The sequence below is a fragment of the Massilia soli genome (genome assembly GCF_016809835.1).
Classification (GTDB): Bacteria; Pseudomonadota; Gammaproteobacteria; order Burkholderiales; family Burkholderiaceae_D; genus Telluria_A; species Telluria_A soli.
This window is the reverse complement of record NZ_JAFBIL020000003.1, coordinates 1-112,813: the sequence shown is the minus strand read 5'-3', so window position 1 is coordinate 112,813 and position 112,813 is coordinate 1. Positions and strand designations below refer to the sequence as shown.

Below are 112,813 nucleotides of genomic sequence, written 5' to 3'. Positions count from 1 at the left end.
TTGCTTCCTATCGCCTGCAATCCAGCCCTAAGAGGACCGACTTTGAAACGATATATGCTGAGCACCCTGACCCTGAGCCTGATGGCGGCATTTGCCACGGCCGCACCGGCGTCGCCTGCCGCGCCGACTTCCGGCATTCAAACCCAGTACATCGATCCAGCGGTACGGGTCCAGGATGACTTCTTCGCACACGTCAACGGAAAATGGCTCAACACCACCGAGATCCCGGCCGACAAGGCCAGCTACGGCATTGGCGCCGTGCTGCGCGACGATATCCAGGTGCAGGTGCGCGAGATTATCGAGACGGCGAAGGCCGACAAAAAGGGCGGCCCCGATGCACGCAAGATCGGCGACCTGTACGCCAGCTACATGGACGAAGCCAAGCGCGAGCAGCTCGGCTACAAGCCGCTGGCCGGCGAGCTGGCCAAGATCCGCGGGCTGAAGGATAAGAAGAACGTCCCTGCCCTGATGTCGCACTTGTCGGACATCGGCGTGGCCACGCCGTTCGGCGTGTTTATCGGCCAGGATGCGCGCGATGCAACCCGTTACGCCCCGGTCCTGTGGCAAAGCGGCCTGGGCCTGCCGGACCGCGACTACTACCTGAAGGACGATGCGCGCATGGTCGACATCCGCGCCAAGTATCTCAAACACATCGAAGCGATGCTGGGCATGGTGGGACGCGCCGACGCCGCCAAGGCCGCCGCCGACATCATGGCCTTTGAAACCGAACTGGCGAAGGCGCAATGGAGCCGGGTCGAGAATCGCGACCCGGTCAAGCGCTACAACAAGATGACGATCGCCAAGCTCGGCGAAGTGGCGCCGGGCTACGACTGGAAAGCCGCAGCGGATGCGGGCGGCTTGAGCAAGTCCGATTATGTGATCGTCGGCCAGCCCACCTACTTGACCGGCATGGCCAAGACCATCGCCAATACCGACGTCGCCGTGCTCAAGTCCTACCTGGAATGGCAACTGGTGCGTGCCAACGCGCCTTACCTGTCCAAGCGTTTTGTTGATGAAAGTTTCGCCTTCAATTCCACCACGCTGAACGGCGTCGCGCAGAATTTGCCGCTGTGGAAGCGCGCCGTGAATGGCGTTGAAACTGCCTTGGGCGAAGCGGTTGGCAAGCAGTACGTCGCCCAGCATTTCCCGGCCGAGCGCAAGGCTCGCATGGATACCCTGGTCAAGAACCTGGTGGAAGCGTATCGCCAAAGCATCGACACGCTCGAATGGATGAGCCCGGAGACCAAGAAGGAAGCGCAAGCCAAGCTGGCAAAATTCACGCCAAAGATTGGTTACCCGAACAAATGGCGCGACTACTCGTCGCTGGCCATCAAATCGGACGACCTGGTCGGCAACATGATGCGTGCCAACGCATTCCAGACCAAGCTCAACCTGGCCAAGCTGGGCAAGCCGATCGACCGCGAAGAATGGGGCATGACACCGCAAACGGTCAACGCCTACTACAACTCGTCGATGAACGAGATCGTGTTCCCGGCCGCGATCCTGCAACCGCCCTACTTTGACATGCGTGCCGACGATGCGGCGAACTACGGCGGCATCGGCGCGGTGATCGGCCACGAAATCGGCCACGGATTCGACGACTCGGGCAGCCAGTCCGACGGCAACGGCAATCTGCGCGACTGGTGGACCGCCGACGACCGTGCGCGCTTCAAGGACCGCACCCAGATGCTGGTAAAACAGTACAGCGCCTATTCGCCGCTGCCGGGCTACAACGTCAACGGCCAACTTGGCCTGGGCGAGAATATCGGCGACAACTCCGGCATCTTCATCGCCTACAAGGCTTACAAGATCTCGCTGGGCGGCAAGCCGGCGCCGGTGATTGATGGCTTGACGGGCGACCAGCGCTTCTTCATGGGCTGGGCGCAGGTATGGCGCATCAAGATGCGTGACGAGGCGATGATCAACCAGATCAAGGTCGGCCCGCATTCGCCTGGCATGTATCGCGCCAATGGGGCGGTGATCAACCATCCGGCCTTCCACGAAGCGTTCGGCATCAAGGAAGGCGACAAGATGTACGTAGCGCCGAAGGATCGCGTTTCGATCTGGTAATTTGAAGCGCCGCAGGGCGCGTGGTTGCGGGGGCGGACGTGGCTGTCCGCCTCATACTTTCGTCAAAGACTTACCAGCGAAGGGCGAAATGCCTACTCCAGAATATGCAGGCAAAAAAAAGCTCCCTCGAGGGGAGCTTTTTTCTTCATGCTGGCGGAGAGGGTGTCCGCAGCACTCCCCTATGAAAACCTGATCACTTTTCTGCGCTATCTACCTTTCTATCTACCTTCCCAAACGAGCACGCTAAACTGCAACTCGTGCAAGAATTTTCTCAGCCGCCCATGGAAAAGTCAGTGCGTCAGCGAACACCCACGACCAGGCGCGACGATCTCAATCGCGACCGTTAAACTCTTGGCTCTGACAGCTATGTCAGCGGCTTTGCAGGCCGTTTCGCGCTTCTAAAATCAAGCATTTACGCGAGAACCTCAAATCACGCCCCATGAGCTTGCTTAGCCTCCGGCTGAGCTTGCGCAAAACGCGATGGCTCATTGTCGTATCGCTTGATTGTTCGAGCCGGTAAACGAACGGCGATGTTGTCAGCCTTATGACACCGCCTTGTCCAGAGCTCGGGCCATTCTTTCCGCAAACAACAGAGAGGGTGCCCGTAGAATTCGGTCGACGCCCTACGTCGAGCATATGGGCTGGGAGGGCCACTGCGAGACCGTCCAGCTCCTCCTGCCCGTCAGCGAAATCGAAGTCCAAGACTAGAAAGGCCGGTCGGCCGCCGACATGGCCTTTAAACATGGGCACGACAGCACTGCCGGCCTCATCAAAGCCTACGTGCTGTGCAAGGCCGAGGCAGGTGAACTGCCCGAGGCGATTCCAGAGCGTGGCGGCGACGACGCCATGGCCCGCCGCTGCCGATCACTGTAGTCTCAGCGGGCCAGTCTTTGACTCGCCTCGCTTCATCTGGTTTTCGATGAGCGTGGCTCTGCCAAATCCGAAGCCAAGCCAGAATATGAAAACGGCCGCCGCTGCCCATCGCGCGGTGGGGAGGTCCTGCGTGACAAACTGGTGGACGAAGAGGAATGCAAACGGCGCGTGCAGGATCCCGGACACGATCTCGGTCATGAATGAGGCCATCGGCTTGCGCATTCCCAAAGCTTCGAACCCCTTCTTGATTTTGGCGAAACCCCGGGCGGGCCTCCACCTAAGGTCGGCCCTGTCCGTGCGTTTTGGAATGAGGCAGCTTGCGAGCGCGCAAACGCATGCGATCCCAAACAGGACCTGAGCAATGATCATTTCCATGGTGTTCGTTCTCGGCGCATTGATGTCGAGCGAATTGTATCAGCTGGCTTCCGTCTCATGGAGCCGAGCGCTCTTCAGCGCTTTCGCGGTGGAGCAATCGCAACTCCGACTGCCCATGGGGGACTTCAAAGATTAGGCACGGGAAATTGGATGTAGCGGTCAGGCGCAGTGATGGTCAGTGATCGGGTCGCCCGTGAGATCGCCACATAGAAAAGCTTGGCTTGGGCGTTGCTCTCCTTGAGGAAATGGGTCGCGTCGGGAATGAGAACATGGTCAAACTCCAACCCTTTGAGCAGCAATGGGGTCGAGATGGTGCGCTTTTGAGTCGCGCGTCCAGACAAGCTCGTCCGCTGGCAAATGGAGGACACGGCGTCCGCAAGATTAGAGGCTCTTCCGGCGGCCAACTCGGAGAGCGCCCTGTTGGCGTCGCGCCAAAGCTCGCCGCGGAAAACCCGCCAACGCGGATGCTTGCGCGAAAGGCTGAAGATGGATCTGACGTGCGAGAGCTCGGCAGTTTTCTCATACCGCTCGCCGTGGGACTTCAGGTCGGCGATCACCTGGGCATCCTCGCGCGAGTCGATCTCGCCCGCCGACAGAGGCTTCTGCGAAAAGCAGTCGTTGTGCAGGGATCGCAGCGCTGCCAAGCGCGCCCCAAGCGTCGGCGCTTGGTCCCATTCCATCGCGAACTGCCTCAGGCGCTTGGCGGCGATTTCTTCGATCGATTGAAATGCGCCCCTCGTCGCGCTGGCCAACTTGTCACACATGCCTCGCCTGCAATGGATGGCGGCGATCGAGCCTTCGCGCTCGATGAATCTCTCGAAGAAAGCCTCCATCGCGAACGCGTTCGGCGCTTGTATGAAATTCACTGGGCCGGATTGCAGATCGATGATTTCGCCGCGCATGAGCTTGCCCCTGGTCTGGGCGATCCATGCGCCCAAAGTCGGATCCTTGCCCTCCCATCGACGCGGGACGAGCAGTTCGACCGCCAATGGAAAGTTCGGGGCGACATGTTCCGTCCAGCGGATCGAATCCCCTGTGAACTCAAAGATCCCCTGCATCGGATCGCCAAAGATGACGGTGGGAAGAGTTATCGAGAGCGCCATCACCAAGTCGTGGTGCAGCGAATCGCAATCTTGATACTCGTCGACGAACACTCGGTCGTATGAACATGAGATGACGTTTCTAACGGCCTTGAGGGCCAGCACGCTGGCCGCGCCGCGCGAGATGCGCTCCCAGTCCTCCTTCGCCTTAGGAAGGCCATCAGGTGGGTCTCCGACGCCCGGAAAGGCATTCGCATACTTCAAAGACCATCCGGCAATGGTCTCCACGGAGGCCGCACCTGGGGGAACCCCCAATCGACGGAGCCTCGATCGCAATGCGTGGACGCCTGCGTGCGTGTGAGTCAAGATCAAAGCGCGCCGCCCCAGCTTCGCCGCCTTCACGATCGCCTCGGTCTTTCCGTGCCCCGCCGGCGCCAGAACCGAGCCAAGCCTGCAGGCCCCCAGAATCGCGGCCTCAGGCATACAGCCAATCCTCGACCTTCTTCAAGCATTGGGCGAGCTCCGAATGCGGAGCGCTCTGGGCGATGCGCCATGCGATCGGGGCCAGCTCCCTGCCCGTGCTGAGCTCCTTGAACCAGCTATGCTTCGACGAGGCTTGGGCCAAATAAATCCGAAGTGAACGCGCGTCGAATTCCGTCATAAGTTCCCAATTCGAAAATGGCGACTCGAAAATATCTTTCGACACCGTCGGCATGACTTTGGCCAAGCTGGCGGCCACGGAATCCGCCGACTTCTTCGCTCGCGCCAATTCGATGAGCTCCTGGACAGCGTCGTCATCCGCGTCGAAGAACAAAGCGAACTCGGTGTGCATTTCCGTTTCGTATTCGAACACCTCGATGAGGGGCCCGCCAAATGCGAACGACGCTTTCATGAGATCGGGGATGGGCCGGTCCGAATCGCGGAAAATGGCCACGGCATATCCCATGGAGCGCAGCGCGATCGCCAAGTTGGGAGCTTCGCTGCCATTGCCATCCGCGATGGCCGAGCCCATCTGTTCCACGGGAGCTCCGTTATGGTTGGCCGGCCACAATTCCCTGAGCCCCAACAGAAGACCTTGCTCGGTCACGCCCTCGCACAACAAAATCCTGCGCGCGAACAATGCCCTGGGCGTCTTCTTCATCAGCTTCTCAAATTCCGCCGAGCTTCCCGGCTCATGGACCGTGGCCGCCTTGGTCATTTTGTCTCGCCGGACAGCGACGACGTTCGACGCGGAGGCTTCGGACAAGGCCACGTCCGAATGAGTCGTCAAGAAAAGTTGGCCCACGGGGCGACGCTCTTTCAACGCTTCCGACTGTCGCTTTTTGAGCTGGGCCAGCGCGCCGATGATTCGATGGGGTTCGAGGCCATGCTCGATTTCATCGACCAAGATGATGGCCCCGGAGTGTATGGCAGCGTTTTGGATGCCCAAGGACGCGAGTCGCCGACTTCCCAATCCGGCTAGGCGCAACGGGACGTCGGCGTCGTGGAGCGTAATCGAGCTTGTCGAAAAGCCGCCTCGGGCAAGTTCCAAGCCTGGCCGGTATCCGCTCTCGACGTAGGCGCCAAGAGCCTTCGCCTCATCCTCGGCGTAGCCAGCGGCGTCCATGAGCGGCAGGATTTTGTCGAGCCCTGCCGAATTTTTGGCCGCCTTGTAAGCCGCCGCCAGGCGCTCCGCCGCATTGCCGTTGTCGTCGGTGAGCTTCGATAGGCCGGATCCTTGAGCCCAGGAGGTGTGCCTGGCCTCGTCGCCGTTGAGGCGCGTGAGTCCAAAGTGGGAACGCTCCCGGTTCGACAGATATCGGGAAGTCTCGGATCGATCGCAATAGGCTTCCCAGACCGGCTCCATCGTCGCGTCGACGCTCAGCCGCACGGTGATCACCGGCTCGTCATCGTCCTCAGGCTCGTCGTGAATTTCAGTCCCGGTCCAGCCCCGGATGAAGAGCCCCAATCGATCGTCGGACATCAACTGCGGCGGCAGTTCGCCAACGGTCACTTCGATAACGATCGGCGTCGCCGTGTCCGCGCCGAAGAAATCGCTTTCGACGAAAGAAAACCAACGCGACGACAAAGCCGCCTCGATGGCATCTAGGATGGTCGACTTGCCAGAATCGCCAGGCCCAATGATGAAGCACAGCGCGGCGTCCGGCAGCCACTCCAAAGCGCGGATTCCGCGGAAGTTCGAGATCGAGATTTTTCTTATTTGCATGCGTTCCATTCAAGACAAGAAGGCAACGGCCGGCCACGGCGGCTCGGACATGTTTTCTTGGCAATATCCGATCATAGCTCATCGGGATGCGGCCGCCGCCAGGACGGCGCCGCAATGACGGCGAACCTCGCCTGCCGGGCTTGGCGACTAAGAAGTGGCTGACGCGCTTCGAAGTGCCGGAGGATGAACTGATGCACTACAAGACCAAACTGCTGTCGGAGCCGAAGCTGAGCAAAGAGGTTAGTATGAAGTTTGGTTTTGCGCCGACAGTCACGCACCGGCCACTAGCCCTGGGGGCGCAGAAAGGCAATGCACGCGCCAACGTTGCGCGGCACGTTGTAAAACCCACGGCACCGACCTACGGCTAACAGTGGGTCAGCGCAACGTGTGCACGATACTACCCAGCGCGGACAGTCCGAGGAAAGCCGCCTTGGGGGTGGGTGGTTAGAATATTTACTTCCGCGACTTTCGGTCGTCAGCGCGCTTCTGCAAAATAACCGTTCGAGCCGTATCCAAGTCTCGTTGCCGAATGGCGTCGCGAATCTTTTCTTCGTCCATCGGTCCACTGACACCTCGTCGCAAAATTTGGTAGAAGCGGTTTGATTGCTCTTTGCATGAGTCCGCAACGGTAGGGGCGATCGAATTCACATCTGAAACACTATCGTCGAATTGAAAGGCTGCCTTGTACATGCACAGTACTACTTCTTGATTGGCGTCCTGAGCCTCATCCGCCATCGCGAATCGAGTGGCAAAAATTGAAACCCCAGCCATGAATACCAGAAAAATACGCCGCACGCGCCCCCCAATTCGGAGTTAATTAATCATTTGATTGTAATTGAAAAAAAAGTCACCTAGGAAATTTGTTGCTGTGTTACTACGGCCCGGCGACCTCAAACCGACGCGAAGGGCTAGCATTTAGACGGGCTAGCTCTATTGCACTATTGCACCCCGACTGCAATACGGCATAGCGACGATTTGCTGGACAAGCAACGAAAACGAGTGACGTTGTGCGCCTACAGCCGCGATATCGCATGGTTAACTCGAAGCCTGCTTTAGGCATTGCGAGAATGCTTCGCGCTCTCCCCTGGTGCTCAGCAACATTGCCGCATCAGACTCCCATAACTGGACACTTCCGTCATCTTCGATATCAGCACTAACAATGATCATTCCTGAGCCATGGCCAGCGAATGTCTCCACACGGAACCCTGCGCTCCTTCTTTGCTGGCGCACATTGGTAGTCGCAAGTAACGGCTGACCTGCTTGAAAACCGTCGAGAACGCAATCTGCAAACGCCGGAACAGCGGCGGAAGGGATCCTTGCCGACGCCAAGGATTTGAAATGCTTGGCGTCAGCTCTCGTGTACGTGGTCTGGCACCCGGCTAGCAGCGAGAAAGCAAGCACAAGCCCAACATGTTTGAGGTACATTGAATACTCCAGTTCGAAAAGTGTAATTGTTTAGGCTCGTGCCTAACGTACAAAGTAAGCAATCAATGGTTTCCGGATGTGTTTCGGTACCTGCTGTTAGCTTACGCCGAGGCCCTTCTTTTGCTTGCTCATGCCATTAACGCAATCCCCGTTGGCGAACGAGCGACTCAAGCCGGTGGCGGAAAACGTTCACCATGGCATTCGTCTGTTGAGCGAGGTAAGTGATGACCCGCTGTCGCGTTTCAGGATTTTCTAATGAGTCAACCTTGATCGGAGGGCACTGGATGTATACCTTGCCGTCAGCCTGCTTCTCCCAGCTCAGTCCCGGAAGAACCTTCTCGATTTCGTCGCGCTGGTCATAGAGGCAGTCAAACCATTCAGGCCCCTCCGCGAGCGCTTTGCCGAACGTAAGGAAAACCCCGGCACTGCCTTGGGCTTGCGCGACGAATGGCGAAATCCAGGCATAGCTTGGACCTGGCGGTAAGTAGAGGGCAAGATTGGTGGTTTTGGCAGGCTTAACGGGGGGCGCTTGCTGTTGGTCATCGAGGCGCAATACGGCAAGGAACTCGGTCCAGAACTGGGCCCAGTTCGCAGCCACTGCCGCATTTTTCGCGGTCACCAGTTCCGTTTGTTTCACGTCTTCGCTGTCATCATTGCTGAACGGCTGCATTTGTCCACCGTGCTGCACGATCATGACAGAACGGCGTAGCAGCTCCGTCTTTGCCAGGACCCGCGGCTGCAGCATAAGTGCGCCATCCACGGTTCGGAACGTCGCGACTTCGATCAGTGCGAAATGAAAGCGCAGGTGACCGTAGCGCTCAAGGAAGGACACCAACGCCTCGGCGCCGGTGCGAATGCCATCGCCGGCGATGACGAGAATGAAGTCGCCCACCGCCAGGCTGCGATTAATCCCATCAATGAAGGCCACCTCATCAAGATCCGGATGAGCGGCGCGCACCGCGTTTAACAGATAGCCCGGGCCGCCCTTGCTGGCTACCGCAGCTTCTCGGCTGAGGTCCTCGTATGACCACATCGATAGTTCCTTGGCGTAGTCGAGTATCTGAGCAACTACCTCACGGCGTGCCTCGGCATTTCTCCACAGTTTGGTTTCCACCAGGACCACTTGCCCGGTCCGGGTCACGTACAGGATATCGGCAGGTCCGGCATCGGTGCGTAATTCCATGCACACGGGTACAAGCGTTCCCGCATGTGGGTCGATCTCCCTCATCGGCAGAGCCGCGGGATGATTGAACAGCATACGCTGAAGCCATGATTCGCTGTACTGGCCAGCCACACCCTGCGTAAGAGGCATTCGTTCCAACAACGTCGACACGCCGTCCTGATCGATGTGGATCATATTGGTGTAGGCAGTCATTGTTGGTTAATTCCCGTGTTCCTGAGTTGGGTACATCGTCAAGTGCCGTAGGGCGTGTAGGCGAAACCGTTGCCGATGATGCTGGCAACGCCTGCCTGGTTCTCCGCACTTTCACTCATTGATGCTAGAACCTGCACAGGGCTAGCTGCTTTGGTGTCGAGGATGCCAACCCAGAACTCGAGTCCTGCTTTTTCCGGCTGACGGTGCAAAATATTTTCATAAAAGCGCGTGACAAGCTCGTTGTTGGTGGGGCCAACGCCATAGATGCCTTTGAATTCGCTGGAATTCATGAAGCCCTCCGCAACCGTGAGCAGCGGAACTCCTTTATCAAGCGCATTAATCCAGTAACCCAGCCCTACGGCATCCGGAGCGCGATTGAACGCTGCTTGATAAAGGCGGTACGCCTGCCCAGCATTACCTTCCACATCAAGCGCGATAGCTCCATCAGAAAACGTCAAGCGCTCGAAGTTATCAAGGTAGTTGACACCTTCGGCGCCGCTCTTGTCCGTGATAACGGTACTGTTACCCGATTTAACAACCGTGAAATCTGCGCGCTTGCCGTTGTAGCTGAGCGTGTCCATCCCGATTCCACCGTCGGTATGGTAAGTCCCAGCGCTGCTGTGGAAGTTGTCGTTGCCTGTAGTGCCGACCGGACTGACATTCAAGACGATCGTTTTTTCCTTCGCATCGAAGACGTCTGAAACTTTTAATGTGAAGCTGTCGACGCCGTAAAACCCGGCAGCTGGGGTGTACTTCCAAACCGCTGGATTGGCTACCTCGCCAAACACCACCTTGCCATTCTGCGGGGAGGATTTCACCTCATACGCGAGGTTGAAAAAACCATCGAGGGGTTTGTACGAACCTGTTGTGCTGGTGTCGGCCTTTACTGCTATTCCCTCTGCAAGAATCGAAAAATTGTAGGGTGCCGGGTCGACGACTACGGCAGATGAGCCGTTAATGATTAAGCTCACCACATCAACGTCAAGCGTGCCCTTGCTCTGGGCATCGAAAAGTAGCGTTGCGAATGCGGTAGTCGATGATGGCGAGAGGCTCCCTTTCACGCTAACGGTGCCAACTGTTCCGATGACGCTTGCGCTTGACGTGACGGCTGCTGCGCCCGAATAAGTGATTCGGTCAAACTGAACGTTCGAACCGCTGTAGTTGAACGCAAAATTGAATGTAAATCCTCCAGCCGGCAAGTCGGAGCTGAACAATGCCACGGCGATTTGGCCGTCCGCAGTCATGGTTTGATTGAATGTAACTTTGGACACAGTAACCTTCATAATTGTTTCAATGAGGCACTGATTTTAACTCACCGACAATGGCTCAAGAGTCACCAAATGTCACCGACCTCAGTATATCTGCGGTCGCGCTTCCGCCAGGGACACCCGGTTGATCTGTGTTTTTCCACGCGTCGGGACGGGCAGCCGAGGGACACGCGGTGCGCTATGTACTTGAGCGGAGTTTGAGTTCGAACACTTCTCTTAAGGATGATATATCTCGCAAGTGGCCCGCACCGAGCCGCAAGAAATGAAGAACGTGTGCCAGTGACTGGCAAGCGCGAAGCGCCCAGCGCCGCAGCGCAAGTGTGCCGTCCCTCCCACATTCCGCAGGATCATGGCAAGGGATCAAATTTGACAGCCTGCGCCATCGTCATTTCCGTAGGAAGGATCAAACGTTCGTCGCCAGTCCGATCGCCTAGCTCGAATGGCACTACCCAAAGCGTCATACCCCCGCCAAATGAGAACGGTAGCAAAGGTGCGTTGAAGGCTGCAGTGCCTGGGTAAATCAATACCAGCTCCTTCAGCTGCTGACCTGCATCGATGTACTTATGACCGTACGCGAAGAGTTGATAAAAGTCGCTCTGGGAGATACCGTATCTGTGATCACGCGATGCAGTTAAGCGTTTCCACTTCGCATCTAAAACCACACGCTGACCCGCGTACTCCAGCACTAGATCAGGCCTTAATTGAAAAAAACCGCGGCCGTCGTGGTTGCATAGATGGGCCTCGCGCGATTGGCGCTTTAGGCTTGCCGTATTAGGAAGCTGACGCAGCAGCGTAGCCTCCACAAAGCGCTCGAATAGCTTCTCCATCGGAAAAAGAAGGCTCATCCCATGCCAGGTACCCTGCACTGCCAGCGGCATCTGCTGGCCTAAGACGAGCTGACACCACGGCAGAATGTGTCCATAATGCGCCATGAGTCGACCGCCACGCCACGCTTTAAAGTCGCTTATCAAGTCGCGCGATGGAGGCACCTCTGCTAGCACCTGCAGTAGCTCGTGAGACACGCGCCAGTTGAGCGGATCCTGGGTCGATTGCGCCACGCGCAGCAGGGCCGAACGGATCAGGCGGTTTTCAGGAGAGTCCAGCGAAAACACATCGTGACGAGTGTGAAAGTAGTGCGCCCGGTGGGGGGGTTGGCGCAGTTGGCGGATGACGTCGAGCTGGCCACGCAAATGGCGTTGTTCGTCTTCGATGCGCAAATAGTCGAACTTCATGCCTCGTTTTAGCAGATGTTCAAGTGCCGTTAAAAACTGTCTCCGCACCCATTCCGACAAGGGCGCGTTAAACAGGGCCAGATCCGCTGGCCCAACCTGGCGAGTCGGCAAGTCGAGCGCAGCTTGAATCATGCGAGTCATCAGCGCGCGTGCCGCTTCAGGCGATGCGCCAGCTTCCACATGCTTTGGCAGGATCTCGATCGTAGTGCCGCAGGGCGTCTCGAGAATCCCCACGAAGTTGTCCAGCCGCAGCCATTGGCTGCCCTCTATTTCCAGCAACTGCGCGCCGTCGGCGCGGAACTGTCCCGCAAGACGGCACAGGTATTCGAAAGCGCTTTTCGACACGGACGCACGATCCAGCGTTGGCTGTAACACCGGACAGGTCGTCAGCTTGGCGTACTCTCGGACGACAACAAGTTCAGTCAATTGACTGCCTGCTTCGCGGCCGCCATAACGTGTGCGCCGAGCTGGCGAGTATTGTGCTGGCCACCTTGTGGATTGAGATGATTCACCCCCAATTGATCAGCCAACTTCTTAAGAATTGGCATGGCGACCTGTTCAACGCCATTCTGGTACACCTTGATCGTTTTATCCGTCCATCGTTCTAGCCTAAAACCGCCGAATTCGATACTAGCTTCACTTGCCGATAACGCTGCGGCCTTAACCGCGGATTTGGTGTGCTCGATGATCCCGAGATACGCGTCGACCCGATCAAACGCGTCGTCATTGACTATCCAGGTTTTCTCTTGAACTCGGCCTTCGAAATCGTCGCCGAAGAGCGTACTAATGCTGACGCTGGACGGGAGCACAAAGCAATTTACTGGGGCCTTCCGATGGTCATTGAGCACCCAGCGAATCCGGTTCCAGTCTTCAAAAAAATACTCTTTAAGCAGCGGAACGATTTGCTGCTCAAAGATGCGCGCCAGACGCTCGATCGAGGGCTCATCCTTTAATGGTAGGAAGTAGGCGTGTCCCAAACAGTGTTCGCGATCAAGGAGTGCCTCAATGCGAAGGTTCATGACGGAAAGCAGCTGGTCGATCGCCACACCCTCCACCACAATGCCAGCAAGTAACTCAGGGCGCGGAGGCATTTCCTTGAACACAAATCGGCGCCGCAGTGCGATATCCAAGCCGCTGAGTGAGCGGTCGGAGGTATTCATAGTGCCGATCAGGTAAAGATTACTCGGAACACTGAAGGACTCCTTCGAGTAGGGCAGCGTTACTGACAGCGCTTCTCCACCACCGGCGCGCTTACTGGGCTCAATCAATGTGATGAGTTCACCAAAAATTCGTGAAATGTTGCCGCGGTTAATCTCGTCAATGATCAACACCCGCGCATCCGGGCCTTGCTGGGTGTGGAGCGCGATAGCTTTGGTCGAGAGAAGGTCGCGCAACTTCTCTCGATCGATCACCTCGGCACCCAGGCGATAGATCGCTTTCATCATGAAGTTCTTGGTCATGATCACGTTACATGAAGTGGAGGGGGCAAATACCTTGAGCCAACGCACTGCTCGACTTTGCGAGAATTCATCCTCAGCCTCCTCTCGCGGCAAATGTTCGTACCGTCCGGTGATCTGCCCAATCGCGCGGAACTTCGAATTGCCGTCCGCCACGACGACCAGGTCGCCCACGCCCATACCGAGCACAAACGCGTTTACTGCGGTCACCGGATAATCCGCTGTGGTGTAGACGGTGCCGTTTTGCGCGAATAGCCTGATGATATCGGCCTTGTCTTTCACCGCAGAGAAATCGATGCCATGCCCCCAGCCCAATAAAATTCGATCGTGTTCGATACACTCTTCATATACATAGTTTTCTTCACTACGGTTACCAAGTGACATTTTCCAGATCGTGTTTCCGCTCACGTCGACATCCGGCACTTCGTCCACGACCACCTTCCTGGCAGTAGCGTCCTCGCAAATCGCCTTGAAGACGCCGTCCACCGGGAAGAACTTTAGCTGACGCGTCGCTTCATCAGGATCGGCGCGCAATCCTTCTACGAAGTCTTCATAGCTAAAGCTTTGATGAAAGGTCACGAAGCGTACGTGATTCGAGGCCTCGAATTCTTGAAAGCGTGCCCGCAAAGCTCCCCGATCTCCGCGATGTTGCTCGAGAAAGGACGGATCCAGGATGGCCAAAGTCTCATCAATTGTCGAGTGGGTTTTACCAGTCCCAGGCGGGCCGTAGAGGATTTGATTGAGTGGCGGGCGGACGAGAGTTGGTGTGGTCATAGGGGCGGCGGAAGGTATAGTCGATTGAGCGGCGAACGGATTAGAAAATGTGCGGCTTTGCAAGAACGCGAGGTATTGCTTGATCGCTGCGCGTGGTCCCCCGTGGTAAATATTCCCTTCTGCGTAATCGTCGCCGCCAGAGCCATAACGCTCGACTAACGGCATCAACACATCAGGCATGTTGATAGCAAAAATATCGATTTTTGAATGCTCGGAAAGGTGTTCGATGAACCGTGTGTACTCTTTTGCTGTTTTCTCTTGCTTTCCTGTACCCGTCACAAACTCCCGAAAGTTTTTCCGCACGTCCAATGCAATCTCCTAAAGGAACCAAAGGCCGAGCGATAATTCGCCGACCGGTCGACACCGTATCTTAACGACAAACTAATGTCCACCAGTAGATTCGCCAGCTCGGAAGGCGCGCCAATCTTGGAAGATGTCACGACGTCCGCAAACAGTAACAGGTCTCAATTCGCATTGGGATTCTTGAAGAGTGTGAGCCGCTACATGATGCAGTGCGGTTGTGGTGAAACGAGTCACGGTGGCACGCTTGATATCAGGCTGTCGCGTGAACATTGGAGACATTTCAAGCTGAAATAACAGGTAACATTCGCCTCATGATTCTTCGATATCACCCCTCAACGGCCGAGTGTTCGAATCCGACGGGTGACGCGACGAATACCCAATGTCGGTGGACCGATCGTACACTCAGAACTACCCGAAAACTTGCTTTTTTACCAATCGCCCATAAGAAAGTATCAGTAAAACGATGAAAACGCTGCGCACTGTCATATTCATGGGGGCATTTTTATCTGCCCCAATAGCTAAGGCTGATTTCGCCGACAAACTGAGTCGCCTAGTTGGCTACGCAATCGTAGACGCTAAGACGATCAAAGCTTGGTACGACGATGGAGATGGTGAGAAGGGCGAAGGTGCATTTAAAGGCTGTAAGCACGGCCGAGTAATTGTCTTCGCCGATGATAAAGTACTCACCTGCGCACAATATGGATATCAGTACGCGTATCGGCCAACCGCGGTAATCATTGCAAAGCCAATTACATTGCAAGGACGAACTCATTACGACTATAAAATGGTCGTGGACGATGAGATCTATGACATGCGGCGCTAATGCTTAGCGAAACCGACCTGATTTGAGAAACGTTCAGTTTTCTTCGGCAACTGCAAGCACAGACTTTGTTGATAGATGTGGAGAATCATTTGTGCCGCGCCTCGAGTAGCGAGCGCTACGCCCGCCACACACAGCCACCGTGGGCCAAAGAGGATGCTGCCTATCAGAAATGCCTCTTTAAGAGCTCGTCGCCCAGCCGTTACCCGGCACTGGAGCCCTTCGATGTCGATAAGCTGGGCTTCTAACGAAGCGTACTGCCGTAGTCGTCAATTGTCGATTCACGACCTACCCACCGACGCATTTGCGTCTTGAGTGCACGACAGGCGATCACGTTAAAGTGAAGGATGGCTACCTGCCGGTTCATCGGGTTGCGCCGATCTTGAGATGATGTAGAAGGACCGGCATGTCTTCTCCCTGCTATCCGCTATCGTTCTGGGCCTTGGCACGGCTCACTGCGATCCCTAGGCGTCGAGGAGAGCGCCCCTGGTGTTGAACGACTCCGTTCAATGCTCGAAAGTAGCTCCGACCGCAACGTGTTTCGTTCATCTTGGAGTGAAAGCGGCAAACCCGCGACAAACGCCCTAATTTTTCTTCCCAAGTCCCGGTCAACTGGAGCGGAGGATGCCTCAAGTTCAGCGGCACCTTCCAGCCAAGACGCGCGGACGGCTTTCTGCGTTGCGATGATCTGATTGCGATACGGATTTTCCGACGCTGAACGCCCCGATAGTCCATCGGCTGCTTCCCGCAGTTTCGCTAAACGCACGAAGCCTCGTCCTGGCCTTTTCTCGTCGTCATCGATAGCGAGAACGCGACCTCGCGCTGCCTTCGCGATGACCCCGCGCGTGCGCCTCGGCGTCGCCTCGACTTCGTACCCCTGGTCACGCATCTTCGCAGCGAACACTTCGCGCCACGTCTGTAGATCCGTCTTCTTTGGGTCGAGGCGCGCGCCATCGTACCCCCTCGCCTTCACAGTAAGATGAGCATGAGGATTTTTTGTGTCGTTGTCATTGCCAGGGTGGTGAACCGCCATGAGATACTGGTTCGTCTCGCCGAATACCGATTCAGCAAATGCGCGCGTTGCACGACGCACCGCCTCTGTGTCTGTCCCTGCCGGCATGGACAGGACAATGTTGATGGTATGCCGCTCGTTGCTGCGCGGCGGGCCCAGTTCATCACACCAGGCGCGGTGCTCTTCGCGCAGCCGGTCGCGCGTGGCGATCACCTCACCGCGCTCGGTCTCCACCTCGATCTTTCCGTTTCGGCTGATGTAATCGAAATGTGACTTCAGATGCCTGGCGTCGCGCACGCTCCCCGACACCTTCACCATTGCTTCCGTCGCACGTTCGACGACGCGCCTTATTTTGGCCTTGGCAGCTTCCAGTTCGGGGATACGGTTGCGTCTCGAACGTACCGGTGTATCTAGCGCGAGTCCCACCAGCGGAAAACTTGATTGGGTTCTCATCGTCTACCCTCCCCGCCATAGCGCCCCCAGCTTGCGTTGATCAGGGCGGCCACCTTAGCGCGATGCTCGCCGATGGTGGCGGAGAGCGCAGCAAGGTCTAGCGCTTTCATTTCGTCCTCCGCGGTGTTTGAAGAGTTAAGGCGCTGGGCGATCTGGTTGATGTTGCGTCCGAGGTGGGCCAGCTCGCGATTGGATGCAAGCAGCGCATTTTCCTCAGTGCGGTTGAACTGGGGTGTCTGGCCAAGCGTAGATCGGATTTGGCGACGCACCCACCCCTGCGGCGTTGTCCCTTCCTGGTCGGCTCGGGCACACAGCTCTTCGAACTCCTTGTCGGCTAGACGAAGATAGAGTGCGGCAGGCTTGGTGCGCGTTTCCTTTCTGTCGTCGATCTCCACGAAGTCGGGGCAGACCTTTCTGACCATGAGCCGGAGCATCTGGCCAGGAAGTAAATCGCGTTCGCTGCAGAAGTTTTCAAACGTCTGTTTTTCGCGGGGCGTTGCCGCCATTGAGATCGTTTTGCAGCGCCGTTCTCTTTCATTCGTGTCCATTGGGTGTGCTCCCAAGTACGCTGTCGAAGTCAACCATCTAGATTGATATCTTATTCCCTATCCTGCACTAGTCCTTCAACGTATCTCAACGTTTTCGCTAGCGAAAACGGGAACGATTTTGGCGTCTGGCACGCCAGTCGACGCGCCTCTGGAAACCGTGCCTAGGCGCCATGAAACTGCGATGGTTGCCGACGCTTTCAGTCGGCGTTGAAGCATGCGCCGCAAGCGTCTCGTCTCTGCGCCTTCATAGTCCAGGCCCCGATGCGAGCCTTAGCCGCACTAGCACTTTGCTCGAGACAGCAAGCGCCGCTCGGTTGCGCAACGCCGTTGCAGTGCTCACTGGCGGCGGGTCTATCTGGGTCGTCGGTCATCGTGTCGACCAGCTGCCCAACGCCCTCATTGCCAAGGAGATCAACTTGGATACACCCGACGAAGTAGCGGCCAACGACGCCTTTCACGATGCGCTGAAAGCGCTCCAGCGAGCGCGAGAATTAAGCCTGCGCGCCGGCTATGGAAGTCTCGTGGTGGTCCCGTTGGCGGAAGCGCAGCGCGAGACGCAATACGCGTTCGACACGGCGCGCGAGCGAAACTGAGCCGAGGTAACCAGCGGGGGCATGATGAGGGCGAGCGGGCAATCCGTATCACACGGATCAACCGCGCATGGAAAACGCTGGCGCGTGAAGACTGGACACGGTCCGCGCGAGCAAAGTACCGGGGGATGATCGTCAAGCGCGTGTATGCTCGGCTGAGCCTGGGCTTGTGGCAGGCCCGGTCGCCGTGCCGAAGAGGCAATAGGGCAGCCCGTCCTGCAGCCCGGTGCTTGATGCGCGCAATCTGTGTCAGTTATGCGGCTCGCGCAACATTTTCAATGAGAGCAAGCGCTCGTACTGATCCAGCAGGTCGATGTCGCTCAGCGCAGCTGCCGCGTCGGGCAACCGCGTAAACACCGTCCCCCGCCACGCGACCTCGCATCCCTGCTGGTCGGCGACCAGGTCGCAAAGACGCGATTCAACTAATTGACGAAGCATGATGGCTGGTACCCGATGTCAGATGAATTAGCCTGGGAGAGGCCCGAGCTTGCTGCAGCTTTGCAGCCTTTCAAGTAAGTTCTGAAAATGCAGGTCGCGCTTCATCAACTCCGACTGCGCATGGAGCGAGCCGATGAAGTGCATCAGCACCGCCTCTTCGTCCGGACCAGCAGCCGCTGCGAGCTGGATCGCCTCGATCAACAGCACCACCGGTCCAAATACGTTGTGCACAATCTGGCAGCGCCGGTCCTCGGTGAGTGCGCCGAACGGAAGCGCCGACATATGAGTGGCGATCGCGGCCAGGGCATCGACTGGCTGCGGAACTGGTAAGGCTGAGTAGTTCACGATCTGCTCCGTTTCTTGTGGTGAGATTGCTGTATGTCGCTGCAATACCCCAGCCTAAGAAGCGGCCGGAAATCTACAACGGGTTTGACCGCTACCACGCGATTACTGGCATGCCTCGCAATCAGGCCCGGATTCGCCAGTCCGGTAAGCGCAGGCAGTTGCGGTTCCACCTGTCGGCGGCAACCATTTCAGAACGACGTGCCGAAGCGCGGCGGGCTCGTGATCCAGGTCGATTGATTCGGCGTGCTCGCCGATCATCCGGCCATACACTTCCGCCAACGCACGCAGATCCGGCGACAAAATGTAATTCACTGGTGGTGCGACCTCGCGCACGCGATTAATCACGGTTTCCAGCTGTGTTATCGTAATAATGTTAGGCATCGCATTATCTCCGGCAGTCGAACATTGGCTATTTAAAGATCAGGTTGGCGGATTCCGCTTGTCGCCGCGCGGGAATCCCTTTAAAACGATTCTCTGCCAGACGAGTTGTTTATGGTCGTCCGTCATGACCGCCCATTGCGCGACTTCGGACACGGTCCGGCCACATCCAATGCACACGTCATCATAAGTGGTGGAGCACACGCCGACACATGGCGAATCGCTGGCTGCCGCTACCGTTTTTAACGGATCAGGTTCCGAAATGGCGAACATCATTGAACATGCATGATCGTCGATCGGTGCCGAGTGGAGATCAAGGTACCCGTCAGTCATCGCCGTAACCAAACCATAGGGAGGACTCGATCGCCCGAAGGTTCCTGCCAAAGCATCCAGTGCGGGTACTTCCACACCCACCGCCAGGATCGTTCCGCTCGCAGTCTGCGATTTTGCTGCTGTCATGGCAAGATACCTCCCAAGTCAAATTGGTATTTCGGGACAATCAAAACTGCTGCCGCATCGCTGGCGCGCGTGATATAAAAGTAAAACCGATGTGCGGAATATGAATCTGACGGTGCGCCACTTCCGCTTTTTATTCTAGGCTGGCATATTAATTATTATACTGGCGCGCCTCTGTTATTATTTGATTAAAATCGACTGGGTCGGTGTTATTCACTTCTCTATGATTTTTTCCATTTGGGCCTATCAGCATTATTGGCGTTCAGCGTTAAAAACGCTGCCGCTTTTTAATCAAGGTTTTTAATTAGCACAACCCAACAACGAGTTTCAATATGTCGGATCGGATTCTCGTAAATATCGGCAATGTGCTTCATCATCAAAATAGGAACGGTGGTCACCCCACCGCTCCTTTAGTACCGCCGTGGCGAATGACTTAAAGGTCGGTACGCAACGCCTCAGGGAGCCATTGCATTTCCTTCAAAGCGCGCTCCGCTGCTTCGGCTGCCGCACCCTTTTTCATTTTCTCCAGCGGGACCGCGGCCTGCGCCGATACAGCCTGCGCGACGACCGTGGCCATCCGGTCTTTCGATACGTGGCTGAAGTAGTCCGCCGCGCTTGCGGCCCACCATTGGGACATGTCCAGCCTGAGTCCTTGCGCCAGGGTCACGAATTGCGGAGACGCGCCTTCCCGATGCTGAGTGGCGTCGAGCGTGCTGGCGACGCAGAACGCCAGGACCTCCATCACGGTGGGCGTCGGCTGAAGCGTCAGCCATTCCAGCCACCCTCCCCCTGTCGCCTCATCTGGCAGGCGTTCGAGCAGTTGTTCGCCGCGCTCGCGAAATGCTTCCGCCGCGCGGCTTTTCCGTGCCACGTCGGCCAGCACCGGCTTGCTGACCGCGATCTTGGCCAGGGTGCCAGCAGCGTCGGGCCGGAACACCTCGCGCATCAGCGTGTAAGTCAGATAAATCAGGGCGATATCGCTCTGCGCCATCATTTCCGCCTGCAGCGCAGCCGTGCGCTGCGACGTCAGCGCGTGGGTCAGCCGGTCGGAGTGCACCGGCTTGCTTCTGCGTGAGCCCGCGCCCGCGTCGTCAGGCAGCGTCACCATCCTGGCTTTGTCCGCAGGCCGGATGACATTGCGCTTGATCACCACCTTGCCGCCATCGTCCAGCGTGACCACTGCGCCCGCGAGCGCCTTATCGGCTGGGTTGTCGATGACCGGTCGATTGCGCAACAGCGCATCCCGCTCGCCCTCCAGGGCAGACAACTCTCGACTGAGATCGTCGTACCTCGCGTCATCGTCGCCCCCCTCCAGGTCGTCGATCGCGTGTTCCAGTTGCGTGATGTTCTGGTCGAGCGCGGCCAAGCGTGCGGCTTGCGCGCCGGTGAACGCGCCAACCGAGGTACGCACCACCGCGAATGCCGACAGCGTCGCATAGTCAGCCCTCGGCAGGACATCGACCCACCCGACACCTTCCTTCAACAGTTGGGCACGCTCTTTTTCCAGCTGCTCCAGCGCGAGGCGCTCCAAGAGCGCCATGTCGGACAGGTAGCCGTCGCCAACCTTGCTGAACAGATCGCGGACCACCACGCCGCCCGCCTGTTCAAAGGCGTTCACGCCCACGTATTGCGCGAGCCGGTCAGTGCGCACGTTGACCTGCTGCGCCGTCAGCAGACGCCGAAGTTCATGCGGATACCGATGGCGTGGTCCCAGGCTATCCCAGGCCTGCTGCTGGGCCGCGTGATCATCGGTGATCGCCAGCGCGATCATCTGCTCGAAACTGGCTTCATCGTTGCGGTACAGGTCGAGCAGGGGCGGGAAAATATTCGCCAGCTTCAGGCGCTTGAGAACCACCGATACGTCGAGCTTGAACAGCATCGCGATGTCCTCGACCGACCGGCCGCGCCTGACCAGCTCCATCATCGCGTCGTACACGTCGGCCGCGTGCATGTCTTCGCGGCCGGAGTTCTCGGCCAGGCTGATTGCCACTGCCTCCTCTTCGGTGACGAGCAAATAGGGAATCGCGAAATCAATGGGCAGCAGACCCTCCGCGATCAGTTCTCCAAGCGCCTGATAGCGGCGTCCACCGGCGACGATTTCCACGACGCCGGTCTCGCGGCCATCGACGACCTGCATGAAGGCAACGAGGTTCTGCAGCAGTCCCTGCGCCAGGATCAGCGCCTTCAGTTCGCTGACGTCGGTGCCCTTCTTGCGCACGTTGAGCCTGCTGCGCACCATGTCGCGACAGCGCGCGCTGCGCAGCGTTCCGCACTCGATGACCGTTGCGAAGCCCGGGAGTGGCGGCATTGCCTGCGCGCCGCTACGGATCGGTGCCTTGATGGATGCCAGTTGCATGATTCTTTCCTTTAAGAAGTTGGTCGGTTGGAGAGCTCAAACATCTGATCCTCTCGCTCGAACTCTCTCGCTCCCGCCTGGGCGGGCGGGGGGTGGGAAAGCCCTGCCCTCACGGGCAGGGTTGGGATGGGTGGGGTCCAAGGCAGCGAGGCAAGGGGCCGCCGAATCTGACCCGTTCCGTACGCTGATCCCCCCACAAGCCCCCCTCGCCTCAACCCGGGGGACTTGTGGGGGGATTGGCGGAACGGGTTACCCGCGGCCCGTGCTGGCCAGGTCAGGCGCCAGGTGCGCCGGCTTCACAGCGCAAGCGGCGGCGCAAGGGCTGTGACAGCGCTGTGGGCTGGCGCAGCCCTTGATGCACCTGGCGCCTCCCGGACGAGACGCGGCCGGCTTCACAGCGCAAGCGGCGGCGCAAGGGGCGTGACAGCGCGGGTTTCGCTGGCGCGCCCCTTGAAACGGATCGTCCCCACTTCAGGATTGTTTATCGCGCCCCGATGGCGTTCGTGCACGCCACTGCAGCCGCATCCCGCCGAGCGCCAACGGCGCGCTGGAGCGCAGCGCAAGGCCGCCGGGCCGAGCCCGCAGGGCCGAGACCCGGCACTATCGGGGCTCGGTTCACGACAGACCGGGGTTGCGGCCCCAGCCCTTGTCCCTCGCCTCCCCGCAATCAGCCACGCCAAACGCCCGGCCACCAACGGCCAGCACCTGCCGCGCGCACTCCAACCCCAGGCCGTGCAGCTGAGTTTGACCAGGACTAATGAGCCCAAGGCGCAACGACCTAGAATGGATCGCGCATCACCGAATAACGGCCTGGCTTGGTCGAGCGCAGGGTAAAGCCACACACGCACTGATCTGACGGAGGCATCGTGGCGCAACTCATCGCAATCGAACAACTGGAAGCGATCATCAACCGGGTCCGGCTACTGGCCCCGCCAGTCGACGGCGTCCTGTCGCCGGAACTGCGCATCCTGGCTGAGATCTACGGCAACATGATTGCCGACCCCACCCAGTTGCTCGACCTCGAACTGCTGGCCGAGCAGATCAGGCCAGTCGCGCTCACGCTACTGGGAGCGCCGCCCAGGGACCGGCCGCGCGATGTGCGCCAGTACGGCCTGCCCTTCTAAGGAAAGATATGCCCGAGGAACATGCATGCGCGTCGCGCCGTACCAGTCGACGCGCAAGGGATTGAAAGCAACATGCCCTGCCCTGTTTGTCGACTGAAGGTCCAAACAAACGGCGCAACCGCGCCCGGTGTTCCGCCGCGCGATCACATCCGCCGACCGGAAGCGCCGCGCAATCGGGACGCTCGTTGATCCTGATTCATCATCCAACCGCCAGCTGCGCTACCTTGAACAGATGAACAGCCTAGTACGCACCGTCCTTCGCATTGCCTCCCTGCTCGCCCTGATCGGTGTCCTGCCCGCGCACGCGCTCGAAGTCATTGGCGTGGCCGACGGCGACACCATCACCGTCCTTGATCGCGGCAAGCCGGTCAAGGTGCGCCTGGCCAACATCGACGCGCCCGAGCGCCACCAGCCGTTCGGCGAACGCGCCAAGCTGTCGCTGTCGCAGCTGTGCTACCGCCAGGATGCCCGGGTGGACGTGACCGGCACCGACCGCTACGGCCGGCGCATCGCCCGGGTCAGCTGCGCCGGCATCGACGCCAACCGCGCCCAGGTGGAACGCGGCCTGGCCTGGGTCTACGTCAAATACAACCAGGACCCGCGCCTGGCCGCGCTGCAGGACGGCGCGCGCAAGGAGCGCCGCGGCATCTGGTCCGAGCCCGGGCCGGTGCCGCCATGGGAATTTCGAAAAGCGAGGCACTAGCATGCGCGCCCCTCCCCCTCCGAGCCCGGCCCATCCCGCACAGGCGCCGCGCCCCGCTGAGCAGCGCGCCGGGCCACGCCGCAGGCCCGGCATGACCACGCTGGTCGTCGCCAACCAGAAAGGCGGGGTCGGCAAGTCGACCACCGCCTGCCACGCCGCGTTCTACCTCGGCGGGCAAGCCCGCGCCAAACAACCCGGCGGCGCAGACAAAGGCCGCGTCGCCTTCATCAGCTGCGAAGTCCAGAAAAACAGCAGCAATACCTTGAAGAAAACCTACGGCACTGCCAACGTGCGCGCCGACGCCTTCTTCCGCAGCGAACCGTTCGACGTCGTGCCGACCGGCGCCATCACCGTGTATGAGGGCGGCCCCTTCATGGCCGATATCGAGCGAATACAAGGCGCACATTTCAGGACCCAGGTCGCGCGCATCGCCCCCCACTTCGACTACTGCATCATCGACACCCCGCCCTCGGTCGGGGTGCTGCAGGTGGCGGCCCTGAGCGCCGCCGACTTCGTCCTGTCGCCGATCGAGATGGACGAATACAGCGTCGAGGGCGTGGTCGACATGCTCAAGACCATCATCGGCGTCAAGGAGCGCTTCAATCCGGGCCTGGTATTCCTCGGCATGCTGCCCTGCCGCCTGCAAAACACCTCGCCGCGCCAGAAGGCCCCGCTGGCCAATCTGCTCAAGCACTATTCAAACTATGTGTTCGGGCTGGACGAAGGTTGCAAGACGTCGGTGCGCCAGGCCATCCCCGAAGCCCTGGCCCAGGGCGTCCCGGTCTGGCAACTGAAAAGCAGCGGCGCGCGCGAAGCCGGCGCCGAAATGCTGGCCATCATGCGCCTGCTCGAGCGCGCCATGGGACGGTAGGATGGCGACCCGGACCAGCTCCAGCCCGGTCAACCTGGCCGGCCTCGATGCGCTGGCTGACCTGGGCGCCGTGTCTTACGCATCGCTGCTGCAGGGCGACCCGGACGGCCGGCAGCGCCAGTCCAGCGCCGCGCCGCTGCTTGTACCGGTCAGCGATATCGAGGAACGCCCGCACCAGGTACGCCAGCGCTTTGACCTCACCGAGCTGCGCGCCTCGATCCGCGACAACCTGGACGCCGGTCGCGCGCCCGTCAAGACCCCGCTGATCGTCAAGCCCATCCCAGGCCATCCCGGCAAGTGGGACCTGTGCGACGGCGCCCGGCGCCTGCGCGCAGCGCGCCTGGAGGGCGTCACCGCGCTGCCGGTGATCGCCGATCCCGACTTCGACGACTTCGACCAGGTCGTCGTCAACCTGCAGCGCGACGCCAATACCCCGGTCGAGATCGCCGACTTCATCGCCTCAAAGCTGGCGACCGGCCGCAAACAAACCGAGATCGCCAGGCGGCTCGGCAAATCCAGCGCCTGGGTCTCCAAGCACGCCGCGCTGATCGGCATGCCGGCGCCGATCCGCCACGCGTACGATGCCGGCCGCATCCACGACGTCGAAGCGATGTACCTGCTGGTGGTCGCCTACAAAAACCAACAGGCCAGCATCGATCCACTGTGCATGGAGGGAGCCGGGCCGATCAGCAAATACAACGTCATGCGCTTGCTGGAGGAGGACACGGAGCCGGTCGCTCCAACGCCGTCATCAACTGCTGCCGATGAACGCGCGGAAGGTTCCGCGCCGAATCCGATGCCCATTGCCATGCGTCCCGAAGCAGTCGACGCCGGCGCCCCGACGGCAACGACGTCGCGCGCCAGGCCAGCCTCGATCGCACAGACAAAACCCCGGCCGCCCCCCGCCGCCCTGCTCGAACGCCCCCTTGTGCAGGTCCTGCATGAAGGCCGCGCCGCCACCTTGCTGATGGCCGCCTGCGCCCCCGGCGCACAGGCCTCGATCCGTTACGACGCGACCGGCCATACCGCCCAGGTCCCGATCGGCAGCCTGACGCTGACCGCGATCATCGCCAAGCCCTGACCGCGGTCCCGGACAAGCGCCATTTCTGCAGCGCGAAGTGACACACGCCAACCGCATCGGCCCGCCACCATCACTTTGTCGCGCAGCGGCCAGGCAAGCGCCATCGGCGCGCGCCCCGTTCCCCACTTCAGCGCCTGCAGCGGGGCGCTGCGCGCCGCGCTTGCCGTTGGGGATCAGCCATGCGGCCAAGGGGTGGGGCACCCGCCCCTTGATGAGCAGGTCTGCCGAGAGGAGGACTGCAGGCGGGCCGCAGGCCCCGTCCTGCAGGGACGGCAGCGCAGCGCACCGGCAAGGAGACCATAGGGCCGAGCACGCATCGGCGACATACCAATCGCATTCCTGTACGGATCAATGTTTTATGTATCAGCGTATGAAAATATCGCGTCTAATCGGTCCACTTCCCAAGAGACCATCCGCCCCTCTAGGTACCCAAAATCACTCAAAAAATAATCGTCTTCGAGTTCAATGTCGCCTACAACGATTTTACCATTAACCAATGTACCAGTAATTATATGCGCGTAGCCGTCTCCAATTCTCACAATGCTCGGAACCTTATCATCCTCCGCTTCGCTTACTAGATAGTCGCAAATAATAAACGGGTGTATTTCGACCCAGTATAATTCTCCTTCACAAATATGATAAGGACAAACACTTGCGAAACAGACGAGGTCATAGTCTTGCAAGCGAAGCGTTACCATTTCATCGTCCACTTCGTTTAAGTGGATCAACGTTGCTAGGTACTTCATTAACCGGCTCCAATCGTTATTTCGTTTGCTTTTGACTCTGCACCCAAAATTTTCCAAAAAACATATCCCGTCTTCGTGTGAATAGCTCGAATATACCCAGTATCGCCGATGGGAACCAAAGCGAATTTTGATCGGGCCATCGCCGGCCGTACCAAAACCGAACCTTCTGCCGATTAGGGAACAGGCTAGAGATGAGCGATGGTTGCTCGTTACATCACATGGGCCCACTCAACACAGCAATGACACGCTTGAAGAATCATCAAAATTCGATTTCGTCGAGAATTGTTTGCAGCTTGACCGGATCCGCTCCACCGCCGAAATAGTATTCCCTACCACCGTCGTCCTCCAACTCATCAGCACGCATCATCCAGTAGAGGACATAATAATCCTCGTCAAACTTGTCCTGAAGGGCGTCGGCATCTGCATACGTCGCGACACGAATGTAGGGCCCATACCGCGCGTCCATCCGAACAACAATTCTCTTTTTGGTTTTCGAATCAATCATTTTTTTCTAAGGTAACAATGCTATTACACCGTCGGGGCACATTTATAACCGCTTTTAGCTAAAGTATTCTCGAATACTTTGTCGCGCAGCGGCCAGGCAAGCGCATGGCGCGCGCCCCGTTCCCCACTTCGGCGCCTGCAGCGGGGCGCAGCGCGCCGCGCTTGCCGTCGGGGATCAGCCATGCGGCCAAGGGGTGGGGCACCCGCCCCTTGATGAGCAGGTCTGCCGAGAGGAGGACTGAAGGCGGGCCGCAGGCCCGGTCCCGCAGGGACGGCAGCGCAGCGCACCCGCAAGGAGGACAGGCCCACAGGATTCTGTCGCAATGTCAAGCACCTTTAGTCCATAGAGAGAGTTTCGTATTCGCCCCACGGTGGAGGTACTCCCATGCTTTCCATGTAACTGCGAAAGTCAATAATTCGCCGATCGCCAACATCCTCGACCTTAAGCCAAGTTGCCTCGCATTCTGAGCAAACGAAAATAATATTTGCCAACGCACGGAACTTCAATTTCTCAACATCGCCCTGTTTGCAAATTGGACAGGCTATTATCATCAAGGACCTTTCGAAACGGGATACGCTGATATGTGGCATTCCCCCAGCAGTCCGGACACTACCGAGTGGGTACGTTTAGCCACGGCCACTATGTACGACCTGGTCCGGTCACAAACCCTTCTTCGCAGCACGGCACATCGTATCGATCACGCCATCGTCCTTGGCCGGTTCTCCGATGGCGCGGTTTAACTCGGCAAGGTCGTCGATGCTCGCGCATAATTCGTAGACGTCATAACCAAAGCTACCAGCCGCCACGCCAGTGCCCAGTAATGGGACGAGCTTACCGGCCCCTGTAACAAACTGCCGCTTGATGGCACTTCGCAAGCGACCCGCAGTCCCAATACCGACGCGGCGAGCCGCCGCTGTCGTTGCAGCAAGCTTCTGCCGGGATATCGCAAGCTGTCTGCTTGTAATCGCAAGCTTTTGATTGGTTTGTGCATTCTTGCTGAGTAGCGCAGCGCGCTCGTGATGCAGAGCGGCCACAGTGCTCAAGTGGGTTGCGATGTCAGCACTCAGGCCTGCAATCTGCCGCAAGCGCAGGGCCTCTTGTCGCTTGAGTGCGGAAGCATCAGATTCCCCGGCGCTACCGGCGCGGGGGGTGGCGGCCGACGCATCGGTCATTCCTGTGGCATGGGTCTTAAAGTAGGTGTCGCCGGCAATAAATATGTTGACGATAACTGATCCCGCCAACAGTATAGCGAGTAAAAAAGTCAACTTGCGGGAGCGCAGCGCGGGAGCGTCAAATGGCAACATTGGCCTCGTGTTCGGGATAGCAATCTTCATTGCAAAGGTCTATCGGGAGCATGATAGCTCAGGTGCTAGCGAACCAAAAATTTATTCCTTTTGGTCGTCGAGCATATCCGTCTGACGTGAGCGGTATCTCGAATACAGTAATGCCGTTGCGGCCTGCAGATTCCGCTCTCCCGAGCCGACGCCGTCCTGGCTCTATGGCTTTCATCGATTGCTATGCAAACCTGCGCTTTCGCGGACGGAGTCTCTGCAGAGCTGCCCCCGCTAATCCTACAAGAATGAGCCAGAAGGACCCGGGCACCGGTATATCTACAGGTCCAGGAATTGTTCCTGCATTAAGGCTACCTGGATACAGCCAATCGGTTTCAGAGGCTCCGGCACCTTCTCCAAGGAGTCCAACGATATTGTCCGACCAGAAATCGCTCGTTGGAAGTTCGTTGGGATTTGCCAAATTTGCCAACTGGTGGAAGTGCACAAGACCAAACGAAAACCTGCTCGGTGCAACAACGCTATTCGATTCGGCAAGCGTCATTTCCCACCAGATCCACTCGTCATGTCGGGATATGTCTCCATATCCGACCAACGAAAAGTAGAGATCCGGTCGGTTAATCTGACTAACGCTCATCTCGAAGGACGTAATTGCGCCTCGGAAGAATCCTCCCTCCACATTAGAACTCGAGTCAGGGACCGATAATTCGTATGTGAGATAAAAACTGCCTCGTTCAATATTTTCCCCATCCGAACAGTACTTTTCAAACCCTCCTGTTCCAGTGCCGCAGGAGAATCCGACCTCACCCGAAACCCAGACACTATCCAAATGTCCTGCCGAGCTCTGCGCTGCAGCAGCCGAAATAAGCAGGCCGCCAATCAAGCGCAATAAAGCTGATTTGAGTATCACGTTTGAAAATCCCCGAAATATGCGAATATATTTTGGTTATGCACAACCCGTGCCACCGTGGAATAACTAATGGTATCAACGAGTTAAAGAAGCGACGATCTGACACCTGTAAAAGTTTCCGACATGAAAAAGCGCATCGAAAGTAGTTAGCGCCTCTGATATCGATAATGTGTTTCGCTGACAGCCGCCAACCGCATCCACCACCATCACTTTGTCGCGCAGCGGCTAGGCAAGCGCCATCGGCGCGCGCCCGGTTCCCCACTTCAGCGCCTGCAGCGGGACGCAGCGCGCCGCGCGTGCCGTTGGGGATCAGCCATGCGGCCAAGGGGTGGGGCACCCGCCCCTTGATGAGCAGGTCTGCCGAGAGAGGACTGCAGGCGGGCCGCAGGCCCGGTCCCGCAGGGACGCCAGCGCAGCGCACCCGCAAGGAGGACGGGCCCGCAGGGCCGAGCACCCATCAACTCCACCGCCTTCACCGCGCCAGCCGCTTGGCCCACGCGCCCTGCCCTCCCAAGCACCCACTCGTACCCGGATCGGATAAGCCAGCCCTGCCTTCGACTTCCTCCGCGCGTTGGCATAGGTGTCTTGCAGGAGGATACGGTGTCGTGAAATCGACGGCCTACCCACCTACGCGCGGCGCTCCACGTGTCGAATATATTTACATGTGTAGTTAGCAAATCTCCTGAGCTGTTGTTTCTATTAGGAATTTAACGTTGGTACGTAATTTGCATTAGCCATATGGCGGCGTTGAATTACCCTTACCCGGCCGCTGTTGCCGTCCTCGCCTGGCCCATAAAAAAACCTTGAAAGATCGACGAATGAAAAAGCTCACACTCTACTTAGCAACAGTAATGACGCTCATGTTCCTTGCCATCCAGCCGGCGCGAGCTGGTTTGGTGATGGACCTCACGGGCGGTGGCACGGCTACTCCCTGTGGCGGTTGCGGTAGCAACGGTTCGACCTACGGTTGGTCGTTCACGGTCACCAACGCCATCAGGATTGACGGCCTGGGCTTATGGGATGCGGGCTCGGACGGCATCGGCGCAGCGACACGAGCGGGCCTGTGGACCAGCACCGGTACATTATTGGCCAGCGCCCCGATTTCCGACGCCAGCCAAATGGTGGCCTCGGCCAGTGACCAAGGGTCATGGCTGATGGAGGACATCTCCGAGCTGACACTGCTGCCCGGCGACTACCTGATCGGCGCCCTGTTTTACGAGCTCACGCCATTGGCGCAGATCGGCTCGAGCTTCACCAACGTGTCCGACATCATCGTCCGCGGTGGTGTTGTAGGTTCGTTCAACAACGGCCTCGCCGCGCCCCTGTCAAGCTTCGATGTTCAAATATTTGGCCCGACGATGCGCCTGGCGGCTCCCACCCCGGTTCCCGAGCCAGCCAGCTTGGCGCTGGTGGGCCTCGGTCTGATCGGCCTGGCTCGGTTCCGCCGTCGTTCGGTCTGATCGCACTGCACGCTACGGGAGGGCCGGCTATCCCGTAGCATGAAACACGGCGCCATGCTCCTGGAACATGGCGACTGGCACCAGTCCAAAATCAGAATCGCCGACACCGCCGCCGACGCGGTGCGCCAGTCGATTTGCCAGTTGCCCTAGCACGGCTTTTTCCAAGACGGCCTGAATCCCGCCAAGCTGTTTGGCGTCGGCAGTCACACCCGTTTCAATCTGGACGTAGCGTGAGTGCAGGTCACGCTCTCGGCGGACTGGGCCGGTTAGGTGACGGCAACACCCTCCCCGAGCACGGCCTGCGCATGAGCCGGTAAGCCCAGATCACGTCGCCCACGGGCCAGCATGGCAGCGTTGGCCCGTGGACCGATCGAGCACATCGCCGCCAACACGCGGCAGGCCGTCAACGCTGGCAAGGCTTTCGCGACCGCAACACCAGCATTGCGCTCCCGCTGCAAAGGCAGGGACCGCGTCTAAGCAGGACACCTTGCCAATCCCACCGCGCGCTTGCGATAGCGCCAACCGCCAAATGCGCCACGCGCTATCGTGGAACCAGCATCCACATCGCCAGCCGGCCCGACACCCAAGCCTGTCATCCGGATCAGGCGAGCGCGCTCAATCAAAAAGGACCGCTTCGTGAAACCGCATCGATCATCCGAACGCTGGCGCGATGTCGCCAATTACCAGGCGCGGCTCGACCACGCCGCGGAACGCACCGTCGAAGCAGCGCTCGACCTGCAGCGCCACTGCGGCACCGGCTACGCCGCCCGGTACCTGGACGCCAACGACATCAGTCTCCAGGTTGCCCTGCGCACCCTGACCCGCCCCGCCCAGCGTCGTCGCCTGGTGATGGAATAACCTTTGCCGCACAAGCCAGCCCTCCGGCCAGTGTCCGCGTTGATCCGGCGGCGCGAACCAAGCGGCCTGGACGGCAACGCCTCTTCAAATAGGATGTAAATCCAGGCAAGAGTATGTCCATGCCAGTCAGTCGTCTCGAAAAAGCGCCCATGAAATTGCTGTTTTCTTTCTGCCTGTTGATCGTATCGTCTGCGGCCCTGGCGGACACGCCGGGGCAGCCATGCGAGACGTTTGCGCCGACAGACAAGGTTTCCGCACCACTGACCATCGCCAAGGCGGGAGAACATGGCGACACTATCGAAGAAGCTAGAACTGAGGTCGGACTATCCACAAGTGCCGTTCGGGTTCATCAACCCAAAATGGGTGGCGTTTACAGCGAAGGTTCAACCCGGCGATAAGATCGTCAGCTACAGCACGGACAGGCGGTCTTGGGCACACCTCGCTGGCGAAGCTGGCTATGCCTTGATGCGCTCGGGCTGTGTGATTGACAGGTTCCGAACCATCTGGATTGATCGGCGCATCGAAGCAGCAGTAATCGTTGCCTTCTAAATGCTGCGGCTGGTCACGTTACCGCATTGATCAAGGCGCAGTCGGCGATGGCGACAATGTCCCGGAGCAGCCATCGTCGTGCAAGATTACAAAACACGACTTGGAGATGCGAGAGACGATAGACGGCACGTCCTTCCCGGTCCCAGGCCACCAAGCCGTGGTCAGCGAAGATCGGTCAAGGGGACGAAATGCCGACAAAGCGCCCTACGACCAGGCAAAAAAAGTTTTGCCGGGTAGATTGCAAATCAGTGGGTCATGTGCGCCCCCGGCGCCACGCCGACAGATCGCGGCAAAGAGCGGCTGCCCGGCCCACCGCGCGCTCACAGCGGCGGCCACAAAGCCTCCAAAAGCGGAACAGCACGGCATCGCTCGATTCCAGGTCGACTTGTCATAAGCGCAACGCCCCTCTACACTGAGACCTTTCGCGCCCGCGTCCGGCGCGTGCAGACAAAGGTACGCCGCCCAACCGCCGCGATCAAACAACTAACCAGCCCACCCGGACATGCACCAGACTTTCTCCGAACTATTCGATCCCCGTCCCGAACAATGGGGGCTGCGCGGCGACCCGTTGTTGTGGGAAGAGCTTTGCGCCTTCCTGTCGTCGCAAAAAATGCCAAATTCCGCGAACGCAGTCGGCACCATGATCGCGCGCGCCATCACCACGCTGACCGGTGCCCCGTTCGACGGCACCGACCAATTCCGGGTAGAACGGTATCCCACACAGGGCATGTCGGGCGGCTATATCTCGATGCAGTTCTGGACCACGACCGGCATTCCCCTGCTGGTCTCTCGCTTCAGGGGATTGGCCCCAAAGACGCGCGACTATTTTGCGGAGCTGTATGTCGCCGGCCTATTTGGAGACGCCGGATGGGCCGTCTATTTTCCCAAGCGCGACGTCGGCTTCGACTTTATCGTCTCAAAAGACGTCGACGGCACCATGCTGCTGCGTCCGGTTCAGGTCAAGGGCCTGTACCCCACCGCAGAAAAGCGTGACCGCGACGCCTACGGCTTTGAAGGCCAGCTGAGCGCTGTACATCCGGAGATGGTCGTCGCCCTGCCGTTTTTCTCGGCGGCCGAGCACGGCCTCGCGCCTGCATGTATCGCCTACATGCCGCTGGCCCGCATGCGCAGCCGCGAGCGGGGCGGCGTGCGCTGCGCGCCCTGCCAGCTGGTCGGTGGCGTGCCTCAGCCGCGCCCGTCCTACCTCCCATTCATGGATCAGCTCGGCCTTGGTGCGGTCGAGGATCCCCGCTGGAGTGCAGAGCCCGAATGAAGGCGCAGCCTTGCTCCACCAGGCGAACTGCCGAACCCAACCGCCGATGAATCGGCAGCCGATGGACCAGCTAGCCATGTACGAGTTGGAAGTGAGCGAGTAAGCTGACGTTTGTCAGACAGAGACTCCTCTTCCACTGGACGCCAGCGGATGCCACCGTCTCAACGCAACGAGGCGTGACACCTGCGCCTTGTAGATTAACGCCTCCGGCGCCTTTTTCGCGCGGCCCTGGTGGCGCATCCGGTTACACCACAAACATGCAGCCACGACGTTGGTGACGGTATCGCTGCCATCGTCTCGGCGGGCCATGAGATGTTCCGCGGTGCACTGCAAATATCGGGCAAGGCGGGGTGGTAGTCGATGGCTGCGAGCAAAGTCGTCGCTGCCCGTCAACCACATCAGGTAGGAACAGTAAAAGCAGCGGCCATCCTGCTTTTCATAGGCGTGTTGGCGCAATCGGCGTAGTCGCTTTGAACTCATCAAGGGTCACCTGTTTTATCAAGTAAATCCCTGGAGAGCGTCGCGCTTCACACAGGCACCGTCGGTCATCCGAAACGGCTATGCATAAACTCAGTCTATGCGGTCAGGATGTTGTAGTTCCCGAGCATTTGAACTCTACTTCGAATCGCACAGTTACGCAACTTCAAAATCGAAGTGACGATCCCTGCCGCTTCAGCAGCATCGACAGCTCGCCGACCACGTCTGACTCCGGTGCACCACAGTAACGGACGCACCTACATGCCCCGACATCGTCAATTCTTGCGCGTCGGCACGCTGGCGGAGCTCCCGGTATTCGCCCTCGTTCACGCGAACCTTGAACGGCTGCGATCGCAAATTGCCTCCCTACGGCGGCGCCCGCCAAAACACTTGGTTTCTCACTCAAGGGGCCACGATCGCAGACCGCTTTAAGTGTGTATGTGGACTTCCGAAAGCCCGTATTGTCGCGGGTTTCGAAGAATTCCGACTGGGTATCGAAGATTGCAGGGGTGTGTACCGTTCCGCTGTATTGCTTGGGCAATTTGGGTGGTTCATGTGACTCCCCGAATAATGTAGGGGTGAGCCGCAGAGACACCACGAATTTATTTACGTGAGCTTGGAAACCCGAACCACTGTGCACCGGTCACTTAACTGGTTAAACTGCAACTTTTCGTTTAACTCGTTTGCCCGAGACGGCATCAATCTGATGAAGTGAGACATGACCGAATCTAGCGGCTACAGACCGGACCAAGTGATACGAGACGCGGCGAAGCATGGCGAGCTGGTCGTATTTGTCGGCGCTGGCGCCTCCAAGTTGTGCGGCAGCCCGGATTGGCGAGGTTTCGCCGGCCAAGTAGTTGGCAAGCTCGAAAAAGGTGGTGTTCTCAGTTTTTTGGAAGCGGAACAGTTACGTGGGCTCGGCGATTCCCGAAGGACCCTGTCTATCGCAATGGCACTCGCACAGAAGAAAGACATCAACATCGACTTTGACGGAATATTGCACCCTGGGAAGCCCAATGCCATTGGTGTCGAGTTGTACGAACTGCTTTCGAGCCTACGACCGGTCTTTGTTACGACGAACTACGATAAGTGGCTCGACGACACGGGGCCAGGCGAACTGTCTCCGGAAGTAAGGACTGGCGGTGAGTCTGAACCTGCCAAACGGCCAGTCCAAAGGTCGAAGTACTACCTGCGTGAACATCTATCTTCCGCCCTGCTTGCTGAACGGGGAGCTGTAATCCACTTACACGGTTCGTACACAGAACCAAGCTCCATGGTGGTGTCGCTAAAGCACTATATCGAACACTATGCAGACGTGAGAGTTCAAGCATTTCTCAGCGCAATGTTCAAGAACTACACCGTGCTGTTTGTTGGCTACGGTCTCGCTGAACTTGAAATTTTGGATTACATCATCCGGTCCAACGAATCGCTTAGGACTGGCACGGCTGAACCAAGGCACTTCTTGTTGTACGCGCACAGGTCTACGGAGTCCGTTCAGACTGGATTTATGGAAGACTTCTTCCGAGACCAGTGCGGTGTTCGCGTCATCAAGTACTGCATTGACGAAAAAGGATATCAAGAGGTCGTTGAAGTCTTCAAAAGCTGGAATATGGAGCTCGACGTGCGCGACCCAACCACTCTGGACCTTCAAGCCCATCTTGATAGTTGCATTGCGGCGCCAACCACTGCCAACCGTGAGGCGGCGCTGCGCCTCGTCAGCAAACACACCGAGCTTAACTCGTACTTTGTAAATGCTTTGAAGGACCTGTCTTGGTTCAGCGCACTTGACGACGCCGGTTATTTCGCCATTCAGTTCAACCCGGGTGTACGAGAAGTCGCAGATGCAAAGGGTACTTCGTACATGGCAGATGGATGGCCGGCGTTGCGTTATCTCGAAATAATAGCGCCATTGGCAGATGGCGCGCAAGCAAAGCGCATCGTAGAAATTGTTCGCGCAATCAGCTTAGATGCACAACAACGCAGCCTGGACAACTGGCGAACTTTGTGGTCCCTCGCAACCATAGTGTCGAACTTGCCCTTGGATGTCCTCGACGATTCTGACGTTGACATGGTTCGTACCTGGGTTTCAGGTCGCTTCAATTCGAATATGGTGGGACAAGAGCTTGGCGAGCAGCTTTTGCCACGGCTATTGGAGAGTCAAGAACCAGCGAATTGGAAAAGGGCTTTGCTACTGGTTGATGTGCTGTCGATGGTCCGACCACAGGGAGAGTCCGAATGACTGAAAAGACTGGCGTTTTGGATAGCCACCACTTGGGTGAAGTATTAAAGCTCTCGTCGAAAAGGCTCGGCGAACGCTGCGGCGCAGCCGCCGTTGAATTGTTGGCCCGGCGCCTCACCGAGTATATCGGCACTGCAGAGGACGACGGATACTCTTACGTCTGGCGCAATGCGATTGAGGAGCACGAGCAAGACTCATATAAAGACGATGCGCGCTCGGCGCTAGTTGATGCAGTTCGTGACGCGACGTTGGGTGCGAGTGCCATCGACACACCTGAAGCGCGCGAGGCCGTTAAACTGCTTCTTCAATCACCCTATCCAACGCTTGTTCGCGTGGGAATTTATGCTTGCGGCGAGCACTATGGAAGCATCGGCCGGGTTTTTTGGGAATGCGTAAATGACCAATGGTTCGTCGATATCCCGTATTGGCACGAGATTTACTGGTTCATCAAGAAATCGTTTATCAAGTTTTCCGCTGCCGAAAGGTCTAGGTTCCTCGGCATCGTAGATGGACTCAAGGGCGATTGGAACGATGAGTCTAAGCAAGAGGAATGGGACGAGACACAAAAGCGGGACCTCTTGCACCCGGCTTCGGGCTTGGGTGATTCTGAAGTAGACATGAAATATCAAGAGTTAGTTGAACGCTGGGGGCCCGTGCGCGACCATCCCGATTTTCACGCGTACACATCAGGCGGATGGGTTGGAGAACGAAGCCCCATCGCATCTGACGCGCTAATTGCGATGTCAAATGAAGAGCTGATCAAATTCCTTAAGAATTTCGCTCCCTCCGGACATGAATGGGATGGACCTACTTATCGAGGCTTGGCGTCAGCGTTATCGGCAGCTGTTAGGGCCAGTGAAGACGGATTTGCTACGAGCATTGAACTGTTCGCTGATTTGGCACGCCCATATCAACACGGCCTGCTTGGGGGGCTGAAAGAACGTTGGGCCGACGATAAACGAAATATTGATTGGGTAGCGACCTTAACCCTCGTGCGAAGAGTCGTCACCATGCCCGAATTTAAGGCCGAACTGGAGGAAGGCGATACCCAAGGTTGGGAGCCATCAGTCCATTGGGTAATCAGCGACATAGCGGCCCTCCTGAAGAGCGCCACCGGTTCAGAGCGTCATCTTCCGGTTGAACATTACGTCCTCTGCTTAGAAATATTGCGACTCATTCTGTCTAGCATCCAACCGACAGAGGTAGAACAGTCGGCCGACGCAGTATCCCATGCCATCAATTCGTCAAGAGGACGCACCCTAGAGGCTTTCATTCATCTTTCAATTGCGATGCGTCGTGAGGAGGTGGCTGCTAACCAAGGAGATGCCAAAATCTGGTCGGTTGTCGGTCCCATCTTTGAATCGGAACTCGCTAGCAGCGAACGAGGAAAGAATGCAGATTTCGCGGCATTGGCAGGAATGTATTGCGTAAATTTACATTACATGAATTCTCATTGGACGGAATCCAACTTTGACCGTATCTTTTCTTCATCGAACGAAGCAGCTTGGAAGAACGCCGCACAAGGGTTTTCGTACCAGCGCTACCTCTACGACTGGTTGTACAAGAAGCTCGTGGAAGGTGGGCATCTGCGTAAGATGGTCTTCACCGATGGGCTGAAAGACCAAGTAGCTGATAGAGCCCTGCAATTTCTAGGACTTGCCTATCTTCAAGATATGGAAAGTCTCGACGGCGGTGGTCTGCTTACGGACCTAATTGTTGGACTAAAAGTTAAAGAACTAAAGCAACTATGCTGGTTCTTTTGGACGCTAAGAGGTGGCGAGCCTTCGGCTCGTTCGCCAAAAATTTTAGCGTTCTGGCAAAGCGTTGCAGAGCGAGTCCGTCAAAGCGGCCATGACTTACCGGAACTTCAGTCAGCACTCAGCCAGTTGATTGCCTTTATTCAGGAACTAAGTCCGACACTCGTCGAGGCATTGGTTGAGGTCGCTCCGCATGCCCAGGTCGGCCATCATGGATATCTGCTGATTGAACATCTTGCGCGCCTTGCGAGCGAATACCCGAACGAAGTGGCAACAATATACAAAGCGGCCATGACTGGCTTCTTACCGGACTATGACAAGAAGAATATCGTTGAATGTGTCACTATCCTAGCGGATGCAGGCGCGATTGATGAGGCAGAATGGATTTGTAACGAATACGCAAATCAGGGTTCGACCTTACTGAAGGAAACCTACGAGAACATACGTGCACAGCAACGTGCAAAGGCCAACACCGGAAATGACGATATTTAGCGACAGCGCGGGCGCGGATTGCGGTATCAACTAGACAGGAGAATGAATTGAGTATTAGATTTCTGGCCAATGGTGTGGTGATACTGTGGACTATGTTTCTGGCGCAGGCCGGAGCGATGGCGAAAGAAAATAGACTGTCGAATATGCCACCATGCATGGCAATCATTAAGTCGTCTGCGGACGCGGCCGACAAGGCGGATTGGATTGTTGAGGCCAATCTTGACGATGCGATGGTACCGTCAACCGACCAGAATCAATTGTTTTTGACCATATCGGACATGGAAGAGGTCAAGGGAGGGTGGCCGGGGAAGCGCGGCGCGACAGGTTCAGTCCTAGTAGGGCAATGCTTCCCTGGAGGGAAGGTCGCATTTGACGGGCCAGCGGGAAAGCGCTTGTTTGGACAGCGCTTGCGGCTATTTGGAAGCAAACACTTGGACGCCCCTGGCAGACGTGTCTTCTACATCGAGCCAGTGTCAGTAAAAATGGCTCCTATGCGCCAATCCCCACCTGTCTCGCTGGAAACTAAGATATATCGGCAAGATGCAACGAATCCCCTTCCCGGAGGTTGGCATCGTGCGCACTCAACCGGCGGCGAGTTCTCAATCGACATGCCGGCACCGTTTCAGGACGTGACCGCCGCTACATCAGGCAAAGCGGGCCAGATGGCTGGATTCATGGTCAGGACCACGGATGCAAGCGGATTAACGTTCTTTGCTGTTCGCGAACCGAACGGACCAGACCCTTCAATGGCAGGCAGCTTTGACACTGAAATGAAGAGCAAGCGCAACAAAATTGTCCAGTTCAAGGGCGTATCTGCCGTTGAAACAAGCACTACGCAAGGCTCAGTCATCATGCACTCGTTGATGTTCCGCGTACCGGGTGGCACCTATATGTTAGGCGTTTCGGCACCCAAAGAGCGGGAAAAGGAATCAACTCTATTGCGCGAACGCTTTTATCAGTCCCTTGCGTTTGACTAGCAGCGTGAAAAATGGAAAGCACATCTGCTTGAATGCGGACCAGTATGACTCAGTGGATAAAAAATAATGCCTGCAAATCTACATGAAGAGGTTGAAAAGGTGCGGGCGTGGCTCACCACGCACCGCTGGTTGACCAATATGACGGTTGGTGGAGTGATGGCGGCGTTGTTAGTGCCCTCCAACATTTCTTGGCGAGTGTTCAGCCGCAAGACTGGTCTGCGGACAACAAACTTACTCTTGGGCTTTTACAGAATCACTCACCAGGTGAAGTTGGCCGACTAGACGGCCACGTCTGCAGAGAGCGGCCTATTCAGCCCGCAGCCGACTTGAGCCCAGGCTCTTGGCAGCGTGTAAACAGCCCTATCCGGACAATCAGACGACCCCACTGCCACCTCAAATACGGAAATCGGCTAGCTTCTTGCCGCCCGCGATGCCGTCCGCAATCCACCGCGGCTGCCTTCCCCGGCCAGTCCAGGTTTGCGCCTTATTCGCCGGATTGTGATACTGCGCCTGCACCTTCCGGCCCTTTGCAACGTTCGATTTTTTCGTCCCGCTAGCGAGCAGTTCTTCTAAAGAGACGCCCGCCTGTTGGGCGATCGCCAGAATCTGCTGCCGCGCCTTTTCCAGCTCGCCCCGCTCGCGCCGCTTAATCTCTTGTTCGATGTCGTGCTGCAGGCCTTTCAGCTCGCTGAGGTTGTAGCTTGCCAGGTCAGTGTTCGCCATGCGCGTTTCCTTTGCGGTAAGGGATAAATGTACTCTCGACGATTCTACTATGCACCCGGCAAAAAAAACCGCTGTCCGAGCGCCGGCACGTGCTCACGTTCACGGGACAACGACATCGCGCAAGAACGCCCCGCGCGCTGCCTCGACCCGCACCGCGTCGCAACACGGATGACAACGAACCTGTCGCGGCGTTAAAGGACTTTCCCGGGCAGCGGCGGCACCGGCGCCGGCGGCGTCCACTCCCAGAAGCATTGGCCCTGCGCCTGGTACCACGCACGCTTCTGGCGCTTGCGCGCCTCGTATTGCGCATTCCCGCTGATCCCATACACTTCCAGCGGCACCCCGCCCTCCCCCGCATCGCTCAATACGAAATCCGGGAACACCGCGTCCACCGCCGCGTCGTAGCGCATGGGCTTCATGAACCGGCGCTCCTGCTCCACCAGCAGGTCGGCGATCTGCAGCTCATAAGTTGACTCCACCGGAATCGCGCGCCAGTTGGTCAGCATCAGCGCCCCCTGCAGCACCGTCAGGCACGGCGCCCCGCGCACCAGCTTCCAGTGCGCCAGCGCCAGGCACACCACCGACGCCCGCCCGCTCCCACGCGCCTCAAGGAACGGCGCCACCCGCGGATAGCTCGTCATCCATGCCGACAGCACCGCCTTCGGCGCCAACACCGCCTCCCCTCCGCTGGTCTTCAGATACGCCCCACCCAGCGGCGTCCTGGCCATCGATCCCACCTTGAACAGCAATAGCCGGTACGCACCCCAGTCCGCATCCGCCCCAGGCGCCGGCGGCAGCCAGGGCTGTCCCGCCCCGCCCTGCACGCACAGGCGATCCGCCAGGCATCGCTTGTCCAGGTAAATGCGCGCAGCCGCCTCCAGCAGGCTGCTGCGCACCCGCACCCACGGCCGCACCGTCCCCGGCGTCCAGGTATGGAGTTCGCTATGCGTCCACAGCAACGACAGCAGACCGGCCAGTCCCATCGACCCGCGTCGCACCGTGTCCCCAGCGCGCACCCGCCCACCCCGCCCCGCGGCCGGCGCCACGGCAGCATGAAGCGCGAACCCCACCTTAACCTCGGCAACCTCGCCGCGGTAGCGCAACGCTCCTGCATACTCGGCCACGCCGCTCAGCGCGCTGTCCTCGCTGAACATCGGACACCCGCGTGCGTGCAGATGCCCCGTCTCCGGCATGCGCGCAATGTAGTAATGGTCTTGCAGCAGGCGGATCACCAGCGCCGGCTGGCGCCCGCCAGGCTGGCAGCCGCAGCGCAAGCGGTGGGCCTGCTGGACCCGGTGGCGACGCTCCAGCACCAGCTGGCCGGCGGCCGACCCGGTCAGCCAGTCGAGCGTGTGGGCCGTCTGGTCTGGAGGTACGACGATACGCGGAGAGGAAGCCATGGAGGTCGCCTTACGCTGGTTCTTTGACAGTGGCGGTAAACGGATCAGAAAGCTCGGCAGACAAGCCGATAGCGCCAGTAAGAGATCGCGGGATCACCGGATGATATGACGCCGTCGCGTCGTCAGTCATGCGCGATGCCAAGTCGCAGGTTAGCAATGAGATCGACCTAGTATGCACATCAAATTGTGGCTAGGAAATTTGAGTGCTATGCTCGCCCTCAATCTCAACGGACGCCACCTACTTCACATGCGAATTCACAACGATGCACAGCAAATGCGGGACGAACTGGATCAGCAGAACGCTGTACGGGTGTCGGTCGCCCTCTTCGGACAGCCCGGGGCCGGCAAATCGTCGCTGATCAATAAGATCGTTGGCGAAAAAGTGGCGGCCGTCGGGGTCGAGACAGACAAGACCGTTGACGAAGCCGAGTATGAACACAATGGCTTGACCCTGGTCGACCTTCCGGGCTACGGCACCCAGAGGTTCCCGAAGGAGACCTACAGGAGCACGTTCAATCTTGAAAAGTTCGACCTGCTTCTTTGCGTGACAAGCGGCAAATTCCATCAGGCAGACACGGAGCTGTTCCAGGAGCTCGATAGGATGGGCAAGGTATGCATCTTCGTCGTCAACAAGCACGATGAACTCTGGGAAGATGATGTCACGATTGAAGAGCTGGAATCGCGCAAGCGGGACGACATCGTCAAACAGGTCGGCAAACCCGTCGAGGTAACGTTTACCAGCTGCCGCAAAGGCTATGGGCTGGACGTACTGAACGAGACGATCCTGAAGAACCTGGACGCGGCCAAACGCGAACGCTGGCTCAGGGGTGCCAAGGCCTACAGTCTGGAATTCCTGCAGCTCAAACGCGATGTCGCGGATAAGCATGTGTCGGTCGCCGCCTGAGCGTCGGCCGCCAACGGGCTCAATCCGATCCCTGGGGCGGATCTCGCCGTCGACTTATCGGTGCTGCTGAAATTGTTTGCCGAATTGCGCGAGGATTTCGGGCTCAGCGATCGCGTGCTCAGCAAGCTGAAAGAGTCGACCATCCCAACCGTCAGTGCAGTCGCCAGCAACGTGGTGCGCTACGCCGCGAAGGAAGGCATTCTGCTTCTCTTCAAGCAGTTCCTGGGACGCCAGGCACTCAAGACGGTGTCAAAATATGTTCCGTTCATCGGCCAGGCGATCGCCATGACCACTGGCTTCGCGATTACCTACGCGGTTGGAAAAAGCTATCTCAACGACTGTTACACGCTCGCCGAAAAAATCCTGCGGGACGAACTGGAACGCTGATCCATGCGGCGACTTGGCCTCCCCATCGCCCTGGGCTTCGGCAAGCGCGTTTATGCGGCCGTCACCGGCAGTAGCGCGCTTCGAGACGCGCCCGACCACACAACGCTCGTCACGAATCTTCATACCTTGCGGGACCTGACGCGCAAACCCGATCCGAGCCGCGTCGCGTTCTTGGGGCAAGCCGGCGCCGGCAAATCGACCATCGTCGACAAGCTGTCGATGGGACGCGCCCACCCCCGTCCTATCATTGGGGTGCACACCGACGCAACGAACTGGGCGGAGCGCACCGACGTCGATCTGCTATGCCGTTGGCCGGGACAGGTTGTTGCCGACTGCCCCGGATACGACACCCGCACCCACCCGGTCGCCGCATTCGTGGCGCATTTCCCGTTCGGGAATTTTGAAAAAATCATCCTGGTCGTGCATGGCAAGATTCGTGCAGCCGATGTCGACATCTACCAAGCGATTCGTCACGCGGGTATGACGCCGCTGGTGACGCGCAGCCATGCCGAGTCGCTCGATGCGAACGATCGCGACACCGTGACGAAAGACCTGTGCCGCCACCTGGTCGGCCTGCAGCCAAATGCGGTGGTGTTTGTCAGCAGCCGGAATGGGGAAGGTATCGACGAACTGCGTTCGAGACTGTGAAACTGCGCTCGGTTCGAGGATCGGCCATCCCGAATGATCAGCCGGTACGACGTTGCCTAGCCCTGCACCCTAGTGCTCGGCGCCGACCACACTCGGCCGACCTCAACTGATAAATTTAAGTTAACTTTTTGTAAGTTTTTATGGGAGAATGCAACCGCCTGACAACAGCTGAGAGGCCCGCGAACAAGGGCCTCGGCGCTTACCGGCCGATCAGCCAAAGCCGTGAGTGATTCAGGCAGCACGGTCTCGCGCGCCATCAGCGCCGGTCGCGTGGCGTGAACAAGCCAGGCGGTTTTCAGGGCTGGCCTTTGTCTTAACTGAGATTGGACGAACATGCTTTTGCAACCAGATGTGTGGGTGCGACTCCGCGCTTCCACGGCCGACAAAATGCCAGGCCAGTTGGTCGACGCGGTTCGCTGCGCACTGATGATCTATGAGCGCATTGGGCTGCGGGTTGTTTGTGCCGATTCCACCGATTGGGCGGCTTCGGTGGACACGCCACTCGACTGGCCACGCTCTGCCAGTGACGAACATGTCGCCTTCGTCATCGTCGGCGTCGTCCTGAACGGGCCGTCGATCGCCCAGTCACTCGCGGCAGACAAACCAGGCGCCTTGAGCCTGTTCGAAGAGGCAGCGGCGCACCTTCTCAAAGGTGGGATCGCCGTGAACGGGATGGCTTTCGGACGTCAAGAACAGATGACATCGGCGGACGACATTCGCGCATGGCTTTCGACACTGCGTCGCCCTCACCATGACCGCGCAAATCTCTACTCCCGCATGCTGGAGCAATCATGAAACCGATGTCGACCCACCGTTTTTTACCGCAAAACAGCACCTCAAATCAAACTCCGTACTGGTATCTGACAATGAAAAGCATTGGGGCCGCATGTGCGCGCTGACACGATGAAAGACCAGCTGATTGAAATTACTTGGTCGGAGGACGCAGTCGAGTTGTTGGACCTACGCACTGTTACAAACGCCGGCACATGGATTACTACGTACGAAAGCTGGAGCGGACCTGACAGCGTTCACTATCGCGTGTTCGCAATACAGCTGGGCGAAGGCGAGCAGACACGTTATGAGCTGCACTATCGGCGCGATGAGCAACTCTACAAAAAAGCGTTTGCGCGTGCGCGCTTCGGCCGATCGCTTATCTGGCGCGACGAGTCGAGCCAGGCACAAGCGGAGTGGTTAGATGATGAACCTAGTTCGGGTTTTGACGGGCTAGCAATCAAGGTCCGTCTCCTGTCGTACACGGGTGCCGCTGGATCACGCGCTACTGAGAACCGCAGCGGGAGCGGAGGACGGTTTCGTTCCGAACTGCTTGCTACGGTATCGCCAGAACACATTTGGTCGGCCGTGCAAGGGCTGCAGAGCGGAGATTCGAAACTTCACCCATTCGCAGAGTCTACTGATTTTGATCTGGTTTTAGATGACGGACAAAGGCTGCCACCCAAAGCGGTATTTGGTATCGCTCTGAGCAAGAAGCTTGAACTTCCCGTTGAACCTAAGCACTTTTCGGGCGGGGACGGCTCCCCATGCTTCCGAATCCTGCGCGCAGCCGGATTTAGGATCATTCGCAAGGATGAGCCAACGCCGGATAGCGAGCTGGACATCGAGGAAGGCGAATGGGAGGAAGGCCGGCAGGTCATTCGTTCGCACGTCGCCCGCGAGAGAGCGAGTGGCTTGGCAAAGGCAAAGAAAGCACAGTTCGTTCGCCTATACGGCGTGTTGAGATGCGAAGAATGTGGACTCGTTCCGACAGAACATTATTCGACTGCATTGGCCGAGTCTTGTATTGAAATCCACCACGCGGAAACGCTTGTCAGCGAGATGAGTACAGATCACAAAACGAAATTAGAAGACCTTCAGTGTCTCTGCGCGAACTGCCACCGCTTGATACACCGTCAGATGCGCGAGCGCAGACAACAAGAGCTTCTACTTGGCTAATCTGATCAACCGGCGAGGTGTTGAGGTGCGAAGCCGTTTAAGTCGGCTCGGCGAACGCCACTTGGCGCCATCAAACGTCTCGAGCAGGCTGTAGTATAAAAAACTTAAATGCGTCTAGCGAAAGCGTCCATGATGGTGCGGGTGCGAACTACAGTTTAGCTGTACTAGCTCATACTTGACCTGACACGCACTGTCAGATGAGTTAGTGTACTAAGAGGCGCTACGGGCGAAAAAAGCGACCGCAGAAGAACAAGGAAACCAATGATTTATCTCGACTGTTCGGATGTGCATTTTGCTTCGCAACTCGACGAGAAGCATCTGTTTAAGTGGGCGATGGAGATCCCCGGTGTCCTTCGATGGGAACAAGATACGTTGGTGGTCAGAACGAACTTGTCGCAGGCGTCCCTCAGAGACCTGTTAGCTTTGTTCAGTCGATACCAAATACCAATGACTCAACTCGCCCAGTTCCGAACGACTACGAATGAAGAGTGGTTTGCCGCACCGCAGACGTATTGGCACAGCCGTGTGTTCGGTTAGCCTGGGTGCTAACGGCGTGACTGTCCAAGGTCCTCAGTGTGTCGGTAGCGGTCTATCGCTGGTCGACTGCTTTCGGTTGCGGATTTTGCAGAACTGAAGAGGCCATGATTTTTGAACTGTTAGATTCAATTATTGATGCGGGGGCGGAGAAGCACGAGCTCATGCGATTTCGCGATCGGGGAACCAACTCGACGATGACAGGACTTAATTTTTTGGGACCGCCATGGGGATTTTGCTATTGTTTCTCGGGGTGTTTGGCGCGGTCTACCTAGCCGCGCACCTGGTTGGTCGCGCTTGGCCCGCGTTGGGTAATTTATTGCACAGCCAGAAGTCGTGGGTAAGCTTCTTCGTCTTCGCGTTGGCATGCTGGAAGCTTACAGGCGACTTGCACAATAATACTAAAGGCCTTTCACTTGGATTGTTCATCGTTGCGCTGGGCATCAGCTTTCTAGACAAGAAAAAGCGTTTCTAACTAAAAGACCGTATGCCCATGCAGTTTGCTCCTAGCATCTCCAGCGTTACGAGCTTCCGGCCCATCCCCGATCGCCGAAAGGCGGACGCCCACGTATCGATGATCGCGCGGCCCTAACCGGGATCCTATTTTCCTCAAGACTGGATACCGTGGGTGTACCTGCCGCGCGAACTCGACTGCCGGAGCGGCAGGACATGCTGGTATCGCCCTTATGAATGGATGCTGGCTGGCGTTTAGCGCGCTCACGAGGGTACTGCGAAGGCGCCGAGAGCATGACCATACAGGTATGCAGTCGACATATTTTCCAGAAGACTCTCGCTGAACCTTTATAGAAGTTTTGTCCAATGATGTAAAATTAATGGAATGCAATTGATTCCAAGAGAAATTGGACAACCGGAGATCATGACTATCTTCCGACCAGGTCGTATAAGGTAGATCTGCTCATCTGTAAGAGTCCTTCGTCAGGTCGACCCGAACTGCTGTTGTACCGGCGAGAAGACACAATAGCTGGAATTGTCAAATACAGGCTGCTGGGGAGGCTCGATTCCCTGCAACTTCATCTTCAACCTGCAACACAGGCTGCCGCTGGCACTCATCTGACATCATGGGATTTATCAAAGGCACCTTCAACGTTATCAGCAACGTCGCAACCCTTGGAGGCGCATATCGGTTGGAGGAGGCAAAGGCAGCTTACCAGACGAGCTATTCCGAACATGAAAAGCTTTGCAAGGAAACCCGGCGTTTCAAAAACGAGATTGATAGCAACGTCTGCGCGATTGGTGCGTCACTGACCGCGATCCGCCCTCTGTTGATAAAGTGCGGAAAAATTCTGAAGACGACGACACATAACGCGAACAGCATAGAATTCACCTATACCGTCAAAACCATCAGCAGCGTTGAAAAATTCCACAGTGATTTCAATGCCGCGATTGGCATCGGAGCGGGAACAGCCGCCGGCGGTTCGCTCGCGGTTGGTTCGTGGGCGCTTGTCGGTGCCCTCGGGTCGGCCGGAACTGGCGCCGCCATCTCCGGACTGTCAGGCGCAGCAGCCACCAATGCAACATTGGCCTGGCTGGGTGGCGGCACTCTGGCTGCGGGTGGTGCAGGTGTAAGTGGAGGCATGGCAGTACTGGGAGGCATAGTCGCAGTTCCACTTATTGCCATCGCCAGCTACAGCACCCACAAAAAAGCAAATGAAATCCACAAAGAAACGGTCAAGCTTGACCGGGTCATCTGTGAGCAGAAAAAACATCTACTTGCCCTTCCGGATGTGCTGGCCATGACCCACCAGAAAAAGCTTGAAATTACCCGGAGCTGCGACGACTTCAGCACTACAGCCACAAGGCTCATCAAGGTTATCCGCCCATTCGGGATTTTAAGCCTGCTCAGACAGAAAATCCTGAAACTGCTGCGTCGTGAACCCCTGACACCATCCCAGACTGAAGCGTTCGACCAGCTGAGCCGGCAGGTAGCCGGGTTCGTCGGCGCATTCCAGCATAGCGCCACAAAGGCCGGCCATGTACAGGTGCCGCTGCGAGTGACCTAACAGGAACATCTTGGCATTTCCCTGCTACGGTCTGCAGAGAGTAACGCTACACTTTTCTCTTGCCTCTTCATGGTGCTCTGTAGCGGGTTGATGCGAAGTATCCTGTCCTACCCGATCATTGCACCTAATCACACTGCCGGGCTCCTACTGCAGCATTCTAGGTATTCGCAGTTTGACTGCTTACCGAGCCGGCGGTCACCTATTCACATGCTACGTCGAGAATGGAAATTGTCAGATGTGTCAGTAAATGGTTGACTTAACAGAGTAGCTGCTCAATGACTGCTGTGGGTTGCGGATGCAGCCAGTCGGACGTCGTGTGTCAGGCCAAGTCTGAGCTAATCCCGTTTTAGCGCAGGGTTTGCCCATCCGCTGCTAAAGCAGCGTTCGACGCTTGCGCACATCGACGATCTCGACGTACCAGGACTGCGCTGTCGCCTTGCGCGTACCGGGATCGATCTCCATGCCGGCGATCGTCATCACCCCATCATCGATAAACAGCACCACGGCGTCATACAACTCCAGGATCGTCTCCGTCCCTGCCAGATTGCTCACCCGCGCTTTGCGCACCGTGCGCCGCAGCTCCCGATCATGCGTTTCATGCAGCGACAGGATGCCTTCGTGGCTTGGCGCGATAGACACCGCGCGATGGCGCGCCAACGGCCGCCCGCCGTCTTCATACAGCTTTGCCAGGATCACCCGCATCACGAGCCCTGATGCTCGAACAGCGACAGCGCGCGCCCACTGGCATCCACCGACGTCGCCGCTGCGCCGGAAGGCAGCGCAATCCGTTCCACGCCTGAAGAGGCTGTCGCAACACGTGGGCGCTCCGGCTCGTGCGGTGCGACGTCCTGGCGCCCTTCGCGCAAGCCCCCTACCGCCGGCAGCGGCAGATACAGCGGCGCATCGCGCTGCGGCCCGCGCCGCTTCACGAAGCCGATCTCGATCCCGCCCGCCACCGGCCGCAACGCCAGCCGCAGCGGGGCCGGCGACGCGTCCTGGCTTGCCGCCAGCGGACGCAACATGCAAAACAAGGTATGTCCACCCTGCGCCGCCAGATGCAATCGGCGAAGACTCTCGGGCCGCATGTGCGCAGCCCAGAACAGCAAGGCGCCGCAGCTCCCGCTTTTCAACACCTGCTCCGCGGCCCACAGCGCATCGGCACTGCTCTGGCTTTTGACCCACAACAGGCTGGACGGAGTCAACCCCATGCCCGCCAACCCGAGCGTCTGGGGCGCATGCGGCGGCTGCAGCAAGACGATGCGCCGTTCACCGCGCGCCCTCCCCCGATCGTTTGAACCCGACACCCTCACCAGGGCCGGCGCCAGCAGCCGCAGCTCGCCAATCCCCGCCTGCTGCACCAGCAAGTCGATCAGGCTCCCGGTCGGCCAGCCACCGCCCGGCAACTGGCGCGACAGCGTCGCATACCAAGTGTCCACGCACTGCTCACCGGCCCGCGCCAGCTGCGACGCGCGCCATAAGGCCGGATGCAGCGCCTCAGGGTCAAGCGCCCGTTCCGGCACAGGGCACGGTGCATGCTCCCGCGCAGGGTCAACGGCAACTGGCGCCCGCGTCGGCAGCACGTCGGCCACGCACTGCTCTGCTGGCGGAAATAATGGTAAAGAAACGGTCGACATCACGCGCTCGCACAGCTCACGACGCGCCAGCCGCGTACGATCGCACCACGCCGACCACCACGCCCCACACGAACGGCTCGGCATCAACGGCCAAGCGCGACGCCTCGCGGCCCGCCCGCTGCGAGCGCAACTCCATCCGGCCATTGAAGCGGAACAGGCGCGCAATCAGATAGCGCTCACCAATCAGCGCCACGACGATCTGGCCATGCTCGGCCACAAGCGAACGGTCGATTATCACCACGTCACCCGAAAGGATTCCCGCCCCTTCCATTGCGTCGTCATGCACCCTCAGCGCGTAAGACGACGCACGGTTGCGCATCACGCGGGCAGCTGTTCCAGGCATGTCGCCGCAATACGCTCCTGCAGCATCAGGTGCTGCCTGATGCGAAAAATCGTCCCCGTCGGGAGCGTAGCGGTCCTGCTGCGATGCTGCTCGCGGACCCAGCAATGGCGCGTTCCAATCATCCAGGGCAGATTCCGCGCCGGGTATAGCCGGGCAAATATTTCCGAGGTCATAGTCGAGCCGGCAACTGTCAAAGCCGCATGACGGCCCGCTGACCAGCACCGATTTCGCAGGCAGACCAATTAGGGCCACGGGATTCATGGGGAGCGGAACGGACATGGAGGTCTTGGCAAACTACTGTATAAAAACACAGTATAGCCACCGATAGCAAAACCGGAAAGAAATTTTTTCGGCCGGAGTTGCGACGTTTCGTGCTTTCGCGCGCGCCCCGGGATCGACAAAGGACGAGCAACTTAGTCCTCCGGCACCTATGGGGTCGCCCGCATTTGACCCCAGACGCCATCTCGCAGAAGCATTACCGCCTTGCAGTAGCACTGCGTGTTCGATTCGGCACGCGGTGCCCACCCTCGCCATGTGAGAAGCAATCAATCCACCCGACTATCAAGAATAATTGGGCTGGGCGACAGGAACAGCAGCAGGCTGTCATACAACCATCCCGCCATGAAAGCCCCAAAGCTGAACAGGCCTAAGCGCAGTAGCAGCGTGCTGTCCGGATGGATCAACGCGGCGATGCACAGTGCTCCCAGCGATGCCACCGCGCAGAAATTCGTGATTGGCAGTACCAGCATCCTCAGCCACAGCAAGGGGAAGAATGCCAGGACGCGAACCAATACCAGCAGGACTCCCGCGGCTGCCAGCACGACGATGCCGGTAGCCCGCAGGACCCGGTATGCATCGGTGTCGGTCAGCTTATCCATGCGGTCCCCTCGGCGACGATAATCATATTCATGCGATGACTGTATATTTATACAGCCTCGGGACGTTGAGCTATCTCAAGCATATAGGTCCGGCAAGGACGCTCCGACGGCTCCTCGTTTTCGGCAGCTTACCGACTGCTTCTCGAACCAGTTGCCCGAAGTACATCCTGGTTCAAAAATTTTCGCCCTCGATCTGACAATTCGTAAACACAGGCGTGCCCGCGAGAGGACAAGCCATATAAAATGGCAGCCAATGTTGAGCTAATGACCACGTCCAATCCTCTAAAGCAACTTTTTTTCTCAGTCGGTTTTTCAGCCGCGAGAAGCCGGAGCGTGTTGATAATGCGTATTTTTCAATTATCGAAAACATACGCTTATTAGTGTCATTGTAGGGTTAGCCGGCACATCCATCAGCCATCGGTGGGGTGTCGAGCAGTCATTCGGATGGCCTGCTGGATTTGACATAGGTCGCGAACATGGACACCCTCGCCCTGGGAACCGAATGCTTCAACGACGTCGATCGCCGCGTGATGGCCGCCATCGTCAAAGTCGAGTCCGGTGGCCATCCGTTCAGCATCGGCGTCGTCAACGGCGCCCTCCAACGCCAGCCGCGCAGCAAGGCCGAGGCGGTCGCAACCGCGCGCGCCCTGGCAGACGCGGGTTGGAACTTTTCACTCGGTACCAGCCAGGTCAACCGCTACAACCTGGCCCGCATGAACCTCGACTACGAAACCGCCTTTAATCCCTGCGCCAATTTACGCGCCGGCTCGCGCATCTTCCAGGAGTGCCACGACCGCGCCCGCGCCCGCTTCCCTGCCCCGACCCAGGCCCTCGCGGCGGCCCTGTCGTGCTACTACAGCGGAAATTTCCGCCGCGGCCTGGTTCCCGATGAAAAGGGCAAGCCGAGCTATGTCGCGAAAGTGCTCGCTGCCCTGACGGCGGTACCGCATGCCTCGGGGGCAGTCCCCGAAGCGCTGCCGATCCCAGTTCGAACCACACCTGGACGAAAGCCACGTCCGCAGCGCGCGCCTTTATCTCCCGCCGAAAACGCGACACCATCGACTGAAGAAGGTGCGATAGCCAGCGCGCGGAATGGCCGCCAAGCAGAACGTTTTGAATTAGCCGATCCCTTCGATGGCTACGCGGCCAGCCATGAACAGGCGCGCAGTGTTGATGGCTACGCGGCACGACCCTCACCGCAAAGCCTCCCGCGACACGCGGAGAACAGGCGCGAATAAGAATCCCAATTTGATTTAAGTAAAGCCCATCGGGATCAACGCCAGGCCCGCCAACTACCAGCGGATTTATCCGCACGTCAGGCTCCGTTGGAAAGAGGAAAAGCCCATCCTGATCAAGCAGTAGATAGCACCACGCGTCTGGATCAGTGCCAACTGGCTCCTGGGGCACGTAGATCGCAATGACCAATCCGTCGATTCGCTAACAATTTATTTGAGAGGCAATCATGAGCAGGACGACAGCAGCTAAGCCCACCACCGCGCACCGTGCCGATCCGTTCCGGCTCGGTTTGGCGCTGACCTTTGTCATCGTCTTCTGCTGCAGCGCCGAACCGGCGTTCGCCCAATCCAATCCCGTGCAAAACATGCTCAATGGTGTCATCGGGTTCCTCAACTCCGGCGTCATGCGCTCGCTCGCCATCCTGGCCGTCATCGCTGCAGGCATTGCCGCCTACCTGGGCAGAATCACCTGGGGTACCGGCGGCATGCTGATGGGCGGCCTGATCCTGACCTTCGGCGCAGCCTCCCTGGTCGACCAGTTTTCCGGCTTTGTAAGCTAGGGGTGCGCGATGCTCACCACCGACACGCTGTTCGTCGGTGTCACCCGCCCCACCATGGTGGCTGGCGTGACGCTGCCGGCATTCCTGCTCAACACGATGCTCAGCAGCATCGTGTTCCTGGCAGCGAACAATATCTTGTACCTGAGCGTCTGCATTCCGATACATGCCGTCGCCTACCTGGTCTGCCTGAACGAACCGCGCGCCTTTGAACTGCTGTTCCTGTGGGCCGCGACCAAGGGACGCAACCTGAACCGCAGGCTGTGGCGCAGCAGCAGCTACAGCCCGCTGGAGCCGTTCCGTGCCAAGGCCAGGGCCCGCGCCGGGGACCAGCCATGATCACCCACAAGCTCAAGGACCGCAAGGCCATGCGGGCCGAGCTGCCGCTGTCGGTCAATATTCCGTTCGCCGCCCACATCGCGCGCACCACCATCAAGAACCATTCCGGCGACTTCGTGCGCGTATTCCGGCTGGCCGGCATCGCCCACGACAGCGCGGACGACCAGGACATCAATGTCTGGCACGAGCAGCTCGGCTATCTGCTGCGCACCATCGCCAGTCCCCACCTGGCAGTCTGGTCGCACATCGTGCGCCGCATCGAGCAGACCTACCCCGTCGGCGACTACGCACCCGGCTTCGCCAGCCGCCTGAACAGCAAATACCGCGACCACTGCCTGTCCGGCGCCAGCATGCTGGTCAACGAACTGTATATCACCCTGGTCTACCGTCCCGCCGCCAACCGGGTCGACCGCTTTTTCGGTCGCTTCGAAAAACTCAGCCGCGAATCGCTGCTAAACGAGCAGCTGGCCGGTCTGGCCGCCCTCGACGAACTGGAAGACACCGTCAAGGTCGCCCTGCAGCGTTATGACGCCGAAGTACTCGGCGTGTACCAGCATCGCGGCCGCGCCTACTCCGAACTGCTCGAATTCTTCGGTTTCCTGGTCAATGGGGAATGGCAGCCCATGCCACTGCCCCAGGGCGACCTGCGCAGCTTCATCGCCACCAGCCGTCCCTTCTTCGGCACCGAGTCGCTCGCCTACAAGGCGCCGGCGGGAACACGCTACGGCGCAATCCTCGGCATCAAGGAATACCCGGCCATCACCGGCCCCGGGATGCTCGACGCCCTGATGGCCGAACCATACGAATTCATCCTCACCCAGTCCTTCGTCTTCATGAACAAGCAGGAAGCGCAGCGCCTGCTGGAACGCCAGCGCGCGGTGATGATCAATGCCGGCGACCTGGCCGCCTCCCAGATCGACGAGCTCGAACTGGCCATGGATGACCTGATCTCCAACCGTTTCGTGTTCGGCCGCTACCACTTCACCCTGCAGCTGCTGGCCGCGTCGGCCAGCGCGCTGCGCGACTGCGTCGGCCAGGCCAGGACGGTATTGAGCGATACCGGCATGGTGGTCGCGCGCGAGGACAGCGCCAACGAAGCGGCCTACTGGGCCCAGCTGCCCGGCAACTTCGAATTCCGCACCAGGCCCGCGCCGCTCACCTCGCGCAACTTCGCCGGCCTGTCCGCCTTCCACAACTACCCGACCGGCAAGCGCGAACGCAACCACTGGGGCCCTGCCGTCACGCTGCTGCGCACCGCCTCGGGCGGCCCGCTGTACTTCAATTTTCACCGCTTCGATGTCGGCAACACGACCATCATCGGCCCGACCGGTTCGGGCAAGACCGCCACCCAGAATTTCATGATCTCCCAGTTGCAGAAATTCGATCCGACCATCGTGTTCATCGACCTGAACGCCGGCGCCCGCATCTACATCTGCGCCATGCGCGGGCGCTACCAGTCCCTGACCAACGGCATCGCCACCGGCTGGAATCCGCTGCAGCTCGAACCCACCGCGGCCAACCTGGAATTCATCGAAGCCTGGCTGCGCAACCTCGCGCGCGCCCGCGACGGCGCGGGCCGCGCCATCCCCCTGAACAGCCAGGAAGACGGCGCGATCAGCAAGGCCGTCGCCGGCGTGATGGAACTGCCGCGCGCGCAGCGGCGCCTGACCCAGGTGCTCAGCTTCCTCGACGTCACCGACACCGACGGCATCTACTACCGCATCGCGCGCTGGTCCGCCGGCCACCAGCTCGGCTGGGTGTTCGACAACGCCACCGACAGCCTCGATTTCAATGCCTGCAAGATGTTCGGCTTCGACATGACCGAACTGCTCGACAACGATGAGGTGCGCACCAACGCCCTGTTCTACCTGATGTACCGGATCGACTGCGCGATGGACGGCCGCCGTTTCGTCTGCTTCATGGATGAATTCTGGCGCCTCCTTCAAGACGCGGTCTTTGAAGACTTCGCCAACCGCAAGCTCAAGACCATCCGCAAGCAAAACGGCTTTCTGGTGTTCGGCACCCAGTCCGCCAAAGACACCCTGCGCTCGCCGATAGCCCACACGATCATCGAGCAGTGCCCAACGCTGATTTTGATGCCCAACCCAAAAGCCACCCACGAGGACTATGTCGACGGCCTGCATTGCTCCGAACGCGAGTTCGACATCGTCAAGACACTGCCCGAAGGCTCGCGCCAGTTCCTCGTCAAGCAAGGGCACAACTCCGTCATCGCCGAATTGAATCTGCGAGGCTTCGACGACGAACTGGCCGTTCTGTCCGGCACCACCGCCAACAACGCGCTGCTCGACCAGCTGCTCGCGCAGGTCGGTACCGATCCCGATATCTGGCTCCCGCTGTTCCACCAAAGGAGAACTCCGTCATGAAACACGCCGCGATACTTGTGACGTGCGCCGCCCTGCTGGCGGCGCCGTCACTCCGGGCCATGCCCGTCTACGACGCCGCCAACCATGCGACCGTCAAGCTCAACCAGGCATCGAACTACGCCCAGTTTGTCCAGCAGGTCACCCAGCTCAAACTGCAGCTGGATGAGGCCAAGCGCATGTACAACGCGATGAACGGCGTGCGCGGCATGGGCAGCCTGATCAACAACCCGGCGGCCCGCCACTATCTGCCGAAGTCGGCATCGGGCCTCTACAATCTGAGCCAGGGGGCCGGGCGTACACAAGGCCTGTCCGGCTCGCTGGAAGCGATCCGGCGCGCCGCGCAGATCATGACCCCGGCCCAGGCCGCCACGCCGCAGACCGCGCGCATGCTCGACCGACAGCAGACCCAGATCGCGACGATGCAGGCCACCGCCGAAGCCTCCTACAACGCCGCAGGCGCCCGTTTCGACACCCTGCAAACCCTGGTCAACCGGGTCGATCTCGCGCAGGACCCCAAGGCGGCCGCCGATCTCGCCAACCGCATCAATGCCGAAAACGCGATGCTGCAGAACGAGATGATCAAGCTGAATATGCTGGCCATGATCCAAAGTGCCCAGGAAAAGCAATTGAAACAACAAGCGCGCGAAACGATGGCGAAAGTGGGGCCAGGCAAACCAGTGTATGTATCCGGGTACTAATTTCGAGGGGCTTACTCATGAAATCCATAATTTTAGGGTTCATCGCAACCATGTTTCTCATCGCGTGCGAACCGACTCGCGATGTCGCTTTTTATCGCGACAATCCCGAGGAGCGTGAGGCAAAGCTACAAGTGTGCCAATCAAATCCAGGAGGGCTAGGCAATGATCGGGAGTGTATAAGTGCTTGGAATGCCTTAGAAGTTAAGCCTGTTTCCTATTGGCGAGCTCATCGCGCTGAGAGGGGCGTCATCACGAGTATCTGCCGAGATCACAAAGCTACGTTTAAAAATTCGCCAAATTGCGAGAACGCCCTCGCCGCGCAAGCGGCCGTCATGGGTGGTGGAAAACCAGTGTATATACCGCTTAAAAAATAGCAGGGACATGAATCATGCAGCCGGCATACTTCTTCCTCCGAAATATTTTCGAAACGGTTGATGCTGCCGTAGCTGAGTATATCCAGGCGACTGCTGGAAACGTTGTAGAGGCGCTGACACCTGTGGCGAATCAAATGCTAACCCTCTACATCATTTTATGGGGCTTCGCAATGTACCGCGGTCTCATTCAGGAGCCCGTACTTGATGCGGCGTTCAGACTGATGAAGGTGGCCATCATCATGAACCTCGCAATAAGCGTGGGTTCGTATTCAGACTTGATCGCCAACAATCTGTTTGCCCTTCCAGAGTATTTCGTCGGCCTTCTAGGGAATGGTGGAACGACGGAAGATTCAAAAGCGACTCTAGACAGCGTTTTTTCCGATGCGATGTACGCGAGTCAGTCGGTCTACGAGAAGGCAGACATTTTCGATAACCCAGGCGCATTTTTAGTTGCGGCAATAATTTGGCTTTCCGCGCTATTAAGCGTTGGCTACGCTGCGTTCTTAATTATCCTCGCAAAGGTCATGATTGCAGTGCTCTTGGGAATCGGCCCGATTTTTGTCATCTGTCTTATGTTCGACAGTACGAAAAAGTTCTTCGAAGCTTGGCTCGGACTCGCACTTAACTACGCCCTCATCTCTGCGTTATGTATCGCGGTAATCAAATTTATGTTTGGTATGTTCGCCGATGCTGCAAGGGGCGCGCTTGACGCATCAAGAACCGACGAATTTGGTATCGCGTCGATCGCGTCCTTGCTGCTTATGGCAGTCGTTAGCCTCTTATGTCTCATGCAGGTCCAGAACCTTGCTTCATCGCTCGCTGGGGGCATTGCGATTTCAACGATGGGCGCCATCAACTGGGCCACCGACAAACTGAAATCGGCTGCAGGCGCGATGCGACCCAGCAATATGCAGAAGGCCTTCCAAGGCGCCAAAAAGGATGCCCAGGCGCTCAGGGCCGGTGGTCGAATGGCGGCGGCACCCGTCGTGTGGGCAGCGCGAAAAATGCGCGGCAACACCAACTCCATCAGCAAGAACTAACCCGACCGTTGCACTTCGCGCCACTGACCTCAAAGGACATGCACATGAAACTTCTCATCGTCAGCCTGGTGCTCACCTGGCTTTCCGCATGCGCTTCGGCCAACAAACTGGCGACATGCGATGGCGCCAACAAGCGTCCCATCAACCAGCAGCAAAGCGCGGCGCTCGCCTCAAGCACCCAAGCCAGCCGCGGCGCGGAGTAACATCATGGAACCGGTCAGGCAAGATGACGGCAGCGAGTACTTTCGCCAGGCCGCGTCCTGGGACACCGACCATGTGCTGCGCACCAAGCAATCAGAAAAGCGCGCATGGCTGGTTGCCAGTGCTGCGGGGGTGATCGCGCTGCTCAGTGTCAGCGCCAATCTCATGCTGTTCCCGCTCAAGCAGGTGGAGCATCGCATCATCCGTGTCGACGAGACCAACGGTCTTGTCGATGTGCAGCGCACGACGCTCAGCGACGCGACGACCACCTACAAGGAAGTCACCGACAAATACTGGCTACGCCTGTACGTCCGCAACCGCGAGCACTACCAGTACGATCAATACGAGCACACCTATCGGACGGTGGGTCTGCTGAGTTCCGCGCAGGAACAGAAGAAGGTTTATGCCTTCTACCGCCCCGACAATCCCGCTTCGCCCATCCACCAGTACGGATCGAAGGTCCGGGTCAATGTGAAGATCCGTTCGGTGACCTTCATCGGCAAGAACCTCGCCAATGTCCACTTCACCAAGATCGCCGAACAGCCCGGGGCGCCGTCGGTCGAGAGCTACTGGATCGCCACGGTCCCGTACCGCTACGTCAACGAGCCCGTCTCGGACGACCTGCGTGAAATCAACCCGCTCGGGTTCCAGGTGCTTGACGGCTACCGCACTGATCCCGAAACCGGCGTGACCCGGGCCAGCGAGGCAGCCAAATGAAAGCGCTCCTGCTGGCCGTGGCGCTGCTTCTGCCGGCCGGCGCGGCACTGTCACTGACCACCCCCAAGCCGGGCAAGCACGATCCGCGCGTGCGCTACGTCGACTACAACCCGGCCGACGTGGTCAAGCTGGTCGCTCATTTCGGCTACCAGATCGACATCGTTCTGGCCGAAGGAGAAAGTGTGCTCCCGCGCGGGATCTTCATGGGCGACAAGGATGCCTGGACCTTCGCCACCCAGGGCAACCACGTGCTGGTCAAACCAAAGGAGGAGAACGGCCGCACCAATATGACCATCCTCACCAACCGCCGCGCCTACAGCTTCGACCTGAGCTCGCACTGGCGCAAGAGCGGCCGCAGCGACCGACGCGACATGTATTACCAGGTCAACTTCCGCTACCCGCGCGAAGACGCCGCCCGCTCGTCCCAGTCCGCGCTGCGCCTGGCCGAGCAGCAGCGCCTGGCCGAGCGCCTTGGCCAGTCCCACCCGACCGTCAACACGAACTACCACGTCCAGGGCTCCGCCGACCTCGCCCCCGACGAGGCCAGCGACGACGGCACCTTCACCAGGCTGACCTTCAAGGGCAACCGCGACATACCCGCCATCTTCATCATCAATGCCGACGGCAGCGAGAGCCTGGTCAACCGCACTGTCGAAGGCAAGACGGTTGTCATCCACGCCCTCGCACGCAAATTCATCCTGCGCAAGGGAGGTGCGGTCGCCTGCGTGTTCAATGAATCGTTCGATCCGGTCGGCCGCGGACACCCTGCGGGCGCCACCATGCCGGGTGTGCAGCGCGCCGTCAAAAGGAACCCGTCATGACCTTCGATCGTATTAAGCGGATGTTCGCGCACCGCGCGCTAGGCGGCAGGGATGCGCCTGAGCGCGAGGCGGTCGCATCGGCCGACCGCGAAATACCGTCCGTGAACGCTCCCAGGCGCGGCAGCAAGGTGACCAGCGCGCTCGCTCTGGCATTCATCGCGTGCATGGGCCTGTATCTGATCTACCAGCTCAATACCGGCGCCACGCGCCAGGAAAAAATCGCCAAGAAAAAGGAAGCCGACGTCGCCAGGGCCAATACCATCGGCGGCGCGCTCCCCGCGATCATGGTCCCGCCCCTGCCCGCCGAACGGCCCATCAACACGCCCGATGACGCCGATGCCACCGGCGTCCATCTGGTCGGCGGCATGCTCGACGCGCCCGATCGCCCTCCGCCACCGGAGGATACGCTCCAGGCACCAGCGACCGGAACCACCCCGGCCGCCGCCCCGCCGCCACTGACGCCGCAGCAAGTCGCCCGGCTGCGCAAGCAGCGCGGCGCGTTAACCGTGGAGCTGGAGGGAGATACCGCGATAGCGCGCACCGCGATCCCGGAAATGGGCGCAATGAATCTTCCCTTCACCGCTGGCGCGGCCGAATCCGGCATGCCGTTGCAGCTCGCCTCGAACACGGCGACGAGTGGCCAGTCGCAGTCCGGCGACGAACTCCATGCCAGCCTGCAGCCCACCATCACCCGCGCCACCCAGGCCGCCATGCTTCCCGATCCCAGCTACCTCATCACCAAGGGCGCCTCCATGGATTGCGTGCTCGAGACCCGCATCGATTCCACGGTCCCGGGGATGACCAGCTGCGTGCTGAGCCGGCCGATGTACTCGTCCAACCGCAAGCTGGTCCTGCTCGACGCCGGCAGCAAGATCGTCGGTCAGTACGCGGGCGGCCTGAAACAGGGACAGGCCAGGATTTTCGTCCTGTGGACCCGGATCGAGACCCCGCAGGGCATCGTCATCCAGCTCGATTCGCCCGGCACCGACGCCCTTGGCGCGGGCGGATTGAACGGCTACGTTGACACCCACTTCTGGCAGCGCTTCGGCGGCGCCATCCTGCTCAGCCTGATCGACGACGCCCTCACCATCGCCGCCGACCGGTCCGACAGCGCCAGCACCACGATCAACCTGAGCACCACCCAGGCCGCGGCCCAGAACATGGCCACCGAAGCCCTCAAGGGCAGCATCAACATCCCGCCCACCCTGCGCAAGAACCATGGCGACCAGATCAATGTCTTCGTCGCCCGCGATCTCGATTTCCGGAGTGTGTATGACATCCGCGCCCAATAGGCTGGCTGCCGTGCCTGGCGACGACGCGTCGCTGCGCGCCGACCTCGCGCTCAATCACTTTCTGGCGCCGCTGCAGACCTTCCTCGCGCTGCCCGGCACCACCGAAGTGTGCATCAACAAGCCAGGCCAGGTCGTCGTTCAGCGCGAGGGCATCCATGGCTGGTTGTTCCACGACGCGCCACAGCTGGACTTCACCTACTGCGAACGGTTGGCACAGCTGATCGCCACCTACTCGGCCCAGCGCCTCGACGAAAAGCATCCGATGCTGTCGGCCACCCTGCCCGGCGGCCAGCGCTGCCGCATCGTGCGCCCGCCGGCCACGCTCCCGGGCACCATCAGCTTTACCATCCGCCAGCCTTCCAGCGTCTTTCTGACCCTCGACGCGTACGAGCAGCAAGGCGCGTTCGCCGCCGTCGTCGACCAGCCGCGGCAGCTCAGCGCCGATGAAGCCGCGCTGCTGGATTTAAAGCGCCAGCGGCGCTACCGCGACTTCATCGACCTGGCCGTTCAGAGCCGCCAGAACATCATCGTCAGCGGCGCCACCGGCTCCGGCAAGACCACCTTCGCGCGCGCCATCGTCGCCCGCATTCCCGCGCACGAACGCCTGCTCAGCATTGAAAACGTCGACGAACTCAAGCTGCGGGCGACCCACGACAACAGCGTGGCGCTGTTCTACAGCGGCGACGGCCAGGGCCTGTCGGAAGCGACGCCGCAGTCGCTGATGCAAAGCAGCCTGCGCCAGAAGCCTGATCGCGTCTTCCTGGCCGAGCTTATCAGCGGCAACGAAGCCTACTATTTCATGGACACCGTCAGCAGCGGGCACCCTGGCAGCATCACCACCATGCACGCGGAAAGCCCACGGCTGTGCATCGAGCGCCTGATTTCGCTGATCCGGCGCAGCGACGACGGTCGCACCATGAGCACCGCCGATATCCGCGCGATGGTCCATCTGTGCATCGACATCGTCATCCAGTTCAAGGTCGTGCAGGGGCGCCGCGTCGTCACCGAGATCTACTATGAACCAGAACACAAAAAATCCCTTATGGCTTAAGCGCCTGCTGGCCGGCACCGCGCTGTGCACGGTCGCCGCGCTGTGGAACTATCTGGCCGGCGCCGCCGTGCTGCACCTGTTGCGGCGCGATCCCGCCGAAGCAGGCATGCTGACGGTGTACCAGTACTGGTTCCATTACGGCGACCTCGCCCCTGTCCGCAACAAGCTGTTCATTGCCGCAGCCTTCAGCTTCGTCGCGATCGCCCTGCCCCTCTTCCTCGTACTCAAGCCGCGCGCCAGGAAACAGCATGGCGATGCGCGCTTTGCCAGCAGGCGCGAAATGCGCAAGGCAGGCCTGATGGGCAGTGACGGCGTGATCGTCGGGCAGGTCGGCGACACCTTGCTGATGTACGGCGGCGACGCCCATGCCGTCGTCGACGCCGAATCGCGCTCCGGCAAGGGCGTCGCGGTTTGCGTGCCCAATGCCCTGAACTACCGGGACAGCCTGGTCGTCAACGATCCCAAGAACGAACTGCACGACCTGACCTCGGGCTACCGCGCCAGGTACGGCCAGCAATGCTACCTGTTCAATCCCGCCGCCCTCGACTACCGCTCGCACCGCTGGAATCCGCTCGCCTACATCAGCGACGACCCGAACTTCCGCATCAACGACATCCAGAAGATCGCCAATTTCATCTTCCCCGACATCGAGGGCCAGGACCCGATCTGGAGTTCCTCGGCCAGGTCGCTGATGCTGGGCACCGTCCTCTACCTGCTCGAAACACCGGGCCAGCCGGTCACCATGGCGGCGGTACTGCGCTGCGTGACCCAGCAGGAAGAAGCGGGCAAATTCTTCAAGCGCGTCATGGCCGAGCGCATTGCGGCCGGCAATCCCCTCTCGGGCGTGTGCATGGCCGCCCTGAACGACTTCATCAGCACCGCCGAGAACACCCGCACCTCGATCCGCAAGACGTTCTCGTCACGCTTCGAACCCTTTTACAATCCGCTGGTGGACGCGGCGACGTCCGCCAACGATTTCGATTTCCGCGACCTGCGCCGCCAGCGCATGTCGATCTATGTCGGCATCCAGCCAGGCGACCTCGACCGCTTCGGCCCCCTCCTGAACCTGTTCTGGCAGCAGCTCATCGACTGCAATACGGGCGAAACGCCCAACAAGGACAAGCGCCTGAAATTCAAGGTCCTGCTGCTGCTCGACGAGCTGACCGCCTGCGGCCGCATCCAGGCCCTGCTCAAGGGCGTCGCCTATCTGGCCGGATATGGCGTCAAGGTGCTGGCGATCTACCACTCCGAGTCGCAACTGGCCGAAGTCTACGGCGAACGCGGCGCGCGCGCCTTCGCCGGCAACCTCGGCGTGCACATCATGTTCAGCCCCCCGCAGGACGACCCCGAGCGCGCCGACAAGATCGCCTCCATGCTGGGCGACCGGACCTGGAAAGTCACCACCACCGGCAGAACCACAGGCCAGCCAGGCCGCACGATCAACAAGTCCGAGCAGGCCCGGCCCCTGATGCTGCCGCAGGAAATCCGCCAGATCGGCATGTGGCAGCAATTCCTGTTCATGGCCCACCTGTTACCGGTGCTGTGCAAGAAAGTCCAGTACTACACCATGCCCGTGTTCATGGACCGGCTCAAGGAAATCTCCCCCTCGCTGGCCGCCCTTGGCAAGGCCTTGCCGACCAAGGCGCAGTTGGAGAAAGCTGCCGGGCGCGGCGAACTGCGGGCCCCGGTGCCGCTGCTGGAAGTGACCCACCCCACCTACAGCTTTTCCACCCCGCAACCCGACATCAGCGACGGCACGGCCAGGCGAACCATCGAGCGGGTGCTGAACGCGAACGACATCGACCGGGTCGCCACCCTGCCCGCCGATGCCTTCAGTTGCGACTTCAGCGATATCCAGATTCCAGGCGACAAACCCACCGACGCCGAGCTGCAAGCCGGCGTCAATGAACTGCTGTCGCGCTTCGGCATGGCGGCATAGGAGAACGACATGGCACAGGCTACACCGGACCAGCAGCGCTTCCTGCTCGACGACCGCATCGTCACCCAGGTGCGTTACGCGCTGACCTACGAACGCGCCGCCGAACCAGGCGCTGCGAAAGACCAGCGCAGCGCGATCGCCACGGCCGACTTGCGCTTTTACCGCGGACGCAAGGAAGTCGCCGCATTTTCGGGCCTTACCGCCCCCGAAGTCGACACCCTGGTCGGCCAGGCCAACCGGCAGAAGATGGAACAAGGAATCGGGCGGGGCAAACGCAATCAACCCGAACACGGCATCGCCGGCAAGCTCGAAGGCGCCGACCTGATATCGGTCCAGAGTCATAGCACCAGCGTGGCAGCCAAGGCACGGAACAAAGCGGCCGCGAGTACGCGTGGGACCGACAAGGCGCCCGTCCCGACAGCCATGCCTGCCACGCCAGACCCAGTAGCCCGCGCCGACGAAAGCGCCGGCTACCAACTAAAGCACTACGACGAATTCGGACCAGTGGTGCGCGAGCACGACGATCTGAACGATGCGATCGCGGCGTTCCGCCTGAGCGAATTGGCATCCATGCCCGCCCTCGTGCGCGGCCAGACCAGCCTGATGGACCGCGATCCGGATAGCGGGCAGCTGCGCTTCCACGACGACGCCGTGCGCGCCGCCTTCGAACAGCACGCGCAGCAAGACAGTAAGACAATGAGCCCATCCGCGGCGATTGACGAGCCCGCAACGCCGGCGGCGACCAGCGCCATGTCCAGCGCTGACCGCGAACGCTTGAGCGCCCTGGTCATCCGCATGCAGGCCGCCCTCGACCAGCAACAAGCGCGCTCGTTCACCGATACGTCCAACTGGGTCCGCCAGGACGCCGAGGCCCTGCAGGAGATTTCCGCGGAGCGAAGGCATCTGGCCAGAATGGTGATGGTCACCGCCGCACGGCGCCACCCTGACTACCGCGCCGCGCTGTCGCGTCAACACCCAGATGCCGCGCTGGAAGTCGAGAGCGATATCCACGCCGCCGAACTTGACGAGCGCCTGCAGTCGCTCAAGCGTGAACCGGCAACCGCGACCGCGGGCGCGCAACCGCGCCAGACCAGGCAGCCGGGAATGGAAATCAACAGCATCGCGCGCGACGACGCACGCGTCCAGCAGGCAAGCCCCGCTGATAAGGCGCGCGCCAGGCCGACGCGCGGCGTGGGCCGGCAGGTCGATCTGGATAAATTGAAGCATCGGCTGCCTCCCGCTCTAGCTGCCGTCGCCACCAACGTTCCCGAGCCAGCCGACAAGCCCACGCTGCGCATCCCAAGGGAGATCGAAGAGGCCTATCTGCGGGTCGGCAACAAGTTCCACTACCCGCAAAAGCCGACCTTGCAGGCATTCGAAGATAAGGGGACACGGCTGGAGACCAAGTCCAGCAGCGCGCGCATCGTTTCCGACCTGGTCAAGATTGCCAGTGCGCGCGAATGGGACGGCATCAGAGTGAACGGCAGCGACGCCTTTCGCCAGAAAGTCTGGCTCGAGGCGACCCTGCAGGGTATCGCCGTCAAAGGCTACAGGCCATCCGAGGTGGACCTGGCGCTGCTCGCCCAGCGTGATCGCCGGACCCTGGCCAACAGCGTCGAGCGCGACGCGGCGCGCGCCCAGGCGCAGGCGCAAACTGCGCGCGGGCTTGCCCCCGACCATCATGGCAAAGACACAGCGCACGAAGACCAAGTCAAGGCGCGCCTGGCCGGCACCCTGCTTGAGCACGGCAAGGCCCGTTTCAATTTCGACCAAGCCGAGCCGTTGAACTACTACGTGAAATTGCGCGACACGGCCGGCAAAGAGCGCACCACCTGGGGCGTGGGACTGGAATCGGCCATCAAGGACAGCCAGGCTCGGATCGGCCAGCATATCGAGCTGACAAACCTCGGCAAGCAGCCGGTATCGGTCAGCGCAAATCTGCGCGATGACGCGGGAAAGGTCATCGGAAAACAGACGCGGGCGGCCCACCGAAACCAATGGGAAATCAAGGCAGACAGTTTCCGCAGCGAAGAGCCCAGGCAGGCGATGAAGGCCCATCCAGACCTGGTCGGCGCCTACGCCATCCTGCGCGCGGCCCAGGTGGTCGCCGATCAGAACTTTCAGTCACGCGAAGATCGGGAGCGCTTCATGACGCTGGCGAAAGAAACCCTGGCACGCCAGATGGCCGAGCGCCAGGGCGTTCCGGCAGTGCGGATTCGCGAGCAGGCCAGCGAGGTGCGCCAGGAGCACGGTAAGGAAAGGACCATCGGCCGTTGATGGAGCAACGATCTCAGTCGCGTCGCGTGGACCCACTCCCAGCGAGCGCGCCTTAAATGCACGGGTTCCACCTGGTCGATTACGCCGCGGTCGCCCCCCTCCACCGCCCCTGCCCACGCCGCTCATGCCGTGTCTACCATCTTAATGCCAAGGCCAGCTCGTGGCTGGCGATGGCACTACAGTGGGTGGATTTTCCTGGATTTCTCGGCCGCTTCAACCGAGATTGAGCTACCCTCGGCGTGCTTCTTCACGTCCTTTCCACCGATCCAGTTCCATCCGCCGCCACTTTGAATGTGCCAGGTCCAGCGGATAATCTCACCGTACGTCCATTCCGGCCGACCAGTTCACTCGCTACATCAGCGGCCCAGGCGTCGAAATTGGTTGCTTTGTTCATGGTTCGTTTTTCCTTAGATGGCGATGCCGCCGCCTCGCAGCTGCCGCACACCAGGAGCTACCTCACCAGGCATCGGCCCTGATTTTTTAGCCAACGCAAGATCTTGAAGGCCCATATCGTGAAACGTAGCCAACGCCTTGTCGCCACGCTGGATCGCCTTTCTGAGTAATCGTTTCTTGCTCTTAATTTTTTTGGCCAGCACACTTGCTTTGGTTTTTGAGATCGTCATATTTTCCTTGACCACTAGAGGTTTTTGACAGCGGCAGTCAAGTCGGTGATACCACCCGGCGCCGTCGCGGTAAATCCTCCGCTTCCGCCGTCAATGGTGTAACCGACTTCTGCGACAAAGTCGTAGGAGAATCCTGTGGCGCGTGCGATCTCAGCCCACATATAGACCTTAATAGGCTCTGTTTGCGCCTGAAGCATTTCGTTGATCTTCCGCTCAAGTTCCGCAACATTACGATTGTGATCCAGTGCCTTCTGTTGCTTATGTGGGTCTCGACCACGATAGGTATCGCGCCGAATATGAATTGGATAGGAAACCATTTTGTCCTTGTTTGCCGGCACTCCACGGACCCTTTCAATGCCTTAACCCCGTCGACCGGGGCGCAAGGTGTTGCTGGGTATTTTCCGTGCGTTTAAAGTTTTTGCCAGCGGGTGAACTGAAGTCGTTCTAAGCTCAACGGTTTGAAGGCACGAGGCCCGACGTCGTCATACGTTACGCAGAACAGGGTACTCTCGGCCGCTGGCCCGACAGCCCAGAAGAGCGGCGGTCGAGCTGCAGCGAGAGCAGCCCATTTGCGAGCAGCGTTCAACGCCGGGCCTTTCGCGCACGTGCCCACTATCGAGGGCTCTGCAGCGAAGCTATGTAAGTAGCGAATCATGTGCATCAGTTCCCGAGATGATTTCTTAACTTCACACGCCACTGCCATCTCCGCGGAATCTGCATTAATGTAAGCGACGAGATCAAAAGCCCAGTCGGCAGACTGCAACCCGAGCTGTGGCCCAGGCCAGCCGTAATCGCGGTGCAAGCGTCCGAGGGCCGCAATAGTGATGATCGGTTCTAGCCACAACGTTATTGGCCGGGGGAGAACCTGCTTGGAGCCCTCCCAGAATAGAACCTCGGTAGCCATGCTACGCGCGGCCCTGTACCGTCCACCTCCAATGTCCCCAACTAAGCCAGTATCAAGGCAATATGTAAAGTCTGCGGCATCCTGGTGAGCAAGTGATCCGAGGCCGTTCTTGAAACCGCAAACGTTGTAGTTCCGTGCGGGATCGTCGCAGTAGACTGGCAACCACTCCGCGGTAAGCCGGCGCTCGAACTCTAGCAAGGTAGAGTTGGGAATTGAAGTCATCCGTTTTCCTAGTTGCGGTCTTGTAGAAAGATCGCGATGATTTTGGATCGCTCATTTGACCATTCTTCAAAGCCAGCTTTAAGCAAATAGCGTTTCGACCAAGCTTCACACTTTACCCAAAGACTTAGCGCGATGATCAGCAGTGCCAATACCATGAGGTTCAAGCCCCAGCGCGGCATGTCTTCCATGATCGCCCAGGCCACTACTAACGCGAAGCAAACGGCGATCATTTTCACCAGCAGTTTTAACGCTGTCTTCATCTTTTTGCTCCTGATTAAGCGGCGACCGCCGCGCTGCAGCTCGTGGCTGGCATCGGTACCGCTGGAATTTTTCCGGCATCTCTACCTTAGGGTGCTGGCGGCACCGAAAACTACCCCTGGCACAAAAAGGCCGATGAACACGGCATCCCTAAGGCGCTCGTCCAAGCGTGACTTCTTCCAAGACTCACCTCGCTCCGTAACGCCGAACCATGTACCCCAAGCCCCGAAGAATACTCCCAGGGTAGCCAGCGCCTTATACCATGCGACTGGGCTTGACCATTCGACGCGACCTGCTGTCGTCGTTAAAACAACTGCCAGTGCGATAGCTAAACCACTGCCAATTAGCGATTGAAGCAGATGCCTCCTGAAAGACTTCGCGAACTCACTACTGCCGGCTCCCGCGAGCTGCTCGTATCCAGAGTGATTGAACACGATAAGGTAGAGGCCTTTAAGAAGCATGCTGTTTTCCGCTCCGATCTGATTCAGGTACTGACTGCTTCGATATCAGCTAAATTGATATAACAGACAACCCTTGAGTTGCTAGTGATCTTGACGAGGTTCGGCGATTTCGCTTGATCCCAGTTCGCAAGGGAGCCGCTAAATTCTTTGCCTCCACGCGTGAAAACTGTAATCGCAGGGTAATGATCGTGCGAATCCTTTTTCGACAGGGAATCCAGCACTGCTTTGATTGTGTTCATTGAGTATCCTCGTTGGGCCGACACCACGCCGGACCTTCTCATTAAAGTCGCCAGCTCGTGGCTGGCTTCGGTACCGCTTGAATTTTATCGTCTTCTCTACCATAGGGTGCTGGCGGCACCGAAAACCACCCCTGGCACAAACAGGCCGATGAACACGGCATCCCTGAGGCGCTCGTCCAAGCGTGACTTCTTCCACGACGCACCTCGCTCCGTAACGCCGAACCATGTGCCCCAAGCCCCGAAGAATACTCCCAGGCTAGCCAGCGCCTTATTCCATGCGAATGGACTTGACCATTCGACGCGTCCAGCTGCCGTCGTCAAAACAACCGCCAGTGCGATAGCTAGACCACTGCCAATCAGTGATTGAAGCAGATGCTTCCTGAAAGGCTTCGCAAACTCACGACTGCCGGCTCCCGCGAGCTGCTCGTATCCAGAGTGATTGAACACGACAAGGTAAAGGCCTTTAAGAACCATGCTGTTTTCCTAGTGAACGGTGGCCGGGTACACGAAGTCCGATTCTGGCGTGAATTGGTAGTGCGTCGGGTCGCCTTCAAAGACCACGTAACCCTCGATGCCGCGCTCGCGCATGCCTTGCACTGCACGGCGGGCATTCTCAACCGAGAACTGGTCCAGCTCGCCCTGGTCAACCTTCACGCCACCAGTCGATACGCCTTCACCCTCGATTAGCAGCGCCACTTCGTCCTTCGATCCGACCTTGCGGCCATAGATTTTTTTCTTCATCGTATTCCCTGCTCTTTAATAGGCCTGTCCTTCGGTCGGTGCCATGAGGCGAACCAACTGATAGGTCCACTTAGCACCGTAGTCGGTCGACCCGTAGGCGTAACGTTCCGCAGCGGCCGCCTCATCCATGGTCAGCGCGTGCAAGCCTCGCATTTGCGCCTGCCGGAGACACTCACGGAAAACAGCTTCGCGCTCGGCTTGAACCCACGCGTCAACTGTGCGGCCTTTTCGCTTGGAGCCCTCGGTTTGAAAGGCCAGGTAGATGCTCTTCGCCAGCTCATGCCGCGGTTCAAAAATGTCACGCATGGGTTTTCCGATCAAAGGGATGCCGACCAATGGCCAGCGTTACAGGCCTGTTTGAGGGCCGTGGCAAAGCCGTTCGCGCAGCCAGGCGACACCAGTTCGGACACAGCGCGCACACTGGAAATTTTCCGCTTGCGTTCCATCGCGTACATGCGACCAATCCGCGTGGCTTTCGCCATTGCATCCGGGAAGTCGGCCGGATTTGCGTTCAGGTTAAAGAGCTTCGTCATGGCGTCCGTTTTCCTTGACTAGCTAAACACGCTGAGGACCGACCCCAGCAACGCGAGGCCTACCCCAAACGCTTGGGTCTTTAATCCACCAACTGCCGACACTACTACCTTTTTTTCGAGGTCGCGGATGGTGAAAGCTATTTGACTGTTTGCGATCCTGGCGTCCAGTCGTGCCGTGGCGATCGATTCGGTCAGTTCGCTATGGCTTTTTGTAATCAGTGTTGTAAGCTCAACTACAACTCGCTCAAGTTCCGCAACACGTCCATCGATAGTCGAGGGCCGACAGGTGATTGCGCCACTGGTAGTGCAATTGCTCTGGATTGATGCGGCCGCGCTTAGCTCTATCGTTTGCGGCGGCTTGGGATAGTCGTGAACCCACTTCAACGCCTCCGCGATAATGCCACGGCCCTTGAAGAGGCCAACATTGCCATCCAGTGAAATCAGGACAAGCGCTGCACCCACAGCCTGCAGCAAGGCACCCGCAACCTTATTGAAACCTGGACCGTTGCCGTCCATTGTCCAGTTGCCGCCAATAGCGACTACGACCGATACGAGCAACAGAGACCAAATTGGCCAAGGTCTAATAATTAGCCACTGAAACCATCGTTTCATGCATTTTCCGATCAGGTTTTCTCAGCCGCTTTGGCGAGGTGCTAACCGCTTCTTGTTCATCAAAAGATCATTGCCGCAGCGCATGCCTCTGGCGTATCCAGCCGCACCCGAAGCATACCTGGGCCCCAGGAGCTTTGTAACTATCGCTCAATGCTGGCAATCACCTGGCCGGCATCAGGCAATTTGACGCCAAACATGCGAACCATCTCAAAATCCGCATTCAAGACGGCGCAGGCTCGAATGAACGCCTCGCGCGGATCAGACAGACGTTCGTGTGCGACACATTTCAAGGCTAGGCACTTGTCCTGGATATGTTGAGAACCGAACCCGAGCTTGGCGTGACTTATCTTATGCGCGATCTGGTGTGCGAACTCGTTTCTAACCTCGCGTATCGCATGTAAGTCAGCCCTAACTATTTCGCTGATGAGGCCAAGCACGTGTAGCAAGTCTATCTTTGCGGAGAACGTGGCCAGTGGGCCATTGCCTTCAAAGAGACGCTTCCATGCTTTCGATTCCGGGTGCAGGAACGCTTCCAGGGTCGCATGAAGGGCTTCCTCCACCCACGCGGATCCAACTATCGCAACCCCACGGTCGGTTTGCTCAGACATTTCTTCGACGAGTGCCTGCATACGGGCCAGAGCCTCGGCGGAGTAAGGATCACGCGTGCTAGTCATGTGAGTTTTCCTACTTCAATCCGCGCTGCCGGCAGGGCCGAAAACGTCGCCCTCTGCTTCCTCATCATCCGGCGCACCTGGTGCGCGATGGTTAGGATGCCCGTTCGGGTTCATCAGCTTCCCATTGTTTCCCTGAGCCTTGTCGTAGGTGGGATTCGTACCGTTATATCCGATATTCGCGTTCAAGGTATCTGCCTTGTTCTTGTCGGCCGCAAACTGCTCTGCTAACTTTCGCACATCCATATGTATCTCCATAATGCTGGTTACCGACCAGATCGCGGGCGCAACGACAGCGCTGGGATTTTCCTAGCGCACGCGCCTGAAAGCGATTAGGTCAATCAGCCGCCGGCCAGACTCGCTCTCGCAATGCTCGATCGTGATCGTTACCAGCCCTTCCTCTTGCATGCGCTGAACTTCGCGCACATCGCTCTGGAAAGATCCATCAGATTGCTTTGATGCTGGTTGGAGGGTCGCAGTAGCGCCTACAGCCGTTGCCTGGTATTTTTCGCGTGCAGTTGTCGTCATGATCTTCCTCCTTGGCCAGCACAGCCTCTCAATGCCTATGCCCCATCGTGTGGGGCGTAGGTTCTGCCAAATTTTTCCTTGGTTTCTTGTCGCCCTCTTTTTGCGCTGGCGTCCGACCACCGCCCGTATTCGTTCGATGATCGTGGCTGCCATCTTGCTTTCGCTCCCCCAGGTATCACCCCATGCTGGCCAGGCGATGTATCGCCACCGAAGATTTTGTCAAATTATCCCGTTGCAGCTCCCCTGTTTGTCACGGCATGGAAGCGTCAAGCGCTACGTGACATTGCGCTTGAACGTGCGCGGCTATGCTGGATCGACACGAAGTGGCCCGAGGAACGACAGATGGAGTAGCTTGAGCTTGTGTTCTTCGGTTCCGAGGCTGAATCCCCATCGGTGTTCCATGAATTCCAGTAGTTTCAAGCCTCTGACCTTTATCTCGTGCGCAGTCCACTCATCTTTTGCGGCAACCTCGAGCTCGGAGTAAGAGCCGTTGGCATAGCCATTCCTTTTGACAGCGCCAGTCTTGTCGATTTTGGTCTGCTTCTTGCTGGGAAAATCATCATTCTGCAGTTCGGAATTTATGCTTGCCGACAAAGGCAATAGATTACCAAGTGAACCGCGCAAACGCGTTTGCTGCTCTTCGGTAAAATCGCTGAAGCGATTCACCCAATATGGCTCATCCGCGGTCTGTGGATAAACGTGTTCAATCGAGAATCTGTCCGCTGTGCTCTTGATGAAATTGCTCCATCCAAGCTTTTCCACTCCCCGGAATTTCTTGAGTTCCTCCTCGTACTCAAACAGGAAGTATCGGAGATCCCCCCAGCCATAGAAGCCATCGCCATTTGTCGCGAACTTCTTGGAGATGAATTCGAAAAAGGGATTGCTGTTGAATACGCCGTCCTTGTTGAACACCCAAGCCAGATGCTTGTTCAAATCGATCATGACGTCATCGACCGTCTTGTCCCGCTTGTACACCGCGCGCGCGAGACGGTAAAAGTGACTGCTTCCGTAATTTGCTTGTGCCCGACTGACCCGGAATGAGAGGAAGATGAATCGTTCGATACCGTCGAGTAGGTGCATTCTTGCAGAATCGCCTTTGCTGGTGAGTAGCAGCGCCGCCATGACCAAAGGGCGGAAATAGCTTATCTTTATCCGGTTAACTTTATCCATCATCACCTGCTCGGGCAGATCGAGGATGTCCCCCGCGTCTGCCGGATGAAAGGTCGAGAACCAGAACCTCGCTGAAGTGTTCAAGCTGATCACATAATCGTTCAGTTCGGCAATGGTCAGCCTTGAGCGCATTTTCGGGACGAAAACGGGAGGTGAATCGTCCTCCTCTGCGTCAAAGGTGTCGTCCTGAATCTCGATTGACGCAAGTTTGGCCGTGCTCACGACAAGCTTCTCCAGAACTTGCTTTGGGGAGAAATAGTCATTCAGCAGGTAGTCGATATAGTCGCTGCCCTTGTTGCGGCTATATTTGAAGTACATGATCCAATGCGCGTGCAGGAATTCATCGTCGTCCAGGGGCAGTCGCTTGTTGCGTCCTAGCTGGTAGTAGACCTCTCCCCACGTATCGTTGATTTTGCGTCGGGCTGACTCGGCCACATCCGCGCCGACCTCAAGAGGGTCGTACAGGGTGGTCAGGTAGATCAGACGATTCTTGAGCAGTTCCAAATTGGATAGCTTCTTTCCACGATTGTTCATGGTCTCGAACGCCACGAAAACGTCGAAATTACCTTCGATCTCATACAAGTTGAAGAGGAAGCGTCGCGTCAGCTTGTCATACAAGGTCTCCAGTGCGTCCAGTCCCTCCGCCGCCAGAAGAAGTCGAATATTTTCCTGGAAAAACGCTTTGGCATTTTCCAAATTCAGCGTGTAGAACGTTTCCTGCTCATGGGTAGAGGCCTTGTCATTGAATATTCTCGACCTTAAAAATGCGGCAGAATGGTTATTCTTCTCATATCCGAATTTGTATGTGTGAATCGTTCCGTGCCGTGGCTCGGTTTTAACGATAAAGGTCTTCCTGATGTCGTCAATGCTCGAGTGACCAAGGTAAATTTTGTCGGACGGCTTCCCCTGGCTCGCCGGCAGCGCTTCCACCGCCTCGATTAGGCATTGGATGAAGATCGATATTGTCGTTAGACGTTGCTGACCATCGACCACGTGAAATGCCGTGTACTGCTTTCCTTGAATAAGCCACTGCTCGTCATTCCACAGATCTGTCACCTCCGCCGGAACAGGCTTGATGGAGATGACTCCGGTGTAATGCGAGCGCGTACCACTCAAACTGGCGAGATCTTCCCAGAACTCAACCAATTGCTTGGCGCCCCAGGAATACCCACGTTGATAGTCGGGAATGCGAAATAGCTTCTTTGTGAAAATATCGTCCAGCGACTGCAGCTGCTTCATATCCGCTCCCTGAGTTTGTTCATCTGCCCCACTTTGCTTGACCGATCATCATGGTGCCGTTCGCTTGTGGACGTAAACGTCGAAAGCCAAAAGCACCCAACAAGAAAAATTTGTTGCAAGAGTTTAACTAAAGGTTAAAATATTACAGTAAGGCATGCAATTTTTGGCATGCTTTTCTCAAAAAGACGTCTAACGAGAGGTCGATCTCCCTCGCATTAGGGCTAGCATCAAAGCTGTCACATCTTTCCTTGGTGCCGGCACCGGCCGGATCGGGGCACCAAGTGGCGCCAAATTTTCCTTGACGTTACTGTTACTCGTTTCGAGCCGGACTGGCGTTCTATGAGCGACCTTCTTTGTGGGAAACGAGGTTCACCTTGAATGCTTTGGAATCGGAATACGCTCTCGTAATACGGATGGGCATACTGGGGAGCCTCTTCCAACGAAGGACTGTGTCGACTACCGTCTGTTGCGCGGACGCGCCGACGACTATTCCTGTGAGCTGCGTCGGGTTGAACCGCACGGTCCCAGGGCCGCAGTCGTTGAATGATGTGGCGCCTTGACGTCGGTGTGTTCTGTCAGGACTGCGGTTCCGTTTTGATTGCCCTTGCCATCCAGAATCGCATACTCGGTGATGTCATCGCAGCCCATAAAGCCTGTCGTACGGTTCGAAAGCCGCTCGAGTAGTTCCCCTGGTCGAAGACCAACAGCATCTTCAACAGTCTGCTCTGCTTTCATCTCGACGCGCATTATGTATTTTCCACTATGTCTCGTACGAGAGATGAGATCTCGAATACTGGGTTCAATTTGCTCTGATCCTCACTTGGCCAGGCACATCGCCGGACCTTCTCATTAAACCAACTAGACCTGCTTTTGCTTACCAATTCAACTCGTGTATGCGAATACGGGCATGGGGGTCGAGCGTGGACGGTATTTTTCGCGCTCTTGCACCACTTTATCTCGTTGTTCGCGTAACTGGTCATCGCGGTTCCAAGCGCCTGGCTCCTGCGGAGACTGTGGCAAAGCCGCATACTCGCGTAGGCGCCGTGCGAGATCCGATACATCGAGGCCAAGATCTGCGTAGCCAAACTGCCTCGCCCAAAAAAACTCGCTGTACTCGGGAGGGTCGTCAAACTCCCATGTCCCGGCAACATGGCCTTCCAGTTGCTCTATGCGATATGGCATTCCCAATATCTCATACATCAGTTCCGCCGGCAGCGCCTTCCAGTTGACGTCGAACTCAAGCGGATCGAATACAGGAGGACGGACAGTAGATGCCCAGCACCCACCAGTCCCAGCTGGGCGTCCTTCTTCGGTTCCGTCGTCAAGGGCGACGTGGAGGCAGGCATTTGCTAAACGGTCCAAGTGCGCAACGACCAAGATAGCGAGGTAGCTAACCTCCTTCATATTGCGCTCCCGCTCACGTGCTTCCTCGCGCTTCCATGTGAGGCGTCCACCGAGCCACACCCCAGCAAGGCCAGAAACCGCAGTTACTGCGCTCTGAACTACCCCCCATTCGATTTGCATATGTTGTCCTTCGATTTGGATGCGGCCACTACAGAGTGAGCTTCCTCTGTCGAATGCTCGGGTTTAAAAACCCTCCAGTTGTTCTCGAACTGTGCAAGCGCAGTGGGATAAACTCCAGGCATTTTAGGGTCAGCGAACCCTTTCGCAAACAGCGCATCGTTCGACCGTAGCTCGGATCCAGGCACGATGAAGTACTGCACCTGCTCACCAGGCCGGTTCAGTATCGCGAACACGTAGACGTGTGTAGCTTCAATGCGGCTACGGCTTAACAAAAACCAGTTTCGGTGTCTAACAGTTTTGACTTGTACGATGAACACCTTGCCGGTTTGCGGGCGGTGGGCGAGCAGGTCGATCGATTTTGCGTTTCCGAACGTGACAGAAGTCTGCAAACCGAGCTTCAACAGCTCGGCCGCGACAAACAGCTCACCCGCGAGTCCGCTAATCTGACCATCCGCGCGCACTTTTTTTATCGGTTTGGAGATAGTACTTTCCACGCTTTTCCGTTCTATTTCAGACGCACATAAAGGTGCACATGCGGTGAGTTCTCTGCCGAGGCCTCTTTAACCTCCACGAACGGTAGACGACGAATCAATTCGCTGAGCTTGTCACATCCGTAGTTTCTGGAGTCGAACGCCGGCATGTTCTTAAGGATAAGGTTGCCGACCTGGCCTAGTGGCGCGAATCCATCATCTCGGGTGGCGGCGGCGATAGCCTTCCGCAGCGTTTCCTCAGCTTCGCCCATGGAAATGGGCGGTCGTAGTTGATTCGCCGCCGTCTTCGTTGCTCCCCCTGACTGCACGGCACCAGGCCGAAGAATTTCGGTATAGATGAATTTGTCGCACGCGGCAACAAACGCTGCTGGGGTCGTCTTCTCTCCAAAACCATAAACGGCTAAGCCACTCTCCCTAATGCGCGTTGCCAGTCGAGTAAAGTCACTATCCGATGAAACGAGGCAAAATCCGTCCAGTTTGCCGCCATGCAGGAGATCCATTGCGTCGATGATGAGCGATGAGTCAGTGGAATTTTTTCCTACCGTATATCCAAATTGTTGGATTGGCTGGATAGCCATCATGTGCAGCGTTTCTTTCCCCCCCTTAAGATTTGGTGTCGTCCAGTCGCCATATGCGCGTTTGACTGTCGCGGTCCCATAGGTCGACACCTCAGCTAACAACTCTTTGATGATGGATGCTTGAGCGTTATCGGCATCGATAAGAACTGCCAAGTTTAAATTTTTGGTCAAAGTTTTTTCCTTTAATTCGGGATTGGGTCGATCGGCAACCCCATCAACACACCATCCTGTGCAGTGCCGGCGATGGTGATCTGCCCTTTTCCGTCCTCCTCAAATGCGACGCAGCAAGGATGCGGTGTTCCGGCTTGCGTAACCCATTCGCCCAGCATTGCACTTCGCCATCTAGCAGCACCACGATTCGGCCCGGCCGACGTAGCCCCACTGTTCGCGCCAACTACTACTGGTCGCCAGCTTAGGCGCATTAACCGCGACCGCGCGTGAGCGCCGCCATGTCGACTTTACCAGCGATCGATCTCATTCTCATAGCGCTGCGCGATGATCTGCCGGGGTACGAAATCAGCTCAAGCACGTTGCGTGCGTACTGACGATCTGCTGCGCCTCGCTTCTCGTCTTGCGCAATGTCCGCCAATTCCTTCGCCCGATCATCGCGCCTGGAATCGTGATCTGCAGCCAGCAACTCTGCTTCGATGACAGCGCCTGCTCGGTCTGTTGCGATCTTTTCAGCAGCGGGCAGTGTGTATAAATATTCCATTATTTCTTTTGTTCCTGCCACTCCTTCGACAATCTGTCGAAATAGGGACGGCTTTATCGTTCGCAGTACGAGCAGGACAGCAACGACGATTGGGTCGAGGTAATGATTTGGCGGCGTTTGGTGCATTACGATCATCAGGCGGGTTGCACAGCGCTCCCTAGCACGCAGCGTAAGCTGGCAAAGATCGGCCAGTTGCGTGAAGTACCGTACGAAATGTTCGCGGTCATATTGAAGTTCAGCGTTGGACGTCCGTTCGGCGAAGACCTCATCCAACCCAGTCCGCTTCAAGATCAGGTCGGTAAACGGCTTTCCGCCAATTGTCGGTAGGCCCAATTCCAAATCGATAAAACGTCGCAAATACTCGGGCGCGTTGATGCCGCTTCCGTATACAGCAGCGGTACTTGCCTCTAATTGGCGCTTGTCGATCGACAGCACGAATACGATATGCGGCACGTCGAAGAGATGCTTAACGCGCTCGAGGAGCGTAATTGCGAAGTCGGGCCGGCAACGGTCGAGTTCGTCGATAAAGAAGATCAGGTTCTTCTGCTTTCCTGCGGCCGCTAGCTGCTCCACCGCGGACTCAAGGTCGGAGCGGAACTTGGTAAGGATCTCATTCTCTTGTTCAAATCGTTCAACGAGGTCGTTCGCGGTAGCGCCAGTAAGCTCGGCTGCGATGGCTTCAACGTCTGATTCCACATCCAAAACACCAAGAGTTGCCACTTTGATGCCTGCGATCAGGCCACGCTTGGCGAGAACACCTGTTCCCTTCTTTATTGTTTGCAAGCGATCGCTGAAGGTCTTAGCCGCTTCGCCTGCGGGCAATTGGATCTGGTTAATAGCTGACACCATGGGGACCAACGGATCTGCCACATAGTCAGCTTTCCATGCGTTGAAATGGACACATTGAAAATTTTCCTTCCGTAGCACCGCCTGCAGCATCGCGATTAGGGTCGTTTTTCCCGTCCCCCACTCGGAATCGATCGCCAGCACAAACGGGCCCGTGGTGCGACCGACAAGTTTAGCAAGAAAGTCGACCACTTCTTTACGGTTGAGTACATCGTTCAGAAAAGGATTTTCGTCCGGGACTTCGATCTCATGAATTCGTGAGGTCATTGTTGTTCATCCTTAATGAGGACCGCTGAGGTCAAGTGCGTTCATTCCGAAAGCGCGCACCGCTAGAAGCTGATGACGCAGTTTTTTGGCCCTGTTGGAGCGCACTGTTCCCTCGATGCGCGTCGGCCCCGCGGGCCGCGGACCTGTCGGCCCGAGAGGTTGTCCAAACGTGTGATCTCGTACGCTACTTCATCGCCGGCCGTGTGCTGCTTATGCAGCACGGCGGCAAAAGCGCGATAGAAGGCCGCCAGCATCGGCGTTTGTTAACAATGGCCCGTCGCGATCTGAAATAAGCGCTCGTCTTGCAAGGACTTTTTTAAGGTCCCTTCGACCAGACGGGTGGTCGTCAGCCTTAAACTGAATTTTCATATTTTCCTCGCTGGCCAGCCACACTGCCGGACCGTTACATTGACGACGCCAGCTCGTGGCTGGCATCGGTACCGCCGGGATTTTCCGCCGGGTTAGCGTGGTGCGATGCCGCCGTCAACCAGAGCTTTGTCCACGGTTCATCCGCGATTACGCGTGGATCAGCGCACGCAGTTTCGAAACCTTTTTAGCTTTTTTCGGGTCGGCGGTTTCCACGAGATCGAGGAGCTTTAACAGATCATCGTCACGACAGCGATTCGCATGGATCAAACGCTCGCACAAAACGGCGCGCATAGTAGATATCCTGGCGATAAAATTATGCAGATCCCTTACGTAGACATGCTTCTGCTGCTTTCCGTAAATTCGTCGCTTTATATCAATCTGGCCAGCTATCTCTGCATTAACGCCGGTGATTACCTTCAAGATGAAATCCAGCATCAGATCGTATCGATCCTCTGCAATTGCCAGTTTCAAATATTTGTCCGCATGTCCCGCGACGGTGGACATGTCATTCGCGTAATACGCAATGGCATCAAGTATGCATCGAACATCGCCTTTGAGTAATCGGGCTTGTTCGAGGACCTCGTAGTACCGCAGGTCTCTCGGATTGCCGATGATCGCTGCCCGTGCAAGTTGGATCGCTTCATCAACATTATCGTTTTCCAAGGCACGGCACGCGTCAACCGCATCTCTCACGTGCTGTGATGAGCGTGACATCTCCTGCCACGCTACGCCGAATCGTCGTAACTCGAGCGCTTGGTAGAAGTCGGTAACAAATCTACCCCCATCCCTGATCGCCCGGGCGCAGCCCTTTTCTACGGTAGGAAACACAGGTGAAAAGCGGCACGCGATCCCTTCAAAATCGTCCTTACCAAACCCTTCGCTAATCCAGTCCTCCGGATCCGTCTCGAACTGACGAATGTTGTAAGGAATGACGCCCAACGCCTCCCATTCCGCGCCTGTCTTCACCCTTCTAAAAAGCGCCACCAACCGGGAATTGACTGCGATCGCCACGGAAAAAGATGGCGTTTCGAGCAAAAAATGTCTGCGGGGCTCCGGGATTCGGCAGGTTTGGAACTGTTTCATATCGCGCGTTTTAATTTCTTCCTCGGTCAAGTTGCGGTTGTGATCTTCTTGAGCCGGCCTACAAAAGCGTCTCTAGAGCCTGTCCGATCCTGATCACAATGCCTGCTTGGCGCCCAGCTTCTTGTGCAAGGAATGACTTGATCTCTCGGCTCTGATGCTCACTCTTGCCCGCTTTGGAGTGACGCACAAAACTCAAGAATTCGTAACGGTTTGGATGGGTGCCAGTCATATCGAGAGCGAACTTTGCGTTGACGACGTTTTGATGCTTCGACTGATTCACGATGTCTGCAAGATATACGTAGTCCTTGTGCGACTGGAGCTCTTCGATCAACGGCCCTAAGACCGGCTGGTGAACCTGGTGTTTCTTGATGACGTCATTAAGATAACCGGTCCATTTCGCGGTACCTAGACTTAAAGCGGTCGCCGTGCCAACAATGTCCGAGACGGAATGCAACGCTTGTACAGCCGCTAGGCCGAACGCAGACGCCCTGAGCGTAATTTCGTCAATACGATTCTCGTTGAAACGAAATATTTCATGCATCAAATCGATTTGCGATCGATCTTTAATCACGTTGGCTTCGCATTGCTCGAGATCTTGCAAATGAATCTTAACGTGCGCGAAACGGTTGACGACCGAACTCCAACTCGCCTGGACAACGTCTCGTTGGTCTCGGTTGAATCGTCGCTCCACTTGACCTAGCAATCCTGAGTAATCCCAACCTGACATTTCTTCCTCTTACGAAACGGTTTTAGTTGCACGTCCACAAAATTATGACACACGTCTAGGCGTAACATGCAGGAACTACTTGCGACTATTTCAATAGGCGGAGCTGATCTTCTCATCTGCTGCCTTGAACCGCGCGATTGCGTTCGATACCGACTGCGACGATATGCCGCAGCGCTCGGCTGCCGCCGACGTTGTCGCACCATCAATGAGTACCAGTCGAGCCGCAGTTCGCGCCGGATCGCGGGAACGCAGCAGTTCGGCAACCACGTCGAATTGCGCAGGAGTCATCAAAAAACTCCCGCAGCGATAGCACCCAGCCGCACCGGGTCTGCGTCGATCAGCGCCTTGGTCGCGCGCAGCGTCTTCATACCCAGCAGTACCTCGATGTGCTTGAGGTCGATCTGGTTGCGCGCCAGGCGAACGGCAAAGGTACGCCGACCGGACATCGCGCTCGCGCCCTCAATCCCCGCTTGCAAATGAAGCTTGCGGAATAGTTGGCTGAGGCTGTCGCAGGAATAGCTTATGGCACCCGTCGCGGTGCGCCGCTCGGTGAGCTTATACGGCTCGCCTTCGTCCGTAAGGAAAATCGCCTCTTCCGGGTCAAGACCGCGATAAGCAGCCTTGCGCGTCGTGACGCGGTGGCGGTGCTCTACTCGGTATTCGAGGTATTTGTCGATGGCTGCGACTACCTTCGTATTCGACCAATACGGAGGGCGCGCTGCGCCGTTGTATGCGATATCCGCCGTGACAGCCGATTCATCCAGAACAGTGCCATCCGGTCGCAAGTATGCCTTGATGGGCAGTCGGGCCAGTTCGGTAAGCATCATGCCAGTGCCGTAGACGCATGTCAGTAGCGCCACGTTCCGCACCGGGAATTCGCCGCTTACTGCGGCCACTTTCAGTAAGTGTTTCAGTCGATGGTCTTCGATATAGGGGGCTTTTGCCATTCCCTTGCATCGCCTTTTACGGCTGTATTCAGAGTTAGTTGACGCGAGATTACTTGGAAACGCGCTCACAAGCAAGGCACGCAGCCACGTCCTCGGAAAAGCCAGCGCTGGCCCGTCGTAGCCGAGCGAGTAGCTCCGGGCGTCCCGTTGGGGTCAGCCTTGCGCGTAGCTTTGGGCGTGCCGTTGGGGCAGCCTTCCGCGCAGCGCCGGGCTTGCAGTTGGGGTCAGCCTTGCGCGCAGCGCTGGGAGTGCCGTTGGGTCGGCCTTGCGCGCAGCGCTGGGCGAGACCCAGACAGAGTAACGCTGCGAAAACGCAGTCTGATACTTATCCACTTGATACGACTCAGGGCACAGCCGAGCAGTTGAGTCATGCTGTTCGCATGTCGAAGAATCTTCCCGCTACGATCATGCAAGATGTCCGCCGGTCTGGTATCGATCGCCGGACAACGTCACCCCTCGCCGAGCCGGTCCTGATTCGATTGCCCGAAGTTATGGCAATTTGTGCGCTATCACGCAGCGGTATCTATGAGCGAGTCAAGAATGGAACCTTCCCTGCGCCGGTCAAACTGGACGGCCGCCCGAGTGCTTGGATCAAGCACGAGGTGCAACAATGGAATGTAAGGCAGATCGCCGTCAGCCGTAACTCGGGATCCAATTCAGGTCATTCAGAAAGCCAATAGCCAGCTCGGCTGAGACTTCGCGCTTCGGGAAGCACGCCCATTCATCCCTCAGTTTCTTCCGCTTTCCCTGCAGGTCGTCGACACGCTACGCTGCCTCCACTTTGCCCGGAAGCTATGGCCACCTAACGCCATTCTAGTTCCATCATGAACTTTGCGCCGCGGTCGATGGTGCCGCTCGACCAGTCCCAGATTGTCCGCTTACGTCCGTCGAAGTTTTCCGTACTTTTTCCGTACTTCGTCCTAAAATGTAAAAAAGGCCTGCGACGTGAGTGGCAAGCCTTTGATCTCAAACGAATTTTGGTGGGAAGTACAAGTTTCGAACTTGTGACCCCTGCAGTGTGAACGCAGGTCGACCCATTGTCGGAATGCGTCGGGCAAAAACCAATGCGGTTCGCGCGGGCACGCAGGAACTGCGGATGCCTAATTTGGTCAAGGTTAGCTGACTAGCCGTTTCCTTCACCTACCAGATAGCTTGCCCACGCTGCCATCAGTTTTATCCGTTTTTCCAGCAGGTCACCACGACGGTACGCTGCCTCAACTTTGTCGGGCAGCTTGTGGGCGAGCGCATGCTCGCACACTTCGCGGGAAAAGGCGTTTGAGGCGTACTCCGCGCACCAGTCCCGGAACGTCGACCGGAATCCATGCACGGTAATATCGCCACGCCCCATGCGCCGCAAGACAGCGGTTATGGACATATCCGACAACATCTTGCCCTGCCGGCCGGGAAAGATGAACTCCGCATTTGCATCCAATGACCGAAGCAATGTGATTGCAGCAGGCGCAAGCGGCACACGATGCTCCCGTCGGCTCTTCATGCGTTCGGCCGGCACCGTCCATATGGCCGCCTCCCAGTCAATCTCGGCCCACCTGGCGCCGCGTACTTCGCCCGAGCGCGCAGCGGTGTGGATAGCAAATTCCAAGGACCGCGCAGCCATGCCTTCGCATGCCCTTAACTCATTCATGAACATGGGCGCATCCGCCCACGGAAGCGCAGGATGGTTCACCACCGGAGCGACCTTCGTGGGGTTTGCCAGGAGATAGTCCAGGTGGCCGCGCCAGCGCGCAGGATTTTCGCCACTACGAAATCGACTGACTGTTGCCCAGTCGAGGATCGATTCGATTCGCCCCCGCAGTCGGACAGCGGTCTCGGTCTTGTCTGCCCAGATCGGCTCGAGCACTTTAACGACCATCGCTGTATCGACATCGGCGACTGATAAGGCACCGAAGACTGGCGACACATAGGTCGCCAGAGTCGACTCCCACTGCTTGACATGTTTTGGATTACGCCACGACGTGCGGTGCGCCTTGATGAAGGCCTTGGCGCAGGCATCGAACGTCATTTGCCGGGCCCTCTCGGCATGGCGCACGGTGTCCTCGTGGCGCCGGTCGGCAAGAGGATTGTGGCCCTCCCGCAGCCTGCGGCCGAGATCCTGTGCCCGGATACGGGCCTGCGACAGCGGCACGTCGCGCACGCCGCCGAGACCCATGTGATGACGCGTGCCGGCGAAGTTGAAGCGGAAGACCCAGCTTTTGGAGCCTGAAGCGCTCACCTGCAGCCACAAGCCATTGCCGTCACTGTACCAACCGCGTTGGTTGACGTTCGCTACCTTAAGTGCCGACAATTTGTTGGCGAGCCTGACCATGCGTTGCCTCCTTGCGGCGCCGCTATCTACCTTTTGACCGACCGGCCTATCTACCTTCCTATCTACCTTCCTATCTACCTTTTAACCGTGGATAGTACGGGAAGTTACAGGACGTGCTCGGACAAAAATCAAGCGAGCTGTCTATGAAGAGCAAAAAAAAAAGCTCCCGTGAGGGAGCTTTTTTAACAATACTGGCGGAGAGGGTGGGATTCGAACCCACGGTAGGGGGAAACCCTACGCCTGATTTCGAGTCAGGTACATTCGACCACTCTGCCACCTCTCCGGTGTTCTAATCGAGCCCTTGGCTAACAAAGCAGCACAAGTGTGGTCTGGTCTTTCTGTCTTGCGACAATCGCATACTGCGGCGAAGACAAGATTATAGACAAGGCCTACCGAAAACGGAAGAGCGAAATTCAAAAAAACCTGATTATTTTGCTCTTCCGTAACTTTCGGGTCAGGCTGCCGGGGTCAGCCGGTCGATGCCGCCCATGTACGGGCGCAGCACTTCCGGGATCACCACGCTGCCGTCGGCCTGCTGGTAGTTCTCCAGCACCGCCACCAGCGTGCGCCCGACCGCCAGGCCGGAGCCGTTGAGCGTGTGCAGCAATTCAGGCTTGCCTTGGGCATTGCGGAAGCGTGCCTGCATGCGGCGCGCCTGGAACGCTTCGCAGTTCGACAGCGATGAAATCTCGCGGTAGGTGTTCTGCGCCGGCAGCCAGACTTCCAGGTCGTAGGTCTTGGTCGCGCCGAAGCCCATGTCGCCGGTGCACAGCGACATCACGCGGTATGGCAGGCCGAGCGTCTTGAGAATGGTCTCGGCGTGGCCAACCATTTCTTCCAGCGCATCGTACGAGGTGTCCGGATGGACGACCTGCACCATCTCGACCTTGTCGAACTGGTGCTGGCGGATCATGCCGCGGGTGTCGCGGCCATAGCTTCCCGCTTCCGAACGGAAGCATGGGGTGTGCGCGGTCATCTTCATTGGCAGCTGGTCGGCGGCAACGATCTCGTCGCGCACCAGGTTGGTCAGCGACACTTCCGAGGTCGGGATCAGGTAGAAGGTCTCGCCCTCGCCTTCCGCGCCGCCCTTTTTCACCGAGAACAGGTCGGCTTCAAATTTTGGCAGCTGGCCGGTGCCGCGCAGCGAATCGGCATTGACCATGTACGGCGTATAGCATTCGGTGTAGCCGTGCTCGCCGGTGTGGGTGTTAAGCATGTACTGCGCCAGCGCGCGGTGCAGGCGCGCGATGCCGCCTTTCATCACCGAGAAGCGCGAACCGGTCAGCTTGGTGGCGACGTCGAAATCGAGGCCCAGCGGGCCGCCGACATCGACGTGGTCTTTGACTTCAAAGTCGAACGCAGGCGGCGTGCCGACCTTGCGTACTTCGACGTTGCCGCTTTCGTCGGTACCAACCGGTACCGATGCGTGCGGCAGGTTCGGCACCGCTTCCATGAAGGCCGCAAGCCTGGCTTGCACATCGGCCAGCGCGGCTTCGTTCGCCTTCAGCTCATCGCCCAGGCCGCCGACTTCCGCCATCAGGGCGGTGGTGTCTTCACCCTTGCCCTTCATCATGCCGATTTGCTTGGACAGCGAGTTACGCTTGCCCTGCAGCTCTTCGGTGCGCATCTGGATCGCTTTACGTTCCGCTTCGAGGGCGTTGAAACCTGCCACGTCGAGCTGGAACTTGCGGGTCGCTAAGCGCGCGGCGACGTTGTCGATGTCTTTGCGAAGTAATTGGATGTCTATCATTTTGTCGGGATGGGCGGATGTGACGAAACCGCAATTGTACCAAGCCGACAGGCATTTCCTGCGAGTTTCACGATGCCGCCAATGGCGCCGTGCCCGCACCCTCGCTCAGATCAATCGAGCTGGGCTTTTTCAGCAGCGGTCAGGCGCTTGCCTTTGATGACGACGACCTGCATGTTGGCATCGCTTGCAGCGGCAACCTGCACCGCGGTGGCGGCGCGGTAGTTCGGCACCTCAGCCGTTGCGTAGGCTGCGAAGGTGCACAGGACGGTCGCTGCGAGGAAGACGGCTTCGGCGTTTTTACGGATGTTCATGGTGTGCTCCTGGTGGTTGATGCGAGTTGGTATGGTGGTACTTTAGCCACCATTGCCAGCAGAAGCCATCAGGTTGCGACGAAGGGCAGAAAAGGCGGGACAGGTTGCAGAAAATGTGGAATGGAGCTGCGCGCGGCGGCCCGACGCCGGCGCCTGCGCGCCGCGGCGTGGGATCAGGCGCGGGCGTCCTCGTCGAGACCGCGCAGCCAGGCCAGCTTCTCGGCGATCTTGGCTTCGATGCCGCGCGGGACCGGCTCGTACCAGCGCGGTTCCGCGATGCCGTCAGGGAGATAGGTTTCGCCGGCCGCATAGGCATGGGGCTCATCGTGCGCGTAACGGTACTCGTGACCGTAGCCGAGTTCTTTCATCAGCTTGGTCGGCGCATTGCGCAGGTGGACTGGCACTTCGCGCGACTTGTCTTTTTTCACAAAAGCCATGGCGCGGTTGTACGCGTTGTAGCCGGCATTGCTCTTGGCAGCGATGGCAAGATAGATCACCGCCTGACCTAGCGCGAGTTCGCCTTCCGGCGAGCCGAGCCGTTCGTAGGTGGCGGCGGCGTCGTTGGCAAGCTGGATCGCGCGCGGGTCGGCGATGCCGATGTCTTCCCATGCCATGCGCACGATGCGGCGCGACAGGTATTTGGCGTCGGCCCCGCCATCGAGCATGCGGCACAGCCAGTACAGCGCCGCGTCCGGGTGCGAACCGCGCACCGACTTGTGCAGCGCCGAGATCTGGTCGTAGAAATTGTCCCCGCCCTTGTCGAAGCGGCGCGAATTGAGCGTCAGCGCGTTATCGACGAATTCGCCAGTAATATGCGTGATGCCGGAGGTTTCGGCCGAGGTCTTGGTTTGCTCCAGCAAATTGAGGAAGCGGCGCGCGTCGCCGTCGGCATAGCCGATCAGGGTCGCGATGGCGACCTCGTCGAACTCAAGATGCTGCAGCACCCTTTCCTGGGCCCGCTTGAGCAGTTGGAGCAATTCGGTATCGGTGAGCGCCTTCAGCACATACACCTGCGAGCGCGACAGCAGCGCCGAGTTGACTTCAAACGAAGGGTTCTCGGTGGTGGCGCCGATCAGGGTCACCAGGCCGGACTCGACAAACGGCAACAAGGCGTCCTGCTGCGATTTGTTGAAACGGTGGATCTCGTCGATGAACAGGATGGTGTGCTTGCCGCCAGCCAGGTAATGCTCGGCCTGCTCGATCGATGCGCGGATGTCCTTGACGCCCGACAGCACGGCGGACAGCGCGATGAACTCGCATTCGAAGGCGTTGGCGGTCAGCCGGGCCAGCGTGGTCTTGCCGACCCCGGGCGGGCCCCAGAGGATCATCGAGTGCGGCTTGCCGGACTTGAAGACCAGGTTCAGCGGCTTGCCGGGAGCCAGCAAATGGCTCTGGCCGATCACCTCGTCGATGGTGGCCGGGCGCAACGCCTCGGCCAGGGGCGGCGAAGGCTCGGTCTTGAAAAGATCATCCACGGGTGGGTCCGGATTGGTATTGAAGTGGCAAAATTATATGACAACGGCTGCGCCAGCCCGGTTCGGATGGCCAGTGTCGAAAAAACCAAGGAAGTTAAATACAGTCCCAGGCGTTGAAACGTCATTCCCGGCCTGATCCACTGCTGTCCGTGACAATGCCATTGCATCAATCGGTTGCGGGGCGCTCACAGAAATCGCGACATTGATACTTGGAATGCAAGACTTAACGTCGCCCCTGCGGAGGCAGGGGCCTATACTCGGCACGATTAGTATGGGCCCCTGCCTGCGCAGGGGCGACGTTGGCCTGCATTGCCGATTTCGTTGTGGCTGTAGTTTCTAAAACGACGCTTGGCTGCCGAGAGATTCGTGTCAAGCAGAATATTCCGGACAGCAGTGCGGCCTGACCGGGAATCCATACAACGCTGACGTCGGATGAGCGGGTTCCCGCTTTCACGGGAACGACGCTACGTCAGTTGCTGTCGAAAACGTCAGCCCCCTTCGGCATCACAAACTTGAACTGTTGCGCGCCGAGGTTGGGGTTCTTCTCGAATTTCTGGAACGCCAGCAGCGAGGTCTGGCCAAATGCATCCTTCAGCTCCATCGCTTCGGGCGTGCCGTTGCGCAGGCCAATGCTGATCTGCTCAAACGCCGTGTCCTTGGTCTTCGGGGTGGCATTCAGCCACTCCAGGCCGTTGCGCGTTCCTGCTTCGCTGAGCGTGAAGTTCTTTTCCAGGTCGTTGCTGCCGAACAGGATCGCCGCTGGCGACGAACCCAGCGCATTGCCAAGCTTCTTGATCGTGACCTGGTTCAGGTCCTTGTCGTAGATGTAGAGCTGGTCGCCATCGGCCTGCAGCAGCTGGTCGTAGGGCTTCTGGTAGGTCCAGATGAACTTGCCCGGACGCGCGAACACAAAGGTCCCGGTGGACGGCGCCGACACTTTGCTGCCTTCCGTCTTCTTGACCTGGCGCTGCGTGAATTCGCCGCGCGCCGACTTGGTGGTCGCCACGAACGTCTTGAACTGGGCCAGCGCACTTGCGTACGCCGAGCCCGTCAGCGCCAACGCGCCTGCGGCAACGACAACGCTCAATGAATGTTTCAAGCTGATACCCATGGTGATCCTTTTTTATTCAGCACTGGCAGCAGGGACCAAAATTTCCCGGTTGCCGTTAGATTGCATTGAGGAGACAACTCCACTGTTTTCCATTTGTTCCAGCAGGCGCGCGGCGCGGTTATAGCCGATGCGCAAATGGCGCTGCACCAGCGAAATCGACGCGCGGCGGTTCTTGAGTACAACCTGGACCGCCTGGTCGTACATCGGATCGGCCTCGCCGCCTGCTTCGCCAGCCGCGCCGCCTTCGGCGCCGCCCTCGCCCTCGAGCGTCCCGCCCTCGAGAATGCCTTCAATGTAATTCGGTTCGCCAAGAGATTGCAGATGTTTTACAACTCGATGCACTTCTTCGTCCGACACGAACGCGCCGTGTACGCGAATCGGCAAGCCGGTACCCGGCGGCATGTATAGCATGTCGCCCATGCCGAGCAGCGCTTCGGCCCCCATCTGGTCCAGAATCGTGCGCGAGTCGATCTTCGACGACACCTGGAACGCGATACGGGTCGGAATGTTTGCCTTGATCAGGCCGGTAATGACGTCCACCGACGGGCGCTGCGTCGCCAAAATCAGGTGCAGGCCGGCCGCACGCGCCTTCTGGGCGATACGGGCGATCAGTTCTTCCACTTTCTTGCCCACCACCATCATCAGGTCGGCGAGCTCGTCAATGATAATGACGATGGTTGGCAGTTTTTCAAGCGGCTCCGGCGAATCCGGGGTCAGCGAGAACGGATTCGGGATGTGCTCCTCGCGCTTGGCCGCGTCGGCGATCTTGGCGTTGTAGCCAGCCAGGTTACGCACGCCCAGCTTACTCATCAGCTTGTAGCGGCGCTCCATCTCGTTTACCGCCCAGTTCAGGGCGTGACCAGCCTGGCGCATGTCGGTCACGACCGGCGCCAGCAGGTGCGGAATGCCTTCATACACCGACATTTCCAGCATCTTCGGGTCGATCAGGATCAGGCGCACGTCGGCCGGGTCGGATTTGTACAGCAGCGACAGGATGGTGGCGTTGATACCCACCGATTTACCCGAGCCGGTGGTACCGGCCACCAGCAAGTGCGGCATCTTGGCCAAATCGGCGACCACGGCCTTGCCGGCGATGTCCTTGCCCAGCGCAATGGTCAGGTTCGACGCGCTGTCGTTGTAGACCTTGGAGCCGACGATTTCCGTCAGGCGCACAATCTGGCGCTTCGGATTCGGCAGTTCCAGCGCCATGTAGTTCTTGCCCGGAATGGTTTCAACCACGCGGATCGAGGTCAGCGACAGCGAACGGGCCAGGTCGCGCGCCAGGCCGACGATCTGGCTGCCCTTGACGCCGGTGGCCGGCTCGATCTCATAGCGGGTCACGACCGGCCCAGGGTAAGCGGCCACGACCTTGGCTTCGACGCCGAAGTCGGACAGCTTCTTCTCGATCAGGCGGCTGGTGAATTCCAGGGTTTCGACGGAAACGGTTTCCTGCGTTTCCGGCGGTTCATCCAGCAGCGACAGCGGCGGCAGGTTGGAATCGCCCGGCAAGTCCTGGAACAAGGCAGCCTGCTTTTCCTTCTGCACGCGCTCGGACTTGACGACCTCTTGCACCTGCGGCTCGATCTTGACGGGCGGCGCGGACACATGCTTCTCGACGTGCTTGGCGCGCTCGTGCACGACCACTTCGTCGCGCTTGACGGCGGCAACTTCTCCCTGCTTGCGGTCCTCGCGGTCCTGATAACGCAGGCGGAACCATTCGATCGCGTTCTCGATTGCCTCGCCGATGCGCTCGGCCACGGCCATCCACGACACCTGGAAGAACAGCGAGAAACCCAGCGCGAACAGCGCCAGCAGCAGCAACGTGGCGCCGGTGAAACCAAAGGCGTCATGCGCGTTCTGGCCGATCAGCCTGCCCAGCACGCCGCCGTTTACAAACGGCAGTTGCACATTGAGCGAGCGCATGCGCAGGTATTCAATGCCGACGCTGCCGATGAACAGCAGCCCGAAGCCGACCCAGCGGATCGCGCCTTCGTGCTCGTGCTCGGGGTCGGCCTCGCGCTCCATGACAAACTTATCTGTCAGCGAGCGGTAACCCTTCCAGACCAGGCGCAGGAAGCAGACGCACCACCACCAGGCCGAAAAGCCGAACACGAACAGCATCAGGTCGGCCAGCCAGGCGCCGGCGCGACCGCCAAGGTTGATGACCTTGCTCACCTGCACCTCATGCGACCAGCCCGGGTCACCCTTGTTATAGCTGAGGAGAATCATGACGAAATACAGGAACACCACGGCAAGCGCGATCCAGCGCGCCTCGGACAACAGGCGGACGAGCCGGTTCGGCAGCGGCTGCCGGACGGTGGTATTACGGGTATAACTGGAAGTTTGAGCTTGGCTAGTCTTTGTCATTCTGGGGAAACGCGTTGCTGCTATGACTGAATTCGCCCATTCTAAGCCATATATTGCAATACATGCCCATCATTCATGCACGTACGCATCATCGTCTATAATCTTGGCTACGCAGTGAGTACCCCAGCGTCACTTGTTCTGGCACAGATTACCCCCAGTTTCGTCTCATACACATTTCGATAGAAGCTTCCATGACCACTACCAAACACGCCAAAGTCCTGATTATCGGTTCCGGCCCAGCCGGCTACAGCGCAGCAGTCTATGCGGCGCGCGCGAACCTGAAACCGATGCTGGTGACCGGCGTCGAGCAAGGCGGCCAACTGATGACCACCACCGATGTCGAGAACTGGCCCGGCGACCCGATGGGCGTGCAAGGTCCTGACCTGATGCACCGTTTGCTGCAGCATGCGGAGCGTTTTAACACCGAAATCGTGTTCGACCACATCCACACCACCTTCCTGAACGAAAAGCCGATTCGCCTGCTCGGCGACAGCGCCACCTACACCTGCGACGCGCTGATCATCGCCACCGGCGCGTCGGCCCAGTACCTCGGCCTGCCGTCGGAACAAGCGTTCATGGGCAAAGGCGTGTCGGCTTGCGCAACCTGCGACGGGTTCTTCTACCGTGGCCAGGAAGTGGCCGTCGTCGGCGGCGGCAACACCGCGGTCGAAGAAGCGCTGTACCTGTCGAACATTGCCACCAAAGTCACCCTGATCCACCGCCGCGACAAGTTCCGCGCCGAACCGATCCTGGTCGACCGCCTCAAGGCCAAGGCTGCCGAAGGAAAGATTGTGCTGGCGTACAACCACACGCTGGAAGAAGTCATCGGCAACGACAGCGGCGTCACGGGCGTCAATATCAAGTCGACGATCGACGGCACCGTCACCCCGCTGTCGGTACACGGCCTGTTCGTGGCGATCGGCCACAAGCCTAACACCGGCATCTTCGAAGGCCAGCTGGACATGAAGGACGGCTACATCAAGACCAAGACCGGCCTCGAAGGCATGGCGACGTCGACCAACATCCCGGGCGTGTTCGCCGCTGGCGATGTGCAAGACCACATCTACCGCCAGGCGATCACCAGCGCCGGTACCGGCTGCATGGCCGCACTGGACGCACAGCGCTACCTCGAAGGCCTGGAGGACTGACGGCACCATGGCGTCGATGAAGGACTTTGCCGACCTGAAATCCTTGCGCGAATCGCTCAAGGTGCAGGAAGAGCAGCGCGCGATTGAAAAAGCCGAGCGCGAGAAGCGCGAACGCATCGCCGTGCAAGAAGCGAATGTGTTCCGCAGCTCGCTTGGCGACGTCAAGAAGCTGCCCGAGTCGAACCGCTATGTGCCGAACGCCCCGCCGGGCGTCAATCCGCCCCCGCCGCGGCAGAAGTTCCGCAACCAGGCCGAGGACGACGCGGCCGTGCTGCGTGAATCGCTGTCGGATGCCTTCGATGTCGAGCACTTGCTGGAAGACGAGCCGGGTGTCAGTTTCACCCGTGCCGGCGTCGGCTCCGACGTGCTGAAGAAACTGCGCAAGGGCTACTGGCAGGTGCAGGACGAGCTTGACCTGCATGGCATGCGCCGCGACACCGCCCGCGACCAGCTTGGCGATTTCCTGCGCCGCGCCGTCAAGGGCAAGCTGCGCTGCGTCTGCGTCATCCATGGCAAGGGTCTCGGGTCGGCAGGCGGCGAACCGGTGTTGCGCTCGATGGTGCACAGCTGGCTGGAACAGAAAGACGACGTTATCGCCTTCTGCGCCGCCAACATGGACGGGCGCCCGCACGGCGCGCTGATCGTCCTTCTCAAGGCAGCCCTGCCGCCGGTCTGAAGCAGTCGAATTGCTGAGTCCAGCATCGCCCTTCCCGCTGCCTTCATGGGCATGGTAAGGTAGCAACATCGCTATCATTTCCCTCCATGCATGACTCTCATTAAATTCATCGAAATCATGGCGATCCTGGTGGGCGCATTCTCGGGCTTTATCGAAGCCCGGCGCAAGCGCATGGACGTGGTGGGGGTGTTCACCGTGGCATTCATCACGGCGTTTGGCGGCGGCACGCTGCGTGACATCCTGCTCGACCTTCGCCCCCTGTTCTGGGTGACGCACCAGGAATATGCCATCCTCATTTTCGTACTTGCGCTAGTGGCCACGCCGCTAATCCGTACCCTGCGGCACATTCTGTCCGAAAAGCTGATCGTGATTGCCGACGCGATCGGGCTGGGGCTGTTTTCGATTGCGGGCGTCTCCGCGGCCCTGGACGCCGGCATGCCGATCTTCATCGCATCAATGATGGGCGTGATTACCGGAATCTTTGGCGGCGTGCTGCGCGATATCGTCTGTAACGAGGTACCGATGGTGTTCCGCGACGGTAAGCCGTACGCGATCTGCTCGTTCCTGGGCAGCTGGATGTACTTGTTGATGCGGCACTTCGAGTTTCCGCATGACTTTGCGCTGTGGTCCAGCGCGACGTTTATCACCGGCCTGCGCCTGCTGACGTGGCGCTTCGATATCCAGATGGGGCGATAGCACGCCATGAACAACAGCTTGCCCGCCCGGCCCGACATCGCCCCGGGCATGGTGCGACTGCTGGCGATTTCCGCCGGCGTCATTGTCGCCAACCTGTATTACGCGCAAACACTGGTCGGGCCGATCAGCGCCGCCACCGGGCTATCGACGGAAGCGGCAGGCCTCATCGTCACCCTCACCCAGATCGGTTATGCGCTCGGTCTGCTGTTCATTGTGCCGCTGGGCGACCTGGTCGAGAACCGCCGGCTGGTGTTCGTCGCCCTGCTTGCCACATCGCTCGCGCTGGCCGCGGCGGCGTTCAGCGCGAGCGCGCTGGTATTTCTTGCTGCCTCGCTGGCGATCGGGCTTGGCTCAGTGGCGGCGCAGGTACTGGTCCCGTTCGCGGCCCACTTATCACGGGAAGAAACGCGTGGAGAAGCGGTGGGCAAGGTGGTTTCGGGCCTGCTGCTCGGAATAATGCTGGCGCGGCCGGTGGCCAGCCTGATTGCCGACTACGCAAGCTGGCATGCGGTGTTCGGCGCCGCGTCGGTCGCGACGCTGGTGCTGGCGTTTGTACTGCGCAGCATGCTCCCGGAGCGTATGCCGTCGCACCAGCTGAACTACGGCCAGTTGATCGGTTCGCTCTGGCACCTGTTGGCGCGCACGCCCGTGCTGCGCCGCCGCGCCGCCTATCAGGCCGGCCTGTTCGGCGCATTCAGCCTGTTCTGGACCGTCACGCCATTGATGCTGGCAGGTCCGCACTTTGGCATGTCACACACCGGCATTGCGATTTTCGCGCTGGTCGGCATGGCCGGCGCGGTTGCATCCCCTATTGCGGGCCGCCTGGCCGACCAGGGCCATACCCTGTATGCCACCGCTGCCGCCCTGATCATGGGCGTTGCGGCATTCGCGCTCGCGCTGTTCCAGCCGGAATCGCGTGGGCTGGCCATCGGGATTCTGGTCGTTGCGTCGATCGTTCTGGACATGGGTGTCGCCGCCAGCCTGGTACTTGGCCAGCGGGCCATCTTTGCCTTGGGCGAGCAAGTCCGAAGCCGCTTGAACGGGCTGTACATCGCGCTCTTCTTTGTGGGCGGAGCGCTAGGGTCAGGGCTGGGAACGTGGGTGTTTACGCATTACGGCTGGAACGCCGCACTACTGACCGGCATGGCTTTTCCGGCTGCGGCACTGGCGTGCTGGTTAGCTGAGCTGGCGGGACGAAGCGTTACGACGCGTGAGCCGCTGTAAGCGGTACCCGGGACGCAGGTGTCCGGACAAGGGTGTGGATCGTGGATCGAGCGCTTGAAAGCGCGGCGCAATACGCCGCACTCCCTTCGCACCTTACACTGCCTCTGGCCCGGTTTCGCCGGTACGGATACGAATGACCTGTTCAACTTCTTGAACAAAAATCTTGCCATCGCCGATCTTGCCGGTGCGTGCTGCCTTGATGATCGCATCAACCACCTGGTCAACCATGCCGTCATCGACAACGACCTCGATCTTAACCTTCGGCAAGAAATCGACGACATACTCGGCACCGCGGTACAGCTCGGTATGCCCTTTCTGGCGACCGAAACCCTTCACCTCGGTCACGGTCAGCCCGGTGACGTTCACGTCGGCCAGCGCTTCGCGCACTTCATCGAGTTTGAACGGTTTGATCACGCAGGTAATCTGTTTCATGGGCTTCTCCTTGTAGGTGGTTCGCTCTCTATTTTAAACGACGAGCGTGTCCCGTGGTGCTTTCTACAAGGTTGCGTAGCCTCCACGCTTTTGCCGCGACTGGCCAGCCTGATGCAAATCCGCCGCCAGCGCCCGGTCCATCGTCGCCAGATGCTGCTGGAACCACTGCGGCAACAGCATCAGCGCCTCGCGCGCCTCCGCGGGCTCGCCAACCTCGACATGGTGCAAGGCGCTAAGCACGCGCGCATGCTGCTCCCTGTGTTCTTTGACGTCCGGCCGGTCCAGCGCCTCCATCAGGTCTTCTTCTTCGCGAAAGTCACGTTCGAGCTTGTCGCACAACTGCGGCAAGCCTTCGGCCAGTTCGCTGTCCGGTGCCGTGTACAAGCGCATCATCTCCGCAAACAGGGCTTTGTGCGCTTCATCGAGCGCTGGATTGCCCAGCTCCATCTCTGGAGCCCACGCAAATTCATCCATCTCCCCTCCCCCTACGCCATGTACTGGCCGCCATTGACATTGAACGTGGCGCCTGTAATGAACCCAGCAGCATCCTCAGAAAGAAACGCGACCATGCGCGCTACATCGGCCGGGGTTCCCAGGCGCCCCACGGGTATCGTGTCGATGATCGATTTCAGCACATCTGGCGGCACTTCCGCAACCATTGCAGTATCACAATACCCGGGAGCGATTGCGTTGACAGTGACATTCTTGCGAGCGCTCTCCAGTGCCAGGGCCTTGGTGAATCCGAGGATGCCTGCCTTGGCCGCCGCATAGTTGGCCTGCCCGAGCTGGCCCTTCTGTCCGTTGATGGAGCTGATATTGACGATGCGGCCAAAGCGACGCTCGCGCATGCCGTCGATGACGTGGCGCGACATGTTGAACATCGAACCCAGGTTGGTATGGATAACTCGCCACCACTGCTCCGGCGACATGCGGTGCAGCATGGCATCGCTGGTGATGCCCGCGTTATTGACCAGGATGTCGACCGGACCGAGTTTTTCAGCAACCTTGTTGATGCCGTTGCGGCACGCTTCAAAGTCGGACACATCCCACTGGAAAACAGGAATGCCGTGCACATCAGAAAAGGCGCGGGCGGCATCTGTATTGCTTTGGTAGATGGCAGCAACGCGGTGGCCAGCCGCGTGCAGAGCAAGTGTGATTGCTTGGCCTATGCCCCGGGTGCCCCCGGTGACAAGCGCGGTTCGTTCCATGGCGATTCCTTCACAGCTGCGGCAGTAACGCCCACTGTATCGCCGAACCGCGCCGGAGTCGCCATCCTCACTTAAGCTGCATCAAGAATGGTATAAATAATATTCGACTCAGTCTGGAATATTGACCAGGTCATTCATCCAGACCGTGGCCTCGGAATCGCTCGGCGCACGCCAGTCGCCACGCGGTGACAGCGAACCGCCGTTACCGACTTTTGGCCCGTTCGGCACGCACGAGCGCTTGAACTGGCTGGTCTTGAAGAATCGATGCAGGAAGATGCCCAGAACGCGCTTAATTTCTGGCAAGGCATATTCATTGCGGCTTGCATGCGGCGCGTCCGGCCACACGCCGGCGTCGCGCTTGCTCCACGCCGAGTACGACAGGAACGCCACCTTCGACGGCGCGAACCCGTAACGCAGGATGTAGTACAGATTGAAGTCCTGCATCTCGTACGGGCCGATCACGCGCTCGGTGCTTTGTGCAGGCTTGGTGTCGCCCGCCTTGCCCGGAACCAGCTCGGGGCTGATCTCGGTGTCGAGAATATTGATCAGCACGTCCGAGCCGCCGGTCCCGATCGCGCCCGAGTCCGCCACCCAGCGGACCAGGTGCGTGATCAGGGTTTTCGGCACGCTAGCGTTCACGTTGTAGTGCGACATATGGTCGCCCACGCCGTAGGTGCACCAGCCCAGCGCCAACTCGCTCAGGTCGCCCGTGCCGATGACGATGGCATTGTTGAAGTTCGCCAGGCGGAACAAATGGCTCGTGCGTTCGCCGGCCTGGACATTTTCGAAGGTAACGTCGTACTCTTCTTTTCCTTCGGCATAAGGGTGGCCGAGGTCCTTCAGCATCTGGATGCAGCTTGGACGGATATCAATTTCTTTTGCCGCGCAGCCGACCGCGGTCATCAGGTCTTTCGCCTGCTTCAGGGTGCGTTCGCTGGTTGCAAAGCCCGGCATCGTGTAGGCCAGGATGTTCGAGCGAGGCAAGTTCAGGCGATCCATCGCCTTGGCGCAGACCAGCAGCGCATGGGTCGAATCAAGCCCGCCCGATACGCCGATCACCACCTTTGAAATGCCGCTCGACGACAGGCGCTGGACCAATGCCTGCACCTGGATGTTGTAGACCTCGGTGCAGCGCTCGTCGCGGCGCGCAGGATCGGCAGGCACGTACGGGAAACGTTCAATGGTACGCGCCAGCGGCAGATCGCCTTCGCGCGGCACGTCCAGCTCGAATCGGATCACGCGGAACTTGGACACCTCGGCGGCATGCCGGCGCACGGAATGCCCGAAGGTGGTGGTGTGGAAGCGCTCGCGCGACAATCGCTCAAGGTCGATGTCGCCGTAGACGATGTGCGACGCATCGCTGAATCGCTCGGCCTCGGCCAGCAACTCGCCTTTTTCGTAGATGAGCGCCTGGCCATCCCACGCCATGTCGGTGGATGATTCGCCCAGTCCCGCCGAGGTGTAAAGGTAGGCGGCAAGGCAGCGCGCCGACTGCTGGCTGACCAGCTGATGGCGATACCCGCTCTTGCCGACGACCACATTCGAGGCCGACAGATTGACGAGAACCGTCGCCCCGGCCAACGCCGCGAAAGACGACGGCGGCACCGGCACCCACACGTCCTCGCAAATCTCGACGTGGAAGCGCAGCAGCGGAAGATTGGCGACCTCAAACAGCAATTCGGCGCCAAACGGCACGCTCTCGCCGAACAGGTCCACCGTCGTGGTCGATGCGCAATCGGCGGGGCTGAACTGCCGCGCTTCGTAAAACTCGCCGTAATTGGGCAGGAAGCTCTTCGGAACCGCTCCCAGTACACGCCCGCCGGCGACGACGACACCGCAATTAAACAGCTGGTGGCCAACGCGCAGCGGCAAACCGACGATAATGGCGGCTGACAGTGTGGCAGATGCCGAGACGACGTCTTTTAGCGCCACTTCGCAAGCATCAAGAAGCGCGCGCTGCTGGAACAAGTCATCGCAGGTATAAGCCGACAAGCCAAGTTCAGGGAAAGCGACCAGCACTGCACCCTGGCGCGCGGCTTCCTGCGCAAGGCGGATCGTTTCGGCGGCATTAAAGACCGGGTCGGCGACCTTGCAACGGGGAGTCGCGACGGCAACGCGCGCGAAATCGTGCGAGTAAAGGTTGAAAAAGTTATTCTTCATGACTTCCGCGCAAAAATACGAGTGGTTTTATATAAATGAATTATCGCACGCATATCGTTTCTTCCCTGGCCGAGATCGGCCAGCCAATATGGGATGCCCTCGTCGCGCGCCAGGACAAGCCCAACCCCTTCCTGTCGTACGCCTTCCTGCACGCGCTGCACGAATCGGGCAGCGCCAGCGAGGAAACCGGCTGGCAGCCGCAGTTCATCGTGCTGTACGACGGCGAGGCACTGGCGGCCGCGATGCCGCTGTACGTCAAATCGCACTCGTATGGCGAATATGTGTTCGACTGGGCCTGGGCAGACGCGTACCACCGTAACGGGTTCGAATACTATCCAAAGCTGCTGTCGGCGATTCCATTCACGCCGGTGACCGGTCCACGCATGATGGCGGTGGACGCGCCTGCGCGTGCTGCGCTGATCGACATCCTGCGCGCGACGCAGCAAGCGTCCGGCGTGTCGTCGACCCATATCCTGTATCCGCCGGAGGAAGAAGCAAAGCAGCTGGGTGAATCGGGCTATATGCTGCGCAGTGGCGTACAGTTCCATTGGCTGAATCCCGGCTACCGCAATTTCGATGAATTCCTCGCCACGCTGGAACGCAAGAAGCGCAAGAACATCAACGCTGAACGGCGCAAGGTGAAGGAGGCAGGCGTGGTGCTGCGGCGCGTGCGCGGCGCGGATGCGACCGAAGCCGACTGGCAGCTGTTCAACCGCTGCTACCGCCACACCTACCGCGATCACCATTCGACGCCATATCTGAATCTCGATTTCTTCCTGCGCATCGGCCGCACGATGCCGGAAAATATCCTGCTCGTGATCGCCGAGCGCGACGGCCAGCCGGTGGCATCGTCAATGGTCATCCACAACGAAGACACGCTGTTCGGCCGCTATTGGGGCGAGCTGGAACATATCGCCTGCCTGCATTTTGAAACTGCCTACTACCAGCCGCTTGAGTTTTGCATCGAGCAGAAAATCGCCGTGTTCGAAGGCGGCGCGCAGGGCGAGCACAAAATGGCACGCGGTTTTTTGCCGACCAAGACGTGGTCCGCGCACTGGCTTGAACATCCGGCGTTCGCCGATGCGATCGAACGATTCCTGGAACGGGAAAGCGGCGGGATCGAAAGCTACATTGACGAACTCAACGAGCGCAATCCATTTAGAAAAAGCCGAGAATAGGTGACGCTACCATGTGCACATTATCTCAACGGACTGGTTGTGGCCGTGCGTGTCCAACCGATAAATAGCCTTGCATTGCTCTACATTGTCATCCAGCCGCCGGCTCAGTGCGAAATTTCCGGAAGAGCCGTATACGCATGACATCCACACACCATCCTCGTCGGGTTGCCGGGACGCTTTCAACTCGGTCCACTGATCGCCTAGCCATTTCCCGTTTTTTGGTAACCTCTGCGGTTTGAGTACTACGCGCTGTTCGGGCGCCCCCATGGTTAGTTCGATTCTATTGATATGCGCAGGGCCGCCGACAAGCGCCTTCCATCCAGGCGGTGCGGATGGGATAGCCACGTCTTTTTCAGGGATAAACAGCGGGCATTCGATACGCTGTCGATTGGCGGCCGCTGCGAGTATTGGGGTCATGACGAAACCTATCAGTACTAGCAACGCGACTTGACGGTTATGGCGCTTCATTTCAGAACCTTTGGAACTTTCGTTGTTGTCGTGCTAGCTGATGCTCCGGTCTCGATCACGAAAAATGCCTCGGCGTTGTCACTTTCATGTGGCCACGTGCCATCAGCAAATGCCCGACCGCGCGGTCGAATCGTTCGCACCGAGATATCGCGCTTGGCATCGGGACGGGCCGGATCATCTTTCCATTGATCGATAACGACGATGGCCCCATTCTCGTGTCGCAGAAAAAAAGCCGCATGATTGTTGGACTTGTGGCTCAGGTACCGACCATTGCGAAACGTTGCTATTGCCGTACCAATTTTGATGCGTGGATTGCCTAGCACCTTCTCGCCAGCTACCCATGTCCTCGTGAGGCCCACCGACGTGTAATGCTGGACTAATGCCACGCATTCCTTCGATCCAACTTTTGGCTTTCCCACGAGTACACCAGCGTTCGCGTAGACGAATGGCATTTGATTTCCCCAAGAAGGCAGGGAATGTCGCACTTCGTAGCAACGATCCCCTTCGGATTTTTCGCTTTACGATTATTTCCGAGGTGCTCTTGAAAACTTCTGATGCAACTCAACTTTGCTGCCGAGAACGAGGCGATGGTGCGCGAGCGATTGTGTTCACGATGATCGGGACGAAGTATTTGTTTAAGCGTAATTGTGCATTCGTGACTGGTATGCCGCGATTTACGCCCCGACCCGGAGCGGTCGCACCGGCTCGCTCGTCTGCATAAACAGCGAGGGCCTTGCCTCCGCATATTCGCGTAGCAGATTCCACACTGCCCTCACCCGCTGCAAACGATAGAGATCCGTCGGCGCAGCCAGCCAGAACGACCGCTCCGCATGGAACTCGCTGAGCACCGGCACCAGCCGCCCATCATCCGGCACCGCATACGGCGGCGCCATGATCAGCCCCATTCCCGCAGCCGCTGCTTCAATCTGCGCCGGCATACCCGTGCAGCATAGTCTCCGCCGCGGCGTAAATCCAAGTTCGGTCAGATAGCTCAGCTCCGGGCTCGCCAGCCGGTCCTGCACGTAATCGACAAAGTCGTGCGGCGCCAGATCGGCCTGCGACCGAATCGGCGGATGCTTCGCCAAGTACGCAGGCGACGCATACAACTGCATGCGGAAGGTCGCCAGCCGCGTAATCATGTAGCGTCCGGTGGTCGGCGGATCAAGCATCACCCCCAGATCCGCCTCGCGATTGGCCAGGTTGGCAAAGCGCGGCAGCACCAGCAAATCCACGCTCAGATCGGGATGCGACTGCAGCATCTTCACCATCAGCGGCGCCACCACCCGCACCGCAAACAGCTCGGGCACGCCCAGCCTGACGACGCCCTGCACCGACACCTCATTCCCGTCCAGATGCTCGGCCGCGGCCAATGCCGCGCTTTCCATCGCCTCCGCGTGCGGCAGCAACGCCTGGCCCTTTTCGGTCAGCTCATACCCTTCGCGGCTGCGGTCGAACAGCGTGGTACCCAGCTGCGCCTCGAGCCGGTCGATGCGCCGCGCGACCGTGGTGTGTTCTACCTCAAGCCGGCGCGACGCTCCAGACAAGGTTCCGGCACGCGCTAATTCCAGGAAGAAACGCAGATCGGTCCACTCCGGCAGGGTGTGGTTATTCATCGGACGCATATGGTTTATTCATGATCAATATTGTGCACCACTGCACATTGCCGTGGCAATCCCCCTGAAATCAAATATAAATCTGCATCAATACAGGCCATAAATTGCTCTGCTAAGGTGCGCTGCCCTAGCGAGGTGAGCCATTGTGCAATTTTGCACAACCGTTGGGCGCGCTGATAGCTTTCGGACATCACGAAATAGGGGCACACTCCGTTGCGTGCGATTTTTGTCCCGCATACCACTAATAAAAGAAGGAGACACAAGATGCGTCTTACCAAAAAGAAACTAAAACTGTTGAACCGCTCCGCCGCTGCTCTGCTCGCCATTTCCGGCAGCGCCATGGGCATGGCACACGCGCAGACCGCGCCGACCGCCGCCCCGCAATCGACGGCCGCTGATGTCGCCACCGAAGACAACATGGGCAAGGTCGTCGTGACGGCTCGCCGCCGCGAAGAGACCCTGCAGGACGTGCCTGTGTCGGTTACCGCCTTCAGCGCCGAGCAGCTGTCCAAGCAAGGTATCCCGGACATCACCGCCCTCGCGTTCTCGCTGCCGAACACCACCTTGAAGGCGTCGCGCGCCACCAACTCGACCCTGACCGCGTTCATCCGCGGCGTGGGCCAGCAAGATCCGCTGGCCGGTTTCGAGGCTGGCGTCGGCATCTACCTCGACGACATCTACCTCGCCCGCCCGCAAGGCGCCGTGGCTGAGATTTATGACGTCGAGCGCATCGAAGTGCTGCGCGGCCCACAGGGCACGCTGTACGGCCGCAACACCATCGGCGGCGCAGTCAAATACGTCACCCGCAAACTGGCGCCAAATACCGATGTGCGCCTGAAGACCACCATCGGCAACCACGGCCAGCTCGACGGCGTTATTACCGCCAGCACCCCGCTGTCCGAGACCGCGCGCATCGGCGCGTCGATCGCCAAGTTCACCCGCGACGGCTTCGGCAAGAACCTCACCACCGGCAAGGACAACTACGACAAGGACCTGACCGCGGCGCGCGTCTCGGCCGAGTTCACGCCGTCCAGCAACCTGTTCATCCGCCTGTCGGGCGACGCCACGCAAGATGATTCGAACCCGCGTAACGGCCACCGCCTGATCGTCGGCCGCACCAGCGCCGCGCCTATCCTCGGCAACGTGTTCGACACCCGCGCCAACCTGACCCAGGCCCTCGGCCACGACCAGCAGGTCAAGGCGCACGGCGTATCCGCGCTGGTTGAGTGGGACATCTCCGATACCCTGACCTTCAAGTCCGTCACCGCGTCGCGCAAAGACAAGTCGTACGCGCCGATCGACTTCGATTCGCTGGCGGTCACCGACTTCCACGTGCCTGCGCTGTACAAGAACAAGCAGTTCAGCCAGGAATTCCAGGTCACCTATACCGGCGAGAAGATGCAGGGCGTAGCCGGCGTGTACTACATCGACGCCAACGCATTCAACATCTTCGACACGGTCCTGAACGGCGCGGTTCCTACCTCGACCTTCACCCGGGGCGACATCGACACCAAGGCGTGGGCAGTGTTCGCCGATGCGAACTACGAGATCAGTGACCAGTTGAGCGTATCGGCCGGCGGCCGCTACACGGTCGACAAGCGCGAAGCGAATGTCTTGCGCCAGATCTACTTCGGCCTCAGCGGTACGCCAACCCTCGGCAACCCGGGCGCAGTGCTGTTCCGTACCGACACCGACTTCACCCGCGGCGAACTGGAACGCGAAGACAAGAAGTTCACGCCGAAAGTCGGCCTGGCCTACAAGGTCAACGAAGCGCACAACGTCTATGGTTCGTGGGCACGCGGCTTCAAGGGCGGCGGTTTCGATCCGCGCATGAACGTCGTTGGCGGCCGCCTGCCGGTCGCCCAGGCGCGTGCCGGCTACGCTCCTGAAACCATCGACACGCTCGAACTGGGCCTGAAGTCGTCGTTCAACAATGACCGCTTCCTGACCAACATCGCGCTGTTCGACAGTGACTATAAAGACGTGCAGATCCCGGGTTCGGTGGCTATCGACACCAACGGCGACGGCAAGGACGACAGCTTCGCTGGCGTCACCACCAACGCCGGCAAGGCCAAGATCCGCGGCTTCGAGCTGGAAGCGAACGCACGTGTCACCGACCAGTTCACGCTGTCGGGCATGTACAGCTTCATCGACGCAGAGTACGACCAGTTCGTCGTTGCAGGTGTCAACCAGGCGGCCAACCGCGTGTTCCAGAACACGCCAAAGAACTCGGCCAACCTGCGCGGCGCCTACGACATGCCGATGCCTGTCATGGGTCACGGCGGTCGCCTGACCCTGTCGGCAAATGTCTCCTACAAAGGCGCGACCAACCAGTTCGAGACCGTCTCGCTGCTGGACCAGGAATCGTACAAGCTGTGGGATGCCAGCGCCGTCTGGACCAGCACCAACGGCAAGATCCGCGCTGGCCTGCATGGCAAGAACCTGGGCGACAAAGAGTACAAGACCGGCGGCTACCTGTTCCCTACCCTGGGCTTCGAAGGTACCCTCACCGCGTTCTACGGTAATCCACGCACGGTATCGGCAACGCTCGAATACCGCTTCTGATTCACCCGTAACCTGAGCTGAACGCAGCACCCGTGGCTGGCCCTTGTGGCCGGCCATGGAGGGCTGCGCCATCGCTCGACAATGAAAGCGTCGTTCCCGCGGAGGCGGGAATCCATGCTGAAGCCGAACCATGTTGAGTGGATTGTCAATTTACCGCTCGCTCTGTATAGATTCCCGCCTGCGCGGGAACGACGAGTCGGCAGGTGACATGGCCAATCAATACAACCACCTTGCCCGGGATCTGCAGCGTGTCCAATTTTTCTGAAATCCGCTACACCAGCACCGATGGCCTGGCCCTGTATGCGCGGGACTATGCATCGCACAGCGGCCCGGCGCGCCTGCCGGTGATATGCATCCATGGGCTGACACGAAATTCCGGCGACTTCGACGAACTGGCGCCGTGGCTCGCCAGCCAGGGACGCCGCGTGATCGCCGTCGATGTGCGCGGCCGCGGCAAGTCCGAGCGCGACGCCAACCCGGCCAACTACCAGCCGCTGGTCTACGCCGACGACGTCGTCAAGCTGGCGCACGATCTTGGCATCGAGCGCGCCGTATTTATCGGCACCTCGATGGGCGGCATCATCACGATGACCCTGGCCTTGCGCAAATCGCGCCTGATCAGCGCCGCCATACTCAACGACGTCGGTCCGATCCTGTCCGAGAAGGGCCTGGCGCGCATCGCCGGCTACGCGGGCAAGGCGACCCAGCTGGCCTCGTGGGACGAGGCCACCGCATATATCAAGAACATCAACGAATCCGCCTTCCCCGAGAACACGATGGAAGAATGGGGCAAATGGGCGCAGCGCGCGTTTGCAGAAAATCCACAGGGCGATCTGGTCATGAGGTACGATCCGAACATCGCTCGGCCCATCCAGTCCGGCAAACTCAAGTCGCAATCGCTGATGTCGAAATTCGCTTTCCGCCGCCTGGCGCGCAAGCGTCCGACGCTGCTGGTGCGCGGCGCGCTGTCCGACCTGGTCGAGGACGAACAAGCCAGCTACATGAAGAAGACCGCGCCCACCATGCTGTACGCGGAAGTACCCAACGTCGGCCACGCGCCGATGCTGACCGAGCCGCCGGCGCGCGAAGCGATCCGGACGTTTTTGTCGCAGGTAGATTAAGCAGTACCCAATCAAGGAGACACGCATGAACAAACGGACTATCCTGTCGGCCGCCGTGCTGGCCGCTTTCACCGCCACCCTGCCGCTCGGCGCCATGGCGGCACCCGACCTCAAGGTCGCGCTCATCGCCGGCAAGACCGGCGTGCTCGAATCCTACGCAAAAGAAACCGAGACCGGTTTCATGATGGGCCTGGAGTACCTCACCGGCGGCAAGATGGAGATCAACGGCCGCAAGCTCAAAGTCATCATCAAGGATGACCAGAGCAAGCCTGACCTGGGCCGCACCTTGCTGGCCGAAGCCTACGGCGACGACAAGGTCGATATCGCCGTCGGCACCACCTCGTCGGGCTCGGCCATCGCAATGCTGCCGGTCGCCGCCGAATACAAAAAAATCCTGATCATCGAGCCGGCCGTGGCCGACGCCATCACCGGCGACAAATGGAACCGCTACATCTTCCGCACCGCGCGCAATTCGATGCAGGATGCGCTGTCGGCCGCCGCCACCCTCAAGGGCGGCAGCGTCGCCTTCCTGGCGCAGGATTACGCGTTCGGCAAAGATGCGATCAAGGCCGGCAAGGAAGCACTGGCCGCCACCGGCAGCAAGGCCAAGGTCGTCCACGAAGAATACGCGCCGCAAACGGCGACTGACTTCACCGCATCGGCCCAGCGCATCTTCGCTGCGCTGAAGGACAAGCCGCAGCCGCGCGTGCTTGGCATCGTGTGGGCTGGCCCCAGCCCGATGAACAAGATCGCCGACATGCAGCCGGGCCGCTACGGCATCACGCTGGCGCCGGGCGGCAACATCCTGCCGGTGATGAAAACCTGGCGCAACTACGCCGGCACCGAAGGCACCATCTATTACTACTACGACTTCCCGAAGAACAAAATGAACGACTGGCTCGTGGCGGAGCACAAGAAGCGCTTCAAGGCGCCGCCTGACATGTTCACCGCGGGTGGTTTCGCTGCCGCCAGCGCGGTCGTCACCGCGCTTAAAAAGGCTGGCTCGGGCGACACCGAAAAGCTGATCACGGCGATGGAAGGCATGGACTTCGAGACACCGAAGGGCAAGATGACCTTCCGCAAACAGGATCACCAGGCGCTCCAGTCGATGTACCACTTCCGCATCAAGAAGGCCCAGAAAGACGAATGGGACCTGCTCGAACTGGTGCGCGAGATTCCGGCAGCCGAACTGCCTGTACCAGTAAGGAACAAGCGTTAACATGACCACGCCATCGCTGTCGACCCGCGACCTGACCATCCGTTTCGGCGGCCATGTCGCGGTAAACCAGGTCAGCGCCGATTTTTATCCCGGCACCCTGACCGTGATTGTCGGCCCCAACGGGGCCGGCAAGACCACCTACTTCAACCTGATATCGGGGCAGCTACCGGCATCCTCGGGCAGCGTGCACCTGGACGGCGTCGACATCACCCGACACGGCGCCGCCAAGCGCACCACCATGGGTATCGGCCGCGCCTTCCAGCTGACCAACCTGTTCCCCAACCTGACCGTCATCGAGAACGTGCGCCTCGCGGTGCAAAGCCGCGCGCGCATCGGCATGAACATGTTCTCGGTATGGTTCTCGCACAGCGAATTGATCTCGCGCGCCGAACACTACCTCGAAAGGGTCGCGCTGGCCGACCGCCGCGACACCAAGGTAGCCGCGCTGTCGCACGGCGACAAGCGCAAGCTTGAAGTGGCGATCCTGCTCGCGCTCGAACCGGAAGTGATGATGTTCGACGAGCCGACCGCCGGCATGAGCGTCGACGAAGTGCCGGTCGTGCTCGACCTGATCCACCAGGTCAAGGCCGAACGCAGCAAGACCGTGCTGCTGGTCGAGCACAAGATGGACGTGGTGCGTTCGCTGGCAGACCGCATCATCGTTTTACACAACGGCACCCTGGTCGCCGACGGCAATCCGGCCGAAGTCATGGCCTCGGCCATCGTCCAGGAAGCCTACCTTGGAGCACCCGAACATGCGTAACCCGAGCGACGCCGAGCCACTGTTGCAGCTCTCCGGCGTGCATACCCACATCGGCGAATACCACATCCTGCAAGGCGTTGACCTGGTGGTACCGCGCGGCGGCCTGTCGGTCCTGCTGGGCCGCAACGGCGCCGGCAAGACCACCACGCTGCGCACCATCATGGGCATGTGGCACGCCAGCGCCGGCAGCATCGCGTTCGATGGCAAGGACATCACCAAAATGCAAACGCCGGACATCGCCATGTCGTCGATCGCCTACGTCCCAGAATCGATGGCCGTGTTCTCCGCGCTGACCGTGCGCGAGAACCTGTACCTGGCGGCGCGCAACGGCCCGCTCGACACCCAGCGCCTGGAATGGATCTTCGGCTTCTTCCCTGCCCTGAAAAAATTCTGGAACTACCCGGCCGGCCTGCTTTCGGGCGGCCAGAAGCAGATGGTGGCGATCGCCCGCGCCATCGTCGAGCCGCGCAAGCTGCTGCTGGTCGACGAGCCCACCAAGGGCCTGGCCCCGGCCATCATCAACAACCTGATCGACGCTTTCCGCGAGCTGAAAGACACCGACACCACCATCCTGCTGGTTGAACAGAACTTCAACTTCGTCAAGAAACTGGGCGACACCGTGTCGGTGATGGATGACGGCCGCGTGGTGCACGCCGGTCCGATGCAGGACCTGGTCGACGACCGCGACCTGCAACAGCGCCTGCTCGGCCTCTCGCTCGACTCCCATCAATAGGAATCAACACCGTGAATGCCCCACTTCCCCCAACCATGGCCGCGGCCGCAGATACGGTCATTCCCGCGGCCAAGCGCGATTACGCGCCAGCTCTGCTGGCGCCGGCGCTGATGCTGGTCATGCTGCCGCTGATCGGCGACTTCCCGACCTGGGTCACGCTCACCATCGCCGGCCTCGCAATGGGCATGATGATCTTCATCATGGCCAGCGGCCTGACCCTGGTGTTCGGCCTGATGGACGTGCTTAACTTCGGCCACGGCGCGTTTGTCGCGGTCGGTGCGTTTGCCGCCACCACCGTTTTGATTCCCATGAGCGGCGCGCTCCAGGAGGACAACCTGCTGCAGAACCTCGGCGTGCTGGCACTGGCCGTCACGGTGGCGATGGCGTCGACGGCGCTGCTCGGCGTGGCGTTCGAGCGCATCATCATCAAGCCGGTCTACGGCCAGCACCTCAAGCAGATCCTGATCACCATGGGCGGCATGATCGTGGCCGAACAGCTGATCAACGTGATCTGGGGCGCCGAACAGATCCCGCTGCCGCTGCCGGCCAGCCTGCGCGGTGCCATCATCCTGGGCGACTCGGCCATTGAGAAGTACCGCCTGGTTGCCGTGGTGGTTGGCCTGGTGGTGTTCGTGGCGATGCTGCTGATCCTCAACCGCACCAAGATTGGCCTCCTGATCCGCGCCGGCGTCGAAAACGGCGAGATGGTCGAAGCCATGGGCTACCGCATCCGCCGCCTGTTCATCGCGGTGTTCGCCGCCGGTTCGGCGCTGGCTGGCCTGGGCGGTGTGATGTGGGGCCTGTACAAGGAGACGCTGTCGGCATCGATGGGCGCGGAGATCATGGTGATGATCTTCATCGTCATCATCATCGGCGGTCTCGGTTCGGTGGCCGGCTGCTTCATCGGCGCGCTGCTGATGGCGCTGGTGGCGAACTACGCCGGTTTCCTCGCACCGAAGGTCGCGCTGGTATCTAACATTATCCTGATGATCGCCATTTTGCTGTGGCGACCGGCCGGGATGTACTCCAACGGCCGCTAAGGAATCGCCATGTTCAATCAAATCCTCTCCGGCGACCTGCCGCGCAGCCGCGCGCTGTCGGCGGCCCTGCTGCTGGTGCTCGTCGGCCTGGCGCTGGCGCCGTTCATCACCAGCGGCGCGCGCCCGCTCAACACCGCCGCCACCATCTGCGTCTACATCGTGCTGGTGGCCTCGTACGACCTGCTGCTCGGCTACACCGGCATCGTCTCGTTCGCGCACACCATGTTCTTCGGGATCGGCGCCTACGGCGTCGGCCTTGCGCTGGCGGACGCCGAGCCCACCTGGGGCGCGATCTTCGTCGGCGTGCTGCTCGCGTTGCTGCTGACGTTGGCGCTGGCCCTGATCGTTGGCCTGTTCGCACTGCGCGTGCGCGCCATCTTCTACGCGATGATCACGCTGGCTGTGGCGTCGTCGTTCGCGGTACTGGCGTCGCAGCTGTCCGACTTCACCGGCGGCGAGGACGGCAAGACCTTCAGCGTACCGGACCTGCTCAGCCCCAGCTTCTCGCTGCTGGAAAACGAACTGTTCGGCCGCTCGGTGGACGGCAAGGTGATCACCTACTACATCGTGTTCATCGGCTGCCTGCTGCTGTTCCTGTTCCTGCTGCGCCTCGTGAACTCGCCGTTCGGCCGGGTGCTGCAGGCGATCCGCGAAAACGAGTTCCGCGCCGAGGCGCTGGGCTACCGCACCGTGGTGTACCGCATCTGGGCCAACTGCCTGGCCGCGCTGGTGGCGGCGCTGGCCGGCGCGCTGATGGCGCTGTGGCTGCGCTACGTCGGCCCGAAAACCATGCTCGGCTTCGAAGTCATGACCGACATCCTGCTGATCGTTGTCATCGGCGGCATGGGCACGATGTACGGCGCGGTGATTGGCGCGGCGCTGTTCATCATCGCCCAGAACTATCTCAAATCGCTGATGGCCGATGGCCAGGCCACCTTGGCCGGCGTGCCCATCCTCGGCGAAGCGCTGCACCCGGACCGCTGGATGCTCTGGCTGGGCGTGCTGTTCGTGCTGTCGATCTACTTCTTCCCCACCGGCATCGTCGGAAAATTGCGCCCCGCGCGCTGACCCACTTTCTCTCGAAGTAGTTTTCCAGGGCGCCTCCGGCGCCCTTTTTTTTCCTTCGGGGTCAGGTCCGACATTGGCACACGAACTCAAGCTTCGCCAGTGCAATGTGATGCGCAACCGAATCCGTCAACTTTTGTTCAAGATAGTTCATGTCGCAAGTTAGGGCGAGCGCAAAAGTTAGGCGGGTTTATGAACATATGATGGACTCGGCAATGGCCTCGACGTAGCCAGCGCGAGGGCGACCCATGATCTGGCACATAAAAAAGGATCACACCCATGAAAACGACTAAACAACGCGCGGCGGCGGTAACGCTCGCGCTCGCGGCCATTATCCCGGTCACCTCACATGCACAGGCCATCGAAGTACTGTCCGAAAATTTCAACGACGTTGAAATGCTTGAAGGCTGGACGCTGACCAACAACAGCGTACCGGTCGGCGAACCTTGGTTCCAGGGCACGCCGGAGGTGTTTCCCGCCCATCAAGGAGCGCCCAACGCCTACATTGCAGCCAACTTCTTCAGCGCCGGCAACGACGAAGGCACCATCAACAACTGGCTGATCTCGCCCACGCTCGACCTGATCGGCCCCTCCACCCTCTCGTTCTTCACGCGCACCGCACCGATCGCCGGCTACAACGACACGCTAGAAGTTCGGTTCAGCGAAGGCAGCGGCAGCGACCCGGCCGGCTTCGACACCTTGCTCGCCACCATAGGCGGAACCACGCCCTACCCCGAGACGTGGCAAGAGTTCAGCCTGTCGGTGGCGCACGTCGGTGAAGGCCGCTTCGCCTTCCGCTACACCGGCGACGCGGACGTCGCGAACTATGTCGGCATCGACACCGTCAGCGTACTTTCCGTACCCGAACCGTCGGCATACCTGATGCTGGGCGTCGGCTTGTTCGGTTTGACCATGCTGCGCCGACGACAGGCGTAGCAGCAACCTGGAGGATCGAATCATGATGAACGAGAGAAGCTCGCCGGGGGCAACCCTGGCGGCGATGCTGGCGCTCGCCGCGTTATCGCTGCCGCCATTGGCCGGCGCGGCCGGACAGGAAGGCATGGTTGTGGTGCGCGACCGCGAAAGCGGCCAGCTTCGCGCCCCGACGCCCGCCGAACTGCGCACCCTGCGCGCACAGCAGAAAGCCATGGCGCCGACGGCGCCCATCGCGCCCTCGGTTCAACGCCCTGACGGCACCCGCCACCTGCACCTCGGCGAGCGCGGCATGGTGTATTCGGTCCTCTCCCGCGACGCCGCGGGCAGGGAAATCATCGGCTGCGCCGGCGGCGAACATGCCGCCCGCGCCGCCATCGGCCAGCCCGCGCACAGCGCACCGACCGGGGAGCACGGCCATGAGCGCGAATAAACCTGCCCTGCTGCGGCGCGCAGCGCTGCTGGCACTGGCCTGTTCGGTCTGGGCCGGCGCCCACGGCGCCGCCGTGGTCACCATCGTCAACGGCAACGCTCCCGACGAAGGCTTCAACGATCCCACGCCGGTGCAGCCGGTCGGTGGCAACACTGGCACCACGCTCGGACAGCAACGGCTGATCGCGTTTCAGCACGCCGCGACGATCTGGGGCGCCACGCTGACCAGCAAGGTGCCCGTGCGCGTCGGCGCCAGCTTCGTGCCGCTGCCCTGCACCGCCGACACCGCGGTGCTCGGCTCGGCCGGCGCCAACGACATCTTCAGCGACTTCCCCAACGCGCCGCTGCCCAACACCTGGTACCCCAGCGCGCTGGCCAGCAAGCTCGCGGGCGACGACCAGGCCCCGGCGGGCGAACCGCACATCCGCGCGCGCTTCAACTCGCGCCTCGGGCTGTTCGATGACTGCATGGCCGGTTCGGGTTTCTACCTAGGCCTGGACAACAAGCACGGCGACAAGATCAACCTCGTCACGGTGCTGCTGCACGAGATGGCGCACGGCCTCGGCTTCCAGGGCTTCACCGACGAACAGACCGGCGAGCCGTACGAAAAACGGCCCTCCGTGTGGGACCACCACCTGATCGACAACCGCACCAACAAGCTGTGGGTCAACATGAGCAACGAAGAGCGCCGGATGTCGGCACTCAGCGAAACCGGGCTGTCGTGGAATGGCCGGTTCGTCACGGGCCAGGTGCCCACGGTGCTGTCGCCGCAGTCGGTCATGACGGTGACCGGCAGGCGCGCTGGTGGTGCCAAGGGCATGTACGAAGTCGGCGACGCCTCCTTCGGCCCGCCGCTGGCCGCAGCTGGGGTCAAAGGAGACCTGATGCAGGTGGTCGACCAGGAAAACGGCACCGGCCTTGCCTGTGCGCCGCTCTCAAAGGCGAACGCCGCAGGCGTGAAGGGCAAGATCGCCCTGGTCGACCGGGGCGAATGTTCGTTTGTGATCAAGGCCAGACACGTGCAGGATGCCGGGGCCAGGGCAATGGTCGTGGCGGACAACGCGCCGGGGCCGGTGACAGGGCTGGGCGGGGGCGACCCGGCAATCGCGATCCCGGCAGTGCGCGTAAGCCAGGCATCGGGCACGGCGCTGAAAGCGGCTCTGAAGAAGCGCCAGCGCGGCAAGTCGGCGGTGGTGGTCAATCTGACGATCGACCCGGAGCGGCTTGCGGGAACGGACAGCGCGCGGCGGATCCGGATGTTCGTGCCGGCGGAGTTTGATCCGGGGTCGTCGGTGTCGCACTTCACGACCGACGCGAAGAGCAATCAGCTGATGGAACCGTCGATCAATGCCGATTTACCGCACGAAGTGACAGCGCCAAAGGATCTGACGCAGGCGCTGTTGCAGGATATTGGCTGGTAGCGCTGAAGTAGCCGGATGCGGCCGGAGGCCTTATCTGTACTAGCTCATACTTGACCTGACACGAACTGTCAGATGAGTTAGAGTTCTAAGAGGCCGCAACCGGCCATAAGCAATGGGATGGACTCCTCCTCCCCAACGGGCACCGTGGTGCCTAAACTGGAGTTTGCACACAACCAGTTTGAAG

General features: G+C 59.1%; 116 protein-coding genes, 1 tRNA gene and 1 pseudogene. 55 read left to right on the top strand and 63 right to left on the bottom strand.

Annotated elements, in window-relative coordinates:
* The first annotated feature begins 54 nt into the window (after positions 1-54).
* Both I4X03_RS08025 and I4X03_RS08020 read left to right on the top strand, forming a co-directional pair.
* The gene (locus I4X03_RS08025; RefSeq protein ID WP_307735348.1) at positions 55-2,070 is read left to right on the top strand and encodes a M13 family metallopeptidase; all 2,016 of its coding nucleotides are present in this window, start codon (positions 55-57) and stop codon (positions 2,068-2,070) included.
* A 729-nt stretch (positions 2,071-2,799) separates the two neighbouring features.
* Positions 2,800-2,943 carry a hypothetical protein gene (locus tag I4X03_RS08020; RefSeq protein ID WP_223467701.1) on the top strand — a complete coding sequence of 48 codons (144 nt, stop codon included), beginning with the start codon at positions 2,800-2,802 and terminating at the stop codon, positions 2,941-2,943.
* Here the strand turns inward: I4X03_RS08020 and I4X03_RS08015 are convergent.
* The 3 genes from I4X03_RS08015 to I4X03_RS08005 form a co-directional block, all read right to left on the bottom strand.
* Positions 2,935-3,318, bottom strand: coding sequence for a hypothetical protein (locus tag I4X03_RS08015; RefSeq protein WP_223467700.1), 384 nt, complete (start codon positions 3,316-3,318; stop codon positions 2,935-2,937). The two genes, I4X03_RS08020 and I4X03_RS08015, sit on opposite strands and share 9 nt — an antisense overlap.
* A 125-nt stretch (positions 3,319-3,443) precedes the next feature.
* Positions 3,444-4,646 carry a UvrD-helicase domain-containing protein gene (locus I4X03_RS08010; protein WP_441295276.1) on the bottom strand — a complete coding sequence of 401 codons (1,203 nt, stop codon included), beginning with the start codon at positions 4,644-4,646 and terminating at the stop codon, positions 3,444-3,446.
* A gap of 187 nt (positions 4,647-4,833) precedes the next feature.
* Positions 4,834-6,564, bottom strand: a complete 1,731-nt coding sequence (locus I4X03_RS08005; protein ID WP_223467698.1) for an ATP-dependent nuclease — start codon at positions 6,562-6,564, stop codon at positions 4,834-4,836.
* 191 nt (positions 6,565-6,755) lie between these two features.
* Between I4X03_RS08005 and I4X03_RS08000 the strand changes: the two genes are divergently transcribed.
* Positions 6,756-6,932 (top strand): hypothetical protein, encoded by a 177-nt coding sequence (locus I4X03_RS08000; protein WP_223467697.1) that lies wholly within the window; start codon positions 6,756-6,758, stop codon positions 6,930-6,932.
* An 85-nt stretch (positions 6,933-7,017) separates the two neighbouring features.
* Here I4X03_RS08000 and I4X03_RS07995 read toward each other — a convergent pair whose 3' ends face one another.
* From I4X03_RS07995 to I4X03_RS07970, 6 genes are all read right to left on the bottom strand, one after another.
* Positions 7,018-7,359: a hypothetical protein gene (locus I4X03_RS07995; RefSeq protein ID WP_223467696.1), complete on the bottom strand. Its 342-nt coding sequence runs from the start codon at positions 7,357-7,359 to the stop codon at positions 7,018-7,020.
* Between the two features lie 240 nt (positions 7,360-7,599).
* Entirely contained in the window at positions 7,600-7,989 is a 390-nt protein-coding gene (locus tag I4X03_RS07990) for a hypothetical protein (protein WP_223467695.1), read from the bottom strand.
* 136 nt (positions 7,990-8,125) lie between these two features.
* Positions 8,126-9,364 carry a DUF4268 domain-containing protein gene (locus I4X03_RS07985; RefSeq protein WP_223467694.1) on the bottom strand — a complete coding sequence of 413 codons (1,239 nt, stop codon included), beginning with the start codon at positions 9,362-9,364 and terminating at the stop codon, positions 8,126-8,128.
* Positions 9,365-9,402: 38 nt separating this feature from the next.
* On the bottom strand, positions 9,403-10,647 hold the full coding sequence (locus tag I4X03_RS07980; protein WP_223467693.1) for a DUF4214 domain-containing protein: 1,245 nt from the start codon (positions 10,645-10,647) through the stop codon (positions 9,403-9,405).
* Positions 10,648-10,979: 332 nt separating this feature from the next.
* Positions 10,980-12,290 (bottom strand): McrC family protein, encoded by a 1,311-nt coding sequence (locus I4X03_RS07975; protein ID WP_223467692.1) that lies wholly within the window; start codon positions 12,288-12,290, stop codon positions 10,980-10,982.
* On the bottom strand, positions 12,287-14,398 hold the full coding sequence (locus I4X03_RS07970; RefSeq protein ID WP_223468102.1) for a DUF8426 domain-containing protein: 2,112 nt from the start codon (positions 14,396-14,398) through the stop codon (positions 12,287-12,289). The genes I4X03_RS07975 and I4X03_RS07970 overlap by 4 nt, the downstream gene beginning before the upstream one ends.
* Positions 14,399-14,861: 463 nt before the next feature.
* Between I4X03_RS07970 and I4X03_RS07965 the strand changes: the two genes are divergently transcribed.
* A complete protein-coding gene (locus tag I4X03_RS07965; protein WP_223467691.1) occupies positions 14,862-15,221 on the top strand; it encodes a hypothetical protein in 360 nt (119 codons plus the stop codon).
* 424 nt (positions 15,222-15,645) lie between these two features.
* Here the strand turns inward: I4X03_RS07965 and I4X03_RS07960 are convergent, their stop codons facing one another.
* Together I4X03_RS07960 and I4X03_RS07955 are read right to left on the bottom strand one after the other, a co-directional pair.
* Complete coding sequence (locus tag I4X03_RS07960) at positions 15,646-16,683, bottom strand: relaxase/mobilization nuclease domain-containing protein (RefSeq protein ID WP_223467690.1); 1,038 nt, start codon at positions 16,681-16,683, stop codon at positions 15,646-15,648.
* Complete coding sequence (locus I4X03_RS07955; RefSeq protein ID WP_223467689.1) at positions 16,680-17,231, bottom strand: ribbon-helix-helix protein; 552 nt, start codon at positions 17,229-17,231, stop codon at positions 16,680-16,682. Before I4X03_RS07955 ends, I4X03_RS07960 begins: the two co-directional genes overlap by 4 nt.
* A 314-nt stretch (positions 17,232-17,545) precedes the next feature.
* On the opposite strand from I4X03_RS07955, the gene I4X03_RS07950 reads away from it, so the two are divergent.
* Positions 17,546-17,824: a hypothetical protein gene (locus I4X03_RS07950; RefSeq protein WP_223467688.1), complete on the top strand. Its 279-nt coding sequence runs from the start codon at positions 17,546-17,548 to the stop codon at positions 17,822-17,824.
* A gap of 246 nt (positions 17,825-18,070) precedes the next feature.
* On the opposite strand, the gene I4X03_RS07945 is transcribed toward I4X03_RS07950, so the two are convergent.
* The 5 genes from I4X03_RS07945 to I4X03_RS07925 all read right to left on the bottom strand — a co-directional run bounded on the left by I4X03_RS07945 (position 18,071) and on the right by I4X03_RS07925 (position 21,794).
* Positions 18,071-18,259 carry a hypothetical protein gene (locus I4X03_RS07945; protein ID WP_223467687.1) on the bottom strand — a complete coding sequence of 63 codons (189 nt, stop codon included), beginning with the start codon at positions 18,257-18,259 and terminating at the stop codon, positions 18,071-18,073.
* A gap of 27 nt (positions 18,260-18,286) precedes the next feature.
* Positions 18,287-18,604 (bottom strand): hypothetical protein, encoded by a 318-nt coding sequence (locus I4X03_RS07940; RefSeq protein WP_223467686.1) that lies wholly within the window; start codon positions 18,602-18,604, stop codon positions 18,287-18,289.
* A gap of 102 nt (positions 18,605-18,706) precedes the next feature.
* Positions 18,707-18,985 (bottom strand): DUF3717 domain-containing protein, encoded by a 279-nt coding sequence (locus I4X03_RS07935; protein ID WP_223467685.1) that lies wholly within the window; start codon positions 18,983-18,985, stop codon positions 18,707-18,709.
* A gap of 39 nt (positions 18,986-19,024) precedes the next feature.
* Positions 19,025-19,441 carry a DUF1289 domain-containing protein gene (locus I4X03_RS23185; RefSeq protein ID WP_307735347.1) on the bottom strand — a complete coding sequence of 139 codons (417 nt, stop codon included), beginning with the start codon at positions 19,439-19,441 and terminating at the stop codon, positions 19,025-19,027.
* Between the two features lie 430 nt (positions 19,442-19,871).
* Positions 19,872-21,794 (bottom strand): ParB/RepB/Spo0J family partition protein, encoded by a 1,923-nt coding sequence (locus tag I4X03_RS07925; RefSeq protein ID WP_223467684.1) that lies wholly within the window; start codon positions 21,792-21,794, stop codon positions 19,872-19,874.
* Positions 21,795-22,660: 866 nt separating this feature from the next.
* Here I4X03_RS07925 and I4X03_RS07920 point away from each other — a divergent pair.
* From I4X03_RS07920 to I4X03_RS07905, 4 genes are all read left to right on the top strand, one after another.
* The gene (locus I4X03_RS07920; RefSeq protein WP_223467683.1) at positions 22,661-22,918 is read left to right on the top strand and encodes a DUF3717 domain-containing protein; all 258 of its coding nucleotides are present in this window, start codon (positions 22,661-22,663) and stop codon (positions 22,916-22,918) included.
* A gap of 232 nt (positions 22,919-23,150) precedes the next feature.
* A complete protein-coding gene (locus I4X03_RS07915) occupies positions 23,151-23,621 on the top strand; it encodes a thermonuclease family protein (protein ID WP_223467682.1) in 471 nt (156 codons plus the stop codon).
* A gap of 1 nt (position 23,622) precedes the next feature.
* The gene (locus I4X03_RS07910; RefSeq protein WP_223467681.1) at positions 23,623-24,492 is read left to right on the top strand and encodes a ParA family protein; all 870 of its coding nucleotides are present in this window, start codon (positions 23,623-23,625) and stop codon (positions 24,490-24,492) included.
* Position 24,493: 1 nt separating this feature from the next.
* Positions 24,494-25,573 (top strand): ParB/RepB/Spo0J family partition protein, encoded by a 1,080-nt coding sequence (locus I4X03_RS07905; RefSeq protein ID WP_223467680.1) that lies wholly within the window; start codon positions 24,494-24,496, stop codon positions 25,571-25,573.
* 356 nt (positions 25,574-25,929) lie between these two features.
* Here the strand turns inward: I4X03_RS07905 and I4X03_RS07900 are convergent, their stop codons facing one another.
* The 3 genes from I4X03_RS07900 to I4X03_RS07890 all read right to left on the bottom strand — a co-directional run bounded on the left by I4X03_RS07900 (position 25,930) and on the right by I4X03_RS07890 (position 28,158).
* Complete coding sequence (locus I4X03_RS07900; RefSeq protein WP_223467679.1) at positions 25,930-26,319, bottom strand: UCP019853 family protein; 390 nt, start codon at positions 26,317-26,319, stop codon at positions 25,930-25,932.
* Between the two features lie 259 nt (positions 26,320-26,578).
* On the bottom strand, positions 26,579-26,824 hold the full coding sequence (locus tag I4X03_RS07895; RefSeq protein ID WP_223467678.1) for a hypothetical protein: 246 nt from the start codon (positions 26,822-26,824) through the stop codon (positions 26,579-26,581).
* 659 nt (positions 26,825-27,483) lie between these two features.
* A complete protein-coding gene (locus I4X03_RS07890; protein ID WP_223467677.1) occupies positions 27,484-28,158 on the bottom strand; it encodes a hypothetical protein in 675 nt (224 codons plus the stop codon).
* A gap of 1,683 nt (positions 28,159-29,841) precedes the next feature.
* Here I4X03_RS07890 and I4X03_RS07885 point away from each other — a divergent pair.
* The 4 genes from I4X03_RS07885 (at position 29,842) to I4X03_RS07870 (ending at position 33,163) form a co-directional block, all read left to right on the top strand.
* Positions 29,842-30,483 carry a PEP-CTERM sorting domain-containing protein gene (locus I4X03_RS07885; RefSeq protein WP_223467676.1) on the top strand — a complete coding sequence of 214 codons (642 nt, stop codon included), beginning with the start codon at positions 29,842-29,844 and terminating at the stop codon, positions 30,481-30,483.
* Positions 30,484-31,119: 636 nt separating this feature from the next.
* Positions 31,120-31,341, top strand: coding sequence for a hypothetical protein (locus I4X03_RS07880; protein ID WP_223467675.1), 222 nt, complete (start codon positions 31,120-31,122; stop codon positions 31,339-31,341).
* Positions 31,342-31,454: 113 nt separating this feature from the next.
* Entirely contained in the window at positions 31,455-31,739 is a 285-nt protein-coding gene (locus I4X03_RS07875; RefSeq protein ID WP_223467674.1) for a hypothetical protein, read from the top strand.
* A gap of 653 nt (positions 31,740-32,392) precedes the next feature.
* On the top strand, positions 32,393-33,163 hold the full coding sequence (locus I4X03_RS07870) for a hypothetical protein (protein ID WP_223467673.1): 771 nt from the start codon (positions 32,393-32,395) through the stop codon (positions 33,161-33,163).
* 114 nt (positions 33,164-33,277) lie between these two features.
* On the opposite strand, the gene I4X03_RS07865 is transcribed toward I4X03_RS07870, so the two are convergent.
* Positions 33,278-33,562 carry an HNH endonuclease gene (locus I4X03_RS07865; RefSeq protein WP_223468100.1) on the bottom strand — a complete coding sequence of 95 codons (285 nt, stop codon included), beginning with the start codon at positions 33,560-33,562 and terminating at the stop codon, positions 33,278-33,280.
* A gap of 796 nt (positions 33,563-34,358) precedes the next feature.
* Between I4X03_RS07865 and I4X03_RS07860 the strand changes: the two genes are divergently transcribed.
* The 3 genes from I4X03_RS07860 to I4X03_RS07850 are packed head-to-tail and all read left to right on the top strand — an operon-like array spanning position 34,359 to position 39,105.
* Positions 34,359-35,879, top strand: a complete 1,521-nt coding sequence (locus tag I4X03_RS07860; protein ID WP_223467672.1) for an SIR2 family protein — start codon at positions 34,359-34,361, stop codon at positions 35,877-35,879.
* Positions 35,876-38,128 carry a hypothetical protein gene (locus I4X03_RS07855; protein ID WP_223467671.1) on the top strand — a complete coding sequence of 751 codons (2,253 nt, stop codon included), beginning with the start codon at positions 35,876-35,878 and terminating at the stop codon, positions 38,126-38,128. Before I4X03_RS07860 ends, I4X03_RS07855 begins: the two co-directional genes overlap by 4 nt.
* 47 nt (positions 38,129-38,175) lie before the next feature.
* Positions 38,176-39,105, top strand: coding sequence for a hypothetical protein (locus I4X03_RS07850; protein WP_223467670.1), 930 nt, complete (start codon positions 38,176-38,178; stop codon positions 39,103-39,105).
* Positions 39,106-39,498: 393 nt separating this feature from the next.
* On the opposite strand, the gene I4X03_RS07845 is transcribed toward I4X03_RS07850, so the two are convergent.
* Both I4X03_RS07845 and I4X03_RS07840 read right to left on the bottom strand, forming a co-directional pair.
* Complete coding sequence (locus I4X03_RS07845; protein WP_223467669.1) at positions 39,499-39,828, bottom strand: H-NS histone family protein; 330 nt, start codon at positions 39,826-39,828, stop codon at positions 39,499-39,501.
* A gap of 191 nt (positions 39,829-40,019) precedes the next feature.
* Positions 40,020-41,228 (bottom strand): DUF1173 family protein, encoded by a 1,209-nt coding sequence (locus I4X03_RS07840; RefSeq protein WP_223467668.1) that lies wholly within the window; start codon positions 41,226-41,228, stop codon positions 40,020-40,022.
* A 208-nt stretch (positions 41,229-41,436) separates the two neighbouring features.
* Between I4X03_RS07840 and I4X03_RS07835 the strand changes: the two genes are divergently transcribed.
* The 9 genes and pseudogenes from I4X03_RS07835 to I4X03_RS07795 all read left to right on the top strand — a co-directional run bounded on the left by I4X03_RS07835 (position 41,437) and on the right by I4X03_RS07795 (position 47,672).
* On the top strand, positions 41,437-42,132 hold the full coding sequence (locus I4X03_RS07835; RefSeq protein ID WP_223467667.1) for a GTPase family protein: 696 nt from the start codon (positions 41,437-41,439) through the stop codon (positions 42,130-42,132).
* A 60-nt stretch (positions 42,133-42,192) separates the two neighbouring features.
* Complete coding sequence (locus tag I4X03_RS07830) at positions 42,193-42,519, top strand: hypothetical protein (RefSeq protein ID WP_223467666.1); 327 nt, start codon at positions 42,193-42,195, stop codon at positions 42,517-42,519.
* A gap of 3 nt (positions 42,520-42,522) precedes the next feature.
* Entirely contained in the window at positions 42,523-43,167 is a 645-nt protein-coding gene (locus tag I4X03_RS07825; RefSeq protein ID WP_223467665.1) for a Rab family GTPase, read from the top strand.
* Between the two features lie 333 nt (positions 43,168-43,500).
* A complete protein-coding gene (locus I4X03_RS07820) occupies positions 43,501-43,962 on the top strand; it encodes a hypothetical protein (RefSeq protein WP_223467664.1) in 462 nt (153 codons plus the stop codon).
* Between the two features lie 108 nt (positions 43,963-44,070).
* Complete coding sequence (locus tag I4X03_RS07815; RefSeq protein ID WP_223467663.1) at positions 44,071-45,117, top strand: HNH endonuclease; 1,047 nt, start codon at positions 44,071-44,073, stop codon at positions 45,115-45,117.
* A gap of 261 nt (positions 45,118-45,378) precedes the next feature.
* Positions 45,379-45,654, top strand: a complete 276-nt coding sequence (locus I4X03_RS07810) for a hypothetical protein (protein WP_223467662.1) — start codon at positions 45,379-45,381, stop codon at positions 45,652-45,654.
* Between the two features lie 223 nt (positions 45,655-45,877).
* Positions 45,878-46,126 carry a hypothetical protein gene (locus tag I4X03_RS07805; protein WP_223467661.1) on the top strand — a complete coding sequence of 83 codons (249 nt, stop codon included), beginning with the start codon at positions 45,878-45,880 and terminating at the stop codon, positions 46,124-46,126.
* 65 nt (positions 46,127-46,191) lie between these two features.
* Positions 46,192-46,360: pseudogene (locus I4X03_RS07800) on the top strand (transposase); the annotation flags it as partial.
* Positions 46,361-46,730: 370 nt separating this feature from the next.
* The gene (locus I4X03_RS07795) at positions 46,731-47,672 is read left to right on the top strand and encodes a hypothetical protein (protein ID WP_223467660.1); all 942 of its coding nucleotides are present in this window, start codon (positions 46,731-46,733) and stop codon (positions 47,670-47,672) included.
* Positions 47,673-48,044: 372 nt separating this feature from the next.
* Here I4X03_RS07795 and I4X03_RS07790 read toward each other — a convergent pair whose 3' ends face one another.
* From I4X03_RS07790 to I4X03_RS07775, 4 genes are all read right to left on the bottom strand, one after another.
* Complete coding sequence (locus I4X03_RS07790; protein WP_223467659.1) at positions 48,045-48,374, bottom strand: hypothetical protein; 330 nt, start codon at positions 48,372-48,374, stop codon at positions 48,045-48,047.
* On the bottom strand, positions 48,374-49,192 hold the full coding sequence (gene imuA / locus I4X03_RS07785; protein ID WP_223468099.1) for a translesion DNA synthesis-associated protein ImuA: 819 nt from the start codon (positions 49,190-49,192) through the stop codon (positions 48,374-48,376). The genes I4X03_RS07790 and imuA overlap by 1 nt, the downstream gene beginning before the upstream one ends.
* 130 nt (positions 49,193-49,322) lie before the next feature.
* Positions 49,323-49,928: a LexA family protein gene (locus tag I4X03_RS07780; RefSeq protein ID WP_223467658.1), complete on the bottom strand. Its 606-nt coding sequence runs from the start codon at positions 49,926-49,928 to the stop codon at positions 49,323-49,325.
* A 266-nt stretch (positions 49,929-50,194) separates the two neighbouring features.
* Positions 50,195-50,527, bottom strand: a complete 333-nt coding sequence (locus tag I4X03_RS07775; protein ID WP_223467657.1) for a hypothetical protein — start codon at positions 50,525-50,527, stop codon at positions 50,195-50,197.
* A gap of 476 nt (positions 50,528-51,003) precedes the next feature.
* On the opposite strand from I4X03_RS07775, the gene I4X03_RS07770 reads away from it, so the two are divergent.
* From I4X03_RS07770 to I4X03_RS07705, 14 genes are all read left to right on the top strand, one after another.
* Positions 51,004-51,765, top strand: coding sequence for a lytic transglycosylase domain-containing protein (locus I4X03_RS07770; RefSeq protein WP_223467656.1), 762 nt, complete (start codon positions 51,004-51,006; stop codon positions 51,763-51,765).
* Between the two features lie 224 nt (positions 51,766-51,989).
* Positions 51,990-52,322 (top strand): TrbC/VirB2 family protein, encoded by a 333-nt coding sequence (locus I4X03_RS07765; RefSeq protein WP_223467655.1) that lies wholly within the window; start codon positions 51,990-51,992, stop codon positions 52,320-52,322.
* A gap of 9 nt (positions 52,323-52,331) precedes the next feature.
* Entirely contained in the window at positions 52,332-52,658 is a 327-nt protein-coding gene (locus tag I4X03_RS07760; protein WP_223467654.1) for a VirB3 family type IV secretion system protein, read from the top strand.
* Positions 52,655-55,042 (top strand): VirB4 family type IV secretion/conjugal transfer ATPase, encoded by a 2,388-nt coding sequence (locus tag I4X03_RS07755; protein ID WP_223467653.1) that lies wholly within the window; start codon positions 52,655-52,657, stop codon positions 55,040-55,042. Before I4X03_RS07760 ends, I4X03_RS07755 begins: the two co-directional genes overlap by 4 nt.
* Positions 55,039-55,740, top strand: coding sequence for a P-type DNA transfer protein VirB5 (virB5, locus tag I4X03_RS07750; RefSeq protein WP_223467652.1), 702 nt, complete (start codon positions 55,039-55,041; stop codon positions 55,738-55,740). The genes I4X03_RS07755 and virB5 overlap by 4 nt, the downstream gene beginning before the upstream one ends.
* A gap of 17 nt (positions 55,741-55,757) precedes the next feature.
* Positions 55,758-56,114, top strand: a complete 357-nt coding sequence (locus I4X03_RS23300) for an EexN family lipoprotein (RefSeq protein ID WP_223467651.1) — start codon at positions 55,758-55,760, stop codon at positions 56,112-56,114.
* A 14-nt stretch (positions 56,115-56,128) separates the two neighbouring features.
* Positions 56,129-57,154, top strand: coding sequence for a TrbL/VirB6 family protein (locus I4X03_RS07740; RefSeq protein ID WP_223467650.1), 1,026 nt, complete (start codon positions 56,129-56,131; stop codon positions 57,152-57,154).
* A 44-nt stretch (positions 57,155-57,198) separates the two neighbouring features.
* Entirely contained in the window at positions 57,199-57,357 is a 159-nt protein-coding gene (locus I4X03_RS07735; RefSeq protein ID WP_223467649.1) for a hypothetical protein, read from the top strand.
* Between the two features lie 4 nt (positions 57,358-57,361).
* Positions 57,362-58,072: a VirB8 family type IV secretion system protein gene (locus tag I4X03_RS07730; protein ID WP_223467648.1), complete on the top strand. Its 711-nt coding sequence runs from the start codon at positions 57,362-57,364 to the stop codon at positions 58,070-58,072.
* Positions 58,069-58,893: a P-type conjugative transfer protein VirB9 gene (virB9, locus tag I4X03_RS07725; protein WP_223467647.1), complete on the top strand. Its 825-nt coding sequence runs from the start codon at positions 58,069-58,071 to the stop codon at positions 58,891-58,893. Before I4X03_RS07730 ends, virB9 begins: the two co-directional genes overlap by 4 nt.
* A complete protein-coding gene (gene virB10 / locus I4X03_RS07720; RefSeq protein WP_223467646.1) occupies positions 58,890-60,185 on the top strand; it encodes a type IV secretion system protein VirB10 in 1,296 nt (431 codons plus the stop codon). Before virB9 ends, virB10 begins: the two co-directional genes overlap by 4 nt.
* Positions 60,166-61,236, top strand: coding sequence for a P-type DNA transfer ATPase VirB11 (gene virB11, locus I4X03_RS07715; protein ID WP_223467645.1), 1,071 nt, complete (start codon positions 60,166-60,168; stop codon positions 61,234-61,236). Before virB10 ends, virB11 begins: the two co-directional genes overlap by 20 nt.
* Positions 61,202-63,175: a type IV secretory system conjugative DNA transfer family protein gene (locus I4X03_RS07710; RefSeq protein ID WP_223467644.1), complete on the top strand. Its 1,974-nt coding sequence runs from the start codon at positions 61,202-61,204 to the stop codon at positions 63,173-63,175. The genes virB11 and I4X03_RS07710 overlap by 35 nt, the downstream gene beginning before the upstream one ends.
* 9 nt (positions 63,176-63,184) lie before the next feature.
* Positions 63,185-65,452, top strand: coding sequence for an LPD7 domain-containing protein (locus I4X03_RS07705; RefSeq protein WP_223467643.1), 2,268 nt, complete (start codon positions 63,185-63,187; stop codon positions 65,450-65,452).
* A 407-nt stretch (positions 65,453-65,859) separates the two neighbouring features.
* Here the strand turns inward: I4X03_RS07705 and I4X03_RS07700 are convergent, their stop codons facing one another.
* The 23 genes from I4X03_RS07700 to I4X03_RS07590 all read right to left on the bottom strand — a co-directional run bounded on the left by I4X03_RS07700 (position 65,860) and on the right by I4X03_RS07590 (position 81,197).
* Positions 65,860-66,075: a hypothetical protein gene (locus I4X03_RS07700; RefSeq protein ID WP_223467642.1), complete on the bottom strand. Its 216-nt coding sequence runs from the start codon at positions 66,073-66,075 to the stop codon at positions 65,860-65,862.
* Between the two features lie 14 nt (positions 66,076-66,089).
* On the bottom strand, positions 66,090-66,392 hold the full coding sequence (locus I4X03_RS07695; protein ID WP_223467641.1) for a hypothetical protein: 303 nt from the start codon (positions 66,390-66,392) through the stop codon (positions 66,090-66,092).
* A gap of 817 nt (positions 66,393-67,209) precedes the next feature.
* Positions 67,210-67,461, bottom strand: a complete 252-nt coding sequence (locus tag I4X03_RS07690; RefSeq protein WP_223467640.1) for a hypothetical protein — start codon at positions 67,459-67,461, stop codon at positions 67,210-67,212.
* A gap of 482 nt (positions 67,462-67,943) precedes the next feature.
* Positions 67,944-68,159, bottom strand: coding sequence for a hypothetical protein (locus tag I4X03_RS07685; RefSeq protein WP_223467639.1), 216 nt, complete (start codon positions 68,157-68,159; stop codon positions 67,944-67,946).
* A gap of 96 nt (positions 68,160-68,255) precedes the next feature.
* Positions 68,256-68,633 (bottom strand): hypothetical protein, encoded by a 378-nt coding sequence (locus tag I4X03_RS07680; protein ID WP_223467638.1) that lies wholly within the window; start codon positions 68,631-68,633, stop codon positions 68,256-68,258.
* Positions 68,634-68,642: 9 nt separating this feature from the next.
* Positions 68,643-68,900 carry a hypothetical protein gene (locus tag I4X03_RS07675; protein ID WP_223467637.1) on the bottom strand — a complete coding sequence of 86 codons (258 nt, stop codon included), beginning with the start codon at positions 68,898-68,900 and terminating at the stop codon, positions 68,643-68,645.
* Positions 68,901-68,915: 15 nt separating this feature from the next.
* Complete coding sequence (locus I4X03_RS07670) at positions 68,916-69,206, bottom strand: hypothetical protein (protein ID WP_223467636.1); 291 nt, start codon at positions 69,204-69,206, stop codon at positions 68,916-68,918.
* Positions 69,207-69,217: 11 nt separating this feature from the next.
* Complete coding sequence (locus I4X03_RS07665; protein ID WP_223467635.1) at positions 69,218-69,433, bottom strand: hypothetical protein; 216 nt, start codon at positions 69,431-69,433, stop codon at positions 69,218-69,220.
* Positions 69,434-69,451: 18 nt separating this feature from the next.
* Positions 69,452-70,045 carry a hypothetical protein gene (locus I4X03_RS07660; RefSeq protein WP_223467634.1) on the bottom strand — a complete coding sequence of 198 codons (594 nt, stop codon included), beginning with the start codon at positions 70,043-70,045 and terminating at the stop codon, positions 69,452-69,454.
* Positions 70,046-70,185: 140 nt separating this feature from the next.
* A complete protein-coding gene (locus I4X03_RS07655) occupies positions 70,186-70,719 on the bottom strand; it encodes an MltR family transcriptional regulator (RefSeq protein ID WP_223467633.1) in 534 nt (177 codons plus the stop codon).
* Between the two features lie 15 nt (positions 70,720-70,734).
* On the bottom strand, positions 70,735-70,962 hold the full coding sequence (locus I4X03_RS07650; RefSeq protein ID WP_223467632.1) for a hypothetical protein: 228 nt from the start codon (positions 70,960-70,962) through the stop codon (positions 70,735-70,737).
* Positions 70,963-71,025: 63 nt separating this feature from the next.
* Positions 71,026-71,244, bottom strand: coding sequence for a hypothetical protein (locus I4X03_RS07645; protein ID WP_223467631.1), 219 nt, complete (start codon positions 71,242-71,244; stop codon positions 71,026-71,028).
* A gap of 303 nt (positions 71,245-71,547) precedes the next feature.
* The gene (locus I4X03_RS07640; protein WP_223467630.1) at positions 71,548-73,653 is read right to left on the bottom strand and encodes a DUF262 domain-containing protein; all 2,106 of its coding nucleotides are present in this window, start codon (positions 73,651-73,653) and stop codon (positions 71,548-71,550) included.
* Between the two features lie 486 nt (positions 73,654-74,139).
* Entirely contained in the window at positions 74,140-74,400 is a 261-nt protein-coding gene (locus I4X03_RS07635; protein ID WP_223467629.1) for a hypothetical protein, read from the bottom strand.
* 135 nt (positions 74,401-74,535) lie between these two features.
* The gene (locus I4X03_RS07630) at positions 74,536-75,177 is read right to left on the bottom strand and encodes a hypothetical protein (protein WP_223467628.1); all 642 of its coding nucleotides are present in this window, start codon (positions 75,175-75,177) and stop codon (positions 74,536-74,538) included.
* Positions 75,156-75,671 (bottom strand): hypothetical protein, encoded by a 516-nt coding sequence (locus tag I4X03_RS07625; RefSeq protein ID WP_223467627.1) that lies wholly within the window; start codon positions 75,669-75,671, stop codon positions 75,156-75,158. Before I4X03_RS07625 ends, I4X03_RS07630 begins: the two co-directional genes overlap by 22 nt.
* A gap of 11 nt (positions 75,672-75,682) precedes the next feature.
* Positions 75,683-76,417, bottom strand: a complete 735-nt coding sequence (locus I4X03_RS07620) for an NYN domain-containing protein (protein WP_267874037.1) — start codon at positions 76,415-76,417, stop codon at positions 75,683-75,685.
* A gap of 11 nt (positions 76,418-76,428) precedes the next feature.
* A complete protein-coding gene (locus tag I4X03_RS07615) occupies positions 76,429-76,575 on the bottom strand; it encodes a hypothetical protein (RefSeq protein ID WP_223467626.1) in 147 nt (48 codons plus the stop codon).
* Positions 76,576-76,667: 92 nt separating this feature from the next.
* The gene (locus I4X03_RS07610; RefSeq protein ID WP_223467625.1) at positions 76,668-78,071 is read right to left on the bottom strand and encodes a KAP family P-loop NTPase fold protein; all 1,404 of its coding nucleotides are present in this window, start codon (positions 78,069-78,071) and stop codon (positions 76,668-76,670) included.
* 516 nt (positions 78,072-78,587) lie between these two features.
* On the bottom strand, positions 78,588-79,553 hold the full coding sequence (locus I4X03_RS07605) for a hypothetical protein (RefSeq protein ID WP_223467624.1): 966 nt from the start codon (positions 79,551-79,553) through the stop codon (positions 78,588-78,590).
* Between the two features lie 28 nt (positions 79,554-79,581).
* Positions 79,582-80,250 (bottom strand): hypothetical protein, encoded by a 669-nt coding sequence (locus I4X03_RS07600; RefSeq protein ID WP_223467623.1) that lies wholly within the window; start codon positions 80,248-80,250, stop codon positions 79,582-79,584.
* A 90-nt stretch (positions 80,251-80,340) separates the two neighbouring features.
* Positions 80,341-80,538 carry a helix-turn-helix domain-containing protein gene (locus I4X03_RS07595; RefSeq protein WP_223467622.1) on the bottom strand — a complete coding sequence of 66 codons (198 nt, stop codon included), beginning with the start codon at positions 80,536-80,538 and terminating at the stop codon, positions 80,341-80,343.
* Positions 80,538-81,197 carry a tyrosine-type recombinase/integrase gene (locus I4X03_RS07590; protein ID WP_223467621.1) on the bottom strand — a complete coding sequence of 220 codons (660 nt, stop codon included), beginning with the start codon at positions 81,195-81,197 and terminating at the stop codon, positions 80,538-80,540. Before I4X03_RS07590 ends, I4X03_RS07595 begins: the two co-directional genes overlap by 1 nt.
* A 380-nt stretch (positions 81,198-81,577) precedes the next feature.
* On the opposite strand from I4X03_RS07590, the gene I4X03_RS07585 reads away from it, so the two are divergent.
* A complete protein-coding gene (locus I4X03_RS07585) occupies positions 81,578-81,877 on the top strand; it encodes a helix-turn-helix transcriptional regulator (protein ID WP_307735346.1) in 300 nt (99 codons plus the stop codon).
* Positions 81,878-82,320: 443 nt separating this feature from the next.
* Here the strand turns inward: I4X03_RS07585 and I4X03_RS07580 are convergent, their stop codons facing one another.
* The 7 genes from I4X03_RS07580 to I4X03_RS07550 form a co-directional block, all read right to left on the bottom strand.
* Positions 82,321-83,520 carry a tyrosine-type recombinase/integrase gene (locus tag I4X03_RS07580; protein ID WP_223467620.1) on the bottom strand — a complete coding sequence of 400 codons (1,200 nt, stop codon included), beginning with the start codon at positions 83,518-83,520 and terminating at the stop codon, positions 82,321-82,323.
* Between the two features lie 192 nt (positions 83,521-83,712).
* A tRNA-Ser gene (locus I4X03_RS07575) sits at positions 83,713-83,803 on the bottom strand.
* A 171-nt stretch (positions 83,804-83,974) separates the two neighbouring features.
* Positions 83,975-85,270 (bottom strand): serine--tRNA ligase, encoded by a 1,296-nt coding sequence (gene serS / locus I4X03_RS07570; protein ID WP_223467619.1) that lies wholly within the window; start codon positions 85,268-85,270, stop codon positions 83,975-83,977.
* A 110-nt stretch (positions 85,271-85,380) separates the two neighbouring features.
* Positions 85,381-85,581 (bottom strand): hypothetical protein, encoded by a 201-nt coding sequence (locus I4X03_RS07565; RefSeq protein WP_223467618.1) that lies wholly within the window; start codon positions 85,579-85,581, stop codon positions 85,381-85,383.
* A gap of 173 nt (positions 85,582-85,754) precedes the next feature.
* Positions 85,755-87,056, bottom strand: coding sequence for a replication-associated recombination protein A (locus I4X03_RS07560; protein WP_223467617.1), 1,302 nt, complete (start codon positions 87,054-87,056; stop codon positions 85,755-85,757).
* A 469-nt stretch (positions 87,057-87,525) separates the two neighbouring features.
* A complete protein-coding gene (lolA, locus tag I4X03_RS07555) occupies positions 87,526-88,167 on the bottom strand; it encodes an outer membrane lipoprotein chaperone LolA (RefSeq protein ID WP_223467616.1) in 642 nt (213 codons plus the stop codon).
* Positions 88,168-88,179: 12 nt separating this feature from the next.
* Entirely contained in the window at positions 88,180-90,534 is a 2,355-nt protein-coding gene (locus I4X03_RS07550) for a DNA translocase FtsK (protein ID WP_223467615.1), read from the bottom strand.
* 191 nt (positions 90,535-90,725) lie between these two features.
* Between I4X03_RS07550 and trxB the strand changes: the two genes are divergently transcribed.
* From trxB to I4X03_RS07530, 4 genes are all read left to right on the top strand, one after another.
* Positions 90,726-91,682 carry a thioredoxin-disulfide reductase gene (gene trxB, locus I4X03_RS07545; protein WP_223467614.1) on the top strand — a complete coding sequence of 319 codons (957 nt, stop codon included), beginning with the start codon at positions 90,726-90,728 and terminating at the stop codon, positions 91,680-91,682.
* A 7-nt stretch (positions 91,683-91,689) separates the two neighbouring features.
* The gene (locus I4X03_RS07540; protein WP_223467613.1) at positions 91,690-92,358 is read left to right on the top strand and encodes a Smr/MutS family protein; all 669 of its coding nucleotides are present in this window, start codon (positions 91,690-91,692) and stop codon (positions 92,356-92,358) included.
* Positions 92,359-92,448: 90 nt separating this feature from the next.
* The gene (locus I4X03_RS07535) at positions 92,449-93,054 is read left to right on the top strand and encodes a trimeric intracellular cation channel family protein (RefSeq protein WP_223467612.1); all 606 of its coding nucleotides are present in this window, start codon (positions 92,449-92,451) and stop codon (positions 93,052-93,054) included.
* Positions 93,055-93,060: 6 nt separating this feature from the next.
* Complete coding sequence (locus I4X03_RS07530) at positions 93,061-94,278, top strand: MFS transporter (protein WP_223467611.1); 1,218 nt, start codon at positions 93,061-93,063, stop codon at positions 94,276-94,278.
* 93 nt (positions 94,279-94,371) lie between these two features.
* On the opposite strand, the gene I4X03_RS07525 is transcribed toward I4X03_RS07530, so the two are convergent.
* The 4 genes from I4X03_RS07525 to I4X03_RS07510 all read right to left on the bottom strand — a co-directional run bounded on the left by I4X03_RS07525 (position 94,372) and on the right by I4X03_RS07510 (position 98,078).
* The gene (locus I4X03_RS07525) at positions 94,372-94,710 is read right to left on the bottom strand and encodes a P-II family nitrogen regulator (RefSeq protein WP_223467610.1); all 339 of its coding nucleotides are present in this window, start codon (positions 94,708-94,710) and stop codon (positions 94,372-94,374) included.
* A gap of 63 nt (positions 94,711-94,773) precedes the next feature.
* Entirely contained in the window at positions 94,774-95,184 is a 411-nt protein-coding gene (locus I4X03_RS07520; RefSeq protein WP_223467609.1) for a bacteriohemerythrin, read from the bottom strand.
* An 11-nt stretch (positions 95,185-95,195) separates the two neighbouring features.
* Entirely contained in the window at positions 95,196-95,918 is a 723-nt protein-coding gene (gene phbB, locus I4X03_RS07515; RefSeq protein ID WP_223467608.1) for an acetoacetyl-CoA reductase, read from the bottom strand.
* A 108-nt stretch (positions 95,919-96,026) separates the two neighbouring features.
* Positions 96,027-98,078 carry an NAD(+) synthase gene (locus tag I4X03_RS07510; protein ID WP_223467607.1) on the bottom strand — a complete coding sequence of 684 codons (2,052 nt, stop codon included), beginning with the start codon at positions 98,076-98,078 and terminating at the stop codon, positions 96,027-96,029.
* A gap of 35 nt (positions 98,079-98,113) precedes the next feature.
* Here I4X03_RS07510 and I4X03_RS07505 point away from each other — a divergent pair, with 35 nt between their 5' ends.
* Positions 98,114-99,256, top strand: a complete 1,143-nt coding sequence (locus I4X03_RS07505) for a GNAT family N-acetyltransferase (protein WP_223467606.1) — start codon at positions 98,114-98,116, stop codon at positions 99,254-99,256.
* Between the two features lie 6 nt (positions 99,257-99,262).
* Here I4X03_RS07505 and I4X03_RS23295 read toward each other — a convergent pair whose 3' ends face one another.
* The 3 genes from I4X03_RS23295 to I4X03_RS07495 form a co-directional block, all read right to left on the bottom strand.
* Complete coding sequence (locus I4X03_RS23295) at positions 99,263-99,724, bottom strand: STY0301 family protein (protein ID WP_370660495.1); 462 nt, start codon at positions 99,722-99,724, stop codon at positions 99,263-99,265.
* The gene (locus I4X03_RS07500; RefSeq protein ID WP_223467605.1) at positions 99,721-100,176 is read right to left on the bottom strand and encodes a BPSL0067 family protein; all 456 of its coding nucleotides are present in this window, start codon (positions 100,174-100,176) and stop codon (positions 99,721-99,723) included. Before I4X03_RS07500 ends, I4X03_RS23295 begins: the two co-directional genes overlap by 4 nt.
* A 222-nt stretch (positions 100,177-100,398) precedes the next feature.
* Positions 100,399-101,337, bottom strand: coding sequence for a LysR family transcriptional regulator (locus I4X03_RS07495; protein WP_223467604.1), 939 nt, complete (start codon positions 101,335-101,337; stop codon positions 100,399-100,401).
* 264 nt (positions 101,338-101,601) lie between these two features.
* Here I4X03_RS07495 and I4X03_RS07490 point away from each other — a divergent pair, with 264 nt between their 5' ends.
* The 10 genes from I4X03_RS07490 to I4X03_RS07445 all read left to right on the top strand — a co-directional run bounded on the left by I4X03_RS07490 (position 101,602) and on the right by I4X03_RS07445 (position 112,629).
* Positions 101,602-103,902 carry a TonB-dependent receptor gene (locus I4X03_RS07490; RefSeq protein WP_223467603.1) on the top strand — a complete coding sequence of 767 codons (2,301 nt, stop codon included), beginning with the start codon at positions 101,602-101,604 and terminating at the stop codon, positions 103,900-103,902.
* 248 nt (positions 103,903-104,150) lie between these two features.
* Complete coding sequence (locus I4X03_RS07485; protein WP_223467602.1) at positions 104,151-105,023, top strand: alpha/beta fold hydrolase; 873 nt, start codon at positions 104,151-104,153, stop codon at positions 105,021-105,023.
* 25 nt (positions 105,024-105,048) lie between these two features.
* Positions 105,049-106,242 (top strand): substrate-binding domain-containing protein, encoded by a 1,194-nt coding sequence (locus tag I4X03_RS07480; RefSeq protein WP_223467601.1) that lies wholly within the window; start codon positions 105,049-105,051, stop codon positions 106,240-106,242.
* A gap of 1 nt (position 106,243) precedes the next feature.
* Positions 106,244-107,005: an ABC transporter ATP-binding protein gene (locus I4X03_RS07475; protein WP_223467600.1), complete on the top strand. Its 762-nt coding sequence runs from the start codon at positions 106,244-106,246 to the stop codon at positions 107,003-107,005.
* Complete coding sequence (locus I4X03_RS07470) at positions 106,998-107,738, top strand: ABC transporter ATP-binding protein (RefSeq protein WP_223467599.1); 741 nt, start codon at positions 106,998-107,000, stop codon at positions 107,736-107,738. The genes I4X03_RS07475 and I4X03_RS07470 overlap by 8 nt, the downstream gene beginning before the upstream one ends.
* Positions 107,739-107,773: 35 nt before the next feature.
* Positions 107,774-108,778 carry a branched-chain amino acid ABC transporter permease gene (locus tag I4X03_RS07465; protein ID WP_229428126.1) on the top strand — a complete coding sequence of 335 codons (1,005 nt, stop codon included), beginning with the start codon at positions 107,774-107,776 and terminating at the stop codon, positions 108,776-108,778.
* A 9-nt stretch (positions 108,779-108,787) separates the two neighbouring features.
* Positions 108,788-109,846, top strand: a complete 1,059-nt coding sequence (locus I4X03_RS07460) for a branched-chain amino acid ABC transporter permease (RefSeq protein ID WP_223467597.1) — start codon at positions 108,788-108,790, stop codon at positions 109,844-109,846.
* 276 nt (positions 109,847-110,122) lie between these two features.
* Positions 110,123-110,779 carry a choice-of-anchor J family PEP-CTERM protein gene (locus I4X03_RS07455; RefSeq protein ID WP_223467596.1) on the top strand — a complete coding sequence of 219 codons (657 nt, stop codon included), beginning with the start codon at positions 110,123-110,125 and terminating at the stop codon, positions 110,777-110,779.
* 22 nt (positions 110,780-110,801) lie between these two features.
* Complete coding sequence (locus I4X03_RS07450) at positions 110,802-111,209, top strand: post-PEP-CTERM-1 domain-containing protein (protein WP_223467595.1); 408 nt, start codon at positions 110,802-110,804, stop codon at positions 111,207-111,209.
* Positions 111,196-112,629, top strand: a complete 1,434-nt coding sequence (locus tag I4X03_RS07445) for a PA domain-containing protein (RefSeq protein WP_223467594.1) — start codon at positions 111,196-111,198, stop codon at positions 112,627-112,629. The genes I4X03_RS07450 and I4X03_RS07445 overlap by 14 nt, the downstream gene beginning before the upstream one ends.
* Positions 112,630-112,813: the final 184 nt, after the last annotated feature.

What these genes read in the sequence shown, in the direction of transcription:
- I4X03_RS08025 (WP_307735348.1), top strand. Translation starts at nt 55, where the DNA reads ATGCTGAGCACCCTGACCCTGAGCCTGATGGCGGCATTTGCCACGGCC.
- I4X03_RS08020 (WP_223467701.1), top strand. Translation starts at nt 2,800, where the DNA reads ATGGCCTTTAAACATGGGCACGACAGCACTGCCGGCCTCATCAAAGCC.
- I4X03_RS08015 (WP_223467700.1), bottom strand. Translation starts at nt 3,318, where the DNA reads ATGGAAATGATCATTGCTCAGGTCCTGTTTGGGATCGCATGCGTTTGC.
- I4X03_RS08005 (WP_223467698.1), bottom strand. Translation starts at nt 6,564, where the DNA reads ATGCAAATAAGAAAAATCTCGATCTCGAACTTCCGCGGAATCCGCGCT.
- I4X03_RS08000 (WP_223467697.1), top strand. Translation starts at nt 6,756, where the DNA reads ATGCACTACAAGACCAAACTGCTGTCGGAGCCGAAGCTGAGCAAAGAG.
- I4X03_RS07990 (WP_223467695.1), bottom strand. Translation starts at nt 7,989, where the DNA reads ATGTACCTCAAACATGTTGGGCTTGTGCTTGCTTTCTCGCTGCTAGCC.
- I4X03_RS07985 (WP_223467694.1), bottom strand. Translation starts at nt 9,364, where the DNA reads ATGACTGCCTACACCAATATGATCCACATCGATCAGGACGGCGTGTCG.
- I4X03_RS07980 (WP_223467693.1), bottom strand. Translation starts at nt 10,647, where the DNA reads ATGAAGGTTACTGTGTCCAAAGTTACATTCAATCAAACCATGACTGCG.
- I4X03_RS07965 (WP_223467691.1), top strand. Translation starts at nt 14,862, where the DNA reads ATGAAAACGCTGCGCACTGTCATATTCATGGGGGCATTTTTATCTGCC.
- I4X03_RS07960 (WP_223467690.1), bottom strand. Translation starts at nt 16,683, where the DNA reads ATGAGAACCCAATCAAGTTTTCCGCTGGTGGGACTCGCGCTAGATACA.
- I4X03_RS07955 (WP_223467689.1), bottom strand. Translation starts at nt 17,231, where the DNA reads ATGGACACGAATGAAAGAGAACGGCGCTGCAAAACGATCTCAATGGCG.
- I4X03_RS07945 (WP_223467687.1), bottom strand. Translation starts at nt 18,259, where the DNA reads ATGCTTCGTCAATTAGTTGAATCGCGTCTTTGCGACCTGGTCGCCGAC.
- I4X03_RS07935 (WP_223467685.1), bottom strand. Translation starts at nt 18,985, where the DNA reads ATGCCTAACATTATTACGATAACACAGCTGGAAACCGTGATTAATCGC.
- I4X03_RS23185 (WP_307735347.1), bottom strand. Translation starts at nt 19,441, where the DNA reads ATGACAGCAGCAAAATCGCAGACTGCGAGCGGAACGATCCTGGCGGTG.
- I4X03_RS07925 (WP_223467684.1), bottom strand. Translation starts at nt 21,794, where the DNA reads ATGCAACTGGCATCCATCAAGGCACCGATCCGTAGCGGCGCGCAGGCA.
- I4X03_RS07915 (WP_223467682.1), top strand. Translation starts at nt 23,151, where the DNA reads ATGAACAGCCTAGTACGCACCGTCCTTCGCATTGCCTCCCTGCTCGCC.
- I4X03_RS07910 (WP_223467681.1), top strand. Translation starts at nt 23,623, where the DNA reads ATGCGCGCCCCTCCCCCTCCGAGCCCGGCCCATCCCGCACAGGCGCCG.
- I4X03_RS07905 (WP_223467680.1), top strand. Translation starts at nt 24,494, where the DNA reads ATGGCGACCCGGACCAGCTCCAGCCCGGTCAACCTGGCCGGCCTCGAT.
- I4X03_RS07900 (WP_223467679.1), bottom strand. Translation starts at nt 26,319, where the DNA reads ATGAAGTACCTAGCAACGTTGATCCACTTAAACGAAGTGGACGATGAA.
- I4X03_RS07895 (WP_223467678.1), bottom strand. Translation starts at nt 26,824, where the DNA reads ATGATTGATTCGAAAACCAAAAAGAGAATTGTTGTTCGGATGGACGCG.
- I4X03_RS07890 (WP_223467677.1), bottom strand. Translation starts at nt 28,158, where the DNA reads ATGAAGATTGCTATCCCGAACACGAGGCCAATGTTGCCATTTGACGCT.
- I4X03_RS07885 (WP_223467676.1), top strand. Translation starts at nt 29,842, where the DNA reads ATGAAAAAGCTCACACTCTACTTAGCAACAGTAATGACGCTCATGTTC.
- I4X03_RS07875 (WP_223467674.1), top strand. Translation starts at nt 31,455, where the DNA reads ATGTCCATGCCAGTCAGTCGTCTCGAAAAAGCGCCCATGAAATTGCTG.
- I4X03_RS07870 (WP_223467673.1), top strand. Translation starts at nt 32,393, where the DNA reads ATGCACCAGACTTTCTCCGAACTATTCGATCCCCGTCCCGAACAATGG.
- I4X03_RS07865 (WP_223468100.1), bottom strand. Translation starts at nt 33,562, where the DNA reads ATGTGGTTGACGGGCAGCGACGACTTTGCTCGCAGCCATCGACTACCA.
- I4X03_RS07860 (WP_223467672.1), top strand. Translation starts at nt 34,359, where the DNA reads ATGACCGAATCTAGCGGCTACAGACCGGACCAAGTGATACGAGACGCG.
- I4X03_RS07855 (WP_223467671.1), top strand. Translation starts at nt 35,876, where the DNA reads ATGACTGAAAAGACTGGCGTTTTGGATAGCCACCACTTGGGTGAAGTA.
- I4X03_RS07845 (WP_223467669.1), bottom strand. Translation starts at nt 39,828, where the DNA reads ATGGCGAACACTGACCTGGCAAGCTACAACCTCAGCGAGCTGAAAGGC.
- I4X03_RS07840 (WP_223467668.1), bottom strand. Translation starts at nt 41,228, where the DNA reads ATGGCTTCCTCTCCGCGTATCGTCGTACCTCCAGACCAGACGGCCCAC.
- I4X03_RS07835 (WP_223467667.1), top strand. Translation starts at nt 41,437, where the DNA reads ATGCTCGCCCTCAATCTCAACGGACGCCACCTACTTCACATGCGAATT.
- I4X03_RS07825 (WP_223467665.1), top strand. Translation starts at nt 42,523, where the DNA reads ATGCGGCGACTTGGCCTCCCCATCGCCCTGGGCTTCGGCAAGCGCGTT.
- I4X03_RS07820 (WP_223467664.1), top strand. Translation starts at nt 43,501, where the DNA reads ATGCTTTTGCAACCAGATGTGTGGGTGCGACTCCGCGCTTCCACGGCC.
- I4X03_RS07815 (WP_223467663.1), top strand. Translation starts at nt 44,071, where the DNA reads ATGAAAGACCAGCTGATTGAAATTACTTGGTCGGAGGACGCAGTCGAG.
- I4X03_RS07810 (WP_223467662.1), top strand. Translation starts at nt 45,379, where the DNA reads ATGATTTATCTCGACTGTTCGGATGTGCATTTTGCTTCGCAACTCGAC.
- I4X03_RS07805 (WP_223467661.1), top strand. Translation starts at nt 45,878, where the DNA reads ATGGGGATTTTGCTATTGTTTCTCGGGGTGTTTGGCGCGGTCTACCTA.
- I4X03_RS07795 (WP_223467660.1), top strand. Translation starts at nt 46,731, where the DNA reads ATGGGATTTATCAAAGGCACCTTCAACGTTATCAGCAACGTCGCAACC.
- I4X03_RS07790 (WP_223467659.1), bottom strand. Translation starts at nt 48,374, where the DNA reads ATGCGGGTGATCCTGGCAAAGCTGTATGAAGACGGCGGGCGGCCGTTG.
- I4X03_RS07780 (WP_223467658.1), bottom strand. Translation starts at nt 49,928, where the DNA reads ATGTCCGTTCCGCTCCCCATGAATCCCGTGGCCCTAATTGGTCTGCCT.
- I4X03_RS07775 (WP_223467657.1), bottom strand. Translation starts at nt 50,527, where the DNA reads ATGGATAAGCTGACCGACACCGATGCATACCGGGTCCTGCGGGCTACC.
- I4X03_RS07770 (WP_223467656.1), top strand. Translation starts at nt 51,004, where the DNA reads ATGGACACCCTCGCCCTGGGAACCGAATGCTTCAACGACGTCGATCGC.
- I4X03_RS07765 (WP_223467655.1), top strand. Translation starts at nt 51,990, where the DNA reads ATGAGCAGGACGACAGCAGCTAAGCCCACCACCGCGCACCGTGCCGAT.
- I4X03_RS07760 (WP_223467654.1), top strand. Translation starts at nt 52,332, where the DNA reads ATGCTCACCACCGACACGCTGTTCGTCGGTGTCACCCGCCCCACCATG.
- I4X03_RS07755 (WP_223467653.1), top strand. Translation starts at nt 52,655, where the DNA reads ATGATCACCCACAAGCTCAAGGACCGCAAGGCCATGCGGGCCGAGCTG.
- virB5 (WP_223467652.1), top strand. Translation starts at nt 55,039, where the DNA reads ATGAAACACGCCGCGATACTTGTGACGTGCGCCGCCCTGCTGGCGGCG.
- I4X03_RS23300 (WP_223467651.1), top strand. Translation starts at nt 55,758, where the DNA reads ATGAAATCCATAATTTTAGGGTTCATCGCAACCATGTTTCTCATCGCG.
- I4X03_RS07740 (WP_223467650.1), top strand. Translation starts at nt 56,129, where the DNA reads ATGCAGCCGGCATACTTCTTCCTCCGAAATATTTTCGAAACGGTTGAT.
- I4X03_RS07735 (WP_223467649.1), top strand. Translation starts at nt 57,199, where the DNA reads ATGAAACTTCTCATCGTCAGCCTGGTGCTCACCTGGCTTTCCGCATGC.
- I4X03_RS07730 (WP_223467648.1), top strand. Translation starts at nt 57,362, where the DNA reads ATGGAACCGGTCAGGCAAGATGACGGCAGCGAGTACTTTCGCCAGGCC.
- virB9 (WP_223467647.1), top strand. Translation starts at nt 58,069, where the DNA reads ATGAAAGCGCTCCTGCTGGCCGTGGCGCTGCTTCTGCCGGCCGGCGCG.
- virB10 (WP_223467646.1), top strand. Translation starts at nt 58,890, where the DNA reads ATGACCTTCGATCGTATTAAGCGGATGTTCGCGCACCGCGCGCTAGGC.
- virB11 (WP_223467645.1), top strand. Translation starts at nt 60,166, where the DNA reads ATGACATCCGCGCCCAATAGGCTGGCTGCCGTGCCTGGCGACGACGCG.
- I4X03_RS07710 (WP_223467644.1), top strand. Translation starts at nt 61,202, where the DNA reads ATGAACCAGAACACAAAAAATCCCTTATGGCTTAAGCGCCTGCTGGCC.
- I4X03_RS07705 (WP_223467643.1), top strand. Translation starts at nt 63,185, where the DNA reads ATGGCACAGGCTACACCGGACCAGCAGCGCTTCCTGCTCGACGACCGC.
- I4X03_RS07700 (WP_223467642.1), bottom strand. Translation starts at nt 66,075, where the DNA reads ATGACGATCTCAAAAACCAAAGCAAGTGTGCTGGCCAAAAAAATTAAG.
- I4X03_RS07695 (WP_223467641.1), bottom strand. Translation starts at nt 66,392, where the DNA reads ATGGTTTCCTATCCAATTCATATTCGGCGCGATACCTATCGTGGTCGA.
- I4X03_RS07690 (WP_223467640.1), bottom strand. Translation starts at nt 67,461, where the DNA reads ATGAAGACAGCGTTAAAACTGCTGGTGAAAATGATCGCCGTTTGCTTC.
- I4X03_RS07685 (WP_223467639.1), bottom strand. Translation starts at nt 68,159, where the DNA reads ATGAACACAATCAAAGCAGTGCTGGATTCCCTGTCGAAAAAGGATTCG.
- I4X03_RS07680 (WP_223467638.1), bottom strand. Translation starts at nt 68,633, where the DNA reads ATGGTTCTTAAAGGCCTTTACCTTGTCGTGTTCAATCACTCTGGATAC.
- I4X03_RS07675 (WP_223467637.1), bottom strand. Translation starts at nt 68,900, where the DNA reads ATGAAGAAAAAAATCTATGGCCGCAAGGTCGGATCGAAGGACGAAGTG.
- I4X03_RS07670 (WP_223467636.1), bottom strand. Translation starts at nt 69,206, where the DNA reads ATGCGTGACATTTTTGAACCGCGGCATGAGCTGGCGAAGAGCATCTAC.
- I4X03_RS07665 (WP_223467635.1), bottom strand. Translation starts at nt 69,433, where the DNA reads ATGACGAAGCTCTTTAACCTGAACGCAAATCCGGCCGACTTCCCGGAT.
- I4X03_RS07660 (WP_223467634.1), bottom strand. Translation starts at nt 70,045, where the DNA reads ATGAAACGATGGTTTCAGTGGCTAATTATTAGACCTTGGCCAATTTGG.
- I4X03_RS07655 (WP_223467633.1), bottom strand. Translation starts at nt 70,719, where the DNA reads ATGACTAGCACGCGTGATCCTTACTCCGCCGAGGCTCTGGCCCGTATG.
- I4X03_RS07650 (WP_223467632.1), bottom strand. Translation starts at nt 70,962, where the DNA reads ATGGATGTGCGAAAGTTAGCAGAGCAGTTTGCGGCCGACAAGAACAAG.
- I4X03_RS07645 (WP_223467631.1), bottom strand. Translation starts at nt 71,244, where the DNA reads ATGACGACAACTGCACGCGAAAAATACCAGGCAACGGCTGTAGGCGCT.
- I4X03_RS07640 (WP_223467630.1), bottom strand. Translation starts at nt 73,653, where the DNA reads ATGAAGCAGCTGCAGTCGCTGGACGATATTTTCACAAAGAAGCTATTT.
- I4X03_RS07635 (WP_223467629.1), bottom strand. Translation starts at nt 74,400, where the DNA reads ATGCGCGTCGAGATGAAAGCAGAGCAGACTGTTGAAGATGCTGTTGGT.
- I4X03_RS07630 (WP_223467628.1), bottom strand. Translation starts at nt 75,177, where the DNA reads ATGCAAATCGAATGGGGGGTAGTTCAGAGCGCAGTAACTGCGGTTTCT.
- I4X03_RS07615 (WP_223467626.1), bottom strand. Translation starts at nt 76,575, where the DNA reads ATGCTGGGCGAATGGGTTACGCAAGCCGGAACACCGCATCCTTGCTGC.
- I4X03_RS07610 (WP_223467625.1), bottom strand. Translation starts at nt 78,071, where the DNA reads ATGACCTCACGAATTCATGAGATCGAAGTCCCGGACGAAAATCCTTTT.
- I4X03_RS07600 (WP_223467623.1), bottom strand. Translation starts at nt 80,250, where the DNA reads ATGTCAGGTTGGGATTACTCAGGATTGCTAGGTCAAGTGGAGCGACGA.
- I4X03_RS07595 (WP_223467622.1), bottom strand. Translation starts at nt 80,538, where the DNA reads ATGACTCCTGCGCAATTCGACGTGGTTGCCGAACTGCTGCGTTCCCGC.
- I4X03_RS07590 (WP_223467621.1), bottom strand. Translation starts at nt 81,197, where the DNA reads ATGGCAAAAGCCCCCTATATCGAAGACCATCGACTGAAACACTTACTG.
- I4X03_RS07585 (WP_307735346.1), top strand. Translation starts at nt 81,578, where the DNA reads ATGTCGAAGAATCTTCCCGCTACGATCATGCAAGATGTCCGCCGGTCT.
- I4X03_RS07580 (WP_223467620.1), bottom strand. Translation starts at nt 83,520, where the DNA reads ATGGTCAGGCTCGCCAACAAATTGTCGGCACTTAAGGTAGCGAACGTC.
- serS (WP_223467619.1), bottom strand. Translation starts at nt 85,270, where the DNA reads ATGATAGACATCCAATTACTTCGCAAAGACATCGACAACGTCGCCGCG.
- I4X03_RS07565 (WP_223467618.1), bottom strand. Translation starts at nt 85,581, where the DNA reads ATGAACATCCGTAAAAACGCCGAAGCCGTCTTCCTCGCAGCGACCGTC.
- lolA (WP_223467616.1), bottom strand. Translation starts at nt 88,167, where the DNA reads ATGGGTATCAGCTTGAAACATTCATTGAGCGTTGTCGTTGCCGCAGGC.
- I4X03_RS07550 (WP_223467615.1), bottom strand. Translation starts at nt 90,534, where the DNA reads ATGACAAAGACTAGCCAAGCTCAAACTTCCAGTTATACCCGTAATACC.
- trxB (WP_223467614.1), top strand. Translation starts at nt 90,726, where the DNA reads ATGACCACTACCAAACACGCCAAAGTCCTGATTATCGGTTCCGGCCCA.
- I4X03_RS07540 (WP_223467613.1), top strand. Translation starts at nt 91,690, where the DNA reads ATGGCGTCGATGAAGGACTTTGCCGACCTGAAATCCTTGCGCGAATCG.
- I4X03_RS07535 (WP_223467612.1), top strand. Translation starts at nt 92,449, where the DNA reads ATGACTCTCATTAAATTCATCGAAATCATGGCGATCCTGGTGGGCGCA.
- I4X03_RS07530 (WP_223467611.1), top strand. Translation starts at nt 93,061, where the DNA reads ATGAACAACAGCTTGCCCGCCCGGCCCGACATCGCCCCGGGCATGGTG.
- I4X03_RS07525 (WP_223467610.1), bottom strand. Translation starts at nt 94,710, where the DNA reads ATGAAACAGATTACCTGCGTGATCAAACCGTTCAAACTCGATGAAGTG.
- I4X03_RS07520 (WP_223467609.1), bottom strand. Translation starts at nt 95,184, where the DNA reads ATGGATGAATTTGCGTGGGCTCCAGAGATGGAGCTGGGCAATCCAGCG.
- phbB (WP_223467608.1), bottom strand. Translation starts at nt 95,918, where the DNA reads ATGGAACGAACCGCGCTTGTCACCGGGGGCACCCGGGGCATAGGCCAA.
- I4X03_RS07510 (WP_223467607.1), bottom strand. Translation starts at nt 98,078, where the DNA reads ATGAAGAATAACTTTTTCAACCTTTACTCGCACGATTTCGCGCGCGTT.
- I4X03_RS07505 (WP_223467606.1), top strand. Translation starts at nt 98,114, where the DNA reads ATGAATTATCGCACGCATATCGTTTCTTCCCTGGCCGAGATCGGCCAG.
- I4X03_RS23295 (WP_370660495.1), bottom strand. Translation starts at nt 99,724, where the DNA reads ATGAAGCGCCATAACCGTCAAGTCGCGTTGCTAGTACTGATAGGTTTC.
- I4X03_RS07500 (WP_223467605.1), bottom strand. Translation starts at nt 100,176, where the DNA reads ATGCCATTCGTCTACGCGAACGCTGGTGTACTCGTGGGAAAGCCAAAA.
- I4X03_RS07495 (WP_223467604.1), bottom strand. Translation starts at nt 101,337, where the DNA reads ATGAATAACCACACCCTGCCGGAGTGGACCGATCTGCGTTTCTTCCTG.
- I4X03_RS07490 (WP_223467603.1), top strand. Translation starts at nt 101,602, where the DNA reads ATGCGTCTTACCAAAAAGAAACTAAAACTGTTGAACCGCTCCGCCGCT.
- I4X03_RS07480 (WP_223467601.1), top strand. Translation starts at nt 105,049, where the DNA reads ATGAACAAACGGACTATCCTGTCGGCCGCCGTGCTGGCCGCTTTCACC.
- I4X03_RS07475 (WP_223467600.1), top strand. Translation starts at nt 106,244, where the DNA reads ATGACCACGCCATCGCTGTCGACCCGCGACCTGACCATCCGTTTCGGC.
- I4X03_RS07470 (WP_223467599.1), top strand. Translation starts at nt 106,998, where the DNA reads ATGCGTAACCCGAGCGACGCCGAGCCACTGTTGCAGCTCTCCGGCGTG.
- I4X03_RS07465 (WP_229428126.1), top strand. Translation starts at nt 107,774, where the DNA reads ATGGCCGCGGCCGCAGATACGGTCATTCCCGCGGCCAAGCGCGATTAC.
- I4X03_RS07460 (WP_223467597.1), top strand. Translation starts at nt 108,788, where the DNA reads ATGTTCAATCAAATCCTCTCCGGCGACCTGCCGCGCAGCCGCGCGCTG.
- I4X03_RS07455 (WP_223467596.1), top strand. Translation starts at nt 110,123, where the DNA reads ATGAAAACGACTAAACAACGCGCGGCGGCGGTAACGCTCGCGCTCGCG.
- I4X03_RS07450 (WP_223467595.1), top strand. Translation starts at nt 110,802, where the DNA reads ATGATGAACGAGAGAAGCTCGCCGGGGGCAACCCTGGCGGCGATGCTG.
- I4X03_RS07445 (WP_223467594.1), top strand. Translation starts at nt 111,196, where the DNA reads ATGAGCGCGAATAAACCTGCCCTGCTGCGGCGCGCAGCGCTGCTGGCA.